This is a genomic window from Arthrobacter sp. Sr33, from assembly GCF_054511195.1.
Genome location: NZ_JBTNDD010000002.1, coordinates 1 through 112,979, shown reverse-complemented (window position 1 = coordinate 112,979; position 112,979 = coordinate 1). Strand labels below are relative to the sequence as shown.

General features: G+C 61.4%; 112 protein-coding genes, 3 pseudogenes and 1 riboswitch. Of the genes and pseudogenes, 59 read left to right on the top strand and 56 right to left on the bottom strand.

The genetic code is table 11. The features are described from left to right. Window positions 1-31: 31 nt before the first annotated feature. The 7 genes from ACX80T_RS03415 (at window position 32) to ACX80T_RS03385 (ending at window position 7,312) form a co-directional block, all read left to right on the top strand. Complete coding sequence (locus tag ACX80T_RS03415) at window positions 32-511, top strand: hypothetical protein (RefSeq protein ID WP_459303705.1); 480 nt, start codon at window positions 32-34, stop codon at window positions 509-511. After that, window positions 508-2,415, top strand: a complete 1,908-nt coding sequence (locus tag ACX80T_RS03410; protein ID WP_459303704.1) for a M64 family metallopeptidase — start codon at window positions 508-510, stop codon at window positions 2,413-2,415. Before ACX80T_RS03415 ends, ACX80T_RS03410 begins: the two co-directional genes overlap by 4 nt. A 28-nt stretch (window positions 2,416-2,443) precedes the next feature. Further along, a complete protein-coding gene (locus ACX80T_RS03405; RefSeq protein WP_019481432.1) occupies window positions 2,444-3,064 on the top strand; it encodes an L-threonylcarbamoyladenylate synthase in 621 nt (206 codons plus the stop codon). 317 nt (window positions 3,065-3,381) lie between these two features. Further along, window positions 3,382-3,621 (top strand): hypothetical protein, encoded by a 240-nt coding sequence (locus ACX80T_RS03400; protein WP_459303703.1) that lies wholly within the window; start codon window positions 3,382-3,384, stop codon window positions 3,619-3,621. A gap of 7 nt (window positions 3,622-3,628) precedes the next feature. Next, the gene (locus ACX80T_RS03395) at window positions 3,629-5,149 is read left to right on the top strand and encodes a CYTH and CHAD domain-containing protein (RefSeq protein WP_459303702.1); all 1,521 of its coding nucleotides are present in this window, start codon (window positions 3,629-3,631) and stop codon (window positions 5,147-5,149) included. Between the two features lie 372 nt (window positions 5,150-5,521). Then, on the top strand, window positions 5,522-5,953 hold the full coding sequence (locus ACX80T_RS03390; RefSeq protein ID WP_019481428.1) for a LexA family protein: 432 nt from the start codon (window positions 5,522-5,524) through the stop codon (window positions 5,951-5,953). A gap of 9 nt (window positions 5,954-5,962) precedes the next feature. After that, window positions 5,963-7,312 (top strand): Y-family DNA polymerase, encoded by a 1,350-nt coding sequence (locus ACX80T_RS03385; RefSeq protein ID WP_019481427.1) that lies wholly within the window; start codon window positions 5,963-5,965, stop codon window positions 7,310-7,312. Window positions 7,313-7,508: 196 nt separating this feature from the next. Here ACX80T_RS03385 and cydD read toward each other — a convergent pair whose 3' ends face one another. From cydD to ACX80T_RS03370, 3 genes are read right to left on the bottom strand one after another with little or no spacing between them, the layout of a single operon-like run. Continuing rightward, a complete protein-coding gene (gene cydD, locus ACX80T_RS03380; protein WP_019481426.1) occupies window positions 7,509-10,931 on the bottom strand; it encodes a thiol reductant ABC exporter subunit CydD in 3,423 nt (1,140 codons plus the stop codon). Next, window positions 10,928-11,947, bottom strand: coding sequence for a cytochrome d ubiquinol oxidase subunit II (gene cydB, locus ACX80T_RS03375; protein ID WP_019481425.1), 1,020 nt, complete (start codon window positions 11,945-11,947; stop codon window positions 10,928-10,930). The genes cydD and cydB overlap by 4 nt, the downstream gene beginning before the upstream one ends. A gap of 53 nt (window positions 11,948-12,000) precedes the next feature. Beyond that, the gene (locus ACX80T_RS03370; protein ID WP_019481424.1) at window positions 12,001-13,599 is read right to left on the bottom strand and encodes a cytochrome ubiquinol oxidase subunit I; all 1,599 of its coding nucleotides are present in this window, start codon (window positions 13,597-13,599) and stop codon (window positions 12,001-12,003) included. Between the two features lie 199 nt (window positions 13,600-13,798). On the opposite strand from ACX80T_RS03370, the pseudogene ACX80T_RS03365 reads away from it, so the two are divergent. Together ACX80T_RS03365 and ACX80T_RS03360 are read left to right on the top strand one after the other, a co-directional pair. Next, a pseudogene (locus ACX80T_RS03365) lies at window positions 13,799-14,495 on the top strand (response regulator transcription factor). Window positions 14,496-14,497: 2 nt separating this feature from the next. Then, entirely contained in the window at window positions 14,498-17,116 is a 2,619-nt protein-coding gene (locus ACX80T_RS03360; protein ID WP_459303701.1) for a DUF4153 domain-containing protein, read from the top strand. Here ACX80T_RS03360 and ACX80T_RS03355 read toward each other — a convergent pair. Continuing rightward, on the bottom strand, window positions 17,064-17,633 hold the full coding sequence (locus ACX80T_RS03355) for a DUF2231 domain-containing protein (protein WP_459303700.1): 570 nt from the start codon (window positions 17,631-17,633) through the stop codon (window positions 17,064-17,066). The two genes, ACX80T_RS03360 and ACX80T_RS03355, sit on opposite strands and share 53 nt — an antisense overlap. A gap of 56 nt (window positions 17,634-17,689) precedes the next feature. Next, window positions 17,690-18,577 (bottom strand): universal stress protein, encoded by an 888-nt coding sequence (locus ACX80T_RS03350; protein WP_459303699.1) that lies wholly within the window; start codon window positions 18,575-18,577, stop codon window positions 17,690-17,692. A gap of 195 nt (window positions 18,578-18,772) precedes the next feature. On the opposite strand from ACX80T_RS03350, the gene ACX80T_RS03345 reads away from it, so the two are divergent. From ACX80T_RS03345 to ACX80T_RS03335, 3 genes are all read left to right on the top strand, one after another. Then, window positions 18,773-21,370 (top strand): cation-translocating P-type ATPase, encoded by a 2,598-nt coding sequence (locus tag ACX80T_RS03345; protein WP_459303698.1) that lies wholly within the window; start codon window positions 18,773-18,775, stop codon window positions 21,368-21,370. A gap of 70 nt (window positions 21,371-21,440) precedes the next feature. Continuing rightward, a complete protein-coding gene (locus ACX80T_RS03340; protein WP_459303697.1) occupies window positions 21,441-21,929 on the top strand; it encodes a universal stress protein in 489 nt (162 codons plus the stop codon). Continuing rightward, window positions 21,919-22,341: a pyridoxamine 5'-phosphate oxidase family protein gene (locus ACX80T_RS03335; protein WP_019481418.1), complete on the top strand. Its 423-nt coding sequence runs from the start codon at window positions 21,919-21,921 to the stop codon at window positions 22,339-22,341. The genes ACX80T_RS03340 and ACX80T_RS03335 overlap by 11 nt, the downstream gene beginning before the upstream one ends. Here ACX80T_RS03335 and ACX80T_RS03330 read toward each other — a convergent pair. From ACX80T_RS03330 to ACX80T_RS03320, 3 genes are all read right to left on the bottom strand, one after another. After that, the gene (locus ACX80T_RS03330; protein WP_459303696.1) at window positions 22,286-24,175 is read right to left on the bottom strand and encodes a heavy metal translocating P-type ATPase; all 1,890 of its coding nucleotides are present in this window, start codon (window positions 24,173-24,175) and stop codon (window positions 22,286-22,288) included. The genes ACX80T_RS03335 and ACX80T_RS03330 overlap by 56 nt on opposite strands. A gap of 85 nt (window positions 24,176-24,260) precedes the next feature. Further along, complete coding sequence (locus tag ACX80T_RS03325; protein ID WP_459303695.1) at window positions 24,261-24,752, bottom strand: pyridoxamine 5'-phosphate oxidase family protein; 492 nt, start codon at window positions 24,750-24,752, stop codon at window positions 24,261-24,263. 80 nt (window positions 24,753-24,832) lie between these two features. Then, the gene (locus ACX80T_RS03320; protein ID WP_459303694.1) at window positions 24,833-27,979 is read right to left on the bottom strand and encodes an HAD-IA family hydrolase; all 3,147 of its coding nucleotides are present in this window, start codon (window positions 27,977-27,979) and stop codon (window positions 24,833-24,835) included. Between the two features lie 192 nt (window positions 27,980-28,171). Here ACX80T_RS03320 and ACX80T_RS03315 point away from each other — a divergent pair, with 192 nt between their 5' ends. From ACX80T_RS03315 to ACX80T_RS03300, 4 genes are all read left to right on the top strand, one after another. After that, on the top strand, window positions 28,172-29,575 hold the full coding sequence (locus tag ACX80T_RS03315; RefSeq protein ID WP_459303693.1) for a DUF4389 domain-containing protein: 1,404 nt from the start codon (window positions 28,172-28,174) through the stop codon (window positions 29,573-29,575). 56 nt (window positions 29,576-29,631) lie between these two features. Then, on the top strand, window positions 29,632-29,913 hold the full coding sequence (locus ACX80T_RS03310; protein WP_116778855.1) for a hypothetical protein: 282 nt from the start codon (window positions 29,632-29,634) through the stop codon (window positions 29,911-29,913). A gap of 133 nt (window positions 29,914-30,046) precedes the next feature. After that, on the top strand, window positions 30,047-31,477 hold the full coding sequence (nhaA, locus tag ACX80T_RS03305; RefSeq protein ID WP_459303692.1) for a Na+/H+ antiporter NhaA: 1,431 nt from the start codon (window positions 30,047-30,049) through the stop codon (window positions 31,475-31,477). Window positions 31,478-32,110: 633 nt separating this feature from the next. Beyond that, window positions 32,111-33,550, top strand: a complete 1,440-nt coding sequence (locus ACX80T_RS03300) for an APC family permease (protein WP_459303691.1) — start codon at window positions 32,111-32,113, stop codon at window positions 33,548-33,550. 68 nt (window positions 33,551-33,618) lie between these two features. On the opposite strand, the gene ACX80T_RS03295 is transcribed toward ACX80T_RS03300, so the two are convergent. Further along, a complete protein-coding gene (locus ACX80T_RS03295) occupies window positions 33,619-33,792 on the bottom strand; it encodes a hypothetical protein (protein ID WP_459303690.1) in 174 nt (57 codons plus the stop codon). Window positions 33,793-34,182: 390 nt separating this feature from the next. On the opposite strand from ACX80T_RS03295, the gene ACX80T_RS03290 reads away from it, so the two are divergent. Genes ACX80T_RS03290 through ACX80T_RS03280 form a run of 3 tightly spaced genes read left to right on the top strand, consistent with a single transcriptional unit; the run spans window position 34,183 to window position 36,723 of the window. Further along, window positions 34,183-34,857, top strand: coding sequence for a GAF and ANTAR domain-containing protein (locus tag ACX80T_RS03290; RefSeq protein WP_459303689.1), 675 nt, complete (start codon window positions 34,183-34,185; stop codon window positions 34,855-34,857). 32 nt (window positions 34,858-34,889) lie between these two features. Continuing rightward, a complete protein-coding gene (locus ACX80T_RS03285; RefSeq protein ID WP_459303688.1) occupies window positions 34,890-35,603 on the top strand; it encodes a GAF and ANTAR domain-containing protein in 714 nt (237 codons plus the stop codon). A gap of 46 nt (window positions 35,604-35,649) precedes the next feature. Further along, window positions 35,650-36,723, top strand: coding sequence for a DNA polymerase IV (locus tag ACX80T_RS03280; protein WP_459303687.1), 1,074 nt, complete (start codon window positions 35,650-35,652; stop codon window positions 36,721-36,723). Window positions 36,724-36,746: 23 nt separating this feature from the next. Here ACX80T_RS03280 and ACX80T_RS03275 read toward each other — a convergent pair whose 3' ends face one another. Together ACX80T_RS03275 and ACX80T_RS03270 are read right to left on the bottom strand one after the other, a co-directional pair. After that, window positions 36,747-37,304, bottom strand: coding sequence for a dihydrofolate reductase family protein (locus tag ACX80T_RS03275; RefSeq protein WP_116778850.1), 558 nt, complete (start codon window positions 37,302-37,304; stop codon window positions 36,747-36,749). Window positions 37,305-37,383: 79 nt separating this feature from the next. Further along, window positions 37,384-38,586 (bottom strand): AI-2E family transporter, encoded by a 1,203-nt coding sequence (locus ACX80T_RS03270; protein WP_459303685.1) that lies wholly within the window; start codon window positions 38,584-38,586, stop codon window positions 37,384-37,386. A 184-nt stretch (window positions 38,587-38,770) separates the two neighbouring features. Between ACX80T_RS03270 and ACX80T_RS03265 the strand changes: the two genes are divergently transcribed. Both ACX80T_RS03265 and ACX80T_RS03260 read left to right on the top strand, forming a co-directional pair. Beyond that, window positions 38,771-40,009 (top strand): MFS transporter, encoded by a 1,239-nt coding sequence (locus ACX80T_RS03265; RefSeq protein ID WP_019481404.1) that lies wholly within the window; start codon window positions 38,771-38,773, stop codon window positions 40,007-40,009. Window position 40,010: 1 nt separating this feature from the next. Continuing rightward, on the top strand, window positions 40,011-40,370 hold the full coding sequence (locus ACX80T_RS03260) for an ArsR/SmtB family transcription factor (RefSeq protein WP_019481403.1): 360 nt from the start codon (window positions 40,011-40,013) through the stop codon (window positions 40,368-40,370). A 39-nt stretch (window positions 40,371-40,409) separates the two neighbouring features. Here the strand turns inward: ACX80T_RS03260 and ACX80T_RS03255 are convergent, their stop codons facing one another. From ACX80T_RS03255 to ACX80T_RS03225, 7 genes are all read right to left on the bottom strand, one after another. Beyond that, window positions 40,410-41,039 (bottom strand): DUF305 domain-containing protein, encoded by a 630-nt coding sequence (locus ACX80T_RS03255; protein ID WP_459303684.1) that lies wholly within the window; start codon window positions 41,037-41,039, stop codon window positions 40,410-40,412. 82 nt (window positions 41,040-41,121) lie between these two features. Further along, complete coding sequence (locus ACX80T_RS03250; RefSeq protein WP_459303683.1) at window positions 41,122-43,191, bottom strand: heavy metal translocating P-type ATPase; 2,070 nt, start codon at window positions 43,189-43,191, stop codon at window positions 41,122-41,124. A gap of 171 nt (window positions 43,192-43,362) precedes the next feature. Continuing rightward, entirely contained in the window at window positions 43,363-44,568 is a 1,206-nt protein-coding gene (locus ACX80T_RS03245; RefSeq protein ID WP_459303882.1) for an MFS transporter, read from the bottom strand. Between the two features lie 182 nt (window positions 44,569-44,750). After that, window positions 44,751-46,157, bottom strand: a complete 1,407-nt coding sequence (locus ACX80T_RS03240) for an MBL fold metallo-hydrolase (RefSeq protein WP_459303682.1) — start codon at window positions 46,155-46,157, stop codon at window positions 44,751-44,753. 131 nt (window positions 46,158-46,288) lie between these two features. After that, window positions 46,289-46,585 (bottom strand): rhodanese-like domain-containing protein, encoded by a 297-nt coding sequence (locus ACX80T_RS03235; protein ID WP_024475554.1) that lies wholly within the window; start codon window positions 46,583-46,585, stop codon window positions 46,289-46,291. A gap of 108 nt (window positions 46,586-46,693) precedes the next feature. Beyond that, on the bottom strand, window positions 46,694-47,596 hold the full coding sequence (locus ACX80T_RS03230) for a sulfite exporter TauE/SafE family protein (RefSeq protein WP_459303681.1): 903 nt from the start codon (window positions 47,594-47,596) through the stop codon (window positions 46,694-46,696). Beyond that, window positions 47,593-48,213 carry a rhodanese-like domain-containing protein gene (locus tag ACX80T_RS03225; RefSeq protein ID WP_459303680.1) on the bottom strand — a complete coding sequence of 207 codons (621 nt, stop codon included), beginning with the start codon at window positions 48,211-48,213 and terminating at the stop codon, window positions 47,593-47,595. The genes ACX80T_RS03230 and ACX80T_RS03225 overlap by 4 nt, the downstream gene beginning before the upstream one ends. 121 nt (window positions 48,214-48,334) lie before the next feature. Between ACX80T_RS03225 and ACX80T_RS03220 the strand changes: the two genes are divergently transcribed. Then, window positions 48,335-48,592: a metal-sensitive transcriptional regulator gene (locus ACX80T_RS03220; RefSeq protein ID WP_019482226.1), complete on the top strand. Its 258-nt coding sequence runs from the start codon at window positions 48,335-48,337 to the stop codon at window positions 48,590-48,592. 94 nt (window positions 48,593-48,686) lie between these two features. Here ACX80T_RS03220 and ACX80T_RS03215 read toward each other — a convergent pair whose 3' ends face one another. Continuing rightward, window positions 48,687-49,487 carry a serine hydrolase gene (locus ACX80T_RS03215; protein ID WP_459303679.1) on the bottom strand — a complete coding sequence of 267 codons (801 nt, stop codon included), beginning with the start codon at window positions 49,485-49,487 and terminating at the stop codon, window positions 48,687-48,689. Between the two features lie 566 nt (window positions 49,488-50,053). On the opposite strand from ACX80T_RS03215, the gene ACX80T_RS03210 reads away from it, so the two are divergent. Continuing rightward, on the top strand, window positions 50,054-50,542 hold the full coding sequence (locus ACX80T_RS03210) for an Lrp/AsnC family transcriptional regulator (protein ID WP_459303678.1): 489 nt from the start codon (window positions 50,054-50,056) through the stop codon (window positions 50,540-50,542). 59 nt (window positions 50,543-50,601) lie between these two features. On the opposite strand, the gene ACX80T_RS03205 is transcribed toward ACX80T_RS03210, so the two are convergent. Next, complete coding sequence (locus tag ACX80T_RS03205) at window positions 50,602-51,627, bottom strand: isopenicillin N synthase family dioxygenase (RefSeq protein ID WP_459303677.1); 1,026 nt, start codon at window positions 51,625-51,627, stop codon at window positions 50,602-50,604. Window positions 51,628-51,799: 172 nt separating this feature from the next. Next, the gene (locus ACX80T_RS03200; RefSeq protein ID WP_459303676.1) at window positions 51,800-52,231 is read right to left on the bottom strand and encodes a universal stress protein; all 432 of its coding nucleotides are present in this window, start codon (window positions 52,229-52,231) and stop codon (window positions 51,800-51,802) included. A 256-nt stretch (window positions 52,232-52,487) separates the two neighbouring features. Between ACX80T_RS03200 and ACX80T_RS03195 the strand changes: the two genes are divergently transcribed. The 5 genes from ACX80T_RS03195 to ACX80T_RS03175 all read left to right on the top strand — a co-directional run bounded on the left by ACX80T_RS03195 (window position 52,488) and on the right by ACX80T_RS03175 (window position 56,713). Beyond that, complete coding sequence (locus ACX80T_RS03195) at window positions 52,488-53,216, top strand: VIT1/CCC1 transporter family protein (RefSeq protein WP_459303675.1); 729 nt, start codon at window positions 52,488-52,490, stop codon at window positions 53,214-53,216. 142 nt (window positions 53,217-53,358) lie between these two features. Then, window positions 53,359-53,537, top strand: a riboswitch (cyclic di-AMP (ydaO/yuaA leader). Window positions 53,538-53,539: 2 nt separating this feature from the next. Continuing rightward, a complete protein-coding gene (locus tag ACX80T_RS03190) occupies window positions 53,540-54,439 on the top strand; it encodes a LysM peptidoglycan-binding domain-containing protein (RefSeq protein WP_459303674.1) in 900 nt (299 codons plus the stop codon). 161 nt (window positions 54,440-54,600) lie between these two features. Further along, a complete protein-coding gene (locus ACX80T_RS03185) occupies window positions 54,601-55,341 on the top strand; it encodes a DsbA family protein (protein WP_459303673.1) in 741 nt (246 codons plus the stop codon). After that, complete coding sequence (locus ACX80T_RS03180) at window positions 55,341-56,219, top strand: cytochrome c biogenesis CcdA family protein (RefSeq protein WP_459303672.1); 879 nt, start codon at window positions 55,341-55,343, stop codon at window positions 56,217-56,219. The genes ACX80T_RS03185 and ACX80T_RS03180 overlap by 1 nt, the downstream gene beginning before the upstream one ends. Next, window positions 56,216-56,713, top strand: a complete 498-nt coding sequence (locus tag ACX80T_RS03175) for a hypothetical protein (RefSeq protein ID WP_459303671.1) — start codon at window positions 56,216-56,218, stop codon at window positions 56,711-56,713. The genes ACX80T_RS03180 and ACX80T_RS03175 overlap by 4 nt, the downstream gene beginning before the upstream one ends. 11 nt (window positions 56,714-56,724) lie before the next feature. Here the strand turns inward: ACX80T_RS03175 and ACX80T_RS03170 are convergent, their stop codons facing one another. Further along, window positions 56,725-57,465 (bottom strand): GntR family transcriptional regulator, encoded by a 741-nt coding sequence (locus ACX80T_RS03170; protein ID WP_459303670.1) that lies wholly within the window; start codon window positions 57,463-57,465, stop codon window positions 56,725-56,727. Window positions 57,466-57,493: 28 nt separating this feature from the next. Further along, window positions 57,494-57,802: a response regulator transcription factor gene (locus tag ACX80T_RS03165; RefSeq protein WP_459303669.1), complete on the bottom strand. Its 309-nt coding sequence runs from the start codon at window positions 57,800-57,802 to the stop codon at window positions 57,494-57,496. A 134-nt stretch (window positions 57,803-57,936) separates the two neighbouring features. On the opposite strand from ACX80T_RS03165, the gene ACX80T_RS03160 reads away from it, so the two are divergent. Further along, window positions 57,937-58,203, top strand: a complete 267-nt coding sequence (locus ACX80T_RS03160; RefSeq protein WP_459303668.1) for a DUF1538 family protein — start codon at window positions 57,937-57,939, stop codon at window positions 58,201-58,203. On the opposite strand, the gene ACX80T_RS03155 is transcribed toward ACX80T_RS03160, so the two are convergent. After that, the gene (locus ACX80T_RS03155; RefSeq protein ID WP_459303667.1) at window positions 58,204-60,894 is read right to left on the bottom strand and encodes a cation-translocating P-type ATPase; all 2,691 of its coding nucleotides are present in this window, start codon (window positions 60,892-60,894) and stop codon (window positions 58,204-58,206) included. A gap of 282 nt (window positions 60,895-61,176) precedes the next feature. Here ACX80T_RS03155 and ACX80T_RS03150 point away from each other — a divergent pair, with 282 nt between their 5' ends. Continuing rightward, complete coding sequence (locus tag ACX80T_RS03150; RefSeq protein WP_459303666.1) at window positions 61,177-61,311, top strand: universal stress protein; 135 nt, start codon at window positions 61,177-61,179, stop codon at window positions 61,309-61,311. A 61-nt stretch (window positions 61,312-61,372) separates the two neighbouring features. After that, entirely contained in the window at window positions 61,373-61,723 is a 351-nt protein-coding gene (locus ACX80T_RS03145) for a hypothetical protein (RefSeq protein WP_459303881.1), read from the top strand. Between the two features lie 39 nt (window positions 61,724-61,762). Here the strand turns inward: ACX80T_RS03145 and ACX80T_RS03140 are convergent, their stop codons facing one another. Next, window positions 61,763-62,368 carry a GAF and ANTAR domain-containing protein gene (locus ACX80T_RS03140; protein ID WP_459303880.1) on the bottom strand — a complete coding sequence of 202 codons (606 nt, stop codon included), beginning with the start codon at window positions 62,366-62,368 and terminating at the stop codon, window positions 61,763-61,765. Between the two features lie 348 nt (window positions 62,369-62,716). On the opposite strand from ACX80T_RS03140, the gene ACX80T_RS03135 reads away from it, so the two are divergent. Continuing rightward, the gene (locus ACX80T_RS03135; protein WP_459303665.1) at window positions 62,717-63,031 is read left to right on the top strand and encodes a hypothetical protein; all 315 of its coding nucleotides are present in this window, start codon (window positions 62,717-62,719) and stop codon (window positions 63,029-63,031) included. A 164-nt stretch (window positions 63,032-63,195) separates the two neighbouring features. Here ACX80T_RS03135 and ACX80T_RS03130 read toward each other — a convergent pair whose 3' ends face one another. Continuing rightward, window positions 63,196-63,993, bottom strand: a complete 798-nt coding sequence (locus ACX80T_RS03130; protein ID WP_459303664.1) for an alpha/beta fold hydrolase — start codon at window positions 63,991-63,993, stop codon at window positions 63,196-63,198. Window positions 63,994-64,159: 166 nt separating this feature from the next. Here ACX80T_RS03130 and ACX80T_RS03125 point away from each other — a divergent pair. The 4 genes and pseudogenes from ACX80T_RS03125 to ACX80T_RS03110 all read left to right on the top strand — a co-directional run. Then, window positions 64,160-64,315: pseudogene (locus tag ACX80T_RS03125) on the top strand (TetR/AcrR family transcriptional regulator); the annotation flags it as partial. A 220-nt stretch (window positions 64,316-64,535) separates the two neighbouring features. Next, complete coding sequence (locus ACX80T_RS03120) at window positions 64,536-64,874, top strand: TetR/AcrR family transcriptional regulator C-terminal domain-containing protein (RefSeq protein ID WP_459303662.1); 339 nt, start codon at window positions 64,536-64,538, stop codon at window positions 64,872-64,874. 225 nt (window positions 64,875-65,099) lie between these two features. After that, the gene (locus tag ACX80T_RS03115; protein WP_459303661.1) at window positions 65,100-65,801 is read left to right on the top strand and encodes a GAF domain-containing protein; all 702 of its coding nucleotides are present in this window, start codon (window positions 65,100-65,102) and stop codon (window positions 65,799-65,801) included. Window positions 65,802-65,810: 9 nt separating this feature from the next. After that, window positions 65,811-66,524, top strand: coding sequence for a GAF and ANTAR domain-containing protein (locus tag ACX80T_RS03110; RefSeq protein ID WP_459303879.1), 714 nt, complete (start codon window positions 65,811-65,813; stop codon window positions 66,522-66,524). Here ACX80T_RS03110 and ACX80T_RS03105 read toward each other — a convergent pair. Further along, entirely contained in the window at window positions 66,514-67,179 is a 666-nt protein-coding gene (locus tag ACX80T_RS03105) for a hypothetical protein (RefSeq protein WP_459303660.1), read from the bottom strand. The two genes, ACX80T_RS03110 and ACX80T_RS03105, sit on opposite strands and share 11 nt — an antisense overlap. A 611-nt stretch (window positions 67,180-67,790) precedes the next feature. On the opposite strand from ACX80T_RS03105, the gene ACX80T_RS03100 reads away from it, so the two are divergent. From ACX80T_RS03100 to ACX80T_RS03070, 7 genes and pseudogenes are all read left to right on the top strand, one after another. After that, window positions 67,791-68,258 (top strand): DUF4383 domain-containing protein, encoded by a 468-nt coding sequence (locus tag ACX80T_RS03100; protein ID WP_459303659.1) that lies wholly within the window; start codon window positions 67,791-67,793, stop codon window positions 68,256-68,258. 97 nt (window positions 68,259-68,355) lie between these two features. Continuing rightward, window positions 68,356-69,438: pseudogene (locus tag ACX80T_RS03095) on the top strand (fatty acid desaturase family protein). A 160-nt stretch (window positions 69,439-69,598) separates the two neighbouring features. Then, a complete protein-coding gene (locus ACX80T_RS03090; protein ID WP_459303658.1) occupies window positions 69,599-69,985 on the top strand; it encodes a DUF7793 family protein in 387 nt (128 codons plus the stop codon). 78 nt (window positions 69,986-70,063) lie between these two features. Further along, complete coding sequence (locus ACX80T_RS03085) at window positions 70,064-71,182, top strand: alcohol dehydrogenase family protein (protein WP_459303657.1); 1,119 nt, start codon at window positions 70,064-70,066, stop codon at window positions 71,180-71,182. 101 nt (window positions 71,183-71,283) lie between these two features. After that, window positions 71,284-71,775, top strand: coding sequence for a DUF2243 domain-containing protein (locus ACX80T_RS03080; RefSeq protein ID WP_459303878.1), 492 nt, complete (start codon window positions 71,284-71,286; stop codon window positions 71,773-71,775). Between the two features lie 11 nt (window positions 71,776-71,786). After that, a complete protein-coding gene (locus ACX80T_RS03075) occupies window positions 71,787-71,969 on the top strand; it encodes a hypothetical protein (RefSeq protein WP_459303888.1) in 183 nt (60 codons plus the stop codon). Next, window positions 71,924-72,484 (top strand): cytochrome c oxidase assembly protein, encoded by a 561-nt coding sequence (locus ACX80T_RS03070; protein WP_459303877.1) that lies wholly within the window; start codon window positions 71,924-71,926, stop codon window positions 72,482-72,484. The genes ACX80T_RS03075 and ACX80T_RS03070 overlap by 46 nt, the downstream gene beginning before the upstream one ends. On the opposite strand, the gene ACX80T_RS03065 is transcribed toward ACX80T_RS03070, so the two are convergent. Further along, entirely contained in the window at window positions 72,397-72,804 is a 408-nt protein-coding gene (locus tag ACX80T_RS03065; protein ID WP_019481457.1) for a DUF302 domain-containing protein, read from the bottom strand. The genes ACX80T_RS03070 and ACX80T_RS03065 overlap by 88 nt on opposite strands. A 121-nt stretch (window positions 72,805-72,925) precedes the next feature. On the opposite strand from ACX80T_RS03065, the gene ACX80T_RS03060 reads away from it, so the two are divergent. The 4 genes from ACX80T_RS03060 (at window position 72,926) to ACX80T_RS03045 (ending at window position 74,601) form a co-directional block, all read left to right on the top strand. Continuing rightward, window positions 72,926-73,474, top strand: coding sequence for a hypothetical protein (locus ACX80T_RS03060; protein WP_459303656.1), 549 nt, complete (start codon window positions 72,926-72,928; stop codon window positions 73,472-73,474). Window positions 73,475-73,603: 129 nt separating this feature from the next. Beyond that, window positions 73,604-74,038: an ATP-binding cassette domain-containing protein gene (locus ACX80T_RS03055; protein WP_459303655.1), complete on the top strand. Its 435-nt coding sequence runs from the start codon at window positions 73,604-73,606 to the stop codon at window positions 74,036-74,038. Window positions 74,039-74,088: 50 nt separating this feature from the next. Continuing rightward, on the top strand, window positions 74,089-74,400 hold the full coding sequence (locus ACX80T_RS03050; RefSeq protein ID WP_459303654.1) for an ArsR/SmtB family transcription factor: 312 nt from the start codon (window positions 74,089-74,091) through the stop codon (window positions 74,398-74,400). A 39-nt stretch (window positions 74,401-74,439) separates the two neighbouring features. Further along, the gene (locus ACX80T_RS03045) at window positions 74,440-74,601 is read left to right on the top strand and encodes a zinc transporter permease (RefSeq protein ID WP_165802636.1); all 162 of its coding nucleotides are present in this window, start codon (window positions 74,440-74,442) and stop codon (window positions 74,599-74,601) included. 60 nt (window positions 74,602-74,661) lie between these two features. Here ACX80T_RS03045 and ACX80T_RS03040 read toward each other — a convergent pair whose 3' ends face one another. The 8 genes from ACX80T_RS03040 to ACX80T_RS03005 form a co-directional block, all read right to left on the bottom strand. Continuing rightward, window positions 74,662-75,051, bottom strand: a complete 390-nt coding sequence (locus ACX80T_RS03040) for a hypothetical protein (RefSeq protein ID WP_459303653.1) — start codon at window positions 75,049-75,051, stop codon at window positions 74,662-74,664. Window positions 75,052-75,055: 4 nt separating this feature from the next. Continuing rightward, on the bottom strand, window positions 75,056-75,178 hold the full coding sequence (gene ykgO, locus ACX80T_RS03035; RefSeq protein WP_082471366.1) for a type B 50S ribosomal protein L36: 123 nt from the start codon (window positions 75,176-75,178) through the stop codon (window positions 75,056-75,058). A 29-nt stretch (window positions 75,179-75,207) separates the two neighbouring features. Continuing rightward, window positions 75,208-76,254, bottom strand: a complete 1,047-nt coding sequence (locus ACX80T_RS03030; protein WP_459303652.1) for a GTP-binding protein — start codon at window positions 76,252-76,254, stop codon at window positions 75,208-75,210. 79 nt (window positions 76,255-76,333) lie between these two features. Further along, window positions 76,334-78,091: an arsenical pump-driving ATPase gene (arsA, locus tag ACX80T_RS03025; RefSeq protein ID WP_459303650.1), complete on the bottom strand. Its 1,758-nt coding sequence runs from the start codon at window positions 78,089-78,091 to the stop codon at window positions 76,334-76,336. A gap of 8 nt (window positions 78,092-78,099) precedes the next feature. Further along, complete coding sequence (locus ACX80T_RS03020) at window positions 78,100-78,300, bottom strand: arsenic metallochaperone ArsD family protein (RefSeq protein WP_459303649.1); 201 nt, start codon at window positions 78,298-78,300, stop codon at window positions 78,100-78,102. A gap of 339 nt (window positions 78,301-78,639) precedes the next feature. Further along, the gene (locus ACX80T_RS03015; RefSeq protein ID WP_459303876.1) at window positions 78,640-79,482 is read right to left on the bottom strand and encodes a F510_1955 family glycosylhydrolase; all 843 of its coding nucleotides are present in this window, start codon (window positions 79,480-79,482) and stop codon (window positions 78,640-78,642) included. Between the two features lie 133 nt (window positions 79,483-79,615). Beyond that, a complete protein-coding gene (locus ACX80T_RS03010; protein WP_459303648.1) occupies window positions 79,616-80,263 on the bottom strand; it encodes a DUF305 domain-containing protein in 648 nt (215 codons plus the stop codon). Between the two features lie 117 nt (window positions 80,264-80,380). Further along, a complete protein-coding gene (locus tag ACX80T_RS03005; RefSeq protein WP_459303647.1) occupies window positions 80,381-80,695 on the bottom strand; it encodes a hypothetical protein in 315 nt (104 codons plus the stop codon). Between the two features lie 346 nt (window positions 80,696-81,041). Here ACX80T_RS03005 and ACX80T_RS03000 point away from each other — a divergent pair, with 346 nt between their 5' ends. The 3 genes from ACX80T_RS03000 (at window position 81,042) to ACX80T_RS02990 (ending at window position 84,906) form a co-directional block, all read left to right on the top strand. Continuing rightward, window positions 81,042-83,225 (top strand): malate synthase G, encoded by a 2,184-nt coding sequence (locus ACX80T_RS03000; RefSeq protein WP_459303646.1) that lies wholly within the window; start codon window positions 81,042-81,044, stop codon window positions 83,223-83,225. Then, window positions 83,222-83,650, top strand: coding sequence for a GlcG/HbpS family heme-binding protein (locus tag ACX80T_RS02995; RefSeq protein ID WP_019481279.1), 429 nt, complete (start codon window positions 83,222-83,224; stop codon window positions 83,648-83,650). Before ACX80T_RS03000 ends, ACX80T_RS02995 begins: the two co-directional genes overlap by 4 nt. 191 nt (window positions 83,651-83,841) lie before the next feature. Then, entirely contained in the window at window positions 83,842-84,906 is a 1,065-nt protein-coding gene (locus tag ACX80T_RS02990) for a spore photoproduct lyase family protein (RefSeq protein WP_024477383.1), read from the top strand. Between the two features lie 56 nt (window positions 84,907-84,962). On the opposite strand, the gene ACX80T_RS02985 is transcribed toward ACX80T_RS02990, so the two are convergent. Next, a complete protein-coding gene (locus ACX80T_RS02985) occupies window positions 84,963-86,168 on the bottom strand; it encodes an MFS transporter (RefSeq protein WP_459303645.1) in 1,206 nt (401 codons plus the stop codon). Window positions 86,169-86,519: 351 nt separating this feature from the next. Here ACX80T_RS02985 and ACX80T_RS02980 point away from each other — a divergent pair, with 351 nt between their 5' ends. Next, window positions 86,520-87,194 (top strand): haloacid dehalogenase type II, encoded by a 675-nt coding sequence (locus tag ACX80T_RS02980; protein WP_035748479.1) that lies wholly within the window; start codon window positions 86,520-86,522, stop codon window positions 87,192-87,194. Between the two features lie 204 nt (window positions 87,195-87,398). Continuing rightward, window positions 87,399-88,280 carry an SDR family oxidoreductase gene (locus tag ACX80T_RS02975; RefSeq protein ID WP_459303644.1) on the top strand — a complete coding sequence of 294 codons (882 nt, stop codon included), beginning with the start codon at window positions 87,399-87,401 and terminating at the stop codon, window positions 88,278-88,280. 520 nt (window positions 88,281-88,800) lie between these two features. On the opposite strand, the gene ACX80T_RS02970 is transcribed toward ACX80T_RS02975, so the two are convergent. The 13 genes from ACX80T_RS02970 to ACX80T_RS02910 all read right to left on the bottom strand — a co-directional run bounded on the left by ACX80T_RS02970 (window position 88,801) and on the right by ACX80T_RS02910 (window position 101,800). Beyond that, window positions 88,801-89,175, bottom strand: a complete 375-nt coding sequence (locus tag ACX80T_RS02970; protein ID WP_024477387.1) for a cupin domain-containing protein — start codon at window positions 89,173-89,175, stop codon at window positions 88,801-88,803. Between the two features lie 500 nt (window positions 89,176-89,675). Further along, complete coding sequence (locus tag ACX80T_RS02965; RefSeq protein WP_459303643.1) at window positions 89,676-90,842, bottom strand: globin domain-containing protein; 1,167 nt, start codon at window positions 90,840-90,842, stop codon at window positions 89,676-89,678. Between the two features lie 101 nt (window positions 90,843-90,943). Beyond that, window positions 90,944-91,387 carry an RrF2 family transcriptional regulator gene (locus tag ACX80T_RS02960; RefSeq protein WP_459303642.1) on the bottom strand — a complete coding sequence of 148 codons (444 nt, stop codon included), beginning with the start codon at window positions 91,385-91,387 and terminating at the stop codon, window positions 90,944-90,946. Window positions 91,388-91,518: 131 nt separating this feature from the next. Then, on the bottom strand, window positions 91,519-91,890 hold the full coding sequence (locus ACX80T_RS02955) for a hypothetical protein (protein ID WP_459303641.1): 372 nt from the start codon (window positions 91,888-91,890) through the stop codon (window positions 91,519-91,521). A gap of 103 nt (window positions 91,891-91,993) precedes the next feature. Continuing rightward, window positions 91,994-93,076: a TerC family protein gene (locus tag ACX80T_RS02950; protein ID WP_024477391.1), complete on the bottom strand. Its 1,083-nt coding sequence runs from the start codon at window positions 93,074-93,076 to the stop codon at window positions 91,994-91,996. 187 nt (window positions 93,077-93,263) lie between these two features. Then, entirely contained in the window at window positions 93,264-94,136 is an 873-nt protein-coding gene (ppk2, locus tag ACX80T_RS02945; RefSeq protein WP_024477392.1) for a polyphosphate kinase 2, read from the bottom strand. 291 nt (window positions 94,137-94,427) lie between these two features. Further along, a complete protein-coding gene (locus ACX80T_RS02940) occupies window positions 94,428-95,810 on the bottom strand; it encodes an MBL fold metallo-hydrolase (protein ID WP_459303640.1) in 1,383 nt (460 codons plus the stop codon). A gap of 50 nt (window positions 95,811-95,860) precedes the next feature. Beyond that, window positions 95,861-96,103, bottom strand: a complete 243-nt coding sequence (locus ACX80T_RS02935) for an acyl carrier protein (RefSeq protein WP_459303639.1) — start codon at window positions 96,101-96,103, stop codon at window positions 95,861-95,863. After that, window positions 96,100-97,533 carry a 2-oxo acid dehydrogenase subunit E2 gene (locus ACX80T_RS02930; RefSeq protein ID WP_459303638.1) on the bottom strand — a complete coding sequence of 478 codons (1,434 nt, stop codon included), beginning with the start codon at window positions 97,531-97,533 and terminating at the stop codon, window positions 96,100-96,102. The genes ACX80T_RS02935 and ACX80T_RS02930 overlap by 4 nt, the downstream gene beginning before the upstream one ends. Beyond that, window positions 97,526-98,506 carry an alpha-ketoacid dehydrogenase subunit beta gene (locus tag ACX80T_RS02925; protein ID WP_459303637.1) on the bottom strand — a complete coding sequence of 327 codons (981 nt, stop codon included), beginning with the start codon at window positions 98,504-98,506 and terminating at the stop codon, window positions 97,526-97,528. The genes ACX80T_RS02930 and ACX80T_RS02925 overlap by 8 nt, the downstream gene beginning before the upstream one ends. Further along, window positions 98,503-99,519: a pyruvate dehydrogenase (acetyl-transferring) E1 component subunit alpha gene (pdhA, locus tag ACX80T_RS02920; RefSeq protein ID WP_024477397.1), complete on the bottom strand. Its 1,017-nt coding sequence runs from the start codon at window positions 99,517-99,519 to the stop codon at window positions 98,503-98,505. Before pdhA ends, ACX80T_RS02925 begins: the two co-directional genes overlap by 4 nt. Next, window positions 99,516-101,330: an acetate--CoA ligase gene (gene acsA, locus ACX80T_RS02915; protein ID WP_459303636.1), complete on the bottom strand. Its 1,815-nt coding sequence runs from the start codon at window positions 101,328-101,330 to the stop codon at window positions 99,516-99,518. Before acsA ends, pdhA begins: the two co-directional genes overlap by 4 nt. Before the next feature lie 128 nt (window positions 101,331-101,458). Next, window positions 101,459-101,800, bottom strand: coding sequence for a CU044_2847 family protein (locus ACX80T_RS02910; RefSeq protein ID WP_024477399.1), 342 nt, complete (start codon window positions 101,798-101,800; stop codon window positions 101,459-101,461). A gap of 379 nt (window positions 101,801-102,179) precedes the next feature. Between ACX80T_RS02910 and ACX80T_RS02905 the strand changes: the two genes are divergently transcribed. From ACX80T_RS02905 to ACX80T_RS02890, 4 genes are all read left to right on the top strand, one after another. Then, window positions 102,180-103,376 (top strand): zinc-dependent alcohol dehydrogenase family protein, encoded by a 1,197-nt coding sequence (locus ACX80T_RS02905; protein ID WP_459303635.1) that lies wholly within the window; start codon window positions 102,180-102,182, stop codon window positions 103,374-103,376. Further along, window positions 103,361-104,488 (top strand): hypothetical protein, encoded by a 1,128-nt coding sequence (locus tag ACX80T_RS02900; RefSeq protein WP_237742173.1) that lies wholly within the window; start codon window positions 103,361-103,363, stop codon window positions 104,486-104,488. Before ACX80T_RS02905 ends, ACX80T_RS02900 begins: the two co-directional genes overlap by 16 nt. A 382-nt stretch (window positions 104,489-104,870) precedes the next feature. After that, complete coding sequence (locus tag ACX80T_RS02895; protein WP_024477402.1) at window positions 104,871-105,182, top strand: hypothetical protein; 312 nt, start codon at window positions 104,871-104,873, stop codon at window positions 105,180-105,182. Window positions 105,183-105,974: 792 nt separating this feature from the next. Next, complete coding sequence (locus ACX80T_RS02890; protein WP_156911373.1) at window positions 105,975-106,451, top strand: hypothetical protein; 477 nt, start codon at window positions 105,975-105,977, stop codon at window positions 106,449-106,451. Window positions 106,452-106,546: 95 nt separating this feature from the next. On the opposite strand, the gene ACX80T_RS02885 is transcribed toward ACX80T_RS02890, so the two are convergent. Together ACX80T_RS02885 and ACX80T_RS02880 are read right to left on the bottom strand one after the other, a co-directional pair. Continuing rightward, window positions 106,547-107,071: a hypothetical protein gene (locus ACX80T_RS02885; protein WP_024477405.1), complete on the bottom strand. Its 525-nt coding sequence runs from the start codon at window positions 107,069-107,071 to the stop codon at window positions 106,547-106,549. A 166-nt stretch (window positions 107,072-107,237) separates the two neighbouring features. Continuing rightward, complete coding sequence (locus ACX80T_RS02880) at window positions 107,238-107,462, bottom strand: GNAT family N-acetyltransferase (RefSeq protein WP_443111011.1); 225 nt, start codon at window positions 107,460-107,462, stop codon at window positions 107,238-107,240. Window positions 107,463-107,505: 43 nt separating this feature from the next. Between ACX80T_RS02880 and ACX80T_RS02875 the strand changes: the two genes are divergently transcribed. Continuing rightward, window positions 107,506-107,703, top strand: a complete 198-nt coding sequence (locus ACX80T_RS02875; protein WP_051317723.1) for a hypothetical protein — start codon at window positions 107,506-107,508, stop codon at window positions 107,701-107,703. A 684-nt stretch (window positions 107,704-108,387) separates the two neighbouring features. Continuing rightward, window positions 108,388-108,537, top strand: coding sequence for a hypothetical protein (locus ACX80T_RS02870; RefSeq protein ID WP_162148073.1), 150 nt, complete (start codon window positions 108,388-108,390; stop codon window positions 108,535-108,537). Between the two features lie 226 nt (window positions 108,538-108,763). On the opposite strand, the gene ACX80T_RS02865 is transcribed toward ACX80T_RS02870, so the two are convergent. Further along, the gene (locus ACX80T_RS02865) at window positions 108,764-109,543 is read right to left on the bottom strand and encodes an isocitrate lyase/PEP mutase family protein (protein ID WP_024477406.1); all 780 of its coding nucleotides are present in this window, start codon (window positions 109,541-109,543) and stop codon (window positions 108,764-108,766) included. Window positions 109,544-109,566: 23 nt separating this feature from the next. Then, window positions 109,567-110,400 carry an alpha/beta fold hydrolase gene (locus tag ACX80T_RS02860; RefSeq protein WP_024477407.1) on the bottom strand — a complete coding sequence of 278 codons (834 nt, stop codon included), beginning with the start codon at window positions 110,398-110,400 and terminating at the stop codon, window positions 109,567-109,569. A 92-nt stretch (window positions 110,401-110,492) separates the two neighbouring features. Between ACX80T_RS02860 and ACX80T_RS02855 the strand changes: the two genes are divergently transcribed. Then, window positions 110,493-111,083, top strand: coding sequence for a TetR/AcrR family transcriptional regulator (locus ACX80T_RS02855; protein ID WP_024477408.1), 591 nt, complete (start codon window positions 110,493-110,495; stop codon window positions 111,081-111,083). Window positions 111,084-111,095: 12 nt separating this feature from the next. Here the strand turns inward: ACX80T_RS02855 and ACX80T_RS02850 are convergent, their stop codons facing one another. Further along, complete coding sequence (locus ACX80T_RS02850) at window positions 111,096-111,422, bottom strand: hypothetical protein (RefSeq protein WP_024477409.1); 327 nt, start codon at window positions 111,420-111,422, stop codon at window positions 111,096-111,098. 32 nt (window positions 111,423-111,454) lie between these two features. Beyond that, window positions 111,455-111,913, bottom strand: coding sequence for a cupredoxin domain-containing protein (locus ACX80T_RS02845; RefSeq protein WP_459303634.1), 459 nt, complete (start codon window positions 111,911-111,913; stop codon window positions 111,455-111,457). Between the last annotated feature and the right edge of the window lie 1,066 nt (window positions 111,914-112,979).

The window sequence follows — 112,979 nt, the reverse complement described above, 5'->3', positions numbered from 1 at the left end:
CGAAGGCCAGACCCACCGGAAGAAGACCGCCATGACCGATAACCCCCAGCCCACGCCCAGTGCGATCAGGCTGATCTTCGAGTACGACGGCGACGACGTCCGGCTGATTCTGCAGCAACCCGTCGATGTTGCCGTCACCGGGTTTGATGCACACCCGGAGGTGAGAGCCGGCCGCTACGCCGAGGTGCGGGATGCCGACGACGCGCCCCTGACCCGGGTGCCGGTGCGGACCAGTGACCTTCACAGCGCTGAGGTGTTCCCGGAAACTCCGGGCGAGCCCATCACCAGGGTCCAGGTGCAGCGGCCCACTGGCGCTTTCACCGTCGTCGTCCCGGCCCCGCCCGCTGCACGGTCCATCGCCTTGATCGACGTTGCGGCTCCGGACCCGGAGGACACCGGCAGCCGGGATGCTGCACCGCCCGGCGACGGCGGGGACGGCCGACGACTCGATGGTTTCCGCGTCACCGACATCACCAGCTTTGCCATCGAGGGACGAGGTGACACGAAATGACCACCGCCGATGGGACAGTGATTGGCACCACCCAGATCCGGGGCTCGGCGCCGCGAAACCGGGCCTTCAATGTGGTGCTCCTGGGGGATGGGTTCCGGGCGGCAGAGCAGGCCTCCTTCGACACCGCCTGCACCGCACTGGCGAATGCGTTCCTTGGTACACCGCCATTCAACGAACTGGCTCCAGCCATCAACATCTTCCGGGTCAATGTCTCGTCAACCGATTCCGGTGCAGACGATCCGGCGGCTGCGGGCGGCACGGGCGCAACCGTCCGAACCTACTTCGATTCCACGTTCGGCGGCAACGGCATCAGACGTCTGCTGCTGTGCAACGCCGCGACAGCCCTGACTGTCGCTGCTGCCCAGGTACCGGAATTCACCACAGTGCTGCTGATCGTCAATTCGACTATTTACGGTGGCAGCGGCGGATCCATCGGGACGTATTCGCTGGCGGCGAGCGCCACCGAAATCGGGATCCACGAGATGGGACACACCGCGTTCGGGCTCGCCGATGAGTACCCGTACTATGCTGGCGGCGACGAAACCGGCCAGGACCACCATCCCGGTCCGGAGCCGGGGGCACCGAACGTCACGATTAACCGGAACCGGGCGTCCCTGAAGTGGCGGTGGGCCGTCAACGCGGCAACCGCCATCCCCACCATGACCAACCCGGACTGCAGCACAGTGGATTCACGTCCCAGCCCGGTGGCCGACGGGACGATCGGGGCTTTTGAAGGGGCCCACTATTACCACTGCGGCGCCTTCCGGCCGGAGTTTGCCTGCAAGATGCGCGACCTCGGGGTGCCGTTCTGCCGGATCTGCCGGCAGGTGATCTGGAACCGAATCGGACCGCTGGCGGCGTTGACCGCGCGGGCGAAGACGCCCCTCACGGTAATCGACAGGTACCCCGAACACCTCGATGTGTTCGCCGTCGCATCCGACGGGCGCACCATGTCCAACTGGTGGGACCAGAGCAGCGGCTGGGCGGGATGGTTCCAGCTCATGGGGGGCATCGCCTCACCGGGAGGTGCGGGATCACCGGTGACCGCCGTCGCCCGGTACTCCGGACATCTGGATCTGTTCACCGTCGGGACCGATAACCGGGTGTACAGCGCGTGGTGGAGCTCATCGGGTGGCTGGTCCAACTGGTTCCAACTCGGCACCCTGGTTGCCCGGGCCGGGGCGACCGTGAACGTCCTCGCACGGTACGCCGACCACCTCGACGTGTTCACCACCGCCGCGGACGGCAGGATCATGTCCATCTGGTGGGACGTGCGGACCGGCTGGTCCGGGTGGTTCCAGGTCTCAGGGGGTGTAGCGGCAGCCGGGGCGACCGTCACGGCCATCGCACGGTACCCGTTCCATCTGGATCTATTCACGATCGGCACCGACAACCGGGTCTGGAGTTGTTGGTGGGATGATCGCAGCGGCTGGTCCCGTTGGTTCCAGGTCGGCGCGCAGCTCGCCCGGCCTGATGCGACAGTCACTGTGGTGGCCCGCCACCCAGATCATTTGGACCTGTTCACCACTGCCCCTGACGGCAAGATCATGTCCACCTGGTGGAGCGCCCGCACTGGTTGGGGCAGCTGGTTCCAGGTCTCCGGAGGCGTGGCGTCCGCCGGATCACCGGTCACTGCGGTTGCGCGGTATTCCAACCACCTGGACCTCTTCACCGTCGGCACGGACAACCGGATCTACAGCACCTGGTGGCACGACACCACCGGGTGGGCAGGATGGTTCAACATTTCGGGCGGCGTCGCGAAACCGGGCAGCCAGGTCGCCGCCGTGTCTCGGGTGACCGAACATTTGGATGTATTTGTCATCGGATCGGACAGCGTCGTCTACAGCACGTGGTGGAACGCATCGACGGGGTGGGCTGGGTGGTTTCAACTGGGTATCACCTGACCTGCCACCAGCGACGTATGCTCTTCGCATGGCCAAATTCTTCGATGTGCACCCCGACGATCCACAGCCGCGCGCAATCGGGCAGATCGTCGACGTCGTCAGGTCCGGCGGGCTCATCGCCTACCCGACGGACTCTTGCTACGCGCTCGGCGCGCAGCTGGGCAACAAGGACGCGCTGGACCGCATCCGCTCCATCCGGAAGCTCGACAACAAGCACCACTTCACGCTGGTCTGCAAGGATTTCGCGCAGCTTGGCCAGTTCGTCCACATCAATAACGATGTTTTCCGCAGCATCAAGGCCGTGACGCCAGGCAGTTACACGTTCATCCTGCCGGCCACCAAGGAGGTGCCGCGCCGGTTGCTGCACCCCAAGAAGAAGACCGTGGGTGTCAGGATTCCGGATCACCGGATGGTGCAGGCCCTGCTCGCCGAGCTTGGCGAACCGCTGCTGTCCAGCACCCTTCTGCTGCCCGATCAGGAAACGCCGCTGACCCAAGGCTGGGAAATCAAGGAAGAGCTCGACCACCAGGTGGATGCGGTCATCGATTCGGGCGACTGCGGCGCCGAACCGACCACCGTGATCGACTTTTCCAGCGGCTCCGCCGAAGTGGTGCGTCACGGCATGGGCGACCCGTCCCGGTTCGAGTGAGTGGTGTTGCCAGCTACGTGGGGTATTCTCAGCCCTAGACGGCCTCGGTTACCGTCGTTTTGGGCATTCATCACCGTCTGACCGCACGGCGAGCCAGCACGTTAAGGTATCCCGTGAACAGACAGCACCGCTCTCAGACAGGCAAGATCCTTCCTGTTTCGTCCTGCGAGGCGCCCCACGAATCAGCTACGCGGTACGAACTGCGCGCCTCACTCTCGACTCGCACCGTTAGAGGTTTCCCAGCACCGGCAGTAAACCCGTCGCCCAGGGCAGACCTTGCCCGGGGATGAACACCGTCGACCGGCTGGAGGCCAGACATGAGCTATTCAAACGAACTAACCATCAAACGGCTGCGTGATAGTGGCGCCGACAACGATCTCCTCCATCAGTTGGAGCAGGTCGATTCGGAGATCGACGTGATTCTCCGGTCGGGCGGGACCTCACAGGATGTGAGGGAAACCCAGCAACTTTTTGACGATTTGTCGGCTGCCGCGGTCGGCGCAGCTGTCCAGCCCGTCCCCTCGGGACACCCGGGCGCTGGACACCAGACGCAATAATAAGACCATGACACGCACCGAATCTCTTGAGATCGAACGCAAGTACGACGTCGGCACCCATGAGGTGGTCCCCGACCTCACCGGCATCACCGGCGTGGCCAGGGCGGACGACGGCGGTACCGTGGTTCTGGAAGCTCTGTACTTCGATCTGCCGGACCGGTCGCTGCTGCGCCACGGAATAACCCTGCGACGGCGGCGCGGGGGCAAAGACGAGGGCTGGCATACCAAGTTCCCGGCGGACGCGGACCGGCTCGAGGTCCAGGTGCCGCTGTCCGGCACGGGCGATACACCGCCGTCGGAGGTACTCGATCTGATTCGGGTCCATGTCAGGAATAGTGCCCTCGAACCAGTTGCACGAATCACGACCACCCGCACCATCACCACTCTGGTGGATGCGGCTGGCACCCCGCTGATCGAAATCAGCGACGATGTGGTCGACGCAGAGGACCTGACCACCGGCGTCGAACGGTCCTGGCGGGAATGGGAAGCAGAAGTGGAGGGCGGAGAACCCGCTCCCGATGATGCCAGGCAGGCCCTGGTGGACGCCGTCGAGCACTCCTTGTTGAACGCTGGCGCCGCCCCAGCCGGCAGCACGTCGAAACTGGCCCGGGCCATGGGTGGCCAACCCCAGCTCGCTCCGGTCGATGGTAAGCCCGGCTCTGTCCGGAATGTGCTGACCGCTTCGTTCCGCCAGGTGGCCGCCGAACTGGTGGCGTGGGATCCGCGGGTGCGCCGCCACCAGGCAGGTTCGCTGCACCAGTTGCGGGTGAAGGCTCGCACTCTGCGTAGCATGCTGAAGACCTATCGGCCGCTGCTGGAGGGCGGCCCGGCGGGCGAGCTCGAAGGTCGGCTGAAGTCACTCGGCCGGAATCTCAGCGCCGCCCGTGACGCGGAAGTGATGCAGGCGCTGATCGTGACCCGCATTGCCAACCGGCCACCGGGGTCAATCCCCCGGCACGTGATGAGGCGGTTGGACAAGTCATCGGCCGCCCGGTACCAGAAGGCCTACTCGGCGGTCCTCCGGGACCTCAATTCCGCTGAATACTTCGCTACCCTTGATGCCCTTGACGAGTTCACCGCCCGGGTCCCGCTGAAGGGCGAGAAGAACAACGGCGGGAAGGCTGCCACGAACCTTCCGCCAGCGGTCAACCGCCAGCAGGAGATCGTGGTGAAATCCGCTCAACGTGCCAGCCGCGCATCAGATCTGGACTCACAGCTGGAGTTGCTGCATGAGGTGCGCAAGAGGTCCAAGCGCCTGCGCTACGCGATCAGGTCGGTTGAGGGGGCCTCAGGATTCGCTTTCGGCGGGCAGGTGGGAAAGTCGATGAAGTCGTCGGAGAAGATCCAGGACATTCTGGGAACCCACCGCGACAGCGTCCTCTTTCAGGAGTATCTCCTCAAAGCATCCCGTGCGGCGCGACGGGCCGGAGAGAACACTTTCGCCTACGGAGTGCTTCATGAGGCCGAGAATTCGATCCAGGCCGATACTGAAAGAAAATTCCGGAAAAGCATCAGGAAGCTCAGCTGACCGGAAAGCACACACCATGACCCACCCCACCCAGCCTTGGAACCGCTAACGGTCGGATGCTTCCGCCGAGCTGCCGGAGCTGTCGTCCGCGGCCCACGAGATAAGCACGGCCGGCTTTTTTCCCCGCAGATAGCCGCTGAACGTCGCCTCCCCCGAACAAGCGCCACCACAGGGAACCGGATCCAGTCCATCCCTCGTGCCCCACTCCGCTTCAGTCGGTCACCCGGCGGGCAATTAGCCGCCCGTGGTGTTGCCGCGTCCCCGTGAAATCTAGCACTGAGCCGACCACACTTTTGACGCTGCCCCGCTGAAAGGTCCGGGTCGGGTGCTACGCTTATTTCGTTCGAATATATGTACTAATCGAGGGATGCCGTGACCGTTGTAGCCCATATTGCTCAGTTACACGGAACCCCGCCAGGCCACTTCACCGACGTCGCGCCGGTCTCCGTTCCCGCAGGTTTCCCCTCGCCCGCACAGGACTATTACGACGGCGGGATTGACCTCAACAAACACCTGATCAAAGACACCACCTGTACTTTCATCGTGAGGGTCTCCGGCGACAGCATGTCCGGCGCCGGTATCAAAGACGGGGATGAGCTGATCGTGGACCGGTCGTTGGCGCCCCACCACGGATCGGTGGTGGTGGCGATCCTGGACGGCGAGTTGACGATCAAACGGCTACACCTTGGCGCCACCGGGGTCATCCTCAAAGCGGAAAATCGCGACTATCCGGACATCACTGTCGCTGAACTGTCCGATTTGTCGGTGTGGGGGGTAGTCACCCGCTGCCTGCACTACGTGTAAGCCGCTGCGATGACCGATTACCATTCCCGGGTGCCCGATGGCCCGGGCCATTACCCGTCCGCGGCAGCAGCCGACCGTACCAAACCGTCCCGGATAGCCCTCGTCGACGTCAACAGCTTCTACGTCAGCTGCGAACGTGTCTTCGATCCCAGCCTGGCGGGCGTCCCGGTGGTGGTCTTGTCAAACAACGACGGCTGTGTGGTGGCCCGGTCCAATGAGGCGAAAGCCCTCGGCATTCCACTCGGCGAGCCGTGGTTCAAAATCTCCGCCCAGGCCCCCGGCTGGGGGCTCATTCAGCGCTCCAGCAACTATGAGCTCTACGGAGACCTGAGTTCACGGGCCATGGAGCTGATGGGACGCTTCGCCGCCTGGCAGGAGGTGTACTCGATCGATGAGTCCTTTCTTGGTCTCGCGGGTTCGCCGCAGTCCTTACAGGATCAAGGCTGGGCCATCCGGGCCGCCATGGCGCTGCACACGGGGTTGCCGGTCTGCGTCGGAATCGCCCCGACCAAGACCCTTGCCAAGTTTGCCAACCGGGTGGCCAAACAAAACCCTGCGATGGGTGGGGTCTGCAATCTCGACACCATGCCCGGGGCCCACATCGACCACATCATGTCGCGGGTCCCGGTCACCGGGGTCTGGGGTATTGCTGGCCGGCTCGGAAAACGGCTCAATGCCATCGGCGTGTTTACCATCGCTGACCTTCGTGCCGCTGACCCGTTGCTGATGCGACGGAAATTCTCGGTCCTCATGCAGCGCACCATCCTGGAGCTGCGCGGTGTGCCGTGCATCGAACTGGAAACGGAGCGCGCGGACAAAAAGCAGATGATCTTTTCCCGCTCATTTTCGACGCCGGTCACTACGCTCGCTGGAATGCATCAGGTGATGAGTCTCTACGCGCAGGCCGCGGCGGTGCGCCTGTCCCGGGCGAAGCAACTCGCCAAGAGCATGACCGTGTTTGCTGGCACATCACATTTCCACCGGACTGCTTCCTCCTTCCCGTCCGTGACCGTGAGACTGCCCGCCCCGACCGCTGATCCCGTGGTCCTGACGCGGGCGGCTGTCGGGGCCCTTGAGGGACACCTTGGGGAGGGGGTCCCCTACGCTCGGGCCGGGGTGATGCTCACCGATCTGTCCCCCGCCGGGTTTCAACCGCAACTGGACGTCTTCGTTTCGGTGCACGAGCGGCGCAACATCGGAGCGCTCCTCGGTGAGGTGACCCAGAAGTACGGTACGGGAAGTATCGGACTGGGTCGGGCCGGTATGTGCGCCCCGGCCGATTGGACCATGAGCCGCCGGTATTCCTCCCCCCGGTACACCACCGAGTGGGATGAACTCGCCATTGTGAAAGCCGACTGAGTAAGGCCAACTGAGTAAAAGCCGACTGGATGAAAGTACTGCCGACCACTGACCACGGGTGGGCCTTGGTCCCCTTCAAGCAAATGACTCTGCGGCCGGTTCTGAATTCGCCGGCACGATATGCCCCGCCAGTGACGCGCGCGGTATTGTCCCGATACTGGCGCTGCCTGGTCACAGTACTTCCCGGGACCGGGTGTTAGGCGATTGCCTCCTGTCTGGCCCTACCCGAGAGCTCGAGAGCCCGCTCGCACAGCGCGGCTTCTTCCTGATTGTGGGTGACCATCACCACGAACCTGTCGGCCAGTCCAGCACGCAGATCGGCCAGCAGATCCCGGGCCGCCACCGGGTCGAGGTGGGCGGTCGGTTCGTCGAGGAGCACGACGTCGGCCCTCGTCAGCAGGGCCCGGCCAACGGCGAGGCGTTGTTGCTGCCCGCCGGAAAGCCAGGTGCCGCCCGGCCCAACCTGGGTATCCAGTCCTGCGGGCAGGTTATGCACAAAATCGCCCAACCCGGCCCGGGCCAAAGCGGCAGCAAGTTCAGCCTCGGATGGTGGGTCGGCCGGGGTGCGGGCCAGGGCGAGGTTGGCCCGGATACTGGATTGGAACAGGTGGGCTTCCTGGGGGCACCACGCGATGCGCGGCGCACCGGTGGCGCCCGCCGTTCCGGCCCGCGCCAGACCGACGGGTTCCCCGTTGATCAGATAGCTTCCCTCCCGCATCGGCAGGAATCCGAGCAGCGCACCGAGCAGGGTCGATTTCCCGCTCCCGGAAGGGCCGGTCACCGCAAGCCACTCCCCCCGGCGGAGATCCAGGGACACGTCCGAGAACGCGGGAGCCGTCTGATCCGGGTAGGTGTAGGAAGCGCCCCGCAGCTCGAGCGAAGAGACGCTGGCCCCCGGTGGCCGTTCGGCGCGGATGGTTGTGGACCCGAGATCCGGGACTACCCGGTCCCCCACCGCCCGCCACGCTCCGAGGTGGTGAATGGCAGTGTTGACGGCGATGAAGGGTTCAATCAGGGCGAGCTGCATCAGGATGACGACGGCGGCGGCGGCCGGGTTCACACCGTCAGCTGAGCTCAACATGGCCAGGGAACCCAGCGAACAGGTCAAGACGGTGAGGGCGTTGGCTAATCCCTGCGCCCAGGCGCTACGGTCCAGCTTTGCGGACAGCTCAGCCTCCAGAGCACGAAGATCCGACCGCAGCACCCCGGCCGCCGAGTTGGCGCTGAGATCCGGCGCGGCTGCCAGCATCCGGGCCGTGGTGTCGAGAATTTCGGCTTTGAGACCAACCGCCGCCCGACGCGCTGAGCGGTCCGCGGCGAGGACGAGCAACGGGGACACCACCAGACACACCGTCACCAGCACCAGTTGCGACGGCAGGCCGGCAGGAAGCACCACAGCGGTGGTGACGGACGCGGCAACTGCCGTGAGGACGCCGACCAGCGGGGCAAACACGGCCCGAGGCGTGAGGTCGCGTAGCTCATCGACGTCACCGACCAGCTGTTCGAGGACTTTGCCCCCGCGGGCCAGTTTCCGCCACGCTGCCGGACGCTCCAGCAACCCGTTCCACAACCGCAACCGCAACCTGTCGGTGCTCTCGAAGACCGCATCGTGGAGGCGAAGGCGCTCGCAGTACCGCAATACGGATCGGCCGATCCCAAAGAAGCGCACTCCGACAATCGCCGTCAGCAAATACAGGATGGGGATCTGTTCAGAAGCTCTCACGATCATCCAGCCGGAGACCGCCGTCAGGGCGACGGCGAACAGGGTTGCGCCCGCACCGAAGAGCAACGCGGACACAAACCGGCGTCGCCACGGTTGCACCATCGCTACGCTGCGCGTCAGGGAGACCCGTCGCGCCGACACCGGCACACCCTTGCCCACACCGGAAGGCACGCTCAGTCCGTCAGGCTGCAGCGCGGAGTCAGCGTTCCCGGTGTTCCCAGTGTTCCCAGTGTTCGCGGCTAACCTGGCACCGCCGTCGTGGCCGGCAGCGGAACCACCGGACACGCCAATCGTCTGGTCGGCCAGGGACGCCGTCTCGGGGTTATGCGCTACGAGCAGGATCGTCGTGCGCCCCCGCAGACGTGCCAGTGCTGCCTCCACGGATCGGGCGCCCTGCGCGTCCAGGTGGGCTGTTGGCTCATCGGCCAGGAGCAGGGCAATGTCGGAGTGAGCGATTCGTGCCAGTGCTCGTGCCACCGCGACCCGACGCAGCTCGCCTGGGCTCAGGTCGCCGGTGCGAGCGTCAAGTAATCCCGTGGCATCCACCTGGTTCAGTGCCCGCGCCGCTGCTTCCCTCCGCTCAGCGGCGCTGTCCAGACCGGAGTAGAGACCGATTTCGTCAGCGACCGTTTCTGCCACCAGGACCGGATGCTGCGGGATCCAGGCAATCTCTTGCCGGTGTGCCCCCGTGATGGTGCCGGCAACGCGGGTCCCCGCCCCGTCTCCGCGGAGCCCTGCCAGAACCTGAAGCACCGAGGTCTTTCCAGCGCCGCTGGGGCCGGTGAGCACGCTAATCGTTCCACGGGGCAGCGTGAAGGTCAGACCGTCAACCACGGTTCCGTCCCGCCCGCCGTACCCAATCGTGAGGCCGCTGACGGTGATCGCTGGGCTGTCCGCGACGGCGACGGCGTCGGGTAGCAGGACGCGGCTCCGTGGGGCGTCGGTGATCCGGCGGGACCGCTCAAGTGCGTCGAGGCCTTCCTCGCTCGCGTGGTGTGCTGCGCCGAGGTCGCGGAGCGGTTGGTAGCACTCGGGGGCAAGGATCAGCGCCAGCAGGCCAATTTCGAGACTGAGATCGCCGCCGATGAGCCGGACCCCGATGACCACCGCGACCAGTGCCACTGAGATGGTGGCGATCAGTTCGAGGGCAAGGGAGGACAGAAACGCAACCTTCAGCGTTTCAATGGTTTTGGTCCGGTATTGCCCGGCGACGTCCCGGAGTGCCCTGGTCTGGCTGCCCGCCCGGCCCAGGCCGACGAGAACCGGCAGTCCGCGGGACAGTTCGAGGAGGTGGTCGGAGAGCCGGTTCAGCGACGCCGACGCCTCCTGGACCTTGTCCTGGGTGTGCAGGCCAATCAGGATCATGAAGACGGGGATCAACGGCACGGTCACCACGATGACGACGGCGCTGAGCCAGTCGGCGGCGAGGATACGTGCACCGACCAGCAGTGGAACCACAGCACAGGTGACGAGCGCGGGCAGGTACTTGGTGTAGTAGTTGTCCAGACCGTCGAGCCCCCGGGTGACCAGGATGCTCAGCGCGCCGGTCCCGGCATCGGCCGACGTCCCGCCGTCGTTCATCACGCGGGTGGTGATCGCGGTTCGCAGCTCCTCCTTGGCACCGGTCGCGGCCCGCTGCGCAACGGCTTCCTGCCACCAGGTGGCCAACGCCCGGAGGAGCGCCCCGGAGATACCCAGGACGAGGACGGACGACCAGTCTGCAGTGGGGGAAACGGCGGTAGCGGATACCGCGGTGGGCGAAACGGCAAGGGAAGCGATACCGGAAGCCACGGCCTGGGCGATGAGGACCAGGCCAGCGGCCTTCAGCGCAGCGAGCAGGCCAAGGAGGTAGAGGGCGCGTTTACCGGCTACACCCAGGGGTAGCGCTGGTTTCACTGTGCTCTCACGGCGTGAGCGGTGGGGATCTGGCTCCGGCTGACCCGTTTGCGGAACACCCAATAGGTCCAGCCCTGGTAGACGAGCACGGCGGGCAACCCCACGAGGGCGACGACGCTCATCACGCCGAGCGTGTAGCCCGAGGATGAAGCGTTGGACACCGTGAGGTCAAACGCGGCGTCCAGGGTCGACGGGAGGACCACGGGGAACGCGGCCGTAAAGATCGTGGTGGTGCCAGCGGCGAGGAAGACAGCCATCCCGACGAAACTCCATCCGTCCCGGCGCCGGCGCGCCATGGACCAGGCATAGACAGCGCCAACCACTGCGATCACCAGCGTGAGCAAGGTGACGGTTTTCCCGCCGGCGGCGTGCACCACGATCGCCCAGCCAGCCATCGGCAGCAGCCCCAGTGGCAGCCACCTGAGGAACTGCCGCCGGGCCCGGTCGCGGATGTCGCCGTCGGTCTTCAGCACCAGGAACCCCAGGGCATGGACCAGGCTGAACAAGACGACGGCCGATCCGCCGAGGACCGCATAGCCATTGAACCAGGCGAAGGCTCCCCCTTCCCGGTCGCCATTGGCATTGATGGGAAGTCCCGTCGTCGTCAGCGCCAGGGCCGCGCCTATCCCGAATGCTGACACCAGCGACCCGAGCGCAATGGCCCAGTCCCACCGGTTGCGCCACGCCTCCGTGTCGCCTTTCCCCCGGTATTCGAAGCCGACAGCGCGGAAAATCAGCCCCATCAGGACCAGCAGCAGCGGCAGATACAGGGTGGAGAAGAGCGACGCATACCAGAGGGGAAAGGCAGCGAACGTCGCCGCGCCAGCCGTAATCAACCACACCTCGTTGCCGTCCCAGACCGGCCCAACGGTGTTAAGGAGAACCCGGCGGTCGCGGTCGGTGCGGGCGAACAGTTTCATCAGCATGCCGACGCCGAGATCGAATCCTTCCAGCAGCAGGTATCCGGTCCAGAGGTACGCGATGATGACGAACCACAGGGTGGGAAGGAATTCCATCTCAAATCTCCAGGCGTTCGATCAGGGCCGCGTTCGCGGCGGGGCACACGGGTCTAGTAGGCGAAGGCCAGCACATCGCCGTCGCCCTTCTTCGAGGGGGGAATGTCCCCGCCGGTGGAGTCGTCGTCGTCGGGGCCGTGCTGGGGAATGAGGTCAGGCATGGCCGAGGGAACCCCGCCACGCACATACCGGACCAGCAACTTCACCTCAACCACCAGCAATACGCTGTAGACGACGGTGAAGGCGATGAGCGACGTCGCGAGTTCGGCGGCCGAGACCCCGGGCGACACGGCCGCGGCGGTAAACATGAACACGTTGTCAATGCCGTTGGGGTCGGGGTTAGGGGCAACGACGAACGGCTGCCGGCCCATCTCCGTGAAGATCCAGCCAGCCGCGTTGGCCCCGAAGGGCGCGAGGATCCCGAAAACGGCGAGCTGCATCAGTCGTTTGGATTCCGGGACTGTCCCCCGGCGGGTTATGACGAGTGCCACTGCTGCTGCGAGCGCGGCGACGGCGCCGAACGTGATCATCATTCTGAAGCCCCAGTACGTCACCTCCATCACCGGGACGTAGTCGATTTCCATTCCGGCGCGTTCCCCGTACATCGGATCGTCCGGCAGGTTCGTTCCGTACTGGTCCTGGTACTGCGGCACGAGGGAATTGACCCCCTGGACCTCCGTGGTGAGATCGCCGTTGGCCATGAAGGAGAGCATGCCCGGAACCTCGATCACTGCCACAATGTCATCGCAGTCCTGTGAGCCGAGGTTTCCTACCGACAGCACCGAGAAACCGGTCCCGTCGTGGCAGGCCGCTTCCGCCGCAGCCATCTTCATTGGTTGCTGCTCAAACATCAGTTTGGCTTGCAGATCCCCGGTGACGGCAACACCAGCGAACGACACGACGGCGACGACGGCGCCGATCCGGAGGGAACGGAGCCAGACCTGGTGGTCGGCGGCATCCCGTCCCGTGCTTTCGACGCTGCCGACCAGGACTTTCCCGTCTGGGCCGATGGTGTCGATTCCGTCACGGCGTCGCTTCCACAGGTGATACCAGCTGATCCCCAGCAGGAACCCGCCAGCCACGGAGAAGGCTCCGAGGATGGTGTGGGGGAAGGCGACCAACAGGGTGTTGTTGGTCAGGACAGCCCAGATGTCCACCAGGACCGGGCGGCCGTCGACCATTTCCACTCCGACTGGGTGCTGCATCCAGGAGTTGGCGGCGAGGATGAAATACGCCGACATGATCGAGGCGATACTCGCGCCCCAGATGGTGGCCAGGTGAATCTTCTTGGGGAGCCGGTCCCATCCAAAGATCCATAGCCCGAGGAAGACCGATTCAACGAAGAACGCGAGGAGTGCTTCCATCGCCAGCGGCGCACCAAACACGTCCCCGACAAAACGGGAGTACTCGCTCCAGGCCATACCGAACTGGAATTCCTGCACCAAACCGGTGGCGACTCCCATGATGAAGTTGATCAGAAACAGCTTTCCCCAGAACTTGGTCATCCGCAGGTACTGCGCTTTCCCGGTCCGCACCCACATGGTTTGCATGGTGGCGACCAGCAAGCCCAGGCCGATGGTGAGTGGCACCATCAGAAAGTGATAGACGGTAGTGATGCCGAATTGCCAACGGGCAAGCTCCAGGGCTTCCATGCAACTTCCTTAAACCAACTAGGGCGTGAGCCCACCGATCCAGTTGTTCTACGATCCGTAGAAAAGCTGATTTCTACACAGTGTAGAACAACTCGTAAGGGGTCAGGAAATTGCCCTCCAGCCCGGCTTCCAAGACCTTCACAGGTTCTCCACATGTCGGCCGCACCCCGACCAGATTCCCGCTTGTAGGCTCGGAGGCATGACACAGGGCCGCGGAACCACCCACACAGTACTGGTCGTCGAGGACGACCCGACCATCAATCAGGCGCTCGCCGACCGGTTGATCGCCGAAGGCTTCGCCGCGGTCAGTGCGTTTGACGGGCCCGGCGCCATCAACGCCTACACCACTCACAAGCCGGACCTGGTCATTCTCGACGTCATGCTGCCCGGGTTCGACGGGCTCGAAGTCTGCCGTCGCATCCAGGCCCTGAAACCCATTCCGGTGCTGATGCTGACCGCCAAAGTGCAGGAGACGGACATGCTGGTCGGCCTGGGAGTGGGGGCCGACGACTACGTGGCCAAACCGTTTCCGGATGCGGGAGGTAGTGGCCCGCGTCCGGGCACTGCTCCGGCGCGTCGACCGGGCCGCTCAGCTCTCGACGGTCCGGGTCCCCGAACTCGCCGTCGGCGAACTGGTGCTCCACCGGGATACCCGGCGCGTCCAAATCGCCCAGGTTGAGGTTCACCTCACCCCGCTGGAGTTTGACCTGCTCGCCATGCTCGCCGAGCAGCCGGGGACCGTCCGGACCCGGGAAACCCTGATGACCGAGGTCTGGGGGTGGGCCGATGCCCGCGGCACCCGCACACTCGACAGTCACGTGAAGTCTCTCCGGGCCAAGGTCGGTGCAGCGCGCGTGCGGACAGTGCACGGCGTCGGTTACGCCCTGGAGCAGTGACCATGACACCCGACCCGCTGCGTCCCCGCCGCCCACTGGACGGCGTAGCCTCCATCAAGATCAAAATCGGTCTGCTCGTGGCCCTGAGCATTATCGCCGCGGTGGTGGTCCTGCAGGTCGGCATCCGGGCTGGCGTGCCGGGCTGGCTGACCCTCCCCGCGACCCTCGCAGCGGCCCTCGGCGTGACACAATGGCTGGCCCGCGGAATGACCTCGCCGCTGAGGGAAATGACCGACGCTGCGGGACGAATGGCGACCGGTGACTACTCGACGCGGGTGGTGGCCACCTCGGCCGACGAGGTCGGCGCCCTGGCCCGGGCCTTCACCACGATGGCCGCGGATCTGGCGTCCGCCGAGCAGCAGCGTAGGCAACTAATCGCTACGGTGTCCCACGAACTACGGACACCTCTTGCCGCGCAACGGGCTCTTCTCGAGAACCTGGTCGACGGCGTCGTCAAACCCAACGACGCCATCCTTCAGTCGGCCCTCACCCAATCCGAACGGCTCAGCGCCCTGGTCACCGATCTTCTCGACGTTAGCCGCGTTGACGGCGGCGCAGCCGAACTTCAACTGGCGCCGGTACGGGTCGCTGACCTGCTTGATCAGGCCTGCCGGGAAGCGACACTCGGCGGACGGTCAATTCAGCTGACGACGTCGGTCGAACCACCCGATCTGGTGGTGACGGCCGACGCGGCCCGGCTGGCCCAGGTGGTGTTGAACCTTCACGACAACGCGGTGCGGCACAGCCCATCCGATGGGACGGTTCATCTGGGCGTCGCCACCACGGAGGGGGACCTCTGGTCGCTCGAGGTCACTGACGAAGGGCCCGGAATACCCATCGAACAGGCGCAGCGGGTTTTCACCCGGTTCGGCATGGGCGACGACAGCAGCGGCGGTACCGGGTTGGGCCTTGCCATCGCCAGTTGGATTGCCCAACTGCATGGTGGGTCAATTGCGGCTCTGCCACCCGACCCAGGGTCAACCGGCGCACGGATGCTCGTCCTACTCCCCCGCACACCCCATCCCCCGCCGGCATCCGGCCCATCCGACGGATCGCCCCCTGCCAGTACCAACCCGAAGGAGATCGCCGTGACAGCTGCAGGCTACCCGTACCCCGCCGCCCATCCCGAGGGGACAGCCGACCAACCAGCCGCCCGGCCGTCACAATCGAGCGTTGACCGGTGGTGGCCGGAGCAGGGACTGCCCACCGCACCCTTGCCTGTCTACGCCTCGCTGGCCATCGGGGCGCTCGCCGCCGTCGTCCTCCCGGAGCGCAATCTTGGGCTGGGCACCCTACTGGTGTTGCTGGTCTCGGGGGTCCTCGTTCTGGCGCTTTCCCTGCACCGCCGTCGGCCGTGGACCGGTATCGCCGCCACCTTATGCCTCGGGCTGGGGTCCCTGGTCATCCTGCGCGACGCCGAATGGCTGGCAGTTCTGGCGGTGCTGGCTGCCGGGCTCCTGGTCACTACATCGGTGACTGATGCGAAGCGCCTGCTGCCCATCTGCGCCGGTGGGGTGGCCTGGGTGCTGAGCGGCATTCGGGGGCTTCCTCTGCTGGGGAGGACGGTGGCCGCGACTTCCAGCCACCGGATGCTGTGGCCCATGTTGCGCACCGCAGCCATTTCCCTGGTCGCGCTGGTCGTGTTTGGTGGCCTTTTCGCCTCTGGCGACGCTGTGTTCGGTTCGTGGGTGTCAACGGTGCTCCCCGATGTGCGGCTGGCAGACAGCCTCGTCCTGCGCGTCTTCGTCTGGTTCGTGGTCGGCGGCGTGGTCCTCGCCGCCTGTTATCTGGCGATCAACCCGCCTCTCGTGGAGAAGGTGTCGCTGACTGCTGGGCAGCCAGTGCGTCGGGCCTGGGAATGGCTGGTCCCGGTGGGCGTCGTCGTCGCAGTATTTCTTGCCTTCGTGACTGCCCAGGCGTCGGCTATGTGGGGTGGCCATGAGTTTGTGCGGAACACCACCGGGCTGAGCTACGCGGACTACGTGCATCAGGGCTTCGCCCAGTTGACCATTGCGACGGCGTTGACCCTGGCGACCATTGGCCTGACGGTCCGGAAAGCCCCTCGAGCGACAGCTCAGGACCGGCTGCTGCTGCGTCTCACGCTCGGCTCGCTGTCTGTTCTGACGCTCGTGGTGGTCGCGTCGGCCCTGAACCGGATGTCCGTCTATCAGCAGGCCTACGGATTCACGGTGCTGCGCGTCCTGGTGGACGCTTTTGAGGTGTGGCTAGGTCTGCTGGTGGTGCTGGTGATGGTGGCCGGGGTAAAGCTATCCGGCTGGTGGCTGCCTCGGGCTGCACTGGCCTCTGGGGCTGCGCTCTTGCTGGTTATCGGCGTCGCCAACCCGGAAGCCTGGGTGGCCGAGCAGAACATCGCCCGTTACGTGGAAAGCGGCAAGTTGGATGTCGCCTATCTGGCCACTCTGGGCGCCGATGCGACGCCCGCCGTCATCGAGGGTCTACCGCGGGAGATTGCCCGCTGCGTTGTGGCGTTCCAGCCCGCACCTGAGACCACTGACGATTGGTTGGGCTGGAACCTGGGTCGGGCCCGCGCTGCCGAGTCAGTCACCGTTATTGATCGGGGCTCCCTGCCCGGGAACTGTTCACCCCAGCTGGGTCAGTGATGACGGCACGGGCTCGGGTACTCATGTGACCGCCCAGAAAGCCGCCCACCACGAGAAACACGCTACCTAGCCGAGCGAGACCGATGCCCATGCTGTGTCGGTTTCGCCGTCGGGCCAGCCAGGAACCGGCGAAGATCAGGACAGCGACGGCGTTGGCGGACGCATGAACCACCCCCACCCGGCGAGTTCCGGGGTCGGAAAGGGCCCACTCGGCCCACCCGGTAAGGGCCGTCGGCGCAGCAGATACAACACCCAACCCAACCAACCGGGTAGCCGCCCGCCGCGATCCCTCATCCGGGAAGAAGTCGAGAAAATCGGCCATGAACCAGGCGCCGAACGGAACATCGGTCAGAACCGGATGCAACGGCAGGCCTGTGGCGTCGCCGTGAAACATGCGGCGGATCGGCGCGTAGGCCACCAGTTGCGATGCGAAGGGTTCCACCAGGTCCACGGCGCGGTCCAGCGCCACGTTCTGCTCGAGCCCATGGACCAATCGAAGATAGGGATTTGGCTCCATACGGCTCAAGATACTCCCCCAGCACCTGGCTGTCACCCACGTCGGGGCACCCGTGACTAGTGGTACGGGCCCTCGGTCACCGCCCTGTTGGGGGTAACGATCGTGGGGCATTCGATATGCCACAGGACACTTCGGCTCACCGATCCGAGCAGAAGCCGCGTGAGCTTTCCGCGGCCACGCCGACCCACTACCAGGAGCTTCGCCCGCGATGCAGCCGTCACAAGCGCTTTGGCAGGCGACGCGTCCAACTCCAGATGTTGATGCACCACCAGATCCGGATACTGTTCGGTGAGGCCCGCCACCGACTCGGCAAGGATGACCCGTTCCTCCTCGAACCGCCGTGTCACCACATCGTGTGGAATGGACCCACGCAACCGCAGGTTCGGTGATTCACTGGAGTAGACCGCGTACAGGTCCTCACCCAGACGATCGGCCTCCCGCGCCGCGTAGGCAACCGAGCCAAGGGAATGGGCGGACCCGTCAACGCCCACGACGACGCCCGACCGTCCTTCCATAGACGCCTCGGGGATGACTGCAACCGGCGATACGGCTGCCACTGCCACATTCAGGCTCATAGCACCAAAAATTACACTCTCGACGCGTCCGAGTTTATGGGTCCCCACAACCACCAGACTGGAATTTTCCGACAGATCCGACAACACCCTGGCGGTATCCCCCAGCAGGAGTCGGGTAGACACCTTGACCGAGGGTGCCAGTTCGTTGGCTTTCGTGGCCGCCTCCTCAAGGACTTCCCGGCCGTGACGCATGAGGTCCTCGAAGTAGGAGACCTCCGGACCGACCCAATAGTCATCCAGCGTGTGTACCAGGATCAGTGGCCGTCGCAGACGCGCCGCCCGGGTAACTGCCCAGAAGAAGGCTTCAGGCGTCGGTCCGCTGGACGGCACGCCCAGAACGATTGACCGGGAGCCCGATGCTGAACCCATGGCATGAACACCTCCACTTGAACTGCCTTGGCTCCATTGTGGTGACATGCCAGCGACGCCCCTAGGGCACTAAGTCCCTTCAAAAACACGGGAGGTGCTCCCTAGCCAAATCTGACCACATCGGGCCAAAAGTCACTGGTCGGCACGCTCAAAAGGATCGACCCTAGGCGGTAAGTAATAAGCCATGGAGAGGCCATGTCCGCCATGAATGACGCCCGGGGAGTGCTCCCGGAACTTCCACAGCCTGGTCTTAGCAGCGCGGATGCCTCAAGGCTACTGGCTGAGGTAGGGCCGAACGTGTTGCCCGCGGCCCGCAAGGCATCCCCGTGGCGGAAATTCTTGAGTGAGCTGACTCATTTCTTCGCCCTGATGCTGTGGGGGGCTGCAGGTCTGGCGTGGTTAGCTGGCCTGCCCCAGCTCAGCATCGCAATTGTTGTGGTGGTCATTGTCAACGGAGTGTTCGCCCATATCCAGCAGGAGCGGGCCCAACATGCGGCCGAACGGCTGCAAGGTTTACTCCCGTCGCAAGTCAGCGTCCGGCGTGATGGACGCCAACGTTGTGTCAGCGCCAGTGAACTGGTTCCTGGTGACGTCGTCATTCTGATGGCTGGGGACCGTCTTCCCGCAGACATTCGTTTCACTTCGGCGTCGGCCTGCACGGTTGACGAATCGATGCTGACTGGCGAGAGCGATGCGCTGCCTAAAGTTGTTGGAGAGGCAGCATGGGGCGGCACCTTCCTGGTCAATGGTCAGGCAGAGGGGGTGGTCATTGCTACCGGAGGGAACTCACGGATCGCAGAGATCGCCTCGCTCACGAACACCACCGAACCCCCACCTACCCCGTTGACCCTGGAGCTGCATCGAATAGTCCGTGTCATTGCCATAATCGCCCTGACCGTCGCAAGCGTCTTCTTTGCAGTCTCAGTTTTGGTTGGAATCGAGTGGCGGCACTCCTTCCTTTTTGCAATCGGTGTCGCCGTCGCACTGATCCCGGAAGGGCTCCTCCCGACGGTCACGCTCTCACTGGCGATGGGGGCTCAACGGATGGCCTCGCGGAACGCCCTCGTTCGCAACCTGGAAGCAGTCGAGACGCTTGGATCCACCACCTTCATTTGCACGGACAAGACCGGAACACTAACCCAAAATCGGATGAATGCCGTTGAGGTGTTCACCCTGTCGGGCCCGGTACGTGTCCTCGGCGACGGGTACGAGCCCGATGCCGTCGTCGATGGCCCGGGGAGAGCCATGGCCCTTGAGGTCGCTGTGGCGGCACGCACCGCCTCCCAGGGTCGCGTCGTCAAGGAGGGAAAGGAGTGGGTAGCAAACGGCGATCCGATGGAGGCGGCCATCGATGTTCTTGCACGGCGTCTCCTCCAGCATGAACCTGACAACCTGGCGCCAGACCGACGTCTCGCTTTCGACGCGCACCGACGGCGGGAGTCTGTCCTGATCGGCCCCACCCTCTACGTCAAAGGCGCCCCGGAATCTGTCCTCCCGCTCTGTGCAGATCGCGCCACGCGGCTAGAGGAGCAGGTCGAGGCGATGGCTTCCCGAGGCCTACGGGTGATAGCAGTGGCACGAAGAGACTTGCCCGGCCCGCGATCCTTCTGGCTGGACCAGCCCACTGAGAACATCGAACGGGATCTAGTCGTCCTTGGCCTCATCGGTCTTCATGATCCCCCTCGCCCGGATGTCGCCGAGGTAATCAGGGCCGCCCGGAGAGCCGGAATCAAGGTAGCGATGATCACTGGCGACCATCCAGCCACAGCCTCGGCAATTGCGAAGGAAATCGGGCTGACGGATGACCCCAGTCTGGTGGTTCAGGGTGCGGACCTACCCGAGGACGAGCAGATCCTTGGTGCACTCCTGGATCGGGACGGCATGGTGGTCAGCCGGGTCTCACCCGAGCAGAAGCTTCGTGTAGCCCGCGCCCTCCAATCCAGGGGTCATGTTGTGGCCATGACTGGCGACGGAGTGAACGACGGACCCGCTTTGCAGCAAGCTGATATTGGGGTTGCCATGGGCCGGGGTGGTACCGACGTAGCTCGAGAGGCGGCCGATCTGGTTTTGCTCGACGATCATTTCGGCACCATTGTCGCAGCGATTGAACAAGGCCGCGCCACGTACTCGAATATCCGCCGTTTCCTCACCTACCACCTGACAGACAACGTCGCCGAGCTCACACCGTTTGTCGTTTGGGCACTTTCCGGTGGCCAGTTCCCGCTTGCCCTGGGTGTCCTACAGATTCTCGCCTTGGACATTGGAACTGACCTGTTTCCCGCTCTGGCGCTCGGAGCCGAGCCCCCGGGCCGGCGGGTCCTGACCAGGCCCCCGGAGCGGCGCCACCTCATGGACCGGAACTTGATGTTCAGAGCCTTCGTCATCCTCGGCCCTGTCGAAGCGATCATCAGCATGACAGCCTTCTCACTCGTGCTCTTCGGCGGAGGTTGGGTCCGTGGCGAACCATGGGACGAAAAACTGGTGCTTGCCGCATCGGGGGCTGCGTTTGCCGCCGTCGTCTTCGGGCAGCTGGCAACCTCCTTTGCTTGCCGCAGCGCAACAGTGCCGCCATGGAAACAGGGGTGGTTCAGTAACCGCTTGCTGCTGTGGGCTGGCGCGGCCGAACTTGCAGCACTTGCCCTGTTTCTTTATCTGCCCCCTGTTGCAGCAGTCCTCGGACAGGCACCGCCACCGCCGTCGGGACTGATCGTTGCCGTCCTGGCCATCCCCGGCATGCTGATTGCAGACTGGATCTACAAGCGGGTGCGGCAACCCGATAGACCACTTCGGTAAGGGAGTTGGTCTACGATATCCATGCCCTTCGGCCCTAGTGCGTTTCCCACCCGAAGGGCAGGCTGGCCCCATGAACTCACTATCGAACTCGGGTGGAATCGTTGTTGGAGTGGACGGATCGGAATACTCGTCCAGCGCTCTGCTAGTAGCTGGGCGAATGGCGAAGCTGATGAATGAACCCATCGAGGTTATCTCCTGCATCAAGAAGTCTGACCAGCGCGCGGCGTCACGCTTTGAAACCGAACCCAATCGGTTCACCTCACAATTGAGCGAAAGTGTTGAATCGCTGGTCGAGGAAGCCTTGGACAGGGCCTTCGGTGCCTCCCGGCCGGACAACCTCTCGGTGGCTGTCAAATTCGACGGGGCAGCCGAAGCCCTGATCGAGGCAAGCCAAACGGCGCAACTGCTGGTGGTGGGGCGCAGGGGATCCGGGGGCTTCCTCAACCACCCGATGGGATCCGTCAGCAAGGCCTGCGCCGCACACGCCCATTGCCCAGTCCTGGTTGTGCCTCAGGACGAACCCACTCGACCTATCAAGGAGCACGACGATGGAAAGTGACGAGCGCCCTGGATCCACCCTGTCTGCAGAGGAGTCGTGGACCGTCCTGCAAAGAAACCAGCATGGTCGCCTGGCGGTCAGCGTCATGGGCGATCCAGACATCTATCCGATCAATTTTCTTGCCCACGAGAGAAGGCTTCTCTTCAGGACCAATCCCGGGACCAAGCTGGCTGAGTTGACGGTGAACAACCGGGTGGCTTTTGAGGTGGACGAGATTGACGCAGGCGAGGCGCGAAGCGTTGTCGTTAAAGGAGTGGCCCGCGTGATCGACGCCCAGTCAGAGGTCGACAAGGTGGATCAGCTACCGCTCAAACCCTGGATTCCGACCCGGAAGTACACCTACGTTGAGGTGATTCCTACGAGTGTCCACGGTCGCTACTTCGAATTTGGGGAGGAACCGGACCGCTACTAGCGGCAGTGACGGCGGGCCGGCTGGTGCTGGCGGCCCGCCGCCCGCCGAGCGCCCGGAGCGCGTTAAGGATGGTTGCGAGATCCACCAACTCCTGCAGCAGCGCGCCAGCCACCGCGGGAACCATCCCCAGGGATGCAGCGATCATCAGGACGACACTGAGAACAATCCCCGTCCAAATACTGGCTTTCGCCACCCGGATGGTGTGCTGACCAATGTCGACGGCCGTAGCGACTCGTGACAGGTCGTCGAGCATCAGCACGACGTCGGCGGATTCGCTGGCGGCAGTGGAACCTTTGGCACCCATCGCGATGCCGACGTCGGCCGCAGCCAGCACCGGAGCATCGTTGACCCCGTCCCCGACCATCATCACCGGCCGCAACGACAGGGAGGCGACCTCATTCACCTTGTCGACCGGGAGACAATCGGCGATGAAGCGGGTGATACCCGCTTCCGCGGCAATGTGTTCGGCCGTTGAGGAGGCGTCACCCGTCAGCAGAACAGTCTCTGAAACGCCCAACCGTCTGAGCGCGGCCAGGGTATCGACGGCGTTGGCACGCAAGGGGTCGCTCATGATCAGAGCCCCGGCGTAGATCCCGTCGACGCCGATGTAGATCCCCAACTGACCACTGACCAGGTCGACGCTTTCAAATCCGGAGGTCCGGGCGCGGACGAAGGCTGGCTTCCCCACAATCACCGTGTACCCGCCGCAATCGGCGCTCACTCCATCGGTGGCGTGTTCGCTCGCGTTTTCCGCCGGCAGAAGGGTCAGTCCGCGCGCCGATGCGGCTTCGATGACGGACCCCGCGAGGACGTGGGACGAATACTGCTCCGCCGAAGCGGCAAACTGCAACAACCGATCCTCAGTGAGGGCGTCCCCGGTTCCCACCGCGATCTGGACCTGCAGGAGGGTGGGATGCCCGGACGTGAGCGTCCCGGTCTTATCGAACACGGCGGTCCGTACCCGGCTGAGCTGCTCCAGTGTCCCTGCGTTCTTGATGATAATCCCAGCATGGGCGGCCCGGCTGGTGCCGGCAAGGAACGCAACAGGGGCTGCGATCAGCAGCGGGCAAGGGGTTGCGACCACCAGCACCTGGGCAAAACGTGCTGGGTCCTGGCTGAGGAACCAGGCCACCCCAGCCAGGATAAACGCGAACACGGTGAACGGGACGGCGTATCGATCGGCCAGTCGGACCATCGGTGCCCGGCTTGCTGCCGCCTCCTGGACGAGCGCAACGATCTGGCTGTACTGGGAATTGGATGCGGTGGCGGTCGCCAACATGCGGACTGCATCGGCGCCATTCACGGTGCCACTGAGCAATCGGTCACCGTGTACCCGTTCCACGGGAAGACTTTCCCCTGTCAGGGCAGCCTCGTCGAAGGTACCGGCATCGGACGCCAGGGTGCCGTCGACTGGTACCGTCTCGGCGGGCCGGACGAGCAGGAAATCCCCTGGTACGACGTCCGCCACCGGGATGTCCTGCAGGGGAAGCCCCGGTGATTCGCGGTGCGCTGTGCGGGGGGAGCGATCGAGTAGCGCGCGTAACTCTTTCGTTGCCCGTCCGTGCGCGAAGTCTTCCAACGCCTCGCCCCCGGTCAGCATGAGGACGACGATCAGGGAAGCAATGTACTCGCCGACCGCCACTGTTGAGCCGATCGCTGCGACAGCGAGCAAATCGATGCCCAATCGACCGTGGAACAGTCCGCGGACCATCGTCACGGAGCGGAACACTGCAACGGCGAGGGCGTAGCTGCTCGCAGCCAGTTGTGCGGCAGCAGGCTGCGAGCTGATGAGGAGCACTGCCACACCGACTCCGACAAGGAGGGTCGCGGACACCAACGGGAATCTGGTGATCAAGTTGATCGGCCCGGTGGGTTCGCGGCTCAGGGTCTGCTCCCGGTGGGGCTGAAAACGAGGGCTTTCAATCGGTTTGTTCCTTCAATCGTTCGAGTTTTGCGCGCAGGTCGTCGCTGAGAGGACTCCACCACATCAGGGGCGGGGTCACGGCGAAGCGGCGTCCGGTCAGGGATGTCGGGACGATGCGGATGAAATGGTCCTTCTGGCCTGCCTGCCAGGGGAAAAGCAGAAACCCCACTGAGTCGAGGGTGTCTGGTGTGAGCTCGATGACTTCCGCCCGGCCTTTCACCACCACGCTCCAGGCGACATTCGCATCCACCAGAACGCCGTCGGCCTCGAGAGCGACGGGAGTGTCGCCTGCTGCTGCCTGGAGTTTGGTGCCTTCCCCGGTGCGGAACACCAGACTGCCGTGGTCCACCTTGTAGTTGACGGGGAAAATGTCGGGGTGATCCTCGACCCAGACCGCAAGCCGCCCCACTGAAGTACTCCGCAACAGGTCCCAACAAGCCTGCGATTGCAGAGTCTCGACCGACGGCAGGGATCGCTGGTTAGTCATGACAGTGACGATAGGGTCGCGGCGGTGGGATCAACAGGGCATAAAGGCCCCACCCCGAGAAACGGCTCGCTAACGGCTGGTCACAGACTGAAACTTTTCAGGTCCCCGGCGGCTAGGGGCTTCGTTTGAGCGTTCACCTGAATCCAGATCGGGGTAGCGTCCCCCGGTGCGGAGGAGATGTCGAGACGGCCTGGACTCAAATTGATCTGGAGCTGATGCCCCCGATACGAGATGCTGAAGGCTACTGCACCCAGCCCGGCGGGCATGCTCGGCTCAAACACCAGATGGTCACCGTTCAGTCGAAGTCCGGCGAAGCTGCGCTGCACGACATCGATCGTTCCGGCCATGGCGCCCAAATGGATGCCTGATTTGGTGGTCCCGTCTTGGGTGTCGTCCAGGTCGGCATCCAACGCCTCGCGGAAGCTGTCCCAGGCCCGGTTGGGATCGGTCGACGCGAGCACCGAGGCGTGCACCACCCTGCTCAGGGTCGATCCGTGGGCGGTTCGGGCCAGGTAATAGTCGATGGTCCGAGCCAGCTGTTCGCGAGTCAGGGTGTAGCCGAGGTGGGCCAGCTGCGTGATCAGCCCCCCGTGACCGAGAAGATAGGGCAGCATGAGTACGTCGGCCTGTTTCGCTAGCTTGTAGCGGTCAACGGTGTCATCCTCGGCCTCAAGGATGAGATCAAGGCGTTCGATGTTGCCGTAGGTCTCGCGGTATCGCGCCCAGTCCAGCTCCGCCAGGGCGCTGTACCCATCGAACTGGCTGATGGTGCCGTCAGCCTCAAAAGGCACGTACATCGACCGTCCCATGCGTTCCCAGCGCGCCACCTCATCCGCGTTGATTCCCAGTCGCGCCTCCAGATCGTCGAGCTCATACCCAACGAAGGTCCGGTGGAGTGCTGCGGCCCGGACGAAGACCCAGGACGCCATCACATTGGTGTAGGCGTTGTCGTCCACGCCAGGATGGTCGCTACCCGGCCGTCGGGTGTGATACTCATCGGGTCCGGCCAGTCCCCGAAGATGGTGGCGGTCGGTGGCCGCCTCGTACTCCACCAGGGACGCGAAGTAACGACACACCCCCACGATCAGGTCTGCACCCTTGCTGAAGAGCCATGCACGATCGACTGTGGCCTCGTAGTACTGCCAGGCGTTGAAAGCGACCGCTAGCCCCACGTGCCGCTGCAGGTGGGAATTGTCGGCCATCCACCTGCCGGACCGGTGGTTGTACAACCAGCGGGGTGTCTCTTCGGTGCCGTCGCTTCCACTTTGCCAGGGGAACATTGCTCCGGTTCGGCCCTGGTCTGCTGCGGCTTGGCGGGCGGCGGGAAGCCGTCGCCAGCGGTAGTTGAGGAGGGCGCGTGCGACGTCGGGAGTTCTGAGTGTGAGAACCGGGAGCACGAAGAGCTCGTCCCAGAAAATCTGCCCCCGGTAGCCTTCTCCGTGCAGGCCCCTGGCGGGGACCCCGGCGTCGAGTTCCATGGTGTGCGGTGTCAAGGTCTGGAGCAAATGGAACAGGTGCAGGTTCAGGACAAGGCGCACTTGCGTCGGCGCGTCGAGATCCACCCGGAAAGGACGGAGGAGGCGCTGCCAGGCGGCCCCGTGCGACGCAAGGAGCGCCTCGAAGTTCCTGCCCGAACGGGCGAGAATTGACTGAGCTTCGGTTCGCGGCGAGGAAATGGCCCGGTCCCGGGATGTCACCACCGCAACCACCTTTGTCAGGACTGTCGGTTCGCCGTCCATCAAGGTCGATTCGTACAGTCGAAAATGATGCTGGCCGATGCGCCCGGGGATTCCCTGCGTTGTCTCCCCGTCGACTGCGGCCCTGAAGGCGACGGCGATGCGGATCCGGCTTTGCGTGGTTTCAGCTTCGGCAATGGTGTCGGCGCCGGCTTGCCCGTCGTCGTCGTTGTCGGTGCAGTCAAGGAGGTGCACCCGTGCACCAGCGTTGGGGTCCGGGAGGTTTGTGTTTCGGGTCCCGGTATTGACCCCCGTGCGGAACGTGATGGTGCCATCCCAGCCCAAGGGGGTGACCCGTGTTTCGCTGGCGAGCAGGTGGCATTCGGCCATTGAGACGAACCTTTGCTGCTCCACCCGCAGGTGCCGGCCGGCAGCGGTCTCGAGGACAACCTGCCTTTCCAGAACCGCTCTCGCCAGATCCAGGGTTCGTAGCTCGCTGATGACCTGCAGACCTCCCGCCGACCACCAGTCGCCACTATCGACTCGAATGTCCAGCGAGAGACAATCCGGGGCATTGACCAGGTGTTCCTCGAGCACACGGCTCCCGCCAACCTGCTTCTCCAATCGGTTGAAGACCCCAGCCAGATACATCCCTGGGTACGAAAATTCTCCGCCCTCCGGCGCTGCCCCCCTCACACCTAGATAGCCGTTGCCGAGGGTTGTCAGCGCTTCACGGTGGCCCTCATGATCGGAATTCATGCCCCGATACACCAGCTGCCAGGGGTCCCCGAGGACCACGCCAAGATCCAGCTGGCTCACGTCGTTGAGCACGACGTGCGCTCCAGCCTCTTCAAGCGTTCGGCGTGCCTTGAGCCGGTCGATGCCTACAACACGACCAAAGCCGCCGCGGCGGGCTGCCAACACACCGGCCACCGAATCCTCAATGACAACGGCACGTTCGGGTGATACCCCCAACCGGTGGGCGGCTTCGAGGAAGACGTCCGGTGCTGGCTTGCCGGGCAGGCCCAGCTGCAGGGCAAGCGTCCCATCCACTACCACCTGGAAAGAGTCGGCCAACCCTGCAGCGGACAACACCGGCATGGCATTCCGGCTGGAGGTCACGATCGCAGCGGGCACGCCCTCATCCTGCATCGTCTTGAGCAGCCGGCTGGTTCCCGGGTAGGCCTGCACACCGTCTGCAGCGAGCCGTTCCAGGTAGGCCCTGTTCTTGAGCGCCCCCAACCCATATGCGGTCCAGTCCCCCACGGCATCCGTGACCTGACCTAGGCCGAGGAGAATCCCGCGCGACGCCAGCAGGTCGATCAGTCCCGACTCCCGCGGTTTACCGTCAACGGTCCTGAAGTAGTCGTCCTGGGTAAAGGGGGAACGGTCAGCGTCGGACGGGCATCTCGGGTCATTGATGATTGCTTCGAAGACATCCTTCCAGGCCCGCTGATGAATGACCGCCGTGTTGGTGACCACGCCATCCAAATCAAAGATGACGGCGTCGAAGGGTGGCTGCGCTGCCGCAAGTGTCGGTGATCTGGTCATCAGCTAGATGTACCGGCGCCCGGGAACCGCAGGAAGTGCCTTTGTGCCCGAATAGAGCTGCGGGGACCAGGGCAGCGTGGACACCCACAACTCTTGGGACTTTCGACCCTATCGAGCGATATCGGTGCGCCAACACTCTTAGGCGAGAGCACAGGACGGCAGGACGCCGTTCGGCGGGAGGGGAGTCTTTCCATGAACAGAGCAGGTTCAATCGCAATGCTCATCATCGGGATCATCCTGTCGATCATCGGCGCGTCGATGGCGGCCGGAGGAATCGCCGTCGCGTGGGTTGCCTCCGATCAGCGGGACGACGGTTATTTCACCTCCCCGACCGAACGCTACGCTGTCGCGTCCCATGCGCTTGTCTCGCCGAGTCTTGAGGCATTCGGCGAGGGTACACCGGAACGCCTCCCGTTCGACGTCGGGACGCTCAGGTTGCGCGCCGCCGAACCGGACGCTGAAATTTTCATTGGCCTGGCACCACAGGATGAGGTCGACGAGTACCTCGCTGGGGTTAACCGCACCGAACTGCGGGACGTCGACTTCGATCCTTTCCGTCCGGTCTACCGCAACATTTCGGGGTCAGCAGTACCAGCGGAACCAGGATCCCAGGATTTTTGGGCTGCCTCAGCATCAGGGCCGGGAGAGCAGGAACTCATCTGGGACATCGAGCCGGGCAACTGGACCGTCGTCGTGATGAATGCCGATGCTTCGCCTGGCTTCTCGGTCGATCTTCAGGCTGGCTTCCGGTCCGAACTGATTCGCCCTGCCGGCGCGATCGTCCTCATCATCGGCCTTGTAACCCTGGCCATCGGTCTGCCTCTCCTGGTTATCGGCGCCGTCGGGCTGGGACGCAACCAACCCGAAGCCGGCACCGTCGGCCCCGAAACCACGCCGCGTCGGGCTGCCCCGGTGACCGGACCGACTGCCGGAGTTGTTGCCGGACCGCCGTCGTACCCGGTGCACCTCGTTGCGCAACTCGATCCCGCACTGTCCCGTTGGATGTGGCTGGTGAAATGGTTCCTGGCCATTCCACATTCCTTCGTACTGTTTTTCCTCTGGTTCGCCTTCGCCGTGACCACCCTGGTGGCCTGGTTCGCGATCCTCTTCACCGGCCGCTACCCCCGCTCGCTCTTCAAATTCAACGTCGGGGTGCTGCGATGGAATTGGCGGGTGGCCTTCTACGCCTATGCAGCTGCCGGCACCGATAGGTATCCCCCGTTCACTCTGGGACGCACCGATTACCCAGCCGACATCGTGGTGGAGTATCCGGAGCGGCTCTCCCGTGGTCTGGTGCTCATCAAGTCCTGGCTCCTTCTGATCCCACACTTGCTCATCGTGGCTGCGATTACCGGCTCAGCCACCTGGGGCTGGCAGGTGCAAAGTGGAGAGTATGACGCCACCGGCGGCCTGTCTTTGCTAGGGCTGCTGGTGTTGGTCGGGGTGGTGGCCATGCTCTTCACCGGCAACTACCCGCGGCCTTTGTTCGCTTTCATCATCGGCTTGAACCGGTGGATCTACCGGGTTCTGGCTTACGGTTCCCTGATGCGTGATGAGTACCCGCCATTCCGCCTGGATCAGGACATCGAAACGTGACCGAGCCGACACGTGTCCCAGCGGTGATCCGGCCGCCACAGGGCGCACTATGAGGCATGGAGAAATTGAACAAGGTGACGGCTGGCGCGTGGCGGTGGCTGCAGGCCAACCGTGACTGGTTGCCCGCAGTGGGAGTCCTCGCCTGCGTGGTGGCTTTCTGGGCTGTCGGGCTGGTGGGAGGACTGGCGATGCTGCGCGAGGCACAGTCCCCCATGGCTACCCTGATTGGGCTCTATTTCATGCTCGCCCTGATCGCGATCTCCATCACCGTTGCCGTCCTTGCAGCCTCCGATCTCACCCGCCGGATCGCTATCCGGAGGAAAAGGCAGCCCCGTTAAGTCACTGCACGGCGGCGGCTCAATCAGAACCCACTAGACCTCATAGGGCGCGGGACCGGTAGACTGAAACGAAGGTGAGCCGGGAAGACTGGTCGGCATTATCTTTGTCGACCCCAATCCAGGAGCTTTACTTATGGCAGACCCCACCACCGAGCCCAAACCAAAATCAGGGTTGCTCGGCCGCGGCACATACTCAGAATCACTCAGAGTCGGCGAGATCCTCCGTAAGGAAACCGTTGGCGGCATCCTGCTCGTGATCACTGCCACCGCAGCAATCATCTGGGCCAACTCCCCCGCGGCCGATAGCTACTTCGCGTTGCGGGACTTCACCTTCGGCTACGAGCCGTGGCATCTGGAACTAAGCCTCGGTGCCTGGGCGGCTGACGGCCTGCTGGCTGTCTTCTTCTTTCTTGTTGGTCTCGAACTGAAACGGGAATTTGTAGCAGGGGATCTGCGTAACCCACGCAAGGCGATAGTCCCGGTTGCTGCAGCAGTCGGCGGCGTCGTCGTTCCGGCCCTGGTCTATGTCGGGATCAACATCTTCAGCCCGGACACCCTCCGCGGGTGGGCCATTCCCACCGCCACCGACATCGCCTTCGCCGTCGCAGTGCTGGCCATTGTGGGATCACATCTGCCCAGCGCGCTCAGGATTTTCCTGTTGACGCTCGCTGTAGTTGACGATCTGATCGCCATTTCCATTATTGCCATCTTCTATTCGGACGATATCCAGGTCACCCCCCTGCTTCTGGCCCTCATCCCGCTGGCGCTTTACGCGGTGCTGGCGCAGAAGTATCGCGAGTTTTTTCACCTGAAACCGTCCGCTGCCTGGTTCATCCTGCTGCCCATCGGCTTTGTCGTCTGGGCCCTCGTGCACGCCGGTGGTATCCACGCGACAGTCGCTGGGGTTATCCTCGGGTTTACCGTCCCCGTGCTGCATCGAAAGGCCACCGCGGGACCTGATGCGGGGCCGGGCCTGGCGGAGCTGTTCGAACACCGGATCCGGCCACTATCCGCAGGGTTCGCCGTCCCCGTCTTCGCCTTCTTCTCTGCAGGTGTCACCATCGGCGGCTGGAGTGGGTTTGTTTCAGCGGTGACCGATCCGGTGGCGCTCGGGATCATTCTTGGCCTGGTGATCGGCAAGCCCATCGGCATTGTCGGGACCACCTGGCTGCTCACCAAACTCACCAGGGTCAACCTCGACCCTGCCCTGCGTTGGGTGGACCTGATCGGTGTGGCGCTGCTGGCGGGAATTGGCTTCACGGTCTCCCTCCTGATTGCCGATCTGAGTTTCACCCCAGACGGCTCCACCAATGATCACGCCAAGGTCGGCATCCTCACGGCGTCCATTGTTGCGGCGCTAATTGCGTCAGTCATCCTGCGAGCACGTAACAAGCGGTACAAGGCGATTGAGGCTGAGGAAAACGTCGACGACGACGGCGACGGAATCCCTGATGTTTACCAGGACAACCCAGCAAATGAAACAGTGACAGCACCTGTAGCGGAAGATGCTGCACCCGGCACCGACCGGAGCGAGCAACCACCCAGCAAGAACCGGGACGCATAACCCGGGGCGAACCATGCGATAAGGCGATTTCCGTGGCACGGAAATCGCCTTATCGCTTTAATCGGCAGGACCCGGGGTACCGCAGCCGCCAGCCTTGCGCGCCTGTGGCGAGTTGGACCCTGTCTTACCCTCCAGCTCTATCCATTGGTTTGAGTTCACTCACCGCTGCTGCCCGCCCACTGTGGGAGCTTCATGGCCAGTGCGCGGGGTGGAAATCCAGCGCATAGGGCGGTACTTCCAGCGCCCGGTCATCGTTTGAGCGCCCCGTCTTCGTCGACCCGGTAAGGTCTGTTGGCTCGTCGGTGTTGCCGTGCGTAGCGGAGCTAGGACTGTGATCCATGTTTCCCCCATGGTGAACGTCGACGGAGGATACCGTCGCAGTACAAAAAGTATGCCATTCGCCTCGGACATTTCAGCGGATGGCCCGCGGAAAACCTCCCAGAATCGACCAGCTCGCAACTCCTTGCGCCCAAGACAGCGACGACGGTGACACGGTGCAACCTCCAGAAGGTCACTAACACTGACCCGGGTGGTGGTGCGCCACAAGTAATGTATCGGCTCGCTACAGACTCATGGACCAATCGGTATTACTGTGTTTCTAATCGTCACTGATCCACCAGGAAAGAGGCACCCATGGGCAAAGCACCATCTACACCGACGGAGACTTCGCTCCTGAAAGTTCTCGGCAACTGGGACGCTTTGGCACTGGGCTTCGGTGCCATGATCGGGTTCGGCTGGGTAGTGCTGACCGGGGGCTGGATTGCCGACGCCGGCACCATGGGCGCCACCCTCGCCATGATCACGGGTGGTGTAATCATGGCCGTCGTCGGGTTGACCTACGCCGAACTCACCGCGGCGATGCCCAAAGCAGGCGGTGAGCACAACTTCCTCCTGCGAGGCATGGGTCCGCGCTGGTCCTTCATCGGGTCCTGGGCCATCACCGGCGGCTACGTCACCATTGTGGCGTTCGAAGCGGTGGCGCTCCCCCGCACCGCTCTCTACCTCTTCCCTGATCTGAATCAGGTGCCGCTGTGGGAAATCGCCGGCAGCCAGGTGCATCTCACCTGGGCCCTGGTCGGCGCCATCGCCGCCGTCGTCATTACCGGTGTCAATATCCGGGGAGTGAAGCTGGCAGGTGTGGCCCAGACCTTCGTCGTACTGCTGCTGCTGATCATCGGCTTGATGCTGATATTCGGCTCCTTTACCGGTGGATCAACCGGCAACATGGAGCCCTTCTTCACCGGAGGGTTGGGCGGATACTTCGCCGTACTGGTAGTGGTGCCGTTCCTGTTTGTGGGCTTCGATGTCATCCCGCAGTCTGCGGAGGAAGTGAACATTCCACCGCGACAGATCGGCCGTCTGGTGGTTATCGCAGTGGTTCTCGCAACCATTTGGTACGTGATGACGGTTCTCACCACGTCCTCGGCAATGCCTGCCAACGAGATCGCTCAGGCCGATATCGCGACGGCGGATGCGATGGGTGCACTATTTGGTACAGATGTAATGGCGAAGATCCTTATTGCCGGCGGTATCGCCGGGATCCTGACGTCCTGGAACTCACTGCTGTTGGGCGCGTCACGGCTGATGTATTCGATGGCCCGGTCCGGCATGCTCCCGCGATGGTTTGGCGTACTGCACCCGAAATACCGCACACCTGTCAACGCTTTGCTTTTCATCGGCGGCTTGTCGTTCCTAGCGCCGTTCTTCGGTGAGGCGATGCTGGTCTGGCTGGTGGACTCTGGCGCCCCCAGCATTGTGATCGCCTACCTTCTGGTGGCAATCGTGTTCATCATTCTGCGCCGCAAGGAACCAGCCATGGACCGGCCCCTGCGGATCGGTGGTGCAGGCAATGGTGGAGTCATTATCGGCTTCTCCGCGGTGGTGCTCTGCGTAGGCCTGCTGAGCCTGTACCTCCCGGGCATGCCCGCGGCCCTCACTCCCCCACCGTGGATCCTGTTTGGGCTCTGGTGGGTCCTTGGCCTGTTCTTCCTGTTCCGGATCCCGACCGGCGTCAAGCCCGGAGCCGACGCCGAAGAGGACCTCCTGGCAAAGCTCGGCCGGAAGGGCCGGTAGCCCAGCGGTGATCCGCCTGCCGACGAACGGGCAGGCGGATCACCCCGCATGGTGTTGCTTTCGGCTACTTACTTCTGCACAAACGAAATCAGAGCGTTGTTCCACTCGTCCGGATGGCTGACGTTGCAGCCATCCGGCGCACCCTTGTCGCAGAAACTTTCCTCATCCTTCGTCAATTCTTCGGTCATCCCGGCCGCGACGTCCTTGGTCAACGGCCCATCGGGATTCTCGACGGTCTGCATGAGGTATTGAGTTACCGTCGTAGGTGATGACTCGATACCCTGCCTCCTGGAGCGTCGGAACCTGAGCTTTGAGTCGACCTAGAGCGACTCAGCCCTGGACTGGGTCACCCACATCTCCACGGTCTACACTGAGCCTCACTGTTGACGACGATACTGTTGACGACGATGCGATGCTTCGGTACCGCACAAGAGGTCCAAAGTCCGCTTCCCCACTGGACGGCCCGCCCCAATTATGGGGAGGATAAGACTGTGCCGGGAGGGTCCGTCGAGACTAGAATAAGGGCTGGCGCCAGTTCAATCCGTTCGTCGTTCCTTTGGCTAGGAAAACGACCCGGGGAAGGGTGGAGAAGATGTCCTTTGGGGCTCTCTGGGGTGAAGAATGTTCGGGCGATGGCTAACGGAAGCGTGGCCGAGCTGGAACAGTTAGGTTCCAACGTCTGTGCGTCCTATCTGGACGCACTGCCGGTGACCGGAGCCGCGTTATCGGCGCTCGGCGGGTCCCTTCAAGAAACAACGCTGTGCGCTACTGACACCCTTTCAGGGGAACTGGATGAATTGCAGTTCGACCTGGGGGAAGGTCCACGGTGGGCGGCTATCCGGTCCCGGACACCAATATTGATACCCCAGGTGCGTCGCGCATCCCACGAGAATTGGCCCGTGTTTGGGAAGGCTCTCATGGCGACGGACGCGCAGGCGCTCTTCGTCTTCCCGTTGGTCGTTGGTGCCATGAACATTGGCGTGGTTGAACTCTATAGTTTCGACCCCGGACCTCTCAGCAATAGCGATCTCACTGTGGCAAGCTCGCTCAGCGACAGGGCGGCGTGGTCCCTGCTGCGCAGCATACTGACGCTTGAGTCCGCCGATGATTCAGTCCAGGCCGGCTCGTTGCTCTCACGACGTGAGATACATCAGGCAACCGGCATGGTGTTGGCGCAAACCGGCGGGTCGGCTGCCGATGCACTGATGATGCTGCGAGCCCACGCGTTTGCCAGCGGATCCACGCTTCGCGCAACCTGCGACTCCGTGCTGAGCAGGCAACTGGATTTCAGTTTGCAAATAGGGTGAGCAAGTAACGCCAGATTTGTTAGCATGTGCCCATGGAAATCGAGACCCGCTCGATTCGGGTCAGTGCAGCGTTCGTCAAGATTGCGGACACGCTCGTGGGTGACTATGACGTGTTGGAGCTGCTGCATACTCTCGTTGAAGAGTCTGTTGAATTGCTCGACGCCGCCGCCGCCGGGCTAATGCTGGCTGGCCCGGACGGCGTCCTGCAGGTGCTCGCGTCAACCAGCGAGGAGAGCCAACTGGTCGAGGCGCTGCAACAGGAATCTGGAGCAGGGCCGTGCGTTGACTGCTATATCACAGGGGTACCCGTGACCGTCCGTGACATTGCCGGGACTGAAGACCGGTGGCCAGACTTCAGGAGGGCCGCCGCGACCCAGGGGTTCCGTTCAGTCCATGCCTTCCCAATGAGGTTGCAGGGGCGGACTATTGGCGCGATGAACCTGTTTCGGACTGAAACCGGGGAGCTGTCCGACGAAGACGTTGCGATTGGGCAGGCCTTGGCTGACGTGTCCACCATCAGCATCCTGCAGAAAAAGACGGCATCGGAATCCGCCGTCGTCAATCAGCAACTGCAGGACGCCCTGAACAGTCGGATCGTCATTGAGCAGGCCAAGGGCATGATTGCCCACATCGATGACATTGACACTAACGAGGCATTCCGTCGGCTTCGTAACCACGCCCGCTCGAACAATAAGAATCTGCGGGAGACGGCGCAAGCTGTACTGAACCGCTCTCTCACTGTCTAGTGTCGGATTCCAGGATTTCCCGCCGTTCCTGTCGGACACATCAGGTGTGAGCGGAGTGTACTGGGTGTTGCACGTCGACCTCGATCAGTTCATCGCGGCGGTCGAAGTGTTGCGTCGCCCGGAACTCGCCGGCAAACCGATCATCGTCGGGGGTAGGGGCGATCCGGCGGAACGAGCCGTGGTGTCGACCGCATCCTACGAAGCCAGGGCATTCGGCGTCGGATCGGGGATGCCCCTCCGCGTTGCCGCCAGGAAAGCACCCCAGGCGGTCATTCTGCCCGTCGACCAGGCAGCCTATCTTGCTGCGTCTGAAACGGTGATGACCACCCTGCGGGGCCAGTCGGGTGCCACAGTGCAGGTGCTGGGCTGGGATGAAGCCTTTGTTGGTATTGAGACCGACGATCCAGAAGCCTACGCCCGTCGGCTGCAAGCCGCTGTATTGGATCAAACTCGGCTCCGTTGCAGCATCGGCATCGGGGACACACTGGTTCGAGCCAAGGTCGCCACCGGTTTCGGTAAACCGGCGGGCGTCTTCCGTCTCACCGCGAAAAATTGGCTCGACGTCATGGGAACTCGACCGACGAAGGACCTTTGGGGCGTTGGCACCAAAGTCTCCGGCAGGCTGGCCAGACTCGGTATCACCACCGTGGCCGAACTTGGTGCGTCCGACCCCGAAGGTCTCGTCCCGGAGTTTGGTCCAAAAATGGGGCCCTGGTACGCGGAGCTTGGACGCGGGGACGGCACCAGCGTTGTGGATGACACTCCCTGGGTTGCCCGAGGACACAGCCGCGAAACCACCTTCCAACAGGACCTAACAGACCCCGTTCACATTAACGACGCCGTGCAGGAGCTCGCGCTGCGGGTCATGACAGAGGTATCGGCCGAGGGACGGCCAGTTGTTGGCCTCACCCTCAAGGTGAGGTACGCACCGTTCTTCACCAAGACCCACGCACGGAGGATCTCTGCGACATCAGATCGAAACGAGATACTTGCGCGTACAGCGGATCTCGCAAGCGGGATCGAGGCGGGTCGTCCCATTCGACTTCTTGGTCTGCGAGCAGAAATGGCAATGCCCGACGACGCCCGCCAGGGTCACACGCCCACACGAGGCGGCTGGTGAGTGGCATCCCCCCAGAGGAGGCTTCAGCGCGTTCGATAGCGGGCGTAGATGAGCCCAGTGGAGAACGCTCGTTCCTGAACCAACTCCAGGTCCAGTCGCACACCGGTGGGAAAGAACCGTTTGCCGCCGCCGACCACGCTGGTGGTGATGAACAGGTGATACTCATCCACCAGGCCAGCCGCAATGGCCTGGGCCGCGAGGTTTGGACCATCAACGCTGAGGTCGTGATCAGACTCGGCCTTGAGCCTGCGCACCATCTCCGGATCGAAGGTTCTCTGGATCCGGGTCTTTGTGCTGGACACCGACTCTAGTGTTGTGGAGTAAACGACCTTCTCTGCGGCCTGCCAGTCGCGGGCGTACTGCACTATATGCGGCGGCACATCCGGCTCCGCGTGTGCTGTCTCCCAGAAGACCATCGTCTCGTACATCCGCCGGCCGTAGAGGAAAGTGCGGACGGGGCGGAAGATATCCCCGATAAAAGTATGCACTTCCTGATCTTCTGCCCCTCGGCCAATGTCGCCCTTCGCTGCCTCTGCGTAACCGTCAAGCGATGTGATCATTGAGTAGATGAGCTTTGCCATCAGTCTCCTTCGCATCCGAATAGGTCTGCGCCAATCATAGGACTCCCGGTGCCCCAGAAAAGGGCACCAGGTGGGCCAATTATGGGTCCCGTTTCTGGCTGAAGCCACCGATGATGGGCCGCCACCACTGTGCAGCCGGGTTGGAGTCGATCAGGACTGTGCGGACCAGCAGGGTGAGCGGGATCGCCAGAATTGCCCCGATTGGGCCGATGACCACCGCCCAGAACAGAACGGAGACAAAGGTGACGGTCTGGCTGAGGGCGACCGCATTCCCCACGATCCTGGGTTGGATTATCGACTGCACAACGAGGTTGATCACTCCGTAGACGACGACGACCGCGACGACGGTACTCCACCCACCAACGAAAAAGCCGAACACCAGTGGAGGAATGATTGCGATGAAGTAGCCGATGTTCGGGATGAAGCTGCAGATGAACGCCAGTAGACCCCAAAGAAAAGCGCCCGGCACACCGAGCAGCAAAAGTGCCAACCAGTTGAGAACCCCCTGGGCGATCCCCAGACCGGTGGTGGCGACCATATACTTCCGCACACCGATCGCAAAGGACTGCAGAGCCTCAACCACAGCGGGGTGTTCCGGCTCCAATTCACTGAAGACTTTCGGGATAGATGTCGCGTCCATAGCCATCAGGATGAGCGTGGTGAGGATGATGACAAGTGCGAAGGTCATGCCCGTGACCGAACCGAGGATGCCACCGATAACGGCGACGATTCTTCCCGAATCCAGATTTGAAACGGCCGCCTGGATCTGTTGTTGATCGAGCCCGGTGGCAGCCAGCATGTCGGCGATCGTTTGACCGATCTCCTCGATCTGCGAAGCGTACTGTGGCAAGAGGGCTGCGAACTGCGCGAACGCCACCACGAGCGCCGCTACGAATGCGGCAAGCAGAGCAAAGACCGCTGCAATGACGGTGCCGGTGGCGACCCCCTGGGGTGTTCCATGGCGTTCAAGCGTGAGTCGCAGCGGATGCGCACAAATTGTGAGGATCAGCGCCAGAAATACCGGCGCAAAGAACCCCTGAATGGCGGAGATGCCGAACACCGTGACCGTGGCCCCACCCAGCCCGGCGAGAATGGCCGCCGACCTGTACGACCGAGCGGATACCTCACCGGCCCGTGGTTCGGAGCGAATTTCAATCGGTTCAGCGACAGCGGGACCGGGATCGGGATCGGGATCGGGCCGAATTCTTCTACGCCACCACACCATTCCGCCCTCCGGCTCCGTTGGTTTGGCCAGTATCGCTCGGGCAAATCGCTTGAGCATCACCCGATGCGGGCGATCTAGATGTTGTTGGCAGTATCCACACGGATACCAGAAAACAGCTCTGTCAACCTTTGGCCCCGCACCTGGGGCGAGCCTGTTCTGAATAAAGTGTGCATGTGTGTGCACTTAATGCTATATCTAGATGAGACAGGTCTTCAGTGCAGGTTTGATGGACAGGATTCGCATGCTTGAGGTTCTCCGGGTTGTCGCCTATCGGAGGCTGTTCACGGCACAGATTCTTGCACTGCTAGGCACGGGTTTGCTGACTGTGGCACTAGGCCTGTTGGCTTTTGATCTGGCCGGCGGGAAGGCCGGTGCGGTGTTGGGTACCGCGTTGACTATCAAAATGCTGGCCTACGTTTTCGTCGCTCCGATAATGGCTGCCCTGGTTCAGCGGTTACCCCGCAAAACGGTTCTTGTCGCGGCGGATCTGATGCGCGCGGCCATCGCACTCGCATTACCCTTCATTGACCAGGTCTGGCAGATTTATGTGCTGGTATTCCTCCTGCAATCCGCATCCGCCACGTTCACTCCGGCATTTCAGGCTCTCATACCGGTGATTCTGCCGAAGGAGAAAGATTACACCCGAGCCCTGTCGCTCTCTCGTTTGGCCTACGATCTGGAGTCGCTGCTTAGCCCACTGATCGCTGCGGTGTTGTTGACGGTCATGAGCTACCACAACCTGTTCGTCGGGACGATGGCCGGATTCTTGCTCTCCGCGATAATTGTGCTTACCACCGCGCTGCCGCGGATACCGGCACTGGATCGAACCGGATCTCTACTACACCGGACCACTTTGGGTACGCGAATATTCCTCGGCAACCCGTCCCTCCGGGGCTTGATGGCTTTGAACCTTGTGGTGGCCTCCGGGACGGCTTTGGTGCTGGTCAATACCGTCGTCTACGCCCTGGACGTATTTGGTGGGTCCACTACTGATCTGGCTGTGGCCCTCGCCTGCTATGGCGCTGGCTCAATGGTCGTTGCGCTAGCCGCTCCACGGATCCTTGAGCGGGTGACGGACCGCACCATGATGGTTCGTGGCGGCGTTATTCTGGCGCTCGCGACCGCCGCGGCCGCGGTGATCGCCTGGACCGAACAATCCTGGCTGTTACTTCTCGCTCTGTGGATGGTGCTGGGCGCGGGCACCTCAATGATCAATACGCCGTCGGCGCGGTTGCTCCGGCGCGCCGCCACCGACCGCACCCGTAGTTACCTCTTCACCGCACAGTTCTCCCTGTCACACGCCTGCTTCATCGTCACCTACCCGATCGCCGGTTGGGTTGGTGCGGGGTGGGGACAACCGGCCGCGGCAGTAGTCCTTTCTGCTCTCGCTACGCTGGGGACGGTGGCCGCGTTGCGGTTGTGGCCCGATGACCAGCACCCAGGTCCGCCTAAGGTTTCGGTTAGACAGCAGGCCCGGTAACGTGATCAATCATGAAAGCGGCCCCGCGCCGAGCCTGCATCACCCTGGCGTCCCCGACAACGTCCGCCTCGAGGCTGGCGCAGCGGTGTTCAGGATGCTTGCCGATCCGACCCGGCTGCATCTCCTGTGGATCCTCGCCCAGGCCCCGAACGACGTCAGTTCACTCGTCGACCAGACTGGCGCATCACGGACATCTGTGAGCCAGCACCTGGCGAAACTGCGGTTTTCCGGTCTGGTGACCACCCGCAAGGAGAGCCGCAACGTGGTGTACAGCATCGTCGATGGACACCTGGCCCGGCTCGTGCAGGAGGGTCTCAATCTTGCTGACCACCGGGTCACCGGCGAGCCCACCCACGGCTGAGGCCCTCTCCCCCGGATCGATTAGCGCGGCCGACCAGGGTTAGAGTTCGGCGAGCAGCTGTTCCATTTCCTGGATTTCGGCGAGCTGGGTTTCCATGATGGTCTCGGCGAGAGCAATTGCCGCAGGGTTCTCCCCGTTATCGATTTCCTCCTGGGCCATCTCCACCGCCCCGTCGTGGTGTTCAATCATGGATTCCAGGAACAACCCGACCGCGTCGTCACCCTCGGCCGCTTCCAGATCAGCCATCTGATCTTCATCCAGCATGCCGTCCATCCCACCCATCCCGCCCATCTCGTGCCCAGCCATGCCACCGTCGGGCATGACCGGTCGGTCCCACGCTTCGAGCCAGCCGGTCATGATATCGATCTCAGGACCCTGCGCAGCCTTGATCCTGGTGGCGAGATCGGTAATCTCAGGGCTGACGTCGTCTTTGGCAAGCATCATCTCGCTCATCTCCACCGCCTGCTGGTGGTGAGGAATCATCATCTGGGCGAACATGGCATCCGCGGGATTGTGCTCGGCGGACACCACAGCACTGGATTCGGTGGGAGTGCTCTGTTCAGCAGAGGCAGACGAGTCCGCAGCCGGGGTGCTGGTGTCACTGCTGCACCCGGCGACGCTAATAACGGCGGCAATACTTAATGCTGGCAAAGAGAGATAACGCTTCATAGTGATCTGATCCTTTTGAAATATCTGATGAATAGTCTGCAGTGGTGCCCTCGAAGGGCAGGTGCGTCGCTGAGTGAGAGCCTTAGGTGGTGAAGCGTTCGGGGCTGAGGTCGATCCTGCGCAGTAGTTGCGCGTTCAATGCGACCACGATGGTGGAAATACTCATGAGCACTGCTCCCGCCGCGGGCGATAGCACGAAACCGGCGAAGGCCAACACGCCGGCGGCCAGGGGCACGGCGATCAGGTTGTATCCCGTCGCCCAGACCAGGTTCTGGATCATCTTCCGATAACTGGCCCGGGACAAATCGATCATCGCCAGGACTGATCGTGGATCGTTGCCTGCCAGCACCACGCCGGCGGATTCCATTGCGACGTCGGTCCCGGCGCCAATGGCAATTCCCACCTCTGCGCGGGCCAGTGCGGGGGCGTCATTCACGCCGTCGCCGACCATCGCCACTTTCAGGCCACGGGACTGCAGCTCCGCGACCTTGGAGTCCTTATCCTGCGGGAGCACGTCGGCGAAGACTTCGTCGATACCGAGTTCAGTCCCGACCGCGTCCGCCACCTGGCGTGCGTCCCCGGTAATCATCGCGACCTTCACGCCCCGGTCCTGCAACGCTTTCACCGCGGCCCGGGACTCATCCCGGACCCGGTCCTCGAGTCGCACGGCACCAAGCACGGTGCCGTCACGGACCACATGCAACACAGAAGCGCCACGGCCGATCCATTCCTGGACGGTATCTCTCATGTCCGACGGGGTCTCCAACTGCACTTCCCTGAGCATGTTCGGGCCACCAACAATGACCTCGGTCCCGTTGACAGTGGCTCGGACACCCCGGCCGGTCATCGACGAAAAGTCGCTTCCCCGATAACCGAACACCGCCGCTTCAGGCGTGTCCATAGCTGCGTTGACGATGGCGCGTGCCACCGGGTGTTCGCTGTCGGACTCTGCCGCCGCGGCTAACGCCAACATTTCCGCATCGGACATCGTTCCGGACGTGGTGGTGGCGGTGACGGCGTGCCGGCCCTCGGTGAGAGTGCCGGTCTTATCGAACAGCACTATGTCGACAGTGCGCATGCGCTCCAACGCCATCCTGTTCTTGATCAACACACCCGCCTTCGCCGCGCGTTCCGTCGAAATCGCGATCACCAGGGGAATCGCCAAACCAAGCGCATGCGGGCAAGCGATAACCAGGACCGTGACCGTGCGGATGACCGCATCATCGGGGCTACCCAGCAGGATCCACGCGATGAAAGTGAGGATGCCAGCGACCAGGGCAAAGTAAAACAACAAGGCAGCGGCCCTGTCAGCGAGGGCCTGCGCTTTCGACGACGAGGCCTGCGCCTCAGCAACCAGACGCTGAATCCCGGCCAGAGTGGTGTCGGCTCCGACGGCGGTCACCCGCACCCGGACCGCGTTATCGGTTGCCACAGTTCCCGCGACCACCACCTCCCCGACCGTGCGTTGCACGGTGCGGGATTCGCCGGTGATCATCGCCTCATCGAACTCGGCCACACCGTCAACGATCTCGCCATCGGCGGGTACCCGTGCGCCTGACCGGACCAAAACGACGTCGCCCGTGGCCAGCGAGCTCACGGAGACGGTTTCGATTCCCGTGTCGGTGACTTTATCTGCCTCATCGGGCAGCAGCGCGGCCAACGCATCCAAAGCCCCCGCTGCGGATCGGAGGGCACGCATTTCCATCCAGTGCCCCAACAACATGATGACCACCAGCAGCGCCAGCTCCCACCAGAAGTCCAGATTGAAATCTCCAATCCCCAGGGTGGTCACCCAGGATGCGATGAAGGCGACGCTGATGGCCATCGCAATCAGCAACATCATCCCCGGTTGCCGGGTCCGTAGTTCGGTGATCCCGCCCTTGAGGAACGGGGCACCGCCATAGAAGAAGATGATGGTACCCAGAATCGGTGAGATCCACATCGCGCCGGGGAAATCCGGCGGCGTGTAGCCGACGATCATGGCGAACATATGGCTGAACAACACCACCGGAACACTCAAGACCAAACTCAACCAGAACTTGTTCTTAAACATTGCGGTGGAATGCCCCGCATGCTCCCCATGAGAATGCACCTCATGGTCCTCGCCCTTTTTCACCTTCGGAGTTGATTCTGCAGCTGGAGTACTGGACATGATGGTCCCCTAACAAACGCAATGGTGTCATTTAGAAGTCAACGGGTGCAGCGCCCGGCAGTCATTCCGCGGGCTACAGCCGCATCAAAAGACCTTCAAGGAGTAAGCGGCCCTCTTGGGGCTCGGACTTCCCGCTCGGTACCCTGACACTATACCCCCTAGGGGTATTGGTCAAGGATGAGCTGCGGCATTGTGATCGCCGTTTCGCATCCGTAGCGCGACGACAAGTCCCGAGAGTGCGGTGACGAGCGCGACGACCGCCACAGCAGCCGGAATACCGTAAGCGTCCGCGATGACGCCGGAGAGGAGGGCCCCGACGGCGAAGCCGCCGTCGCGCCACAACCGGTAAACCCCCACCGAGCGGGCCCTCCACTCGGGGTGCGCGACATCGCCTATCGCAGCCAGCAATGTGGGGTAGACCATCGCGGTGCCTGCACCAAGCAGGATGACGGCGGCAAGCCAGGTTCCGAACTCAGTTCCAGCAGCGACCATGACCAAGGCGACTGCTTGAACTAGCATCCCCGCGACAATCAACGGCTTGCGACCGATTCGATCTGACAAACCGCCAGTGATCAATTGTCCGGCCCCCCAGACAGCTGGATAGACGGCAGCAAGAATACCGATACGTTCAAGTCCCAGACCCGCTGTGGCGAAAAGGATGGGAAACAGCCCCCAGGCGAGACCATCGTTCAGGTTATTCACCATGCCGGCCTGGCTCACTGAGGACAGGGATTTGTCCCGGAAACTCGTCAGGGTGAAGACGGCACGGCTGCTCAGCCCTGCTTCGGTGCCGGCATGGACGCTGACATGCCGAGCCGCTTCGGCTTTGGCGTGGTGATGGGTTTCGCGGATGGTCAGGGCGGATAGCCCGAGCCCAAGAGCAATGAAGACGGCACCCAGCAGGAACGGTCCGGGACGTAACCCATAGGTCGATGCTATGTAGCCGGTGGCCAGTGCTGCACCCGCGACGCCGAGGTAGCCAGCCGCTTCGTTCAGGCCCATCGCCAGTCCTCGGCGTTCGGGACCCACAAGGTCCATTTTCATCATGACGGTGATTGACCAGGTTAGGCCCTGGCTGATGCCGAGGACGACGTTGGCTGCCACAATCCACCCCCAGGACGGCCCGAAGATCAGCAGGAGTGGGACCGGCAATGCGATCAGCCAGCCGGAAATGAGGACGGGTTTGCGCCCGTAGCGGTCTGCGAGAGTGCCGGCAAAATAGTTGGTTGCAGCCTTCGCGAGACCGAACGCGAGAATATAGGTCAGCGCGGAGGTGTAGAGCTCGAGGTGGAAGACCTTCTCGGCCAGCAGGGGCAGCACCGTCCGCTCCTGGCCAAGAGTGCCACCCACCAGGGCATTGACTGCGACGAGGAGCATGAACTGCGCCAAATTCTGCCGCAATCCCAGCTCTATTGCAGCGCCCTGTTTAGGTGGCGACGAGTTTCTGCCGGGTTTCACGGATATTCTCCTGTCACGGACCAATGGCCGAGGTTAAATGCTGTGGCGGCGACCGGATTGACCGTGCCGCCGCCACAGCTCAAGGACTGAGCTGGCTCTGTTTACTTGGCGGAAACAGTTTCCTGCTGCTTCCAGCTGGCCCATCCCGCGTAGCTTCCGTCGAGTTCGACGACGTCGTACCCTGCGCGACGAAGGCCGCTGGCCGCCACGGAGTTCCGCACTCCGGACTGGCAGTACGTGACAATGGTTCCTTCACCTGGCAGTTCATCCAGGTTCCACATAGCACGGCCACCGCTGAGCTGGTGCGAGCCGGGGATGTGCCCGGCAGTGTGTTCGGTGCGGTTGCGGACATCCAGCACCATGGCGGCGTCGAAATCGTCCAATTCCGCAGGCTGGATCAGCTTCGGGGTGTTCGTGGGAAGCCCGTCAATGCTGGTGACGTAGCCGCCAACCTTGTCGATGCCTACCCGGACCAGGTGATCCCACATGTCCTGCGCCATTTCTTGATCGGCGGCCAGAAGCACCAGCGGATTCTTGTCCGTTTCCGGGTTGACCACCCATGCTCCGTAGCTTGCCACTGACTTGCCGGCAGGAACGTTCAGGGAGCGGGCAACCGTGCCCTCATGCACCTCGGTATGTGACCGGGTGTCGATGAAGGTAACCTGATCGTCGGCTAGCTTTGCGGCGACGTCGGCGATGCTCAGCTCCGTCAAGGGTGCTCGCTGGCCCATGACTACTGGACCTTCACGATTCTCCCTCTTCATTCGACCGAAGTAGGCGTGAGCATCGGGCTGTCCATCAAGCAGTTCGTCGATGAAGCCCTGTTCGTCATTGGCCGCGAGATACGGTCCCCACCAGGCGTACAGGCGCTCGTATCCCACAGTGGAGGACGGGATTGCCCCGAGGGCCTTACCGCAGGCACTGCCGGCACCGTGGGCAGGGTGGACCTGGACATAGTCGGGCAGGGTCAGAAACTTATCCCGCAGGCTGGTGAACAACTGCTTGGCACCCTCGAATCGGGTATCAACGCCGCCCGCTGCCTCATCCAGCAGATCGGGGCGCCCCAAATCTCCCGAGAATACAAAGTCCCCCGACAGCAGGAAGCCGGGTTCGGAGCTGAAAGCTCCGTCGGTCACCAGGAAGGACAGGTGCTCCGGGGTATGGCCAGGGGTATGAACGGCCTTGATGGTGATGTTGCCGATGACAATTTTGTCGCCGTCGTAGAGCCGTTCGCCGTCAAATTCGTACTGCCAGTCGGGGCCACCTTCACCGGAGACGTAAATCTTTGCACCGGTGGCGGCCGCGAGTTCGCGGGTACCTGAGAGGTAGTCGGCATGGATGTGGGTTTCAGTGACGGCGATGATCTCCATGCCGTTCTTTTTGGCCAGATCCTGGTAGACGGCAATGTCGCGGCGGCCGTCGACAACTACCGCGGTGCCGTTGGCCTGGCAGCCAATCAGGTAGCTCGCCTGTGCGAGGTCTTCATCGTAAATACGCTCGATAAGCATCTGCTGATCTCCTTCGTTCGTGGTCTTGATCTATTACTACTGTAATACCCCTAGGGGTATATGGCAAGGCGAAATTCTTCTATGCTTCACGCTCTGGAGCACGCCCCCATGGCGGCCATCGGCGGAATGGGTTAGGTAGTTGGAAGGCCGGCCTTGGTCCAGGCAGACATTCCACCGGCCATCGTGTCGGCGGTAAACCCTGCGCCGTTCAGCGCGTCGGCAACCCGGGCGGAGCGGTTGCCGCTCCGGCACACGGCGATCACATGAACCGAGGGATTCAGTTCGGACAGTCGCGCCTGCAACTCGCCCATCGGGATATGCAACGCCCCGGGGATCATGCCCTCGGCTACCTCAAAATCTTCCCGAACATCGAGGATGATCGACTCTGAACGGCGTTGGTCGGCCTCGTTGATGGTAATTTCAGCCATGGTTTTCTCCTTCAATAGTTCATTAGGGTGTGGCAGCGGTCAGGTCTTGCCCGCCGAACGATTGGATTGCGGGTGGGCCCACAGGTCTCGCCTAGCGTGGGCTGTGATTCAGGCGGGCGACGGGGCCTTCTCGCGTCGTGGCCCGTCAGGCTTGCGAAGGGGACACGATTTGAGGAAGAACCAGCAGGCCACAACGCCGACTGCCGCGAGTGTGGCAACCCCAGCAACAAAGAACCACCGCAGGTCAGCGGGTGCCTGCTGAATGAGTACAAACGTGCCCATTGCCAGAACGAACCACCCAAAAGCCTTCCGCAGGGCCACCTCGGGAATTCGCCCGGCCAGTCTGGAGCCAATTAGGGTGCCCACGACGGCCGCCGCGGTCACGGCCAGGGTGATACCCCAGTCGATCTGCACCGTCGTCAGATACCCAGCGAGTCCGGCGAAGGACTTCATGGCGATGACGACGAGCGAGGTACCGACGGCAATCGACATCGGCAAGCCACCGAGCAATGCCAACGCTGGAACGACGAGGAATCCGCCGCCTGCGCCGACTAGTCCAGTCACAAGCCCCACAACAGCCCCATCCAGCAGCACTCTGCCGATAGGAAGTTCGTGCTTGACTGGCTCACCGCTGTCCGTCGATTTTTTCTTACGTCCGCGAAGCATCGCCACGGAGGTGGCGACCATCATGAGCGCAAAGGCAATGAGCAGGATCTGCCCCGGGATTTGGCCACCCAGGAGACCGCCGGCAAATGCACCGACCATTCCGGCCGCGCCAAAGATCAAGCCGGTTCGCCACATCACCCTCCCCCCACGGGCGTGACTGATGACACTGACCGCTGATGTGACGCCGACGACGAAAAGGGAAGCGGCGATAGCCTCCTTGGCCTCAAACCCGGCGACGTAGACCAGGATTGGGACGGTGAGGATCGATCCGCCGCCACCCAGCACGCCGAGGGAGAGCCCGATCACCACAGAGAGGGCCAGAACCAGGACCAGGGTGGTGGTCATGAGGTTGTGGTCTCATCTCCGGCGTTAGCAACGGGAAGAGTCAGTATGGCACTTTCGCGTGTGGGATCAACAGCGGCCCTGTTCCACGGCATCGTCGAGATGGCTTTACCCATCGCACAGGTGTTGGTTGCGGCCGAGAAGGTGAGACCAGTGCCAATGACACCGGCCAACAAACGGATTTTCGGTGATACGAATTTACCTCCAGTGAGGCCCACCATCACCAGGGAACCTGCTGCGAGACGGACCTGGCGCTCTAGATCCCAGCGGTCCTTACCCTTGACTACATCTCCACCGGCGGCAGCAAATCCTGGAACACCACCGGTCAGTACATAGGCGGTGTCAATACCTGAGGTTGCTAGCCGCTGGCGGGCCTGTTCGGCGCGGATGCCCGAATGACAGACCAGCACGACGCGTGAGGCCAGGCGGGCTGCAAGCTCATCGGTGTGCTCTGACAGCAACGGCAGCGGCACGTTGTAGGAGCCGCGGATATGCATGGACTCAAATTCGGCGGCGGAGCGGACGTCGATCACGACGAGGTCCTGATGCTCTGTCGCCCATTCACGCAGAGTCCCCGGATCAAGTGCTGTGATGGAAGTGGACGTGGAAACAGGAGTCATGTGTGCCTCTCAAAAGAATGTACTGGATACCCCACCGAGTATTACAGATACCCCATGGGTATGCAAAACACCCCAGGGGGTATACGATGGATCGTACACAATCTAAGCCCTTGGAGATCTCATGCAACTTGATTCGACTGAACTAGCGCCGGTCGTCAACAGACTTAAACGTGCGCAGGGTCAGCTCGCTGCTGTTACGCGCATGCTTGAGGAGAGCAAGGACTGCAAGGACATCGTGACGCAGCTGGCCGCCGTTTCCAAGGCACTCGATAGGGCTGGTTTCGCTATTATTGCCAGCGGTCTCGAGCAGTGCATCGTTCGCGAGGACGCCACGATGGACAGGAAAGAACTCGAGAAGCTTTTCCTCTCCCTCGCCTAACCGGCATGATCTTCCCTTAGGAGAAAGCTTCAGCACATGCCTTCGCCTCGGGCGTTGCGAGTCCCGCTGCCTTCGCCTCTGGAATCACAGGCACTCATAAGTCAGCAGCGAAGAGCGCATCCTCAGCCGCGCGGGTCAGGGAACGAATTAGCTGGATCTGATCGGCTTCACTACCGTCACCGGTGTTCTTGGTGTAGATCACGAGGGCTACAGTGGAATCGCCATGGGTCAGGAGTGCAGCATCGTGGAGATCTGAACCTATCAGTCCGTACTTATGATGCACGGTGACCTCCGGACTGGCTCCTGCAGGGATTAGTTCTTCATTGTTCGTTTCCTGCATGTAGCCCAGCAGCTGAGCTGTATTCTCCCGGTTCAGCAGCTCTCCCTCATGAAGCATTGTCAGCACCCGCGCCATATCCGCGGTGGTAAGCAGATTTTCCTCGGGATCATAGGCAACACCAAGGGACTCGGCATAGTCAGTCAGTTCCGGATAACCGACCGACTGCATCAGGAGCAACCAGGCATTGTTGTCACTGTTGTTGACCATGTCCTGGATCTGGAAGCCCGCGTCTTCTTTGCCCAGGTTTTCATCGAGACTGGCTTCGCCGTCTTCGACTGAATGGTAGAAGGCTGCAGCCGTAATGATCTTTGCCGTGCTGGCAGCAAAGAACGCTGACTCTTCCCCGAAAAGTCGTGCATTATCGCCGGAAGTGTCGGCTATCGCGACCCCGACGCGGTAGTCACCTGCGGCGTCAAGGATCGCTGTGATGTCTTCATCAAGTGACTCGGGTGCTTCCGCTACGGGGGACGACGGACGCTCCGCTGAACGTTCAGCATCCGTCGGGAGCATATCGGCGGCAGAGGGTATAGCCGTCGAGGTTTCTTCGGGAGCCATGTCCGTCGGCTTCCCTGTCGCCGGAGCGCAGCCAGCACCGGCCACCAACAATACAAGTGCAGGCAAGAACGCAAACTTCTTCGTGGTGACCTCCCAGGTGGTTCGATCTTGTCATGGCCGGTACGACGCGCCGGCATCTCAACAAACCGATATTTGGCGTCTCTGTGACCTCCGGCAACACCTTGCATTCAGTGCCTCGCCTGTTACGAGCGTCCCACAGACCACCGCAGGGACAAGAACCAGTGTGCAGGTCAACCGTAGATATGAACCCTTCCAGCGGTGTCATCGGCCGCAATCCAGCTCAATGGAGTCCGCAGCAGGGGTGGGGCGACGGACCGAGTGCGCTCCTTATGGGAGCGACACTTCACAACCTTGGAGGGGTGTACTCACTAGCTGCTTGCAAAGCCTGGGAAGGGGATCTCCATTCCTGACCTTTCTGTCTTCCATTGAGCAACATCGTCATACCTGTGTGCAATAGTCGGCGTATTTGGTAGTCAATCTGACTAGACTTCTAGCTATACGAATGCCAACCTTGGTCATCCTGACCGCGCCTATTGAGGAGAACCATGGCCATCAACAAAGATCAACGTCCGATCAGGGATGCTATTGATCGCGCTGTCCTCGAAGCACTCGACGCTGACCCTCGAATGACCGTGCTGGCCATCGCGCACCGCACAGGGTTGGCCCGCGGCACGGTCCAGGCGCGCCTGGAGCGCTACGAGTCACAAGGTGCCCTGAGGGACAACAGCGTGCGCATCGCGCCAGAGGCCCTCGGCCTGTTCATATCAGCGCATGTAGCCGCAGAGCTTGACCAGCACAGGATCGATGTTGCCGTTGAAGGGCTCCGCGCCATTCCCGAAATTGTCGAATGTCTTGCACCCGCAGGAGAAACAGACCTTCTCTGCCGGGTTGTCGCTCGCGACCCGGACGACCTCTACCGAGTGTCAGAAGAGATTCGCCTCTGCCCCGGAATCCTGCGAACCAGAACCAGCATGTTTCTTCGCCAGCCCATCCCCTACCGGATGAGTCCGCTGCTTGCGACGCTGGGTGGCTAACCCAACGGATCGGTACAGCGGTTCCGCTGCGCTTCATGCCTGGTGACTGTCTACGTTCCTTATTGCTGCCCTTGCTGCTGCAGGAGGTCGGCGTGGTGAAGCGCGGCAACGTTTGGGTGGGCCCGCAACCGATAGCGCAGAGCATTATCCCCATAGGTTTCAAGGATTGGGCTGTTGGTCGGGTCCACCGACAGCCCCTGGGCCTTGGCGTGAAATTGCGGGCTCATGCGCAGTGCGGGCATGGTGGCATCCAGCGCCGGATTGTAGAAGAAGGGCAGGGAAATCCTGTCGGTTCCGGTACCAGGTGAGATGACACGGTGCAGTGTCGCCTTGAGGTAGCCGTTTGTCGCCAATTCGAGCATTTCACCGATGTTGACCACGAACGTTCCAGGAACCTGGGGTACGTCGACCCACTCTCCTTGGTATTCGACCTGGAGTCCGCCCTTTCCCGGTTCCACCAGGAGCAGTGTGAGCACTCCGCCGTCGCGGTGCGACCCGACGCCCTGTTTCGGCTCGTTGCCGGACTCCCCCGGGTAACGCACGATTTTCAGCATCGGGAAGGCGCTTGAACCAAAGGCTTCATCGAAACTGTCCTCCGGTGCACCGAGAGACACAGCAAGCGCCCGTAAAAGGTCGAGGGAGATGGCACTCAGTCGCTGTGTCCACTCAGAGACGATCTTCCGCATCTCGGGCAATTCAGCCGGCCACAAATTGGGGCCTTCCAACCGCCAGTAGTCAGCGACCCCTGCCGCCGGTTCCACAGCGTTGCGCTCGACGCCAATGTCGATCTGCTCTCGCCAGTCCACCGCCCGATCAGTCAATTCGGCGCCCATCCTCGTGTAGCCACGAAACTGGGGGCTATGAACGTTCTCCAGCTCGAGTTTTTGCTCCTCCGACAAGTCGAAGAAGCGTCTGGAGGTAGCGAGCATGGCGTCAGTGAGCTCCTGCGGGATGCCATGACCTGCCAGGTATAGGAATCCGACCTCGTGCATCGCATTGCGCAATTCGTCCCGGAAGTCCGATGCCTCCTCGGGGCCTGCGTTCAGCTGAGAGTAATCCAGGACGGGCAGTGATTCGAGTGACAAGTTCTTATAGTCCTTTACAACGCGTTTCGGAAACCGAAGTCCGTATCCGCTTCAATGTTACGACTCAAGCCGAAGAGACGAACGATCCCGTTGCGAAGTATGTCGATCTGACTTTGTGGCCCTGCGCAGTCCTCGCTTCAGCCCAAGCCGCAGCTTGGGAGCTGCAGTGAAATCAGGAGGCGGTCTTCACGACGAGCACGTCACAGGGTGCGTTATGTACGACACTCCACGCAACGCTTCCCAGAACCCGTCGAAGCCCCTTCATTCCCACGTTGCCTACCACCAGCAATTGGGCACCGACACGCTCGGCTTCCTCGATGAGGACATCCTGCGGCTTGCCCCGCCCCGCAGCGGGGCGCACCTTCACGGAAGGGTGTTGCTCGCGCAGTTTCACTGTAACTTGCTCGGCCAACTTGAGAGCCTGCTCTGCATCATCCAGTATCCAAGTGTCGTTGCCGATATGGACAACTTCCGTGTTACCCGTAATGTGCGCGCTGACCACCACAAGTTCTGCATCGAGGCCTTCGGCAAGAGTCGCGGCGCGCGATGCTGCCTTGTACGCGGTCTCGCTTCCATCCACACCAACAATCACACTTCCGGTCATGACGTTTCCTCCTCGAACTTCGAACCGCAATTGCGGTATGTGGTGCCTACTTGGTTCGCTTACCTTACTCGGTCAAAGAATCCCATGCCTCTTCGCCGACGCCCGGATCAAAACGGCCGGCTCGGTGACTATTGCAAGCCCCTTTCAGCGCCGCAGTGGAGCAGAGCGAATTCCGTCGAGGTCACCCGAATCGGAATCCCGACAGGAGAGCCGATCCTTACTGGTGTACTGGCTCGTGGGGGCCTACATTACGGGCATGACTAGTTATCCCGTACCAGGCACGCATAGTGACGAACCCCATGACAACACCATCCATGGCAGGCTCAATTGGCTTCGAGCGGGTGTGCTTGGAGCCAATGATGGGATTGTCTCGGTCGCTGCCCTCGTCGTCGGAGTTGCGGGAGCGACAACGGCAACCCCCGTGATTCTTGCCGCTGGCATTGCCGGTCTTGTCGGCGGTGCGATATCCATGGCCCTCGGAGAGTATGTGTCCGTGAGTAGTCAGAAAGACAGCCAGCAGGCCCTCATCGCCAAGGAACGCCTTGAGCTTGAAACCGAGCCTGAAGCGGAACTTGCGGAGCTGGCCGGAATCTACGAATCGAAGGGGCTTAGCCAGGACACAGCCCATCAGGTGGCAGTGGAACTCACCAAACACGATGCCCTGGGGGCCCATCTCGAAGCTGAACTCGGATTGCGCGAGGACGCCGTGGCGAGCCCGCTAGCTGCTGCGGCCGCATCTGCGCTGGCCTTCACCCTTGGCGCGATCCTGCCCCTGCTGACGATTCTTCTGTTTCCAGAGGAAACTCGTGTCCTCGCGACCTTCGTCGCAGTCCTGATTGCCCTCGCCGTAACCGGCTACGGCAGCGCACGGATTGGCGGCAACCCGGCGACGCGCCCGACCGTAAGGATCGTTCTTGGCGGCGCGCTGGCATTGGCAGCCACTTTCCTTATCGGGTCACTCCTGGGCACCACGGGAGTGGTCTGACGCTCCACTGATGCCTGGGAATCGCTCTCTCTTCATTGAGGTTGCCAACCAGGGAGGCGCCGTCAGTGTAAATGTTTGTACATTTCGTTTTTCCGAGTAGGTTTAATACAGTGCCCCACTGAAGGTGGGGCTTATCGAGGCCTTTTACCGAACCCAGCCAAAGGCCTTGGTCCTTTAGATAGGAAGGCTGGGGCGGGGAAACCATAGGTGGGTTCTTTAGGAACCCTTGGGGTGAAGCCGGGCGGGGCGTTTGTCCTCGTGCGGCCGGGTGTCTCCCATCCGAATCCGACAGCTCACCTCGTAGGTATAGGGAGAGATTATCCATGTCATCAAATACTGTGCGCGCCCGACATCGCGCCGATACGAAAAGCCGTTCGATTCTTCTCCTCAGCAGGCAAGCCGTCCTGCCTCAGGGGGGACCCAAGATCGCCGCGCTTGTGGTTGCTTCCGGAATGCTTGCGGCGGGAGCAAGCCCCGCCCACGCTTCGGCGATCGCCCACCCGGCGCAGGATCACACCGTTTCATCGTTCTCATCGGCTGCTTCACCAGTCGAAGTGGAGGGGAGCCCCACCAATCAAGGCACTGCGTACACCGTGAAGTCAGGTGATTCGCTGGGCGCTATCAGCGTTCAGACAGGTGTGGCGTTGCACAAGCTGCTGAGCCTAAACCAGCTCACCGTCGCGTCAATCATCTACCCGGGAAACACCATCGTGCTGTCCGAGGAGTCGAATGCCGTGACTGCTGCACCGGTTGCCTCTGGCTCCGCAGCCTCGTCATCAGCGGTTTCCGACTTTAGCGTGAGTACACAAAGTGCATCGATCAGTCCCCTGAGTAACCGGGTGAGCAGCGAGTCAGGAAATATCTGGGATTCCTCGGACGCTCCCCAGAGCGGTACTGCCAACAGCCGTATTCTTGCCTTCGCCAACACGCAGTTGGGCGCTATTCAGGACTGCACCGTCCTGGGCGAAGGGGCATTGCGAGCCGCCGGGGTGATGGGGGTGGGAGACGAGTCCCCTGAGTCCTTGATGGCCTTCGCTACTCCGGTATCAGATCCCCAGCCCGGCGACTTCGTCTACTACGCCGACGGCGGGATGGGCTTTTCACACAACGCCGTCTACCTCGGCGACGGACGAGCCATCCACAGCGGCTGGAACGGTAACCAGACCGTTGAGGAATCCGTCAATGTGGGTTCCGGTCCTGTCTATTACCGGGTCAACATCTAGTTATCCAACCTCGCTGGCGGGGCTCTGACCTCGCTGACAGCGGTGTTTCTCGGACGCGCCCGGACACCAGATCCGACAAACAGGGATCTGGTGTCCGGGTGAATCCCCCTTTTCCCTCCCCTTGTGCCTTCCCAGGGGGCGCACGATGCCAGGAGTAATGAATGCCACAAGAATCTGATCAACGAACCGCGGGTGTTCGATCGGCCACCCTCATCGCTGCCCTGCTTGTCGCCGCGCTCATCCTGATTATTGGTTTGATCGCTTCCCAGCGAGCCTCCTCACCCGCTTCAGATGGATCAGGAACAGACGTCGCAGAGGAATCCGGCGGCCGGGAGGAAGAAAAGTTCGATTTATCCCGGCGCATCGCCGACGACCCGTTAGCAATGGGTGAGGTCGACGCCCCCGTTGTTCTAGTCGAATACGCCGATTATAGATGCCCGTTCTGCGGGGTTTTCTCGCGCGAGACATTGCCGGCGTTGGTCGAGCAGTATGTAGCTAGCGGAGAACTAAGGATTGAGTGGCGAGATTTACCTGTTTTCGGGGCTGAGTCTCTTGATGCTGCAGTTGCGGGCCGGGCAGCAGGGGAACAGGATAGGTTCTGGGAGTTCAATAAAGCCGTCTTCGCTGCGGCCCCCGACCGCGGACATATCAGCCTCCCGCGCGAGGAGCTGATCCGCATCGCAGAAGAAGTTGGGGTAGCCGACATCACGGCGTTCACAGCGGATCTGGACTCAGAGGAGCTCAATCAGGCTGTTCAAACCGACGCTGAGGAAGCCGCAGCCCTGGGAGCTACCGGAACACCCTTGTTTCTGGTGAACGACATCCCCATCTCGGGCGCCCAACCAGTAGAAGTATTTGAACAAGCCATTGAGACTGTGTTGGCAGAAACCAGTCCCCAGTAATGCTAATCGGATACAGCGGGGCGTTCCTCGGTGGTCTCCTCACCCTCCTCAGTCCGTGCTCAGCATTGTTGCTGCCAGCATTCTTCGCGTATGCCTTCAGCACAAAACGGCAACTGGTCGGCCGGACCTTGCTCTTCTACGCAGGATTGTTGTGCACCCTCGTACCCCTGGGGGTCTTCGCTGGCACCCTGGGGTCTCTCGTCACCACTGACCGACACATTCTCATCGGGCTCGCAGCCGCCCTTATGATCGTTTTGGGTCTCATTCAGATCCTCGGTGTCCGCCTACCGGCATTCATCCGTACCCGGTCCGCGACTGGCGGTTCCGGCGGTTCCGTCTTCGTCCTCGGATTGGCGTACGGGGTCGCAGGAGCCTGTACCGGACCTATCCTTGGGTCAATTCTTACCGTCGCCGCAGCTGGCAGCAACGCCGTCTACGGCGGAATTCTGCTCGCCATCTATGCACTGGGAATGGCAGTCCCACTGTTCTTCCTCGCGGCACTGTGGGACCGCCTCGGCGTTTCCGGACGTCGGTGGCTTCGTCCCCGCCCTGTAACCATCGGACGGTGGTCCAACACCTGGATTATGGTGATCTCTGGCTCCCTTTCAATCGGCATCGGAATCTTCCTCATCGCCACAGACGGAACAGCGAGTCTGGGTGGGATCCTTTCCGTTACTGACCAGTTCGCCCTCGAGAACGCGGTACGTACCTTCGCGGACTCAATCCCCGACGTAGCTGTCATGCTGTCAATTCTCATGCTCCTCACCGCAACCGGCGCCCTCTACTTACGCCGGCGCAGCCACAGGTCATCGGCACCCCCGAATGACCCCGCATCACCAGGAGCGTCTTCGGATCAAGTGTCAAAGGAAGCTCCATGACTCCCCGCACCGAGAACCCCACGACTCAGCGACCCACTCTGCTCAACGCTCTTCTTCAGTGGCCCTTACGCCGGTGGATCGCCGTGCTATTCGGTGCGGTGGCGACCTTCCTGCTCGTAGCCATTCCGACCGATCTCATCGACACGCCATTTTTCAGCCGTGAAGTTCCCCCCACCTGGTGGTCGGTGCCAGCACTGATCATCTCGTCGGCGCTAAGCGGCCTGGTCCTCGGTACCTATATCGCTCAGGATCGGATCGAGGAATCTCCGCGGACCCGTTCGGGCATCGCGGGGGCGATCGTGACCTTTTTTGCCGTCGGCTGCCCGGTGTGCAACAAGATCGTCTTGCTCGCTCTGGGAACCTCGGGAGCGATGCAGTACTTCGAGCCCATTCAACCCCTCCTCGCGGTTCTCGCTATCGGCCTACTCTCCTGGGCCTTCTACCGGCGCGCCACGTACGAGGATCGTTGCCCAGTCCCAGCGAAGTCGGTATAACGGCCGTTTGTTCAGGACGTCGGCGGATCCGCTTTACACCCGAAGTTGGTCGCAATCTCCACTCGGTCACCCACAACATAGGTCCGTCGGAACTCGACGTACTGCGCCCGATGACACCCAGTTCGCTCGATCAGTAGAAGTGGCGAACCGGCGGCACATTGCAGAAGTCTCGAGTGCTCCGGAGCGGCCAGGACAGCCGAGAGTTGCTCAGTTCCGCCGTTGAGGACCATTCCGCAATGCTTCTCGAGCTCCCCATACAAGGAGTTTCTGGTGAAATCTGAATCCACTAAACCTCCCGCAATATCTGCAGGCATCCACACTTCGTCCAGCGCAATTGGCTCCTCGTCGGCAAAGCGCACCCGAGTGAGATGGAAGAATTCGGCGTCCTGCTTCAAGGAGAGCAGGGCCGCCGTGGCAGGACTCTGTGTGATTTCTTGTTGAAGCACAACGCTTCGGTGTTCCATCCCAGAGTCTCGCACGGACGCCAGCAGGCTGTATAACGGGCCGAAGGCTGTATTTCCTCCCGCCTGGACCCGCGACATTCGCCCGGGATGCGCGTTAACGTGCCCCGCATCCCGCAAGGGCCTCAACGCTGCCCTGATCGTTCCACGGCTGACCCCGTATCGTTGCGCCAACTCAAGCTCGCCCGGGAACCGAGCATCGAAAGTGCCACGTTGGAGCTCGCTCAACAAATCGGCGCTCACCCGTTTCCACAACGGACCTGCCGCTCTAGTTCCATCAGTTGTCGTCATGCCGGTAATCCCTCCCGAAACCCTTCATTCAAACCGCACACCCGCATCCCCATTCATCCCATTTACTAGCTGAACCAAGGCTACGCCCCAGCAACTGGCCGAATGGCGCAGCTTGAACGACCTGGGAATGGAACCGTGAGGGATTGTCTCGCTGGGTCCCGTGCCACACTCCTGGCGCTGTGCGAGAGGTAACGCCGACCTTCAACATCGCCCGACTCATGTGGTTCTCAACGGTGCGCTCGGAGCTAAACAAACGCTCGGCGATCTCGGTGTTTGTCATGCCAGTGGCCACAATCTTCACGATCTCGAACTCTCGAGGTGTTAGTGGGCCCGTCATAGAGACTGACTCGGCGACCTCGGAGTTCCGCCAGCAGGGGATGCAATCCCCTGCTGGTCAGCGATTGCCCGGGCGCCTGCAGCACACTCGCCCCGGGACTGGGTGCCTGGACTTTCTAGTTTCGCCAACGCCAGGTGTTTCAGGTTTTGGTTTTCCGTTCCGTGGCTGATGAACCCGGGGTTTTGTTGGCCGGGTTATTCATCGTCACTGTTGGGGTTGTCTTGTTCCTGTATGGGCTGGATCTGAGCATCTTTCCGGTGGGCAAGAATTTGGCCAATCAGTTTGTCCGGCGCGGCGCGCTGAGCCTGTTGTTGCCGTTTGGTTTCGCTATAGGTTTTTGCCTCTGTCGCGGAGCGGGCGGATATTGTTGCGGGCCGCCTCGCCGTGGGGCGGGGTTCTAATCAAGCCGGTGGCGTGTCATGGCGGTGCGCCCAGCGCCGGACGCCCTTCTCGGCCTCCACGATGATCAGCACCGTTGAGCCGATGCCGATGCAAAGGAGCCATTCCCACGGACGCAGGGGCGTGAGCCCGAGTAAGTCCGCGGAGACCGGCCAGGTTTGCACAGCCCAGTGCAATGTCTGGGCCGCCAGAGAGGTGAAGAGCAGAGGTTTGTTCGCCAGCAGCCGGAGCTGGAAGAAGGACTTGTTTTCGGCCCGCGAACTGTGGACCTGAAAGAAGGTAAGCACCACGAACATCGTCAGCGCGAAGGTCCGGGCATGGGTTTCCGTGTACCCGTTGTGTAGAGCCACAATGAAAGTCAGGGTCACGGCCAGCGCCATCCAGCAGCCGGTGATCCCCGCCCGGAACCACAGGGTGCGCGAAAGGATGCCCTCGGACGGCGCGCGGGGCGGGCGGGTGAGCTCATCACCTTCAGCCGGTTCGAAGGTCAGGGCGATGTCCTGGGCGCCATTGGTCACCACGTTCATCCACAGCATCTGGACCGGCAGGAACAGCAGGGGCACCTCGGCGAAAACGCTCAAGGTTACGGCAACCAGGGCGGCCGTACCAGTGGAGAGCAGGAAGAAAGTGGTCTTCCGGACCGCGGAGAACGTGACCCGCCCCTCTTCTACGGCGTGCACGATGGTGACGAAGTTGTCGTCGGTCAGTACGACATCGGAGGATTCGCGGGCGACGTCGGTTCCGGACTTACCCATCGCGACGCCGATCGCAGCCGCCTTGAGGGCCGGGGCGTCGTTGACGCCGTCGCCGGTGACAGCGACGACTTTGCCGTGGGCCTGCAGCGCGCGCACGATCCGGAGCTTCTCCACCGGGGACACCCGTGCCGCAACGGACGTTTGCAGGATCCGGGCGGCGAGCATCTGATCATCCAGGTCCGCCATTTCGGCGCCAGTGAGTGGGGGTTTGTCCGTCGAGAGGCCGAGCCGGCCGGCGATTGCCGTCGCCGTCACAGGATGGTCTCCGGTGATCATCATGACTTTGATCCCGGCCCGTCTGCATTTCACAATGGCGTCGGCTACTCCGGCCCGCGGAGGATCAGTCATTCCTTCCATCCCTAGGAACGTCAGACCGGAGGGCGGCGGCAGAGGTGAAGGCAGTTCCTCGCTATCGGCGAGGATTCTGGACCCGGTGGCAATGACACGCAGCCCTTCCCTGCCCATCGCCTCGTTGGCCGCGTGGATCTGCGCCTCGTCCAGAGGATCGGTTCCGCCGGGTACCCCCAGAACAACTGCCCCAGCCAGTACTGCCTCCGGAGATCCCTTCACGTACAGTGTCCGGCGCCCGGCGGCATCCTGCTGAACGGTCTGAGAATAGCGCAGGTGAGGTTCATAGGGTTGATGGGCAGCCGGTTCGGCTGTGCGCTCCGCTTCACTGATCGCGGCGCGGACGACGGCGGTCAGGGCCATTGCCGCGTCGACCGCGTCGCCTGAATATTCAAGGTCATCGTCTTCGGCGGAGAGTGTCGCCTCATTGGTCAGTGCACCGGCGCGCAGGACGGCACGCACCAGGGGCGAGTCCGTTGATCCGCCGTCGTCGTCCCCAGCGGAAACATCCACGGTCCCGTCACTCGTCCAGATCCTCTCCACGGTCAGCCGGTTCTCGGTGAGCGTCCCGGTCTTGTCCGAACCAATGACATTGGTGGACCCTAACGTCTCAACGGCAGGCAGAGTGCGCACAATCGCGTTCCGCCGGGCCATCCGTGACACCCCCAGGCTCAGCGCCACCGTCAGGACGATCGGCAGTGACTCGGGAATGCTGGCAACCGCCAGTCCGACAGCGGTGCGGAACATCGTAGAGACGTCGTTGCCTAGCACCAGCCCGGCGATGAAGATGAAGACAATCGCGGCGAGGACGATCAGGCCGATCCGCCGCTCCAGGCTGTGGGTGAGCAGCTGTAGCGGTGATTTCCCGGTTGGGCCCTGGACGAGGGCGTTGATCTCTCCCAGGGCAGTGCTGGCCCCAGTCGCAATCACGACGCCTTTGCCTCTGCCATTCCCAACAAATGTGCCACTGAATGCCACGTTCGTTTTGTCGGCGTCGCTGATGTCTACTGGCAAGGCAGCGGTATGCTTGGACGCGGCGAAGGACTCCCCCGTCAGCATCGACTCATCCATCTGCAGTCCGTTGGCTTCGAAAAGCCGCAGGTCAGCCGATACCCGTTCGCCGCTCTCCAGCAGCACCACGTCCCCGCGGACGACGTCTCGCCCCGGGATTACCTGTTCTGTGCCGTCCCGCAGTACCCGGCACGTCGGGCTGGTCAACGATTGGAGTGCACGCACGGCCTCCTCCGCCTTGCGTTCCTGAAAAAAGCCCAGGGCCGCATTGATACACAGGATGAGGAAGATCGCGCCTGCGTCCACCCAGTGCTGCTGAACCAGGGTCACCACAGCCGCCACCAGCAGAATACCAATCAGCGGGCTGATGAACTGGCGAAAAAGTACCCGCCACCAGGGGCTCAGCTTCGCGAAGCTCAGCTCGTTCGGGCCCAGTTCAGCCAGTCGGCGGGTAGCCTCGGAACCGCTGAGCCCTTGCGGGCCCGATGACAAAACCGAGAAGACCTCGGGAGGATTCAACGCGTGCCATGAGGGTGGCGTGACTGAGCTCGGCGCGGAGGCCGCGGGCTGGGCTGCCATGGGCTCAGTCTTCTCGGACACTGGCTATCCGACAAGGGACCTTCGGACCGAGTACAGCAGCTGGCTGCAACAGGACAGCGGGAGCTCCTGTGCGGCGTAGAGGCCTTCCAGAAGGGGTCCTTAGGATCTACCTACCCGAATTCAGCCAGGGCATGGTCTAAGGAGGAGACCTTCAACCAGTCAAGGACTGATCGTGAACGCGGCTTTGATCCCACCCCATACGAAAAGGGCTATGACTCCTCGGCCAGGGTGTCCTGGCCTAACTCTCAATGGGGGGTCAGCGTGAGTATCCACGAGGCGCCGGAATACCCGATTCTCGTCGGCTACGACGGATCTGACACATCAGAACGTGCAGTTTTGTGGGCTGTGCACCACGCCGCTGCGACCAGGCTGCCCCTCGTCGTCGTGCACTGCTAAATGGGGATGTCTCATTGACGGCTCGCCCCAAAGCGACAAAGCCCTGCTGTTCGCCGTGGATATGGCGAAAGCGCGCCACACCTCCCTACGTCTACTGCATATTCGTCCCTACAGCCGATACGCCATCACACGACCACCGGTTTCGGTATCAAAGAACGATCCAATCGTCCAGCAGGCCCTCGATCTGCTGGGCGATGACGTCGATGTCACCATCGTCGAAGACTCGTTGGACGGACCCACTGTGCCGAGGAATATCGTTCTACATGCACAAAGGCCTCCTGCGTTGTTGTCGGCGCCAAAGGACGCAACACCCTCACCGTTCGCCTCGGGTCCACCGTGCACGCGGTCTTGCATTATGCCCAGGGGGCAACGATTATCGTCCGCTGATGAAGCCTGTTCTCGGCTTAGGTGAATTCCTCAATCTTCCCTTCGAGCCCGCCGATCATCGAGCTCATCGACTGCGGCGTGGAAGTTCTCCAGTACCCGTGAGGTATTCAGCGATTGTGGCAAGTTTGGTATTGGTATTCGAGCTCGAACGCACAAGCAGAATGAATGCTTGATTCCCAGTGATTCCGTACCGCTCCATCAAAATCCCCTTAGCCTGACCGATCGTGTCCCGGCTGGCAAGCGCATCATGCATCTGATCCATTTTTTTGCTCTCCGCAAAAGCCACCGACGCGTGAGCGGCAATCAAGAGTCCAATTTCCTCCGATTCGGCATTGAATGCGTTGGTGTGCCGGCTATAGAGGTTCATCGCCCCAAGGTTGTCCCCTTCCACGTAAAGCTGGAAAGCGAGCATACTCGCAGCACCGAGGTTCATCGCCCCCTCAGCAAAACGAGGCCAGCGGTCTTCATGAGCCATATCCGGAACGCTGACGGTGCGGTGTTCGAATACCGCATCAAGGCAAGGACCCTGACCGACCCGGGTCTGCAGAGCATCAACCTGTCGGGGGAGATCGCTCGACGGTGCGCGGGACTCTACACCCCGTCGTCCCGTTATCAGACTGATCGAGGCATCATCGGTCCCCGGTACCAGATCGATGGCTGCCTTGACCATATGCCCGAGGAGGGATTCTACATCGTCTTCGGCTTGCAGCACACGAGCGAACTCACTCATCTGCTCGGCCATGTCTTCGAAAGCGACACTGCCTGGGATAGCTCCAACGAGTCTGTTCGGTGCGGTACTGCTTTCCGCCATATCCCAGTATCCCGCGTTATGTGAATCCAGTCCACAGATCGTCCAAAGCCCCGTCAGAACCACGATTGGACATGAACTCGTGGGGAGACGCGTGGCTACTTCTGCGCACTTTGCAGCGCTCGGGGCTACCGCCCTGGCGTATTTGCGTCTACGCTGTCCCTTAGGTCCAGTAGCTGGCCGCAAGAAGATCAACTTGTGGAGCCATGCGTGGAACATAAATTGCGAGTCATTATCAAGCTGGATATCGATCATGCCAGCGCGACCGTTCAGATTACCGGTTGTCTGACGCCTCAAGGCTGCAAGGCGCTTCTCCCCCTAATCATCCGCGCTCAAGGCTTATCAGGAAGTCTCGCGGTACAGATTGACCTCTCGCACGCACGGCACATCGACGCCGAAGCATTGCATTCGCTTGAGGCCTACTCGCTCACGGGGACCGTCGCGGCAGATCCCCAACTCCGGATCACGATGCCCGCTCATCTCCCTACCTGTCCCGCGCTGAAGCACAGCCTCGATGCTTTCTAAGCGGAAGCCACCCAAAACAAACCTTTCTTTGGGTACCACAATGCCCAGGGGACCTCCACCAGCCAACTTCTTGACGAGTCCCGCCACGTTCGGGCGGAACATGGGGGGTCTGCCCGGACGTGACGTTACACAGAACACCGGAAGTGCTCATGTGCGGGACTTGATCAGCGTCGGTGGGGGTTCACCAGCCAGCGTTGAACGTATGGTTCGGTCCGCCCAAGGAAGTCAATCATTCGGGCCGCGACAGCTGCGGGGTTGCTGTGGTGCACGGCATGTGGGCTACCGCTGATCTCGATGAGCTCGCCGTTCTGGGCAGAGTCCGTCAAAGATCGGGACCAGCGGGAGCCTGCTATTGGATCCCGGGTGCCGCGCATGATCAATACCGGTTGTTCCGCCAAGGGCAGGCGTTCTTCAAGCTTGTAGGCCATGGCTACCGCGAGCTCTGTAACGTACCAACGGGGCCCGCACCGAAGGACGTCCAAGAACTGTGAACTGTTCAGCAATGGCTTTTCCAGCATCGAATTAAACATCAGCCGTGGCGCCTGCCGGAGCACCGTCCGCTGTTTCACGTCGATCGCTGCCCCAATCAGAATCAGGGTACTCACCAGATCTGGGCGTTCAATGGCCAACTCAGTTGCGCTTTGTGCTCCCATGGAGTGGCCGACCACCACGTATGGTCCTCCACCGATTTCATCCAGAAGAGAGCCGATCAGCGTCGCGCTGTCTGGGTTTGTGAGCTTGTCCGCTGGTCGATGAGTCCAGCCGTAGCCGGGAAGATCAATGAGATAGCTATCGCCGTGGACGGCCAGAGTTGCGGCAAGCCGCCTGAAATAGCGGTGGGACATGCCGATACCGTGAATGAAGACGAATACCCGCCGGGACGCTCCACTGTTGCTGGCGGCGTCATGCGTGTCGGACTCTGTACCCATCACAAGGTATGCGCGGCACTGTTTGTCTCCCACTTTAATACTGTGGAACGCAGTGACGTCTGAGCTGGCTGATCCGTCATTTCCCCCGCTGTGCATGGTGTGATCGCGCGAGGGAATCGTTCGCTGGCGCAGTGGGTCGGGTACGGACGGGTGCCCGGATGGGAACGAAGCCGGCCCGGTCTGGGGGAGGAAGGTGAGAATGGCGGACGCCACCTCACGCGCACCGCCGGAACTTGGTTGCTCGATGACCTCGGTCAAGAGTCGCCTGACCAGGGCGACGATGCTGGCCGGAGCCCTGGAATTGGTCGACGACGAGGGCCTGGACGCGCTCTCGATGAGGAAGCTCGGCCAAAAGCTAGGCAAAGACCCGATGGCTCTGTATCGGTATGCGAAAAACCGTGAAGCGCTGCTTGATGGCCTGACCGAAATCATCTGGGACCAGCTGGTCATTCCCCCCGTTGACAATTGGCAGGATCAACTTCGCACCACTGCCCACGTCTTCCGGAACCTGGTCCTGCGACATCCGAACGTTGCGCCCTCTCTTGGTCACCCGACCGCTGTCCACCCCTCTGGGCTTGCGCCCTCCCGGGGCGCTTCGCCCCATCGAACAGCTTCTGGCCTTACTCATGAGGGCTGGCTTCGACTCGCGTGGGGCTTTGCTCGTGTACCGCGCCTACTACGGCTTTCTCTTCGGCCACATCATCAACGAGCTCGAGGAGTCTGTCGTCGACGCCGACGAGGACGAGGACGAGGAAATGTTAAGGCTTGGACTGCAACGGCTTGCCAAGAAAGACTTTCCGCACCTGCGCACTCTAGCCCCCTTACTGACGGACTATGACGGCAAAGCCGAACTCGATCAAGGAATGGACATCCTCCTCCAAGGACTTGAAATCAGCCTCAGTAGAACGCAATAACCTGATTCGCTTGAGGCTAGGCCGCGGGTGAACAAGCAAACAGGTCAGGGCCTTGATCACGACCAAGAATTTCATTGGTGAGAGCACAGGAAATCAGGCCGGGTATCTTCGGGAGCATCGGGTCTATGGTTAAGTCAGGACGGAAATCTGAGAGCAAGCTGGAGGAGATAGGGCTTTTATTTATGGGCGACCCACCATGCCACGGTGCGCTGTGCCGGAGGAGTCATGCCTGAGCTATATCCGGCGCTGGGCTCGGATAGTGCCCATCTATGTGCTCCCTATCTTGAGTTATTGCCCATCACGGGTGCGTCAATCTCCGTGTTCGGTGGATCTATGCACGAGACCTTACTTCATGCCAGCGATGCGGTAGCGGCCAGATTAGACGAACTGCAATTCGATCTTGGAGAAGGTCCTCGGTGGGAGGCTCTTCGTACCCGCCTTCCGGTGCTTCTACCTGATCTACGGTTCGGGGATCAGCATTTATGGCCGGTCTTTGGGAAGGCTGTCGCCGAGACGGGCGTTGCGGCGATGTATGTTTTTCCGCTGACCATCGGGGCAATCAATGTTGGTGTGGTGGAACTGTATAGAACGTCACCTTGGACCCTCAGTCGTTCCGATCTAATGACTGCGTCATCGCTCGCAGAAAACACGTCGTGGACGGTCTTGCGCCAGTTACTGAATGACAACGCTGTTGACCATAACGGATCCGTTCCAGGAAGTTCCCTGATATCTCGGCGGGAAATCCATCAAGCCACCGGTATGGTTCTCGCCCAGGCAGCCCTGTCGGCAGCCGATGCACTGCTGCTTCTACGCGCTCATGCGTTCGCCAACGGCAGCACGCTAGCGGAAATCGCCCGGACTGTGGTTGCCCGTGAACTGGATTTCTCCCCGCCCGACGAAAGGAACGATCAGCATGTGCTGGAGTAGATTGGGCGCATCGTGACTACATCGCGTTCGGAACAGGTCAGCGCCGCGTTTGTGAAACTGGCAGAGACACTCGTCGCCGACTACCACGTTCTTGATCTTTTGCAGACGCTCGTTGAGGAGACAGTCAGCCTCCTCGATGCCGCTGCCGTTGGCCTGTTGTTAGCCGATCCACACGGAGAACTGCAGGTGGTCGCCTCTACCAATGAGGAAAGTCAGCTCGTGGAGATACTTCAACTTCAGGCCGGTGCAGGTCCCTGCGTTGAATGTTTCAAAACAGGCGCCGTGGTAACCATCGACAGCATCGATTCCATGGGCCCGCGCTGGCCGGAGTTCCAGGCCGCGGCGCTGAGCCAGGGGTTTCACTCAATACACGCGGTTCCACTACGGGTGCGTGACCGGACCATTGGTGCGATGGGAATGTTCGGTCGAGATATTGGTGCGCTGACCGCTGAGGACTCAGCCATTGGGCAAGCGTTGGCAGACGTAGCGACCGTTGGCTTACTCCATGAGCGCACCATCCGAGAAGGCACACTGATCAACGAACAACTACAACGTGCACTAACCAGCCGGGTTCTTGTTGAACAGGCAAAAGGGGTTATCTCTCAAACCAAGAGCGTGGACCTGGATGAGGCCTTCAACCTACTCCGCCGATACTCGCGCTCACAGAGCATTGGATTGCAAGACACGGCACGCAAGATTGTGAGCGGTTCCCTCACGCTTTAGGGTGGCTGGATTGGTTGTCCCTGCGGTCAAGTTCTTCAGTCAGCTCTTCCAGGCGAGTACTTGTTTCGGGGTCCGGCTGAGTATCGCGGATATACTCCATATCCAGTTGACGACCCGTCCTACTGTTGAGGACTTCTACCTGAAGAAGGTCCAGATCGGCCAGGTCCTCGGGGAACTGGTCCTCGGGTGCAAGCCGACTCGGGGACGCGGTCCCACTGCTGGCGCCCAATCCCGCCAATGGGTCGGGAATTGATTCGGAAGTGGCACTGGATCCAGGCGAAACCGGGTACGTGGCTTGCCAGTTTGAGCCCGCAGACAGGTGGTTGGCTCTCGAGTCCGGCCGAACCTCCTTGGCGGCCTGTGAGAGAGGTTCAATGACCGACCAAGCAGGATAATTGCCAAGCCTTTTCACGGCTTCCGGATCCACGGATCGAGCTCCGCTGAGATCGATACTCATGCTGAGATCCGGTGCCAGATAGCTGGTGGTGACAACCATTCGGATCAAGGCATCACAGTTTGTCTGCGTCAAGGATCCGCGAACGACCACGGTCGCAAAGTTCATGTCGGTATTGACTTGGATGAGTGCGCTTAGCCGCAATTCCGGCGCCAGGTGCTTGACCTTTTGCCCCGCGGAGAGCCCTTCAAAAGTTGCCATGATCTTAACCCCAAACTAGTAGTCATTCGCATAGTCCATGCGGGCGTGCCGGGGTCCGGGGCAACACCCCAACAATAACGCGCTCAAAGATTTCCGTCCACCGGTTTCTGCTATCCAGACCGACCAGCACTACTGATAATCAACCCGGCTGGCCCAGGTCTTCGAGCTTGTCTTGTGCAACACAGTGAACGGAGTGAGGCAGTCAGTAACGCCGGGTAAAGGTGTCCCGAATTCGCGAGTCGAGACGCCTCAGGAACCAAGTACGAGCCGTCCGCTAGCCTCTTGTGTTCACATCATAAGCATGCTTACATTATGCATGGGTGATTCTTAGATACGTTCAGCGATCGTGGACTTCGGGAACCACGCCAGCACTTGAGATAAACCAACACAAGGTTCCATCTATATTCCAGGTGTCGATGGCCCAGACCCCGCTACGGAATATGTTTCCGCATCCCAGCGCCGTTTCTGCCACACCTACCTAGACTTCAGTCTCAGCTCGTTGCGCGGCCATTAGATCCATCCATAAGAAGCCGGGCCCGGGGCGGCGAAGGATGTCTCGCAGACCTCCGGTAGCGAAGCTAGGAAGCACGCATCTCTCTAGCGGGAAAATCATGACCGCTCACAATAACCATCTCGACAGCACCCGCGAGAAGACCACCATGCAGAAAGCCGCAATGGGCATGGGCGCCGTTTTTCTACTCGTCGGCATTCTCGGTTTCATTCCGGGGGTCACCAGCCAACACGATCAGATGGACATGGCAGGACCCGAATCTGAGGCGTTGTTACTAGACATTTTTCAGGTGTCGATCCTACACAACATCGTTCACCTCCTTTTCGGCGTCGCTGGCCTGGTCCTTGCCCGTACCTACTCGAACGCCAAGAACTACCTCCTCGTCGGAGGAGTTATCTACCTGGTTCTCTGGATTTACGGGCTGGTCATTGATCAGGATTCCACCGCTAACTTCGTCCCACTGAATGATGCGGACAACTGGCTACACCTGTTCCTGGGCGCCGCGATGATTGCACTAGCGCTGATCCTTCGCCGGAAGCGGGACCACAACACAGGCAACCGCACCTAAAGAAAAAGCAACACCCTCCGACGGGGACCTGCTCGCGGGCAGGACCCCGTCGGTTCCAGTCCGACCGTGGGGGTCTCAACATATAAGGAACCCAATGATGAGCACTGAGGCCCCTACCCGTAGCGTGCGCGTTGCTAAGCCGAACGACGTCGTTGCCTCCTATGCGACGCTGCTGAAGCAGGTACGCAAAGAAGGTCTGCTGACCCGCCGCCGCCGCTTTTACGTTTCCGTCTTCGCCGCCCTCGCCCTGACCATGGGTGCCGCCTGGACCGGTTTCGCCCTGCTGGGTGACACCTGGTTCCAGCTGCTCATCGCCGCCGTGCTCGGCATCGTCTTCACGCAGATCGCGTTCCTGGCCCACGAGGCCTCCCACCGACAGATCTTCAAGACCCGCGCGGCCAACGACTGGTCCGGACGGATCCTGGCCGCCGGCGTCGTCGGCATCAGCTACCAATGGTGGATGAATTAACACACCCGCCACCACAACGACCCCAACGTGGTGGGCAAAGACCCGGACATTGAGATCGATACCATCTCCTTCACCGAGGAAGACGCAGCCAAAGCCAAAGGCCTCCACGCCTGGATCACCCGCCGCCAGGGCTACCTCTTCTTCCCCCTACTCACCTTCGAAGGTTTGAACCTGCACGCCAAATCGATCAGCACCCTGTTCCGCCCCGGACCGGTGCAGGGCCGCTGGATCGAACTGACCCTCCTCGCGATCCGGTTCGGCGCCTACCTCGGCATCCTGTTCTGGTTCCTGCCCCTCGGCATGGCATTTGCCTTCATCGGCGTTCAAATGGCCGTGTTCGGCATCTACATGGGAGCCTCCTTCGCCCCCAACCACAAGGGCATGCCGATCATCCCCAAGAACAGCAAACTGGACTTCTTCCAAAAACAGGTGCTCACCTCACGCAACATTCGGGGCGGCAACTTCGTCAACAACGCCTTCGGCGGCCTGAACTTCCAGATCGAGCACCACCTGTTCCCGGACATGCCACGCCCACACCTGCGCAAAGCAGCCCTGATCGTCCGCGAGCACTGCGAACGCCTCAAAGTCCCCTACACCGAGGTCGGCGTCGCAGCCTCCTACGGCGCCGTCGTGTCCTACCTCAACCGGGTAGGACTCGCCGCACGCGACCCCTTCGACTGCCCCATGGTCAACAAATACCGGCACCAATAGCCCGAACGACTTTTTGAGGCACCATGACAAGGACCTATAGCCATGTTGGACCTGGATCAATGGCCAACCAGCCGGCGCCTTCTCACCGCCGCTCGACTAGTTGAAAACGCCTGGAATAAGGAACTCGACGACAACGGAGTAAAGAGACAGGAACTATCCGATGGATGACAGTGAAGCAAACCAAAGATTCTCGCTCCTTCCCCATAGCGGAGGCTATATCGAAGTCCGGTGGGACCAAGGGGTAACTGTCTCGAAAAAAGACGCCATGGAGCTCGTCAGAAGCCTTGCGAAAGTATCGCCAGCTCTGTGTCTACCAATGCTCGTCCACCTCAACAGAATGATCTCCCTCAGTAGGCCGGCACTGTACGTCTTCGCGTCGGGGCTCAACGTTTCTGCACTAGCGATTGTCGGACCGACAGACGTCGACCGCGCCATCACCACCTACTTCAAAGAAGTGCACGAACCGCCCTATCCAACCCAATACTTCGAGGATGTCATCTCTGCTGAACGCTGGCTACTTGATCCGCACGGGAGTCTGTCGGGTTGATGGACGCACGACAGGCCACTGGGGGAGTCGTTGGCGGAGTCGTTGGCGACTGCTCGATAGATAGAGCAAAATGGGTGGATGCCCACGATTCATCCCCCAACCAGGCCAGTCCTCGAGGGGAAGACCATGCTGGCGATTGTCACTACCGGGGTTGGTGGCTACGACCGGCTCGAGGTGAGTCGGGTTCCAATCCCGGCGCCAACCGAAGGTGAGGTATTAGTTCAGGTGTTGGCAGCCGGCGTCAACAATACCGAAATCAACACCAGACTCGGTTGGTACTCGTCATCGGTGGCGACAGGCACCAATGACGCAGCAGAGAACGTTTCCGGGCAGACGTCGACGCGGCCGGACGGGGGTTGGAACACGGCCACCCCGTTCCCCTTAATTCAGGGTGCAGACTGCTGCGGACGTATTGTCGCCGTCGGTCGCGGTGGCGACGAGTCCTCGGTTGGGGCTCGGGTACTGATCCGCGCATGTATGCGCACGCAGGGTTTTTCCTCGATGGAAACCAGTTGGTTAGGGTCGGACCGGGACGGAGCGTTCGCTCAGTTCGTTGCTGTCCCCGAACACGAGGTTTTCACTGTGGACTGCGACTGGAGCGACGCCGAATTAGCCACCATTCCTTGCGCTTACGGAACAGCGGAGAACATGGTCCGCCGTGCAGGTGTCACTTCGGGGTCGCGGGTAGTGGTCACGGGTGCCTCCGGTGGCGTTGGCTCGGCCGTCATGCAACTCGCCAAGCGACGTGGCGCTCATACCATTGGCATCGCCAGTGAGGCCAAACAGGATCGGGTCCGGGCCCTGGGAGCGGATACAGTCCTCGGGCGGGACGAGGCGCTGAGCGTGCTGGGAGCGGAAAGCGTCGACGTCGTGATCGACAACGTGGCCGGCACCGGTTTTCCCGCGATGCTCAGTCTCCTCCAGAGGGGAGGGACGTACGTATCCTCAGGCGCCACCGGCGGACCTCTTGTCGAACTAGATATGCGGACCTTTTATCTGAAGGATCTCACCCTGATCGGGTGCACAGCATGGGACGACGCGGTATTCCCTAGCCTCATCTCCTACATCGAGCGTGGAGAGATCCGGCCTCTCCTAGCCAAGGTCTTCCCACTTGACCAGATCGCGGCCGCTCAACGTGAATTCCTCGATAAGGTACACGTGGGTAATTTCGTTCTTATTCCACCCGCTCCCCTGTAATTGAGGCGTATTCTGCCAATCGCCGACGTGCCGTAGCTATTATGATGAAATGTGCAATTACCGCCCCAAGGTGAAGGGAAGCTTCGATGCCTACCGGCAGAATGCGCAGAAGCAGAGGTGTGGATAAATGCTCCCGTGGGCCTGACTCGGGGCTTGAACGGCGCGTCGTTCTCTCCGGTTTCCTATTCGGGTGCGGGGTCGCGGCATCGATTATTGACTTGTTTATCTTCCATTTGGGTTTGCAGTGGCACCACTTCTATGACCTGTCCACCACCGAGGTCGCGCTGACAGCTGACGGTTTCTTTCACGCGTTCGGTTGGTTTATCACTATTTGTGGCCTGTTCGTTTTGGCTGACATTCGTCGCCGCGCCGAGGTGAATTGGAAGCGATGGACTGGGGCGCTTATTACCGGAGTTGGGTCTTTCCAACTTTTTGACGGCGTTATTGACCACAAGGTTCTGCGCATTCATCAGATTCGTTATGACGTGGATTTGCTGCCCTACGACGTAATCTGGATAGGGTCTGCCGTCGTGCTGTTACTGGTCGGGGTGTTCATTCTGTGGCGGACTCGTCCCCCACAGACATCGGACTGAAGGTTCAGCCAGTGGATCTGCAGCATCAACACGAACATAACTCTCCCAGCAGTTCAAACCACGACGTTTATGCTCTCGGATGGATAGCTTTCGATGCCCTGGTTGTGCTGCTCCTGGTTGCGGCCGCGGCGGGTTACGCCCTTGCCCTCTGGGCGGTGCGGGGCGACGGGCGCGGGTCCTCACCCGCTTTCTGAGGTCTCCGCCTCTCCGGTTCATCACCCACCCGACGGTCGCAGGTGGGCACAATGCGGGAGGACTATGGGTTCTCTACACCACCGACCTGTACTCACTAATGCACACTTCGGTGCTGCTTCATGGAGCGGTACATATGCATATCTTTCTGGCAGGCTACCTTTTTGTTGCGGCCCTGATAGGTCCCGATCCCAACCCACACCGGGCCTCGATCCAGATGCGCTCCGTAGTCCTCATCGTATTCATCGCCACTCACTCCATCCTGGCTAAATGGCTCTACGTCAATCCTCCGGCCGGTGTCGAGATCTCCGATGGCCGGACAGGCGCGCAGCTGATGTACTACGGCGGTGACATCATCGATATCACCCTTATTGTTCTCCTTCTGGCTGGCTGGTTCCGAGCCACCCAACCACGGGTAGCTAGACCGGGTCAACTACTGAGGGCGGCCAGGGCCTTACGCAGGCGGCTGCTGGCGTCGTCGGCGACCTCTTTGACCGCTGGCGCATCACTGAGCTGAACCATGGTCTCCGGGTCGATGGCCTCGATTGTGGTGATGTCTGCGGCTTTGCTTCGACGGACCACGACGTTGCAAGGCAGGAGCGCGCCGATTTCAGGCTCGGCCGCAATGGCCCGGCTGGCCAGGGCCGGATTGCAGGCACCGAGGATGGTGTAATCTCCCACGGCGTCCGCGGCTTCGGTGCCGAGCTTGGCTTCAAAGGTGGAACGAACATTAATCTCGGTGAGTATTCCGAAACCCTGAGCTGATAGTGCTTCCCGGGTAAGTTCCAGGGCTTCAGCCCAGGGAAGCGCAATGGTGGTGCTGAGTGTGTACGTCATGGTGCTCCTGGAGTGACTCGTTGACGGATTCGTCCGATAGGTCACCGGACAAGTTTTCCCACGTTCTTCTAGGGTATTCGACGACACATTCCGACCGCCGGTGATCCTTTAAGGTGATTCTATGTCCACCTCGTTTGTCCTGACCCTCTCTGCCGTCGCATCTCTGCTGCTAATTCTCCGTCTGGCGGTCCCGTTCCTCCCCCTGAAGCGGGTTACCCGACGGTTGACTCCGCTGGATCTCGCCCTAACGGTCGTGGGTGTGCTGGGGTTGATCCTGCATTGCGCGTCAATGTTTTTCCGCTCGGTAGTAGCCGCAATACCAGGCAGCGGAAGTGTGATCGACCAGATCAATTCCATGGGAACGGCGAGCGTGATCTGGTACGCGGCCCCCGCCCTCATGGTTCTGATTGGATTGCGCCGCCTGCATTGGATCGCCCTGATTCTCCTGGCCGTGTCACTCTTGGCTGTAGGCATCACCATGTACAACGGCACCGCGGTGTCGACCCATCTGGTCACCATCTTCGCCGCAGGTGTGACAATCGCCGCCACAGTCTTCCTCCTCAGCGTGCCGCCCTGGTCCCGGAAACCAACGCCGAACCTTCCCTATCCCCCCGGGTTGAGTCCCGGGACGGACCGACCCCCCGAGGCTGACGAGAAGCCAATCAGATAGTCCCCCACGACAAACCCTGAGGAAACGGCAGTACACAGCGCGCCCCAGTTGAGAACCACCCGCATTATCGGTATCTCAATAAGAACGATAATCAATAATGGTGAGCTGGGGTGCGTGGTGTGTTTGGTCTTGAAGGATCTGTCGATCCGTATTGGCTCCCAATACCTGGTCAAGGGCCGGTCGCTGACCATCCCCCGCAGTGAAGCGGTAGCCCTGATAGGCCCCTCCGGGTCCGGTAAATCTCTGACCGCGGCAGCCCTGAGTGGTTCTCTTCCCGGCGGTGCGGTGGTCCGGGGCGATCTGGAGATTGACGGACAAGAAGCCGCTCTGGCTCTGGCAGCATTGGGTTTCCTCGGGCTCGACGCGGACCCGCTGAGCCCCGATTGGGGCCTGATCCTGGCCGAGGGAATGGCCTATGTCGAACGCGCAACCATGACCGTGTTCGCCCCGGCCTCGGCCTTGATCCTTGCCTCTGTTCTGGCGGTGTCGGCCTCAAGTATCGCCTTTCCTGCCCTTGAACGCAGGCGGAAGCGTACGACGACGAATATCAGTCCAGTTGGATGATTGGCACTGGCCTATTGCATAAACGCATGCAGACATGTTTATATATCAGCATGACGAATGACGAGCAGCTGGAACAGGTTGCCGAGCTGTTCAAAGCGCTGGGGGCTGTGTCACGATTGCGAATTCTGACTGCCCTATCCGACAGAGGGGGGTCAGTGAGTTCGCTGGTCGCCACCACTGGCCTCTCCCAGCCACTCGTGTCACAACATCTGCGGCTCTTGCGAAGTATGAACCTCGTGACCGTGAGCAGATCGGGGCGCGACGCCGTCTACGCATTGACCGACGAGCATGTTGCCCATGTCATCGAGGATGCGATCGCCCACACGGTCGAAGCGTCCCCGACACCCAGTCACAGCCACTGAATATGAAACTGCGGGAACTCCCGCTTCAAGGAGATACCGATGACCACCGAAACGCACTCAGAACACACAATTCACGAGCACGATCACAAACACGGCTCGTCCGATTGCACCCATGAAACCGTCGAGCACGGCGACCATACCGATTACCTTCATGACGGGCACCGCCACGCGGAACACGGCGATCACTACGACGAGCACTAACGGTCGTTAGACCGAACGGCGCCGCCCGCATGGGTCGGCGCCGTTCGTTTTAACGGCTTTCTAGGCTGGGTTAGTCGCCACGCGGACGGGTGCGCCGGTTCCGAGCACCGCCCCGGAAAGCTTGTCGGGTAACGCACTGGGTCGACCATCCTGTGGATGCCAGCGCTCAACCCAGGCGGCGAGGGCTTTTAGCTGCCCGGGGGCTTCGAGGCCGCCCAGCCAGATTGATGGCCCAGTCAATTCACTCGTTGAAGCGCGAATGGCAACAGCTGCGACGGCTCCGTGGGAACATTGTTGCAGGCAGGATGCCGAGATAAGCACCCCGCCCGACGACCGGGCGACTGCCGCGGCCAGCTCGCCGTCGTCGCTAGCTTTAACAAGAGCAGCGCACCGGTGACCCGCGCACAGGGCCACCACGATCCCCGTTGAATCCTTTGTACTTTTGACCATGGCGTCAGCCTTGGCGGGCCTTCATGCGCGGATTCTTCTTATTGATGACAAAAGTTTTGCCTCTGCGGCGGACGATCTGGGCTCCCGGGACTTTTTTCAGTGCGCGGAGGGAATTGCGTACTTTCATGGTTCTCCTTCAGGGGTTTCTGTTTGTGTTTATCGGCTGGTTTTGTTGGGTGCATAAGCAAGGGGAGACCGCAGTTCCTCATCCGTCAGTGCGCAGGCTGCCAGCAGGCTGGTCACCTCGAAGTCATCGATGTCATCGCCGGTCAGAGCGAGGTGAGTGCCGCGGCGCCACTGCCCCTGTGGATCGCTGGCCCAGGGGCCGCCGTTGCTGAGGGCTATGCGCGGGCCAACGCCGAACACTGCTACTTCGGTCTCCAGCAGACCGGCAATCCAGACACCGCCCCGAACAAAGCAGCAACCCTCGGAGATGGCGCCCAATGCTGATCGAAAGCGATCGGGATGCAGTAAAAGGTCCGTGCGGTATTCGAAAGTGCGGAAGGGCCCGGACGACGTCGAAGGTACCGCGATCGCTCCGGGACGACTTCGGGCGCGGGCTGCTTCGTCGTCGTGCGCCCCAAGGTGGGCAGCGATCGCCCCCCGGGCGGGCAGCATCCGCACATGCGGGGCAAGCTGTCCGATGAGCTGAACACCCCTGAGACTCAGTTCCTGATCCGATGGCAGCAGATCACTGACGGTGGTGAGCGCCGTGCCAGCAAAGAGCAACTCCCCCATCAGGAATTCGCCAGGAGTCCTGCCATCCTCAGGAACAGCCGTGTAACCAGACTCAAACAACGTGTGATGGGCCCACAGTTGGTCCTCCACGTCCTCGGGCTGGGCGGCAACAGCCACCGAATCCACAATGAAATCCCCCGGAGCGATGGCATGAATCCCGTCAATCGCGTTCTCAGCCGTGGTGCCCGGCGGCAGCCCGACGATCGCCAGAGAGGTGCCGGCAGCGGCCAGGCGTATCAGGACGGGGACCAGATCGAACCGGACGGTGCAGCTCAGACAACCGTGTTCTAGTAAAGACGACTCTCGTTCCATCAGTTGGTCATTCTGATGGATGCGGCGCGTCACCACTGAATCGTCGAGTAGGTCGTGCAGCACCACTGGAACTTCCGGAGATAGCGCGGCCAACTGAGATGTGGCGTTGTTGCGACTGAGTGCGTCCAGCGAAGTAACGATGATCAAGTGCATTCCACCACCATATGAGAATCGTTCTCAAAAGGAAAGTGAGTGGTCCGTTCGGCCCTTCCTCGCGGCACGCGAGACGCACTTAGATCGAAGCGAGAGCCGTCAAAGCCCTCAGTTTCTCCTCCCCTATGGGTTCCTCGGGTAACAACGGAATAAGAGCCACTCGGTCGGTCACTGCGCGTACCTTCGCCATCTGTTCGATTTCGCTCGCTGCGCGCGCCCGCAGAAACGGCGTCTGCGGGTGTGCGGCGGCAATCGAGCTATTGATCACCCAGGCCCACGGGTGGATTCCTGCCCGTTCCAGATCACTTTTCAACTCTTCGGCTTCGAGCACAGGTGTCGTTTCGGCCAGCGTGACAAGAATTACCTTGGTCTGCGCAGGATCCTGCAGCCGCATCAGGGGCGTCACGAAGCCCATGGTATCTCCAGCCTGGCGGGCAATTTCCCGGTGGTATGAACCGGTCGCATCCAGGAGTAACAGCGTGTGACCGGTCGGCGCGGTATCGATCACCACGAAGCGCCGCCGGGATTCCTGGACCGCCTTGGAAAACTGCCGGAAGACAGCCACCTCGTCAGTACATGGGGACATCAGGTCCTCAGCTAGGGCGGCACGACCATCATCGTCCAGGTTCCGGCCCTTGGCTTCCATCACGTGACTCCGGTACTCCTGAATTGCCGCTACCGGATCGATACGAGATACCGTCAGTCCTGGGACTGAACCGTGCAGTGTTTCGGTGAGGTGCGCTGCAGGATCCGTCGTGGTGAGGTGGACCGCGTGCCCCCTGCCGGCGAGTGCGACCGCAATGGCGGCAGCGACGGTGGTTTTCCCCACCCCGCCCTTCCCCATACACATCACAAGGCCATGGCCGTCCGATTCGATCTCGTCAACCAAGGCTGCCAGTGGCGCGTTCTCGACCTCCGGTGTCTGTGTCGTCTCGTCAAGGATGGCCGGCCTGGACCCAGTTGCGAACAGAGACCTAAGCGCCGGTACGCCGACCATGTTGCCTGACTTGAGGTCCAGCACATCGAGGGGCAGCGGGGCGACCGCTTCAGGAATGGCCGCGATGGCGGCAGCTTCCCTGGACCGCAGGGCCACGGCTAATCTCTCGTCGCCGGCGGCTTCCGGCAGGACACCGTTAATGACCACGTACCCGCTCCTGATTCCGATCTGGTTGAGCTCGAGATAGGTACGCTCGATCTCAGCCAGGGACGACGTCTGCGCCCGGCTAACCAGGACAAGCCGGGTCCTGGCGGGGTCCGTGAGTGCCTGCACTGCTTTGGCATACACCTGCTTGTGTTTCTCGAGCCCTGACAAAGGGCCCAGGCATGACGGATCTCCTTTGCCAGTCTCGAGGAAATCGGTCCATGAACCCGGCAATTGAAGAAGGCGGATCGTATGGCCCGTAGGAGCTGTATCAAAGATGATGTGGTCGTACTCCCCATAGGAGCTCTCGTCTGCGAGCAGGTTGGTGAACTCGTCGAAAGAGGCGATTTCCGTGGTGCACGACCCTGAAAGGCTCTCGGCGATGCTGGCCAACTCAGTCTCGGGCAGGAGGCCCCGAACGGGTGCGATGATCCGTTCCCGGTACGCCTCGACGGCCTGCTCCGGGTCGATCTCCAGCGCGGAGAGACCCGGAACATCCTGAATCGCGGTGACGGTATTGCCGATGACCATACCGAACACTTGGCCAACGTTTGAGGCTGGGTCGGTGCTCACCAGCAGAACTTTCTGACTGGCATTGGCGAGTGTAAGAGCCGTGGCGCAGGCTACGGAGGTCTTACCCACGCCACCTTTGCCAGTAAAGAACAAGAATCGTGGTGCGTTCTCGAGAAACTTCATCCCCGGACCTAGCCGCAACTCGTTGAGCCGCCGCAGCAGCCGCCGGACTTTGCGCTCAGGCCAAGTGCCGGTCGTGTGCGCGACTCAACTCCGAGACTTTGGAGATGACGCACGTCGGCGGTGACGTCCACCAGGGACTGGTCCACATCGGGGCCACACACACCCGTGTCGCGACAAAGCATAGTTTCGTAAATTCGGATCACAGACATGTGGTTCTCCCTGGCTTCCACAAAGGTTCGATTCGATACCGAACCAACGAGCCCCAGTCACCCCCGGCCGTCGCCCGGAAGAGGCCGACCAGCGCAATTGCGGTTCCTCACTATGATATCGATATTCATCGATGTAGAGCCATCACCTTGTCGCCGGACCGTTCAAAGGCCTGACCTACTTATCTGGTGCAGGTGAGATCGGATGCACTGGTCACCAGCCTCGCTTTGAGCTCGTCACCCTGAGGGAGCGCCGCGGGTAGCGGCTGGCCGGGCGCTCCCCAGGCTTTCTCACCGGGTCGCCGTATTGCAGCTTTAGCCGTCCAGTCTCCGAACCAGCGGCTATTCCTGATTGACTCGGATGTCCGTGAAGGACTGCCCGTTGTCATCGGAGACCTGGACACCGGTTTCGGTCGCGACCCATATTCGCAGGGTCAGATCCCCGACCAGGTGCGTGGCTATCGCGGCTGCCTGACCGGGGATCGTTCCTTGCTCGACCCAGGTCAGGCCAGCGTCACGACTGGTGTAGATCTGGCCCTCGGGTGTAATCCCAGCAGCGGCACCTTCCGAAAGGGCCGTGAACATCAGCAGGGGTGCACCGGGCACGGCATTCCACGTTTCGCCGTTGTCCGTGGAACGTTGCAGGCCGTCCTCTGTGGTCGCCAGAACAATACTGTCCCGTGGCGTTGCGGCCAGGTTGAACACCGGAATTTGTTCTGCCACGGATTCCCAGGTGGTCCCGTCGCTACTCACTTGCAACTGGCCGTCAAAACCGACTATCCCGTTGTCGGTTGAGGCGAGGGCATGGAAATCGGACTCCCCTTGCCGGGACAGCGGCTGCCACGTGTGCCCCTCGTCGGTGGACCGAATCAGCCCCACCGGGTCGGGAAGATCAGATCCCGGACCAGGATGTCCGGATGCATAAAACTCGCCGTCCCCTGCTGAGGTGAAACCCATCAGATCGATGGTCGGGCCGATCTTGATGGCCGGTGACTCTGAGACGTCGAACAGGCCATCGTGGGTGGCGAGGAAAACCCGGTCCGTGCCAGGGTCCACGCTCATGCCGTGGACGTGACCCGTTGGGTAACCTTCTGCACTGGCTGACGGGGCAGCGGTAGCGGCCCTGTTGGCTCCCTGCGGGGGTTGTGGCGAGCAAGCAGTAACGACCAGAATCGCGGCAATCATGACTGCCGCCGGGGCGGCCTGTGGTGGGTGGGGTAAAGAAATGTGGATGAATTTCACGTCAATAGTCCTTGAGTCAAAATGGGTACGGGTAGGGAGGCAAATGGTGCCCTCCCTACCCAGAGCCTGTGGCGGGTTAGAGTTCGGCGAGCAGCTGTTCCATTTCCTGGATTTCGGCGAGCTGGGTTTCCATAATGGTCTCGGCGAGAGCAATTGCCGCAGGGTTCTCCCCGTTATCGATTTCCTCCTGGGCCATCTCCACCGCCCCATCGTGGTGTTCAATCATGGATTCCAGGAACAACCCGGCCGCGTCGTCACCCTCGGCCGCTTCCAGATCAGCCATCTGATCTTCATCCAGCATCCCGTCCATCCCACCCATCCCACCCATCCCGCCCATCTCGTGCCCAGCCATGCCACCGTCGGGCATGACCGGTCGGTCCCATGCTTCGAGCCAGCCGGTCATGATGTCGATCTCAGGACCCTGCGCAGCCTTGATCCTGGTGGCGAGATCGGTAATCTCAGGGCTGACGTCATCTTTGGCGAGCATCAGCTCGCTCATCTCCACCGCCTGCTGGTGGTGAGGAATCATCATCTGGGCGAACATGGCATCCGCGGGATTGTGCTCGGCAGATACCACAGCACTGGATTCGGTGGGGGAAGTAGTTCCCTGGGTGGAAGCCGTTGGCTCGGCCACCGGGGTAGTCGTGTCGTTGTCGCTTACGCAGCCCGCGAGTGTGATGACGGCTGCGACGCTCAGCCCCGCGATGGGGAGGTAACGCTTCATAGTGATCTGATCCTTTGTGAATTCATCTGATGAATAGTCTGCAGTGGTGCCCTCGACGGGCATTCATGCCTTTGGCTGGAAGCCTTTGCGCTCACCAGAAAGGCAGGTGCCGGTGTTTTATGTCCGGCTGATACAGAGTTGGATCAGTGAAGGAACGGGGATCGATAGGGGTCGTAAACGGATCAGTGGCGGACCGCGGAGGAGCACCGACCCGGGAACGAACCGGCCGGAACGGAGCAGGAACCCCAGAATGGCGACGACGATGATCGCCAGGAGACACATTCCCAGGACTGCGCTGTCGTTGCCGCAGGACCCCACGCAGCCCTGCCCTGATTCGCCGGAGCTGCCGTCCGTAGAAGCGGCGGGGGCAGCATTCGCCTGGACGTGGTGCGACCCGCTTATAGCCGTCGCGGATTCGGTGTCCAATGTCATAGGACTAGCAGAGAAGACAGCACCATCAACCGCGTCGCCCCACGGTGAAGCACCGTGCGTGGACGGGCCGTGACCGCCCATCCACACATGCATTGCGAGGATCCCGACAATGATGGCGGCAAACCCCAAAAAAGTAAGGGCTGTTCGCGACAGATCGAGCATCGCCCTTAGCCTGATCCTGCCTGACACCGCCATTGCCCTTTCATTTTTCGTTGACTGCTTCCAGTTTAGTGAACTTCACGCAGAGCCGGAGGTCGGGCTGTGCATTGACATGCGGAGCAGCGCTGGCTAGGTTTTGATATTGGTAAACTTTTTCCACCTTACGAGAATCTAAGGGGCGGGCATTATGCCGAACTATTTGGAGATCAACGGCCTCAGCGTCGCCGAAGAGCTTTATGACTTCGTCCGGGACGAAGCTTTGCCTGGAACGGGGATTGAAGAGGGAGCTTTTTGGGCTGGCGCGGCCGCGGTCATCACAGATTTCTCGCCCCAGGTGGGGGAACTGCTAGCCACCCGGGACCGGATGCAGCAGCACATTGACGAGTATCACCGCTCGCAAGGTGCGGAACCCGTACAGGAGGAAGCCTACGAGACGTTCCTCCGCTCAATCGGTTACCTGGTCGACGAGCCCGGAGACTTCGCCATCACGACCGACCGGGTGGACCCCGAGATCGCAACCGTGTCCGGGCCCCAATTAGTAGTCCCGCTCCTGAATGCGCGGTTCGCTGCCAACGCAGCAAACGCTCGATGGGGCTCGCTCTATGACGCGCTCTACGGCACGGATGCAATTGACGACGGCGATGGTCGCGAACAGACAGGTGCCTACAACCCAGTCCGTGGCGCCGCCGTCGTGGCGCGTGGGCGGCAGTTCCTGGATGAGTACCTTAGCCTGGCCGGCGGATCCCACGCTGACGTCAACACCTACCGAATTGCAGACGGCGCTCTCGTCGCGGAAACACCAGACGGTTCGCTGGGGCTGGCCGACCCAGGGCAGCTGGTGGGCTATCAGGGAAGCGCGGACGCCCTCGAATCAGTATTGCTAGTACACCATGGACTTCACGTCGAAATCCTGATCGACCGCACCCACGCCATCGGTTCTGGTGACCCTGCTGGGGTGAAGGACGTTGTGTTGGAGTCAGCGATCACAACCATCATGGACCTCGAAGACTCCGTAGCAGCGGTCGACGCCGGGGATAAGGTCTTGGGCTACCGCAATTGGCTGCAATTGATGCAGGGCACCCTGACCGCCGAGATTGCGCAAAAGGGAGGCACACATACCCGGCGGCTCAACTCCGACCGCACCTACACAGCACCCGACGGCTCAGAGCTGACTCTGCCGGGGCGCTCACTGCTTCTCATCCGCCAGGTAGGCCACCTGATGACCAGTGATGCTGTCCTCGACTCTTCCGGAGCGCCGGTGCCCGAGGAGATCCTCGACGCCCTATTCACTGGACTTGGCTCCGTACACGATCTGCGGGGCCCACACGCCGGGCGCAACTCGCGGGCCGGATCGGTGTACATCGTCAAGCCGAAGATGCACGGTCCGGGTGAAGTCGCAGTGGCCTGCGCACTGTTGGCGGCCGTAGAGCCCGTGTTGGGCCTTGAACCGCTTACCCTGAAAATCGGCATCATGGACGAAGAACGCCGCACGTCGACCAACCTGAAGGCTTGCATCTGGGAGGCGCGGGACCGTGTCGCGTTCATCAACACCGGATTCCTTGATCGCACCGGCGACGAAATCCATACCTCGATGATCGCTGGCCCCATGGTCCGCAAAGCCGACATGCGTAACTCCAGCTGGATCGCGGCCTATGAGGACGCGAACGTTGATATTGGTCTGGAGTGCGGGTTCAGCGGGCGGGCCCAAATCGGTAAGGGCATGTGGGCGGCCCCTGACAATATGGGCGACATGCTCAGGCAAAAGGTTGCGCACCCGCTTGCCGGCGCGGACTGCGCCTGGGTCCCCTCCCCGACCGCCGCGACCCTGCACGTTATGCACTACCATCAAGTCGATGTGGATGCCCGGCAGGCTGAACTAGCCGGGGAGCGTCGCTCGACCCTGCGTCAACTGCTCACCATTCCGGTCGGTAACCCCTCTGACTGGAATGCGGATGACCGACGTAGCGAGCTGGATAACAACATTCAGAGCACCCTGGGATACGTCGTGCGCTGGGTGAACGACGGCGTCGGGTGCTCCAAGGTTCCCGACATCCATGGCACAGCATTGATGGAAGACCGCGCAACCTGCCGCATCAGCTCCCAGCACGTCTCGAACTGGGTGCTGCACGGCATCGTAACCGAGGAAGAGGTCGACGCTTCCCTGCAACGAATGGCTGTGGTCGTCGACGAGCAGAACGCCTCGGACCCCGCCTACGTGCCAATGTCCCCGGCGTTCAATACCGAGGCGTTCCTGGCAGCCCGCGAACTCGTTCTAGAGGGCGCCGCTCAACCATCGGGATACACCGAACCCATTCTGCATCGCCGCCGTGCCCTGCATAAGCAAGCCGACAATCGAACGAGGTCATCATGAGCCTGACACTGACAACCGCCCAATCCATCATCGCCGACGCCCTCGCGGCAGGTCAGCAGCAGAACTTCAAGCCGCTGACCGTCGTCGTGCTCGACGCCGGCGGCCACGTCATCGCCGCTGCGCGCCAGGATGGTGCCTCGAATAATCGCTTTGAGATCGCCCAGGGTAAGGCGTACGGAGCGCTGGCCCTCGGAATGGGTTCGCGGGCAATTATGGAGCGCGCCGAGCAACAGGCGTACTTCATTGCCGCAGCGACAGCCACTCTGGGTGGCCGACTCATCCCAGTGCCCGGTGGTGTCCTGGTGCGCGACAATGACGGCACCATCCAGGGAGCGGTCGGCATCAGTGGGGACAGCTCAGACAACGACGAAGCCGCCGCGTCGACCGCAATCAAGGCTGCTGGCCTGACGGCGCAAATTGACTGAAACCACCGTTGCCGGGTGGTAGGTGGCTTACGCTCGTAACCACTCTCTGGGACCGTCAAGGCGCTCGAACGCCTTGACGGTCCTTTCGGTAGGATGCCCTTCCTGTCCCCCATGCTTTCCCGGTTGACTGCCGTAAGAGGCCTTCGGCATAACCGGTGCCCTCATCTTCGGCACCTTGGGAGAATAGAGTGATGGAGTTCAACCGGCTGTTACAGATCCGTCGCATCTATGCCCAACCCGCCGCATTGGAGTTGCCACGAGGGAAAGAGATTGTCCAACGATGGCCGGCAGCCGAAGTTGTGCTTGTCGACAACCACTGGAACATACCGGACCTCCACGGTGATGAGACCAACGTTCCCCGCTGGTCCAGGATCAAGACGGAAGCGCTGGTACTCGGGGTCAAGAAATCGTTGGCCGTAAAGCCGAACGGCCGGTCAGCGGATTTCATTGCGCCCTCAACGGCCAACGGTTGCGCCATGGCATGCGCTTACTGCTACGTACCCCGACACAAGGGATACAGCAATCCGGTAACCGTGTTCGCGAACATCTCGCAGATCGCAGGAGCGCTTGATCGGCACGCCGCACGACAGGGCATGAAATTGGAGCCCAACCAGTGCGACCCGGAACTTTGGGTCTACGACATCGGCGAGAACAGCGACTGTTCAGTCGACGCGCTGATCAGCGATAACGTGGAGGACCTCGTCACGCTCTTCCGCGATGTGCCGAACGCGAAGCTGTCCTTCGCCACCAAGTACGTTAACCCAGCGATGCTCGGGTGGGACCACGGCGGTCATACCAGGATCCGCTTTTCCCTCATGCCCGCGGAGCTGGCGAAATCGATTGACGTCCGAACCTCGCCTGTGGCCGAACGGATGGCTGCGATCAATGACTTCGTGGAGGCCGGGTATGAGGTACACGTCAACTTCTCCCCCGTCATCATCACGGACACCTGGCTCAGCGATTGGGAGGAACTGTTGCGCCAGCTTGATGCCAAGCTAACGCCCGCCGCTAAAGCGCAACTGGCGGCGGAAGTCATTTTCCTGACCCACAACGAGCGGCTACACGAGGTGAATTTGGGGTGGCATCCGCAGGCCGAGAAGGCGCTGTGGCGCCCAGACCTGCAGGAATCGAAGGTTTCGTCCAACGGCTTCACCAACGTCCGCTACCGCTCAGGGACCAAGGCTGGCTATGTTCGACAACTGCTTGCCCTGATTCGGGATATCGCGCCGTACTGCCGCATCCGCTACGCGTTCTGAGCCTGGACGAACGACACATCACTCTGGGAGACCCTGCTTCGGTAGTCGGCTTTCGGTCAATCAGTACCGCGGATCACGTGGTCACGTCCGACGAGCAAACCCGTCCCAGCGAGAACCGCCATGATGCCAGCGGTGACAATGAGTGGAAGCGTCCAACCCCCGCTCACATCGCGAAGGCCGCCGAACATCACCGGCCCGACTGCACCCAGACCGTAACCGACAGACTGCGCCATGCCCGACAGGGAGGCCGCCTGCAGGTGATTGACGGTCCGGAGGCTGAACAGCGACAGAGCAATAACAATGAGGCTCCCGCACCCGATTGCTCCCAGAAGGATCCACAACAAGATGAGGTCCGGCACCAGTGCCAGACCGAGAAACGTCACGAACATGAGAGCCCCACTCATGAAGGATACGAACCGTTGGTCCACGCCTTGATGAATGATCCCTCCTGCGGCAAGACTGGCGAACACGCTGATGAGCAAAAATACTGACAGGTGAACTCCCGCGGTGGTGGCAGGGATTCCGCGACTTTGCTCGATGGAGGGAAGCCACGCCATCAAAACGTAAAAGCCAATAGACTGCAGGCCCATGAAAATCGTCACCTGCCAACCCAAGGCTGAGGCCCATGGCGACCGGTGAGGGGCCTCCGGCATGGTGGCGTGCGGAGTATCCAACCTGTGCCGGCGCAGCCACGGCAAGAGCACCGCCATCGCTATCAGAGCCAGTCCCACCCAGATTCCAAGGGCAAGCCGCCATCCCGCCGGAGACATTTGTGCCACGGGCACGACGACGGCGGCCCCGATCGCGGCGAACGCAGCCTGGGTGGCGGTGTAGCTTCCGGTAACCTGGCTGACCCGCAGTGGAAAGTCCCGCTTCACAAGCGACGGCACCAAGACATTGAGAAACGCAATAGCCAAGCCGATCAGCACGGTGCCCAGCCAGATGAAACCGGGCACGGGTAACGAGCGAAGCACGATGCCGACGGCGAGGATCAGCAGTGATAGCCACAGCGTACGATCAAGACCCAAACGGGACGCGATGCGGGGCGCGACGGGTGAGAAGACTGCAAAAGCGATGAGCGGAAGACCTGTAAGGAGTCCTGCCGCAGCACTGGATAACTGGAGATCGCCGCTGATGTTCTCCAGCACCGGGCCCACGCTGACAAAGGACACCCGAAGGTTAACTGCGATGAACAGAACGCCGATGAATGCGAACCCGAACCTAACAGTGCGGTCCTGCGAGTTCCGAGCAGTAGCCAGCATAGACTCTTCTTCTATCCTTCAAGAGGTGTGGGGCGCCATCGCCCTCGGACTCGCATCATACGGGACCGGTCCCGGCCACCACATCCACCCTCCAACAAACAATGGGGGCGCTGCGGCCGGAATCCGTTCAAGGTGGCAAGCCCCGGTGCTCCCTGCCGTCCCTGGGATGTACTCCTTAGAAAATACATCCTGGGGGTGGCTTCTGGTGAGGTAGCGCCAATAGGTAGGAATGGAATTCGTAGGTGTCAAACATTTGCGAAGTGTCTGCAGTCATGTGGAGGCGGGTATCGTCGTCACAGGGCCATTACTGTCCCAAACCAACTCGTCGACGAGCCAGGAAGGGTCATCCCTATGCGCACAACACCGGCAGTTCTGGTCTTTGACGTCAATGAGACTTTGTCTGACATGACGCCGATGAAAAATGCGTTCACAGAATCTGGGTTACACGAGACCCTCTCACGTGTATGGTTCGCCGAATTACTCCGCGACGGGTTCGCGCTCACTACAACCGGCGAAAACCCGGCCTTCCTGGACATCGCATCCGACAGTCTTCACCGGCTCCTCACCCAAACCTTAGGACCGGGCAACTATCAGAACCAGACCAATCACATCATGGGCGTGTTCAAGAACCTCCCTCTGCACCCCGATGTGGCACCCGGCATCAGGAAACTGAACACCATCACTCAACTGGTCACGCTTAGCAACGGTTCTCCTTCAGTAGCGGAATCTCTAACCTCCAGGGGCGGCATCCGGGACAAGTTCTCCCGATTGCTCAGCGTCCAAGATGCGCCATGCTGGAAACCGGCCGCAGAGGCCTACCGCTACGTTTCACGCCAGACCGGCCATGCGCCCGGCGATCTCATGCTGGTAGCGGTCCACCCGTGGGACATCCACGGCGCAAAAACCGCCGGTTTGCAGACCGCCTGGATAAACCGCTCGGCTACTGCCTACCCCTCCTACTACGCCCAGCCCGATGTAGAAGCTCAGGACATTATTGAACTAGCGAGAACACTCCAAACGACCTGATCTCGCCTCTTCTCCTTAACAGCCCACCGAGTTGTAAAACCAAATGGTCCTGGATGCCCTTGGGGTGGTCTTGCTCCGACTCGTCTGGTCACGGACACTCCAATCTGGATCATTTAGGTAGTAGACGAGGAACGCCGCTGGGAGGACAATGGCTCTCCTCCGGCGCACATCAGGTGCACCTTCGGAGGCGATGAAGGAATAACGATGACTGAAACTATTCTCGTCTACGGGGCAACGGGTACCCAAGGGACTCCGGTCGAGGCCCAGCTCCTCACACAGGGGCGGACCACTCGCGTCGTAACTCGTGACGCAAACCGCGCCGCGCACTGGAGCGCTCGGGGCGCTGAGGTCGCAGTGGCCGACTTGGGCGACCCGGACAGCCTCGCGAAGGCGAACGCCGACATCGATCGTGTGGTCCTCCAACTCCCCCTGCAGTATGACTTCGAATTGCATGAGGCATATGGCCGCAATGCCGTCGACGCCGCCCGTGCAGCCGGAGTGAAGCTGGTCGTGTTCAATACCAGCGCGCACGTCATTCCCGGCGAAAACGTTCATGCTTATGAGGCGCGTCAGGAGGTGGTCGATTACCTCCACGCCAGTGGGATCCCGAGCGTCGTGATTCGCCCGACCTTTTACTATGAAATATTTTTGGGTCCATGGATTAGGCCAGGGATCGTCGACTCAGGTGTCGTAGCGTTCCCGCTGCCTGCGCAGTTCCCGATGTCCTGGATTGCTGCGGCGGAAACGGCCGCGTACGCAGTGGCCGCTCTAGACCGGCCTGACCTGGCGGGGAGGGGATTCGACGTCGGCGGACCAGAAGCGCTTACCGGCGTCGACATCGCCGGTCGGTTCGCTGACATTACCGGACGTCCGATGACCTACGTGTCTATCGACCCCGACGATTACGAGCTTGCGCTGGCGCCCATTTTCGGCGAAACGGTAGCGTTTGAGGTGGCAGCTCAGGTGAGATGCATGATCCGCCGCGGGAGTGGTGCAATAGACATGACTGCGACCAGCGCAGACTTTGGGGTTGAGGCGTTACCGCTTGCACGGTGGTTGAATGGGCATGACTGGGACGTAGCCTGACGGCCTCCACTCAATTTTTGGCGGCAGAAATTCAGCGCTACTTCAAGGGATTTGACGGCACCCACTGTTGCTGGCGAATGCACGCCGATCCCGCCTCCGATAAGACCCAGCGGTCTCCCTTGTTCAGCAGTTTCATGCTCATCAGTGGCAACTCTCCAACCGCCCCCGTGACACCGACGAAATAGCAGTTCTGATGGTCCGCCCGAGCCCTCACATGGACACAGCCCCGACCCGTGACATCCGGACCGCGCTTTGCGTTGTCTGGCGCGAAGCTTCCTGCGGCTATGGTCGCGGTGGCTGGGCTGTCCGCGAGTGATTTGCCAACCTCCACCTGCCCGGATGTGATGCTGAATCTGACATGCACCTTGTCAGACCGAACATATGCCGACTTGTGCAGGGGAGGACAATCCCGCTGGCAGGCAGCGGTGTTTCCGGTGCCGACTGCCACAGCGCGCTGAGAAGCTCACGCGAGAACAAGCCTGTGGAGTGAGTCCGCTACGCCCGCTTTCGTCCTCTGGAGCTAAGCAGGTTTGGCATATGCGGCTGCGCTCAGAATTTCGTAGCCCACAAATGTTTCATCGTTTTCGACCCAGGCGTCATGGCCAGGGGGGATTGAATAGGCTTCGCCGACGCGAATTGTGGCGCGGGTTCCATCTTCCATCTCAACTGTCAGCGTTCCGGCAATACAAAACCCCAAATGACTATTTTGGCAGCTCTCGGTCTGCACCACGGTCTTGACGGTCTCGGACCACCTCCAGCCGGGCTCGAAAGTGAACCTGCCTAAGGTAGTGTCGCCAAGGTTGACCACATCAACTTCGGTCTTAGGTGGACGGCGTTTTTCATCGGGTTCGTTGAATGACTTTGATTCCAGAGCCTTGACACTTATCGCGGACATCTCGTCCTCCCCATTAAGCCTTGCCCAACTGGTTTGACCCGGAGGAGAGATGCTCCGGGATGAGGGTCCGGAGACCTCTGAAGCGTGGCCTTTTCAGGGCTAAACCGGACATTTGCGACCAACGGCTACAGTGTGCTCTCAGCTGTGGCCTATGTCAACAGCTTTCATCGGCATCCTGAAGCCCGGTTCCAAAGTCGCTTCCTCCCTGCTCATCGATGTGATTGTTGGGAAGACTTAGCCCGGCTCGACCGCCCTTTGCCATCCAGTTGTTTCACTCAGCAATCACCTCAAGTCATCCTGATAGCAGAATGGAAGACTAGGAGACGGCTGAGTAGGAAGGAACGATTTCGGGGGTCTCCCCCGCCTGCTTTATGTTTAATAGCTCCTGCCTTGGACTGTGATGTGAGTGTGTACTGTGCGCCGGTCACCGTGTCGATGAGTGCGCCTCGCAGGCGCTGATTGCGGCGGTTATCGTTCAACTGGGCAGCTAGGGGCAACTCTTAGGCGTTGGCGAGCCAGAGGTCGGATCCGAATACTTCATAGTGGATGCGGTCAGCCGGGACGCCTGATTTTAGTGCCTGCGATCGGATTGAGCGCATGAAGGGTAGCGGTCCGCAAAGGTAAACGGACGCGTTATCCGGGATGGTTATTGAGTCCAGGGACATGAATCCCTCACGCGAATCGCTGGTTGGCGTTTCCAGCCAGAGCTCGAGCTCGGCGGACTCGAGGCTTGCCGCGTCGTTGCTCATCTGTTCCCGAAGCGCCCAGCGGTCAAGGCTGACTTCAGCATGCAGGACGAGTACCTCTCGACGGGATTCTTGTTGAGCCAGGGACCGCAGAATCGAGGCTGTGGGGGTGCAGCCGATCCCGGCAGACGCCAGAACGAGCGGGTGATCACCGTCAGCCAAGGTGACGTCTCCACAGGGGTTTGAGAGCATTAACTGGTCGCCGACCTGGACGCTGTTGTGAAGCACCGGAGTTACTTCGCCCTCCGTGTCGAGTCGGGCGGTGAATACCCGCACGGCTGTCCCGTCGTCTGCGGCCAGCGAGTATTGGCGTACCTGGTGAACGCCGTCTGGCATCCTTACCTTCACGCCAACGTACTGTCCCGGCTGGGATGGTGTCACCGGGGTCTCATCGGCAGGAACGAGAGTGAAGGTCACGGCGTCGCTGCCCGCAGCTTCTTTTTTGCTCACCGTCCATGGGGCCCAGGGCTTGTCATTGGCGGCTGAGGCATATAGTCCCTTTTCCATTTTGATCAGGGTGTGGGCCATCAGCCAGTAGACCTCAGTCCATGCTCCAGCTATTTCGGCGGTAATTACATCGCTGAGTTCCTCGGCAATAGCGTCGAAGAGATGCTTGTAAACGACGTCGTACTGCTCCGGCACAATGCCGAGGGACACGTGCTTGTGGGCGATACGGGCCAGCAGAATTTCCGGGGCACTGTCTGGGTTATTGACCATGTGAGTGGCAAATCCCGCAATGCTTCCCGCCAAGGCCTGCTGCTGTGTCCCATTTTTCTGATTTGATCGGCTAAAGAGGCCATCAAACAACTCCGGATGCGCAGTGAAGAGCCTGGCGTAGAAGTTCTTGGCAATTTCGGGCATTTTCTCGCCCACCAAGGGAAGAGTCGCCTCGATGATGGGATGGGACTGGGTCGAAAGCATGCCGTCTCCTAGATTTGAGGCCATTTGCCTACCCTAAAAGTAGCATCTCATATGCTGGTTTAACTATTTGAGCTATGACAAGCGCACCGCTGCGGCACCACCTATTGGCTGCTTATTGTGCTCAAAGCAACGAAGACAGGACCCGTCCCACGGGGATCGGCCAGCCCTGCTATGACAACGTCGTCGAGCTCCGCGTAAAAAGCTTCCCGGGCGCGGCGCAATGCCGTACGCAAACCGCAACCGTGAATGAGCGGGCAATCACCGGCCGGTGTGCGGCAATCCGCGAGATCCTCCCGGGTGTCCAAAGCCCGCAGCAAAGAGCCGACACTCGCACGGCGGCCCTCCTCACTGATCCTTAGCCCACCGGAGCGCCCACGGACGACATCGACAAGACCAAGATCGCGGAGCCGTATTACGGCTTTGCTGACATGGTTGTAGGGGATGCCAATTTCCTCGGCGATAACTCGGGAAGTTTTCAGCTCCGCCGCTGGAGCAAGGATCATCATCACGCGCAGGCAGACATCCGAAAAGGCGTTGATCCTCATGTATCAACAGTAGGCCGAGAAAAGGTACCCAGCGGAATTTGGCCTACGGGTTCCCTTCACAGGTGAACTTTCGCCTTTCCCCACTGATCAATCTCTGGGACTACCTGCGAAACGCGGCCGGACACCGGCTGTCAGGAGACTGGCACTTCGACATCAACGATGCCGACGAACCGACTTCCGATTCCCTCGTACTCGCTGCGGACCAGACTCGGCATTACCGGCGGGAGGTCCTCAAGGGCGTGGTGCGCGCAGTAGACATAGGTGAACGGCGGCCACCACTTCTTAGGCCGTGCGGCTTCCGAGAAACCACAGACCGCGCAGGTCAGTTGAACCCAAACGGGGCGCTTACCCGTCCGGTTGTTCCTGGACTGAACGAGCCAGCCCGGTGGACTGTCCATGAGCTCGGATAGCTCGGTGTCCGTCAGCCTTGCAGGGATACCGTGACGGTGCGCCATTTCCAGGGAAATATCGAGGATTTGAGCTGCTTCACGTCGTGTAACCATCAGACAACGATACGGGATGCGGGCCCCTCCCTGCTCACGGATCCGCGTAGGACGCCAATACCCACCAGCACCTCCGACGCCCTTCACAACTGCCGGTTAAAGCCTATTTGGACGTGTCGGCAGTGGACTCCGTCCTCCCATCGACCTCAGAATGCTCGGCCAGCTCGTGTGGACGTACGGCGTCTACCGGTATGCCGTTTACCAGTACCTGCTCGTCCATGTCCTCGGCGCTGCGGGTCTTGAGTAGACTCGCGACGGTCGCTACAACGACGGTGGCTGCGATGAAGAGCAGCGAGAACCAGATGGGGATCTCGGGTACCCAAAGAAGTGGCTCCCCGCCGTTGACGAAGGGGAGCTCGTTGACGTGCAGGGCGTGGAAGACGAGCTTCACTCCGATGAAGCCGAGGATGACGGCCAGACCCTGGGCGAGGTAGACCAAGCGCTCGAGCAGCCCTCCGATGAGGAAGAACAACTGCCGCAGACCCATCAACGCGAAGGCGTTGGCGGTGAAAACGATGTAAGCCTCGTTGGTCAGACCGTAGATTGCGGGGATTGAATCGACAGCGAAGATGACGTCCACAAACCCAATCGCGATGATTGTCAGCAGCATCGGCGTGACGTAGCGCTTCCCGCCCTGCTTCACAGTGAGTTTGTCCTGGTGATACTCATCGGTGACGGGCAGGACCCGGCGGACCAGTGTCATAAACCTACCGTTAGCCGGATTGGACTCGTGGCTGCTGAACGCTTGCCGGTAGGCCAGAACGAGCAGTAGAGCGCCGAAGATGTAAAAAACCCACGAAAAGTTCTCGATCAGGGTCGCTCCGATAGCGATGAACCCGCCACGCAGGATGAGGGCGATGATGATCCCGATCATCAGCACCTTCTGCTGATACTTTTTCGGAACGGCGAATCCGGCCATCACGATGAGGAAAACGAATAGGTTGTCGATCGACAGAGCCTTCTCGGTGAGATAGCCAGCAAAGTACTCACCGCCGAACTTCCATCCCGACACCACCCCGATCCCCACCCCAAACAACAGTGCCAGTCCGATATAGAAGGCCGACCAGCGCGCCGATTCTGCGATGGACGGCTCGTGTGGTTTACGCACGTGGGCGAAGAACTCGTAGACAAAGAAGAGGATCGTCACAGCGATCGTGATGAGCCAGATCAGGGGTGTGACCTGCATAAGATTGCTCCCAAGGGGTAGGCGTTGAACAGATACGCCAAGGTCTCCTCCGCCCCGGACAACACCGGAACCAACGACCCGAGATGCTTCAGTGCATCCGTATTGACGGGCCAATCACAGACGGGAGTACTCCCCTTGATAAAAGAATCCTAACCCACCCGAAACCGGCAGACCAACCGGCATCCACTCAGCGGGACTTATGCTGGGCGGAATCCTTCTTCTTGCCCTTCGGCGCTTTTTTAGATTTCCCGATCTCGTAGCGCTGCGGAACGAACCGCTGGCGGTCCAACGGCGGTCGGTCGTAGATCCGGTTCTGGCGCTCGGGCAACTCGATGTCCGGAAACTCCCGGCGCTCGTAAGGCAGCAGCGATAGCAGATGGGCCATCAGGTTAAGCCGGGCCTCCTTTTTGTTGTCGGCGTCGACCACCCACCACGGGCTGCGCTCGGTGTCACTGAACTCAAACATCTTGTCCTTGGCCTCGGCGTAGTCAACCCACCGGGCTTGCGCCTCAAGGTCCAGGGTGCTCAGCTTCCAACGCTTAGCCGGGTTATCGATGCGGCCCTGGAATCGTCGGCGCTGCTCGGAGTCAGAAAGACTCAACCAGTACTTCACCAGGACGATCCCATCGGAGATCAATGCCTCTTCAAGCATGGGCACCGCCTCGACGAAGTCGGCATACTGTTCATCGGTGCAATAGCCCATCACCCGCTCCACCCCGGCCCGGTTGTACCAAGACCGGTCGAACAGCACAATTTCCCCAGCCGCTGGTAGATGGGCGATGTAGCGTTGAAAGTACCACTGTGACCGCTCGCGCTCAGTGGGCGCCGGGAGTGCAACAACCCTGCAGAAGCGCGGGTTGAGCGCCCCGCTAATGCGTTGGATCGTTCCGCCCTTACCGGCGGTGTCGCGTCCTTCGAAAATAACGACCAACCGCGTGCCGGTTGCGCGCACCCACTCCTGCAAGGCGACCAGTTCCTCCTGCAACCGCAGCAATTCCTTGTCGTAGTCCTTCTTGGACAGGACCTGGGGGCTCGCCTCATCAGACGTTTTCTTGACCACACCTCATATTCTGCCCCAGAGCAGAGCATTTCAGGGAGGTACTTCCACTGTTCGGGCCGAGGGCCACGAGAACCGGCCTTCTCCGAGAACCGTTGGCGCTGATACTCGGACCTTCCTGCTCTTGATGTTCATGCACCGCAGGTCGGTGACGGTCGGCGTCTGAGCCGCCGTAATGGCTTGGCGCCCAGCCACCGTGGAAGATGTCACAGGCGGGTTTCACACTGCGACCAGAACCTCACCATGCCCCGTGCGGCGCCCCCTCGGTTGGTACGGGCAATCCACTGCAGGGCTTCATAGCGGGTTCTCAATGGAGATCTGTTCCAGGTGTTCAGGCATCCGGGCCCGCCAGCCCAGTTCCCGTTTAATACGGATGCGGAGGGCATCCGATGCAACGGGTTCGCCATGCGTAATGTAGGTCATGCGGGGTTGGGTTTCTGCTGCTTTCATCCACGCGATGAGCCCGTCGGAATCGGCGTGGGCAGACAGGCTTTGCATCTGGATAACTTCGGCGCGGATCAAAACGTCCTCACCATAGATGCGGAGCACACGTTCCCCGGCGGCGAGGACCGCGCCCCGGGTACCGCTGGCCTGGTAGCCGCTGAGGACGATGGCGTTTTTCGGATCCGGTCCATACGCTGCGATGTGATGCAGGATCCTGCCGCCGGTCAGCATGCCGCTGGCTGAAATGATGATCATCGGTCCGCCTCGCAGGTTCAGCAGCTTGGACTCATCCGCGGTGCGGGTGAGCGTGGCCAGCCTATACATGCCTTCGTAGTCGTCCTGCTTGAGATGGTGTTCCTCGCGGTACCGCTGGTACATCCGGGAAGCGTCGATCGCCATGGGGCTGTTCAGGTACACCGGGATGTCCGGAATCGCGTTCTTCCTGCGGAGCTTGGACAGATACAGCATCAGCGTCTCAGCCCGGCCTACGGCGAACGCTGCAATCATGATCACCCCGCCGCGTTTCGCCACCCGATTAATGATCTCCCCAAGTTGTTTCTGCGGGTCCATGCCTGAGTGTTTCCGGTTGCCGTACGTTGACTCGGTTACCAGCACCCCGACACTGCCAAGGGCCCGCGGCGGGTACATGAAAGGATCATCGGCTCGGCCCAGGTCCCCGGTGAAATGCACGGAGTGTGAGCCGATCCGGATATGGACCTGCGCGGCGCCCAGGATGTGACCGGCGGGCAGGAACGTCAGTTCCATGCCTCCGCCAAGCGGCAAGGGGGTGTCGAAACCGTGGGTTTTGAAACTGTTGAGGGACTTCACGGCATCGGCCGCCGTGTAGAGCGGAAGCGGCGGCCTGTGTTGGGACGATCCGCGGTGGGATGCGTACCTGGCCTCTTCTTCCTGTAAGTGTCCGCTGTCCGGGAGGATCAGCTTGCAGAGGTCGAAGGTGCCCTCTGTGGCGTAGACAGGTCCAGCGAAGCCGTCCCTGACGAGCGCGGGTACGTATCCGGTGTGGTCCAGATGCGCATGAGTCAGGACCACGGCGTCGATGGAATGCGGCGGGACGGGAAAGGGTGCGCGGTTGCGTTCGCGGCTGCGCTTGTAGCCCTGGAAAAGTCCGCAGTCGACCAGCACACGCTTGCCACCGGACTCAATCAGGTATCGGGAACCGGTAACGGTATCGGTGGCTCCAAGGAACCGGAGGGTCGGCTGCTGGTGTTTCATAATTTCCCGTTCCCGTTGATGTTCCCGTACTCTGCCGCCGGATACCGCATTCAGCTATGACCGGCGAGGTAACTAACGAGGCCGTCAACCGTTGCCACCGCCGGATAGTCGCGTTCCGGGATGTCCACACCGGTGGTCTTTGCGATGGTCTCCACGAGATGAAGAAAGTCCAGCGAGTCAAGTTCCAGGTCCTGGCGCAACCGGGCACCGCCTTCGAGATCATCAGGTTCAACATCGGGGGCCACCTGGCTGATTGCTGCCTGCACTGCCTGTCTGGCGTCCTGTTCCTTCATAGCTCCTCCGGTCTCTGCAGTAATTCATCGATGCGGGAAAGGAAACGGCCGCCGCGGAGCCCGTCGCTGACGCGATGGTCTGCCGATAGCGTTGCGGTGACAGTGTGGCGGATGCCGAGCATTCCGTTTTGCGCCCACGGCTGCTCAAGGACTTTGCCGAAGCCCACCATGGCCACCTGGGGTGGATAGATTACGCCGTAGACGCTGTCCACGCCGAGGTCGCCCAGGTTGGTCACGGTGATGGTGGGGTCGGTCATCTCGGCGCGCTGCAGCCGGCCCGCCCGGGCTCGGCTGACGAGGCCGCGCAACTTGTCCATAAGTTCATCGAGGGTCAGCGTTTGGGCATCGTGCAGGGCGGGAGCCACCAGACCTCCGTGGCGCAGGGCCACAGCGACGCCAAGATGGACGCTAGCGCTCGGGTGAAACGTCCCACGGGTAAAGAAGCCGTTCATCTCCGGCGTTTCCTTTGCGGCCAATGCCGTCGCCTTCAGCAGCAGGGCCGAGGGAACCAGGCGAGATGAGACCGGCCGCTGTTGGTTCTGCGATTGCATCCACGCCATCGCCGTTGCCAGGTCAAGAGTGTTGGCCAAGTAGTAGTGCGGAATTTCCTTCTTCGAACGGGACATGAGGGAGCCGATGGCCTGCCTGAGGGTGGCGGCCTTATCCCCGCCGATCTCTTTCCGGCTCCGCGGTGCAGCGTCGACTGCAGGCTCCGCTTGCCGTGGAGGCTCGGATGCCATCGCCTCCACCCGTTTTCCGGTGGCCGCGCCCGCGGCGCGACGGACATCGGACTCGGTGATGGCGCCGTCGGGCCCGGTACCGACCACTTCTTGAAGGTCGACCCCAATCTGGGTCGCCAGCCGCCGGGCACGCGGGGAGGACCGCATCCTGCGTTGCCACGCCGGGCCGTTTTGGGCTCCGGGAGCTGCCGGCACTACCCTGGCCGTACGCTCGGCGGCAGCACTTTCGACGTCGGCACGGGTCACCTCGCCATTCAGGCCGCTGCCACGGATCGAGCAGACGTCGACCCCGAGGGTGTGGGCCAGATGCCGGACCGGGGGCGAGATTTTGCTGCCGTGTTTGACCGGCGGAGGTGAAGGGACTTTGGGATCCACAACGGCTGGGGCCGGCCGGGGTTCGTCAGCCGACGCCACGGTGGGGGTTGGTTCTGACGGGGCCGGGCTTCGGTCGGCGGGTGTCGGAGTGAACCGGGCGATGGGTGTCCCTACGTTCACGGTGTCGCCGATGTCCACGAGGAACTCGGCGACCACGCCTTCCTCGAATGACTCGATGTCCATGACGGTCTTGTCGGTGTCAACAGCGGCCACGATGTCACCCTTGTGGACATAGTCACCGGGCTTGACCAGCCACTCCACCACCTTGCCGTGCTCCATATCGGCGCCCAGGGACGGCATTCGAAACTCAGCCACGGTTTCCCACGGCCTTCCGCACGGCAGCCACGACCCTCTCAACCGACGGCAGCGCGGCCAGCTCCATGTGCTTGGCGTACGGCACGGGCACTTCTTCACTGCAGACCCGTTCCACCGGGGCGTCGAGGTCGAAGAAGGCGTGCTCGCCGATCCTGGCGGCGATCTCGGCGGAGAGGCTGCCGCTCCGCCAGCCTTCATCCACGACCACTGCCCGGTGGGTCTTGCCGACGCTGTTGAAGATGGTCCCGTCGTCGAGCGGCCGGAGGGTGCGCAGGTCAAGGACCTCAGCGTCAATGCCGTCCCCGGCCAAGCGGTCCGCGGCCTCCAGCACGATGGGAAGGGTACCGCCGTAGGTGATGAGGGTGACGGAGTTTCCGCGGCGCCGGATGGCAGCTTTGTCGATGTCCACAGGCCCGGCGCCGTCCTCCAGCTCCCCCGCGACGTTGTACAGCGACCCGTGCTCGAAGATCAGCACCGGGTCCGCGTCCTGGAGCGCGGTCCATAGCATCCCGCGGGCGTCGGCGAGGGTAGCGGGGGCCAGGATGCGCAGGCCCGGAATGTGCGCGTACCACCCTTCCAGGCTGTGCGAGTGCTGTGCGCCGAGCTGGCGGCCCGCCCCTGTGGTCATCCGGATCACTATTGGCACGTTGAATTGGCCGCCGGACATGTGCAGCAGGGTCGCTGCGTTGTTGATGATCTGGTCCAGGGCGAGCAGGCTGAAGTTGACTGTCATGATTTCGACGACGGGACGCATTCCGCCCAGGGCCGCTCCGATTCCCGCCCCGACAAAGCCGGATTCGGACAGCGGAGTATCGCGGATGCGCTCCGGGCCGAATTCCTCAAGAAGGCCCAGGCTGACGGCGAAGCTGCCGCCGTAGCGGCCCACGTCCTCGCCCATCAGGAACACCCGCTCGTCGCGTTGCAGGGCGTCCCGGAGGGCTGCCCTGACCGCTTCCCGGTAAGTGGTTTTCATGCTGCCGGCCCCCCTTCCGCTACGTCGTTTCGCTCGCTGTAGACAAACCGGGTGAGGTCCTCCACCGGTTCGAGCGTGCCCGCCTCTGCGAATTCGACGCCGGCAGCCACCTCCGCGTCGACGTCGGCCTGCAGCGCGGCCCACTGCTCGTCCGACAGCTCACCTGCCGCCTCCAGCGCGGATTTGATCAGGACGATGGGATCCCGTTCCATCCACCGGGCCACCTCGGATTTCTCCCGGTACAGTTCAGGGTCGAACATCGAGTGGGCGCGGAAGCGGTAGGTACGCAGCTCCAGGAAATGCGGGCCTCCGCCGGAGCGCACGGCATCAACGGCCCGCCGGGCAGCTTCCTCGACCGCGAGCACGTCCATCCCGTCGACGGCCCAGGCGGGTATCTCATAGCCGGCGGCCTTGAGGGCCATGTCGGTTTGTGACTCCGAACGGAACAGTGCCGTGCCCATGGCGTACAGGTTGTTCTCGCAGCAGAAGAGCACCGGAAGCTGCCACAGCGCTGCAAGGTTCAGGCTTTCGTGGAACTCGCCTTCAGCTACCGCACCTTCCCCAAAGAAGCAGGCGGTCACCCGACGCCGGCCGGCCATTTTGTCGGCCAAGGCTAGGCCGACGGCGAGCGGCAACCCGCCGGCCACAATCGCGTTTCCACCGTAGAAGCGGGTGGCGGCATCGAAGAGGTGCATGGAGCCGCCCCGGCCGCGGCAGCATCCTTCAAGACGCCCATACATCTCGGCCAGGATGGAGCCGGCGGACAACCCCCGCAGGAGCGCATGGCCGTGCTCCCGGTAGGTGGCCACCACGGCGTCCTCCGGCGCCAGCGTTTCCAGCACCCCGGCGGCCACGGCTTCTTCACCGATGTAGACATGCAGGAAGCCGCGGATCTTAGCGGCGCTGTAAAGTTCAATGCACTTTTCCTCGAGGGTGCGCACACGCAGCATCTGCCGCAAGAGATGCCGGGCGTGGCCAGCATCAGGGATGGCCTGCTCCCGCCGCTCGTTCATGGCCGCAGCCCGGCCTGTTCCAGCGTTGACAGGTCGCCCTCGGGCAGGCTCAGCTCGCGCGCCTTGAGCAGCCGGCGGAGAATCTTGCCGCTACGGGTCTTGGGCAGGTCGGTGGTGAACTCGAGGACCCTGGGGGCGACCGCGGCGCCCAAGCGTTTGCGGGCGAATCCGATAATTTGCAGCCGGAGTTCCTCGGAGGGTTCCTGGCCTCGCTGCAGTTCGACAAAGGCCTTGACCACTTCTCCGGCCACCGGGTCGGGGACACCGATGACCCCGGCCTCCGCCACTGCCGGGTGCTCCATCAGGCAGCTTTCCACTTCGAAGGGGCCGATCAGGTGACCTGATGACTTGATGACATCGTCCCCGCGGCCCACGAACCAGAAGTACCCGTCGCCGTCGCGCCTTGCCAGGTCGCCGGTGAGATACCAGCCACCGGCGAAACAGTGGCGGTACCTCTCGTCCTCGTTGAGGTAGCCGCGGAACATGGAAGGCCATCCGGGCCGGAGCGCCAGTTCCCCCATGGTGTCCGGGTCGGTGACGAGCGTGGCCTTTCCGTCCTGGATGATTGGCTCACCGTGGGCGTCCCGCGCTACCAGCGCAGCTTCGATTCCCGGCAGCGCCCGCCCCATGGAGCCGGGGCGGATGGGCATGGAAGGATAGTTGGAAATCATGATGCCCCCGGTCTCGGTCTGCCACCAGTTGTCATGAATCGGCAGGCCGAGGACCTCCTGGCCCCACACCACGGCTTCGGGATTCAACGGCTCGCCAACACTCGCGACGAAGCGCAGGGCAGACAAGTCGTGGCCAGCAGCCCTCTCCGCCCCCGCCTTCATCAGCATGCGCAGCGCCGTCGGAGCCGTGTACCAGACCGTGATGTGCTGTTCGGCGAGAATCCTGTACCACCGGTCAATGTCGAGTTCTTCCTCATCCACCACCACAGTGACCCCATGGACCAGAGGTGCGATGATGCCGTAGGAGATCCCGGTAACCCAACCCGGATCGGCTGTGCACCAGTAGATGTCATCCGGATGGAGGTCCAGGGCGTAGCGGCCGGTGGCATAGTGGGCGACCACTGCCTCATGGACGTGGATCGCACCTTTGGGGGTGCCTGTGGTTCCGCTGGTGAAGTGCAGCAGGGCCATGTCCTCGGGCTGCGTGACCGCAATGTCCTGGTCCGGCGAGGCTTGGGCCAGGAGCTCGGTGAGGTCCAGGGTGTCCGGTTCAGGGTGGCCGTCAGCATCGGCCAGCAGGACGAAGCGCAGCTCGGGAAGGCTTTCCCTGATGGGTGCGACCTTCTTCCGGTACAACGCCCTGCTGGTCACCAGCACACGGCCCGCCCCGAGACGCAGTCTTTGCTGCACCGGTTCGGGACCAAAGGCCGGAAAGAGCGGACAGAAGACACTGGCATTTTTAAACGTGCCCAGGACCGCCACGTAAAGGTCCGGGCTGCGGCCCAGGAGGGAGAAGACCCGTTCGCCCCTCCCGACCCCGAGTTCCCGCAGGACCGCGGCAAACCGGCTGGTCTGGCTGGCCAGCTGCGCATAACTCAGTGAGCGGGTGCCGCCGTCTGACCGGATGAAGCGCAGCGCTTCAATGCCGGACCGGTCACCTGCGGCGTGCCGGTCTACTGCCTCGTAGGCGATGTTCAGACCCCGGCCCCCGGGTAGCCCGGATAGCTCTCGCCGCGCCTGGTCCCATGTGAAGGACTTCCGAACTTCCTCGTACTCGCCGAGGTTGGGCGGCACGCGAAACGATGCCGGGTCCTTCGCGATGACAGGCCACCGGGTGGGACGTGCGGTTGCTGCTTTCATGGTTCCATCACTCCTATCCGTTAGAAGCCCATGGGCTCGGTTTCGAGCTCAAGTTCAACCGTCAGGTCCTCGTAGTGCAGCGGGCCCTGCACCAGCCCTGTTCGAGAACACGAACACCGCGGTCCTCATCAGGTTGTCTCTTCCTCGTCCAGGGGAGCAGCATTCGAAGGACTCCACGACATCCTGAGGATGAAATGCGCGTCCCCACTGCTGCGGGCGATCAGCGCACCCGCATCCCCAGCCAGTTTCACGCCGAATTCGATCTCCACCTTTTCAGGGGTCAGCTCTGCCATGGCCTCCAACGCTGCCCGGGCTGCTGGGCGGATGCTCGCGAGAGCATCCTCCAGACGCCTGCCGACATCCAGGATTCCCTGTTCGTTGCGGGCCGGGTGGTTCACGCCGTAGCTGTTATCTTCAGTCTCGACGAGCACCGTCCCGGAGCCCACTTCATACCGCATTACCTCAGTCATGGCAGCTTTCCTCCGCTATTGGGACGTGCGCATGTTGTGCTGAGCCTGGGCGAAGGACAAGGGCCCCAACCTCCCCCGATACGACTTATCCACACGATTCCCTCTCTATCCGGTGCGGAAGCGTTCCACTTTCCGTCCCGCTTGTACTTTCAGCCCGCAGTTCAAGTCAACGCTGCCCAAAATCCGCCCGCTAGGGTAGAAAGGCCTGCCCTCCGATGTCATGAACCGCTAGGAAACTGTTCGCACTATTTGTGTCTCGGGCATTTCCGTCGACCCCTGCCCAGCGGACAACCGGGTTGCTCAGGGAGGTGGGACCTTCGGCCCTTCGGGTGCGTTTCCTACCCTGACAATGTTGAGTCCGATGATGTAGGAGGTCTCGGTGCTCGCTTGGTGGGTGGACCAACCCGGTCCCATGAATACCCGGCCCATGGTCAAGGGGGTCCGTGAAACCCCTGAACCCGGCCCCAATGAACTCCTGGTGGATGTGAAAGTCTGCGGTGTGTGCCGTACCGATCTCCATCTGGCCGAGGGTGACCTCCAGCCGCGTCGCCCTGCCGTCATCCCCGGTCACGAGGCAGTGGGCACAGTAGTAGCGAGCGGCCCAGGCAGTTCCAGGTTCGCGCCGGGCGACAGGGTTGGCGTTGCCTGGCTGGGCGGCGTCTGCGGTACGTGCCCCTACTGTCGCCGGGGTGATGAGAATCTGTGCGCGGCACCCGTCCTCACTGGATGGGACAAGGACGGCGGTTACGCCGAGCAACTCACCGTCTCCCAGGACTTCGCCTATCTCATTCCGGAGGCTTTCACGGATGAACAAGCCGCACCACTGCTGTGTTCCGGCATTATTGGTTACCGTTCGCTGAAACGGGCAAATGTGCCATCTGGTGGACGCCTAGGCATCTATGGTTTCGGCAGTTCCGCGCACTTGACCGCGCAGATGGCGATATACCAAGGCGCATCCGTCTACGTCATGACCCGTTCCGAGGAGGCCCGCGCCTTAGCCAGAAAGCTTGGGGCAGAGTATGTCGGCGATGCCTACGACGAACCGCCCGTACCTCTTGATTCCGCCATTCTCTTTGCTCCGGTGGGCGAGCTGGTGCCAGTGGCGCTGGCTGCCCTTGACCGTGGCGGCACGCTGGCGATTGCCGGTATCCATCTCAGTGACATACCGCCCCTGAACTACAACGCCCATTTGTTCTACGAACGTCAAGTGCGCAGCGTGACAGCCAATACCCGCGCCGATGGACGGGAATTTCTAGCGCTCGCAGCCCAGATTCCGTTGGCTCCTTCCATCAGCGTCTACCCGTTTGATGCGGCAGATACAGCCCTGGCTGATCTCGCCGCAGACAGGGTCACCGGTTCCGCTGTCCTTCGCGTGCGCCCCTCAGGATCAACCGGGCAGGGTTTAGGCTCCAAGTCGTTACAGTTTCAACGCCGGCTACCCCGACGGCGGTATCTTCTCTGCCCAGATTTTACTCGGCAGCCGCTAAGGGGAGGCCGTGGGGTGGATTTCCGCTGCCTTCACGTCTTTATTGCGTCCTTGCCTTCGATTACGATGCCACCGTGGAAACTTCGCTGAAGAAGTACGATCCCTACCTCCCGCAGACCCCACCGATGGCCGGGGACGACCCGGTCGTGCAATGGCTGCTCCAAGGCGATCCAGCGATCCGTTGGCAGGTGTTGCACGACCTCCTCGATGCCCCACAGGATGAGGTGGAAGATGAACGGGCGCGGGTGGCACACGAAGGGTGGGGCGCTGGGCTACTCGCGCTGCGAGCCCCTGACGGACATTGGTCGGGCGGGGCATGCTTCCCGAATACCGCGGCGTTCGCCGAAAGTACCGCGCGGGCCCTGGCTGCCGGCGAGCCACCTCCACCGTTCCCGACACCCGACGCGGAACCGACCGAGACGCCAAGTGAGCAGCCCGCTGAGGAACCGGAGCAACCATGGACCGCTACCTACCCGGTGTTGTTAGACCTGTGCCACCTGGGCGTACCGCCGGGCAGCGCGGTGATGCGGGAGACAGCGCAACTGGTCGCCCACAACTGCCGGTGGGAATATGACGGGTTGCCGTTCTTCGCCGGGGAAGTCGACTGCTGCATCAACGCTGGCACTATTCTGATCGGCACCTACCTGGGCATCGACGTCGACCCGGTGGTGCAGCGGATCGTGACCGATCAGCTGCCTGACGGTGGCTGGAACTGCTGGGCCGAGGCGCGTTCGGCACCGGGATCGTTCGCCAGCACTCTTGACGTGGTCGACGCTTTGCTGAGGTGGGAGCGACACACCGGTGGATCCGACGAAGTCCGCCGGGCGCGCCACGAGGGCGAAGAGTATCTGCTTCGACGCAGCCTGTTCCGTTCGTTGCGCACCGGGGAACTGGTGAACCCCCGATGGCTGCAATTCTCCTACCCTCCACGCTGGCACTATGACCTGCTCAAGGCGACGAGCTACTTCGCCCTGCGTGGCGGCCCGGCCGATCCGCGGCTGGTTGAGGCGATTGACCAAGTTCGCGCCAAGCGTCAGCCAAACGGATGTTGGCTGCTGGAGGGCACTCACCCTGGGGCGGTCCACTTTCGATTCGAAGGACCCGATGGCACCTCGAGTCGGTGGAACACCCTCAGGGCTCTGCGGCTTCTGCGCTGGTACGACGCAGCAAGTCCTTCCAACGAAGCATGCGTGACACCGTGACAAGGGCGCGGACATGCCGCGTCGCAGTTGGCAGCTGACGCCCCGCAACCTGATGCTCGGGAATGCCTTGGGCATCTCGACTGGCATCTCCGGCACCCCGCTCCAGCCTCAGGTGCGGCCGGTCTCATGAGCCCACATGGCGAGCTCGACCCGATTACGCGCGCCGAGCCACCGTGAGGAGCACTTGCTCCTCACGGGCGGTGGGCGGTGCTATCGGCTGCGCGGATCCACATGCCCCATGTATGGCATCAAGAGTCATATGGAACCTGATTGAAGAAGCACATATTTGGAAACGATGGTTCACAGGAGGCTGCGGGCTGATGTATCGCGCTAGGGGATTCTCGTGTGGGACGGTTCGTTGGCGCAAATCTAGACTTATGGGATGAAGCCGTTCGAAGTCACTATCGATGATGAGCTGTTCCGGATCAGTGAGAGAAGGCAGCCAGATGGAGGCCTCAGCTATGATTTCGCGTGGCTCAACGGCCCAGCAGGGGGAACCTACGGGTTCACCGTAGGTAAGTTCGCGGCCGGGTCGGCAGGGCATACACCAGATGACACGGCGCGTATGACCGAAGACGAACTGCTCGATGAAGTACTAGGGTTCGTGGAGTCATTCTACGAACCTGGCGGGATAGGAGAAGAAGACTTCCCCGAACACATCCCGGCGAGGATCAGCGGACAACTCGAGCAGTAGAGATCCATCTACGCCTCGCGAAGCACCTGCCCCGCAGGAGGATCTCCCACCGCAACACACCTCGTTGGGGTCCGGCGAGATGATAGAAAGCGCTAAACCCGATTCGCGGAGGTGCAGAGGGAATTATTACGCGCTGAACTATGGCTGTAGCGGACGTTGAGTGTCCTGATCTGTTGCCTACTGCACCGCAACCTATGGGTTAGAAGTGTGGCTAGTTTGAGAATGTTCAAGCGACGGGGCAAAGGTGCGGATTACAATAGCAGCACCGATCAGCGTTGTCCCCATCGGTATCATCGCCCACCGAACTAAGGTGAGGACGATTTCTACTGCCCCAACTCCAATAGCCGCCGTTTGGCCCGCGGTTTGCGCGAGAAGGCCGATCAACAACGGGAGCAGAAGCAGCGCAAATCCACCACCGATGATTAGTACGACACCCCATTGAATGCACTTCTTTGCGGTTGACTCCATTGTTCCCCCAATTTCGAGCGACTACGTGTCAGCGAGTCTAATTACTGAGGGCATTAAAAGAACTACCTTCAGCTCTTTTGCGGAAATCCGTACCGCTCCAACGCAGCGGATAGGCGTCCCTAAGTCGGTCCCCTACCGCAACGACAGGCCCTGTAAAGCTGTACGGTGCGTCGCATCGGGCAGAGCGCACTTTCACTCAGCCCCCTGGGTCCATCGCAGTGCAGCGTCAGAGCATCAACCCATGAGACGGATACGCCTTTGGCTGGAGCAAGAGATCGGAGACAGGCTCTGTTGCAAGGCAAGACCGGACGCTAAGCTCCCCGTATGGGGGAACAAACTACGCCGCTGGCAAGCGCCTTTTTCAGGATGGTCATCTTCGGGGGCATGGTCGGCATCGCGACCAGCATCGCCCTGCACATCCTGGGCTCCTTCACATCAGGCTTTCCGCACCTGATGACCGTGATCGGGCAGTCCGGATTGGCGTTCCTGACCGGCTTGCCGGTCGCCGCGTCGGCAGCCGCACCGGCCCTCGGAATGCATAAGTTGGTTGAAGCCAAAAAGTCCGGACTTCGAATCCCTGCCGCCGCCCTCGGTGCTGTGCTGGGCCCGTTGGCCGCGGTCAGCCTGCTTACGGGAGGTCCACCCTTCCAAGCGCCGATACCAGCGCTCGGATGGGTCTTGTTCCTCCCCGCCGCCGCGTTGGCCGCTATCCACTTCACCAAACCCCTTCGGCGAAGTCAGGTACCGCCAGAGATTGTGATCCCCTGCCGCATTGAACCCACCCGCGAAAGTGTCCGCTGAGGGATCGGTCAGCGGGACGGTCGAAGCATGCGATTGATGCAGTACCCGATCACAACGATACTGACGATCGCCAAGAGGGCAGCCACCGGCTACGTTCAGACGGGAGACGGCGGAAGCTGAAAGATGAACCGGTCATCGGGGGACCAAGCGTGCTCGTCGTCGCACTGGTAGCCGCGAAGCCACGCTTGGCCGTCTACGACGCGCAGATAGAAGCCTTTCGGATACTCGTCGTCCTCACTAAGCGCTTCAGCGGCCACCGTGAGGGCACCATCGGGCGCGCTCCCCGACGACATCACCGAATCGCGAGACGCTGCCTGCTCAGCGAGAGCCATCCGTAAAAAGGGTGCAGTATCCACCGGGCACAGCAACAGGCCCTGTTGATGCGCACTGTCGAAAATCTGCGCGAGCGTCGCCCCATGCGGAAGCCCTAGTTCAGCGACAGTACGCTCTGTGACCACGACCCGCCGAGATGTCTGATTGCCGAAAATGACGTCCCCAATCAGCGTCTCCGCGTGACCATTAACTAAGATGCCATGCGCGCTCAGGCTGTCCATAAGTTGCCGCCGGGAAAGCCCTCCGACGCGGACTTCGAGTCGTCCGACGGGATATCTGTCTGACATGAGTCTCCCAGAGATAAGCGTTTGGCACAGGCTGGCACCCAACGCCAAGCTAGACCGGATCGCCGGGCGCAATGAAGCTTATCCAACGGGGTCGCTCAGTTACACGCCGACGCACCCTTTTGCCGATCGCTTATCGGAAAGTTGGCGACAGCTCAGAAAGCGGGGTCTAAGTGTCGATCCAGTAACGGAGTTTTACTGTCGTAGCAGTATCAGCCGCCAGAGGCGCCTCACGGACACCGCCGCAGTTCTCAATTGTGGACCTGGACGCGTGATTATCGGCGTCGCACGTCACCAGAACCTGATCAATTCCGAGTCGCTTGGCTTCAAGAAGGGCGAGCTTCAGTATTTGCTGGGCGTATCCGCGCCCCCCTGAACTGAGGGCGAACGGCATATCCAATGTGTCCACCGACCGTCCGCAGAAACGTATTCAGATTATGGCGGATCGAAACCCGTCCCACGATGCACCCATCAACTTCCGCGATGAGGAAGGTAGCCGGGACACGCCCGACAGAGAGATCTCGACCCTGTCGAGTTGCTTCAAGGTCGACCAGGAAGTCCGTCCAGTCATCCCCGAGGTCATAATTCAAGAGGAAGTCGAATTGGTCTACAGCAAGTTCCTTCTGGGCGAGTAGCGCCTGATCCATATCGGATTCGGAAAGAGAACGTAATTCCATGAGTTCAGACGATACAGACGAACGCACCGCGCAGGCCACCCGTCAACCGGCACAGCACGAAGCTGCGCGGTCCCCGTCCAACTCACCGCAACGTCATCGAAGCGCCCGTCAGCCCGTCCCCTCACGCTAGACGCGCTCAAGGCAAGAGACTCCCCCGAGCAGGTGATGCCTCGACCAACAAATCCGGGGTAGCTCAACCGCTACAGAGAGCCGAGCAGGCCGTGGGATCAGAATATAAATCTTCACCGAAGTCATGTACCTTCCTCGTCGCTCCCCCATGAACTAGTAGGAAAGCCCACCAAGGGCTTCAGAAGAGAAAAGAGGCGGACCGTGACAGGAAGATTGCAACCCACCCACCGAAACGGGTACACCCTGTTCACCATCTGAGCCGGTTTGTGCACAGTCAGAGAGCTAAACAGCCTCTGACAAGGGGAAACTTGGCCCGAAGTGGGACTTGAACCGGCTTTATCCCCTTGCAAACACTGGCCTCCCCCGAAAACCTCCTCAAACCGGCCCAGTCCGGCACCGGTACGGCCCAGTCCGACCCCCAAGGTGTGCACATTGTGCACACCTTGTTTTGCCTCTGCGCCGGGTTTCGATGGCCTCTGTGATTGAGATCGCAGACGCGTCTATCCTCCCGATATGAGCCCAATCCTGGACCCCAAACGACCCTCCGTGCGGCCACGGGCGGAGGACGAGATCGCGCTTGGCGAAAGCCCTGCACCCATTGTGCAATCCTTTGAAATTCATGATGCGCTGTTTCTCCTCCTCGAACATCTCATAGCGAATTGAGAAGAGGACAACATGCATAAACACAGATCAAAGACGTCCACGACACTTGTGAAATGAGCCGAGGTGGTAGGTAGGCGAGCTAATGAGCTGATGCATCAAGGAGTAGCCACGTCACCGATCAATAGTCGACGTCGATTTGCGCGGGCGGCGGACCGGCCAAAAAGCCGACGCAACGGATACATTCAATGATCAATACACCCGAAAGGTCGACTACCCCGTTCTGTGCTTAGTTCAGGGCTGGGGTGTCCTCCGGGATGACGCCGGACCCGTACAGGTCGGTGGCGAGGTCTTGGAGTGCTCGCAGGGCGACCCGTTGGGTGAAGGGCCCATAGGAGATACGGGCCACCCCGAGGTCCTGCATTTCGGCGGCGGTAAGGGCGCCGGGGGCACCGATGACTGACAGCTTTCCTTTTCCGAGCCCGTCAACAAGGGGCTCGATGACGTCGCGGGTGAGTGCCCCGGGCACAAACACCAACGCGGCGCCGGCATCGAGGAACGCTTGGCCCCGGTTGATCGCGTCGTCGATGCTGTCCTTCAGTGGGCGGTCCCCGCCGCGCACGATCGCGTCGGTGCGTGCGTTGAGCTGAAACGCGATGCCCTCGTCGTGTGCTGCGGCGATGATGGCGTGCACGCGGGCAACCGACTCATCGAAGGGTCGAAGACGGTCCTCGACGTTGGCGCCCACGACGCCGAGCCCGATTGCTCGGCGGATGGTCTCTGCCGGGTTTTCGTAGCCGTCGTCGAGATCGGCTGTGACCGGGAGGTCGACGGCGTCAACGATGGTCTTGATCCCGGCAAGGGCTGTGTCCAGCGGCATGGCGCCGTCGGCGTAGCCATAGGCAGCGGCAATAGAGTGACCAGCCGTGGCAATCGCTTGGGACTCCGGTAGTGCGGCGACAGTCGCAGCGCTAATGGCATCCCAAACATTGACGACCCGAAGAATCTCGGGTGCTGTGTGCAGCGCCTTCAGTTGCTGAGCACGGTCCATTGTGTGGTGATCGGTCATTTTTCTTCTCCGTTTCCTGTCAGTTACTTGGCGAGGAAGCCAAGAAGGATGTCGTTGACCTCCGAGGCATGCGTCCAGAGCATGCCATGCGGAGCTCCCTCGATCTCGACGTACTCGGCCTCAGGCAGGGCCTTGTGAAACTCACGTCCCGTCGAGTCGATCGGCAGAATATTGTCAGCGGTGCCGTGCACGATCAGGGAGGGCACCGTGATCTTGGCGACGTCGGCACGGAAGTCGGTGAGCCAGGTGGGCTGCGCCCACACGGACGAGAAGGACGACGCCGCATAGGCGAGGTTCTTGTTCGCCGCCAGGGCCTCCTCGCTGAGACGGGTGCCGAGGTTCTCGCTTGTATTGAAGAAGCTATCGAAAAAGTTGGTGAAGAATGCGTACCGGTCCGACTTCACTGCTTCCAGCAACCCGTCAAAGACCTCCTGAGGGACCCCAGCAGGGTTGTCGTCCGTCTTCAACAAGAAGGGCTGCAGCGATCCGAGAAAAACTGCCTTCGCGACACGCTCTGAACCGTAGGTTCCGAGGTAGCGACCCACCTCGCCCGTGCCCATGGAGAACCCGACCAGGACAGCGTCGCGGAGATCCAGGGATTCTAGAACGGCGGCCAGATCGGCAGCATACGTGTCGTAATCGTGGCCGGTAGTCGGCTTGGAGGACCGACCGAAACCGCGTCGGTCGTAGGTAATGACCCGGTAGCCGGCATCCAGGAGGGCTGCGCTCTGCTTCTCCCAGGACGACCCATCAAGCGGGTACCCATGAATCAGCACCACTGGCTGACCGGTTCCGTGGTCCTCGAAATACGCCTGCACTGGCGCCGAATTCTCGTTTCCGACAGTGATGAACGGCATGTGAGTGTCCCTCCAATAGCGTGAGAACGAGCGTTCTCTACGTTCGGCCGACTCTACGGGAACGATGGTTCTCCCGCAAGTACACTTGAACAATGGATCAGGAGAAAGTGCGCGACAGGGTGATCGAGGCCGCTGACGCGCTGTACTACGCGCGCGGAATCCAGGCTGTAGGAATGGACGCTTTGCGAGAAGCCTCCGGGGTGTCGCTGAAGCGGTTATACCGGTTGTTCTCATCGAAAGAGGCAATAGTCCTGGCGGTACTGCAGTACCGGCATCATCTATGGACCGACGGTGTCACAACAGCCGTCGACCGTGCCGACTCCCCCCGGAACCGCCTCTTGGCTGTCTACGATTACCTCGCCGACTGGTTCGCCACCGACTCATTTCGGGGTTGTGGTTTCATCAACGCCTTCGGGGAGCTCGGCGCCGTTTCACCCGCAGTCGCCGAGGTAGCCCGACTCCACAAGCATTCCTTCCAGGAGTACTTATCCCGTCTTGTCGCCGACGCCGGCGGTACCGCCGAACTCGCTGCCCAGCTGGCAATCCTCGCCGAAGGCGCACAAACCACAGCCGCAATAAGCGGCACCACCGAACCGGCACGGCAAGCCCGCCGAGCGGCCGAAACACTTATCGCCGCGATCGACTCACCGATGCCGTACGCAGGTGAACAGCCTCCTCAATGAGATCCGGTCAATTCAATGGACCGGGACCGCACGGTCGCTCTCACGGCTGACACCCATCATGAAACCTGCCACCGCGAATAACGCACCGGCAAACTGGCCGTACACCGATAAGACGACGACAGCGAATGCTGACAGTGCGACTACCGCTGCTATCAGGTTGGAAGTCTGCTCCCAAAAAGCAGTACCTAAGGGGCGACGAGGATCGTTCGCCGCGGGTTGGATGCGGAACTGGTTACCTCCTCCGATTCCTACGGGAAAGGCCATCTGGTAACTGGCTGCCAGCTGGATGTGGACCGAAGCGTCGATAGCTACCACCACGGGAGCCAAACCCATCGCCACCGCGCTGCAGGCTCGAACAGGTGTCTAGGGGCTTATCCCTCGACGACTAAAGTACCGACCATTGCCGGGTGGTAGGTGCAGATGAAGGAGTATTCCCCGGGTTCGCTGGGGGCGGTAAAGGTGACAGTCTCGTTGGGGCCGAAGACGGAATCGAACATCCCCTCCTGGTCCGAAGTTACCGTATGGGCAGCTGAATCTTTGTTCACGACCGTCACCTCGGCGCCGGGGGTCACCGGGCCGGATATTTGATAAGAAAAATAGGTAACAGTGATGACGACTTCCTCGGCGACTGCCACCGGTTCTTCGGTGGCACTTTCCTCCTCGGTTGGTTCGGCTGGGACCGCGCTGGTCTCCTCGGTCTCCATCTCCATGCTCGTGGTGGAAGTGATCCCCGGCTCGGCGGGACTGCCGGCATCTGACGCGCCACAACCGGCGACTCCCGCTAAAGCTCCGACCAAAAGTAGCCCCATGACGCTCTGACGGATATCCATAATCAACCTTTCACCCAGAATCCCGACATCGAAACCAGTTTCCGCGGCTCCGGGCACTGATAGCACCATGATTCTCTTTCACTATAAAATTCGTCACAGGCTAGGCCACGGATGGGCCGCGAAAACAGCTCAGCAGGACTTTCGCCCCCTAGGCCAGATCGGGTTAATTGCTCCAAAATGAGTTTCATCGGCAGAACCCGCGATATGCATTAGGTAAACGCCTAGCTTGAATCTGGTGCAGTCTCCATTCGACTTCACCATCGGAGGATCACTATCGGGTCCTCGAAACTTCAAGGTCCGACGGGGAACACACGGTAAACCACGGACAGTCTGATCTACCTCGCATGCGGTCTGATGAAAATTTTCACGTTCGAGCTACCAGTGGGTGCATTTTCTTCGAACAGCAGCGGAGTAAATCGCTCCTCAACCTACCCACAAGCACAAAGCCTCCCGTACCGACCCCATTGTCGACCCTTCGCCTCGAATCCATTGTTGGCACCCATCGTTCACCTGAGGAAGGCCTGTACTGGGAGCAGTGCGTCAAACCGTCAGCCCAAGCAGTAGCAACAACAACCCAAAAATTACGACCATATCTGGACTCTTCGAACGGTGTTGAACGAACGAAAAGGTCGCGGACCTGTCGGACGGGTACATCACATGCACCCGGTACCGGCCTACATGCGGTGAATCGAGGAACCACATCCAGAATTACTATGGAATCAGAAGCCGGATCCACCGGTACGGCTGGTATGCACTGGTGCGTGAGTTGGGATCGCTGACGAAACAGTGTCCTCGATGACGTCAACACGTCCGCTAGCAGTGTGCTGGACCCGGTGACTGGGTGGCTGAGTTTCAGGACGGCCCCTTCTGCGCCTAAAACTGTTGTGATTGACGCCTCGCAGATCCAGGATAGACAGCTGTTGATCAACTAATAGGGACCGGGTTTTGGAACGTTTAGCCCGGATTTTTCATGATGGCCGGGTTCGCGGCCAGGTCATGGGCTAGTTCGCGTCCGGTGGGATTTTCTTGTTTTGGGCGTGTTGGCGGGGCCTGTGGTCGCTGGCTG

Coding starts and splice junctions, on each gene's coding strand:
- ACX80T_RS03290 (WP_459303689.1), top strand. CDS start 34,183: ATGGCTAACGGAAGCGTGGCCGAGCTGGAACAGTTAGGTTCCAACGTC.
- ACX80T_RS03335 (WP_019481418.1), top strand. CDS start 21,919: ATGGAAAGTGACGAGCGCCCTGGATCCACCCTGTCTGCAGAGGAGTCG.
- ACX80T_RS03400 (WP_459303703.1), top strand. CDS start 3,382: ATGAGCTATTCAAACGAACTAACCATCAAACGGCTGCGTGATAGTGGC.
- ACX80T_RS03060 (WP_459303656.1), top strand. CDS start 72,926: ATGTCCACCTCGTTTGTCCTGACCCTCTCTGCCGTCGCATCTCTGCTG.
- ACX80T_RS02870 (WP_162148073.1), top strand. CDS start 108,388: ATGAGCCCAATCCTGGACCCCAAACGACCCTCCGTGCGGCCACGGGCG.
- nhaA (WP_459303692.1), top strand. CDS start 30,047: ATGGCAGACCCCACCACCGAGCCCAAACCAAAATCAGGGTTGCTCGGC.
- ACX80T_RS03360 (WP_459303701.1), top strand. CDS start 14,498: ATGACACCCGACCCGCTGCGTCCCCGCCGCCCACTGGACGGCGTAGCC.
- ACX80T_RS02970 (WP_024477387.1), bottom strand. CDS start 89,175: ATGTCCGCGATAAGTGTCAAGGCTCTGGAATCAAAGTCATTCAACGAA.
- ACX80T_RS02845 (WP_459303634.1), bottom strand. CDS start 111,913: ATGGATATCCGTCAGAGCGTCATGGGGCTACTTTTGGTCGGAGCTTTA.
- ACX80T_RS02950 (WP_024477391.1), bottom strand. CDS start 93,076: ATGCAGGTCACACCCCTGATCTGGCTCATCACGATCGCTGTGACGATC.
- ACX80T_RS03300 (WP_459303691.1), top strand. CDS start 32,111: ATGGGCAAAGCACCATCTACACCGACGGAGACTTCGCTCCTGAAAGTT.
- ACX80T_RS02980 (WP_035748479.1), top strand. CDS start 86,520: ATGCGCACAACACCGGCAGTTCTGGTCTTTGACGTCAATGAGACTTTG.
- ACX80T_RS03185 (WP_459303673.1), top strand. CDS start 54,601: ATGCCACAAGAATCTGATCAACGAACCGCGGGTGTTCGATCGGCCACC.
- ACX80T_RS03355 (WP_459303700.1), bottom strand. CDS start 17,633: ATGGAGCCAAATCCCTATCTTCGATTGGTCCATGGGCTCGAGCAGAAC.
- ACX80T_RS03010 (WP_459303648.1), bottom strand. CDS start 80,263: ATGAAGCGTTACCTCCCCATCGCGGGGCTGAGCGTCGCAGCCGTCATC.
- ACX80T_RS02940 (WP_459303640.1), bottom strand. CDS start 95,810: ATGAAACACCAGCAGCCGACCCTCCGGTTCCTTGGAGCCACCGATACC.
- ACX80T_RS03105 (WP_459303660.1), bottom strand. CDS start 67,179: ATGGCAACTTTTGAAGGGCTCTCCGCGGGGCAAAAGGTCAAGCACCTG.
- ACX80T_RS03015 (WP_459303876.1), bottom strand. CDS start 79,482: ATGATTGCCGCGATTCTGGTCGTTACTGCTTGCTCGCCACAACCCCCG.
- ACX80T_RS03255 (WP_459303684.1), bottom strand. CDS start 41,039: ATGAAGCGTTATCTCTCTTTGCCAGCATTAAGTATTGCCGCCGTTATT.
- ACX80T_RS02880 (WP_443111011.1), bottom strand. CDS start 107,462: ATGCCGTTCGCCCTCAGTTCAGGGGGGCGCGGATACGCCCAGCAAATA.
- ACX80T_RS03000 (WP_459303646.1), top strand. CDS start 81,042: ATGCCGAACTATTTGGAGATCAACGGCCTCAGCGTCGCCGAAGAGCTT.
- ACX80T_RS03080 (WP_459303878.1), top strand. CDS start 71,284: ATGCGCAGAAGCAGAGGTGTGGATAAATGCTCCCGTGGGCCTGACTCG.
- ACX80T_RS02990 (WP_024477383.1), top strand. CDS start 83,842: ATGGAGTTCAACCGGCTGTTACAGATCCGTCGCATCTATGCCCAACCC.
- ACX80T_RS03155 (WP_459303667.1), bottom strand. CDS start 60,894: ATGGCAGCCCAGCCCGCGGCCTCCGCGCCGAGCTCAGTCACGCCACCC.
- ACX80T_RS03385 (WP_019481427.1), top strand. CDS start 5,963: ATGACCGATTACCATTCCCGGGTGCCCGATGGCCCGGGCCATTACCCG.
- ACX80T_RS03100 (WP_459303659.1), top strand. CDS start 67,791: ATGACCGCTCACAATAACCATCTCGACAGCACCCGCGAGAAGACCACC.
- ACX80T_RS02910 (WP_024477399.1), bottom strand. CDS start 101,800: ATGACTGAGGTAATGCGGTATGAAGTGGGCTCCGGGACGGTGCTCGTC.
- ykgO (WP_082471366.1), bottom strand. CDS start 75,178: ATGAAAGTACGCAATTCCCTCCGCGCACTGAAAAAAGTCCCGGGAGCC.
- ACX80T_RS03195 (WP_459303675.1), top strand. CDS start 52,488: ATGACTAGTTATCCCGTACCAGGCACGCATAGTGACGAACCCCATGAC.
- ACX80T_RS03245 (WP_459303882.1), bottom strand. CDS start 44,568: ATGCTCCTCGTCGCAGTCAATGCCCTGGTGGGTGGCACTCTTGGCCAG.
- ACX80T_RS03410 (WP_459303704.1), top strand. CDS start 508: ATGACCACCGCCGATGGGACAGTGATTGGCACCACCCAGATCCGGGGC.
- ACX80T_RS03320 (WP_459303694.1), bottom strand. CDS start 27,979: ATGACCAGATCACCGACACTTGCGGCAGCGCAGCCACCCTTCGACGCC.
- ACX80T_RS03285 (WP_459303688.1), top strand. CDS start 34,890: ATGGAAATCGAGACCCGCTCGATTCGGGTCAGTGCAGCGTTCGTCAAG.
- ACX80T_RS03030 (WP_459303652.1), bottom strand. CDS start 76,254: ATGCACTTGATCATCGTTACTTCGCTGGACGCACTCAGTCGCAACAAC.
- ACX80T_RS03310 (WP_116778855.1), top strand. CDS start 29,632: ATGGAGAAATTGAACAAGGTGACGGCTGGCGCGTGGCGGTGGCTGCAG.
- ACX80T_RS02855 (WP_024477408.1), top strand. CDS start 110,493: ATGGATCAGGAGAAAGTGCGCGACAGGGTGATCGAGGCCGCTGACGCG.
- ACX80T_RS03345 (WP_459303698.1), top strand. CDS start 18,773: ATGTCCGCCATGAATGACGCCCGGGGAGTGCTCCCGGAACTTCCACAG.
- ACX80T_RS02895 (WP_024477402.1), top strand. CDS start 104,871: ATGAAGCCGTTCGAAGTCACTATCGATGATGAGCTGTTCCGGATCAGT.
- ACX80T_RS03020 (WP_459303649.1), bottom strand. CDS start 78,300: ATGTCTGTGATCCGAATTTACGAAACTATGCTTTGTCGCGACACGGGT.
- ACX80T_RS03200 (WP_459303676.1), bottom strand. CDS start 52,231: ATGACCGGAAGTGTGATTGTTGGTGTGGATGGAAGCGAGACCGCGTAC.
- ACX80T_RS03090 (WP_459303658.1), top strand. CDS start 69,599: ATGGATGACAGTGAAGCAAACCAAAGATTCTCGCTCCTTCCCCATAGC.
- ACX80T_RS02975 (WP_459303644.1), top strand. CDS start 87,399: ATGACTGAAACTATTCTCGTCTACGGGGCAACGGGTACCCAAGGGACT.
- ACX80T_RS03250 (WP_459303683.1), bottom strand. CDS start 43,191: ATGTCCAGTACTCCAGCTGCAGAATCAACTCCGAAGGTGAAAAAGGGC.
- ACX80T_RS03005 (WP_459303647.1), bottom strand. CDS start 80,695: ATGACATTGGACACCGAATCCGCGACGGCTATAAGCGGGTCGCACCAC.
- ACX80T_RS02935 (WP_459303639.1), bottom strand. CDS start 96,103: ATGAAGGAACAGGACGCCAGACAGGCAGTGCAGGCAGCAATCAGCCAG.
- ACX80T_RS03175 (WP_459303671.1), top strand. CDS start 56,216: ATGACTCCCCGCACCGAGAACCCCACGACTCAGCGACCCACTCTGCTC.
- ACX80T_RS02985 (WP_459303645.1), bottom strand. CDS start 86,168: ATGCTGGCTACTGCTCGGAACTCGCAGGACCGCACTGTTAGGTTCGGG.
- ACX80T_RS02925 (WP_459303637.1), bottom strand. CDS start 98,506: ATGAAAACCACTTACCGGGAAGCGGTCAGGGCAGCCCTCCGGGACGCC.
- ACX80T_RS03405 (WP_019481432.1), top strand. CDS start 2,444: ATGGCCAAATTCTTCGATGTGCACCCCGACGATCCACAGCCGCGCGCA.
- ACX80T_RS02860 (WP_024477407.1), bottom strand. CDS start 110,400: ATGCCGTTCATCACTGTCGGAAACGAGAATTCGGCGCCAGTGCAGGCG.
- ACX80T_RS03370 (WP_019481424.1), bottom strand. CDS start 13,599: ATGGAAGCCCTGGAGCTTGCCCGTTGGCAATTCGGCATCACTACCGTC.
- ACX80T_RS03340 (WP_459303697.1), top strand. CDS start 21,441: ATGAACTCACTATCGAACTCGGGTGGAATCGTTGTTGGAGTGGACGGA.
- ACX80T_RS03085 (WP_459303657.1), top strand. CDS start 70,064: ATGCCCACGATTCATCCCCCAACCAGGCCAGTCCTCGAGGGGAAGACC.
- ACX80T_RS03215 (WP_459303679.1), bottom strand. CDS start 49,487: ATGGCTCCCGAAGAAACCTCGACGGCTATACCCTCTGCCGCCGATATG.
- ACX80T_RS02960 (WP_459303642.1), bottom strand. CDS start 91,387: ATGAGGATCAACGCCTTTTCGGATGTCTGCCTGCGCGTGATGATGATC.
- ACX80T_RS02890 (WP_156911373.1), top strand. CDS start 105,975: ATGGGGGAACAAACTACGCCGCTGGCAAGCGCCTTTTTCAGGATGGTC.
- ACX80T_RS02965 (WP_459303643.1), bottom strand. CDS start 90,842: ATGCTTTCGACCCAGTCCCATCCCATCATCGAGGCGACTCTTCCCTTG.
- ACX80T_RS03295 (WP_459303690.1), bottom strand. CDS start 33,792: ATGCAGACCGTCGAGAATCCCGATGGGCCGTTGACCAAGGACGTCGCG.
- ACX80T_RS02885 (WP_024477405.1), bottom strand. CDS start 107,071: ATGTCAGACAGATATCCCGTCGGACGACTCGAAGTCCGCGTCGGAGGG.
- ACX80T_RS03225 (WP_459303680.1), bottom strand. CDS start 48,213: ATGACTCCTGTTTCCACGTCCACTTCCATCACAGCACTTGATCCGGGG.
- ACX80T_RS03270 (WP_459303685.1), bottom strand. CDS start 38,586: ATGCTCAAGCGATTTGCCCGAGCGATACTGGCCAAACCAACGGAGCCG.
- pdhA (WP_024477397.1), bottom strand. CDS start 99,519: ATGAACGAGCGGCGGGAGCAGGCCATCCCTGATGCTGGCCACGCCCGG.
- ACX80T_RS03315 (WP_459303693.1), top strand. CDS start 28,172: ATGAACAGAGCAGGTTCAATCGCAATGCTCATCATCGGGATCATCCTG.
- ACX80T_RS02875 (WP_051317723.1), top strand. CDS start 107,506: ATGGCGGATCGAAACCCGTCCCACGATGCACCCATCAACTTCCGCGAT.
- arsA (WP_459303650.1), bottom strand. CDS start 78,091: ATGAAGTTTCTCGAGAACGCACCACGATTCTTGTTCTTTACTGGCAAA.
- ACX80T_RS03170 (WP_459303670.1), bottom strand. CDS start 57,465: ATGACGACAACTGATGGAACTAGAGCGGCAGGTCCGTTGTGGAAACGG.
- ACX80T_RS03115 (WP_459303661.1), top strand. CDS start 65,100: ATGCCTGAGCTATATCCGGCGCTGGGCTCGGATAGTGCCCATCTATGT.
- ACX80T_RS03395 (WP_459303702.1), top strand. CDS start 3,629: ATGACACGCACCGAATCTCTTGAGATCGAACGCAAGTACGACGTCGGC.
- ACX80T_RS03240 (WP_459303682.1), bottom strand. CDS start 46,157: ATGCTTATCGAGCGTATTTACGATGAAGACCTCGCACAGGCGAGCTAC.
- ACX80T_RS03265 (WP_019481404.1), top strand. CDS start 38,771: ATGCTTGAGGTTCTCCGGGTTGTCGCCTATCGGAGGCTGTTCACGGCA.
- ACX80T_RS03180 (WP_459303672.1), top strand. CDS start 55,341: ATGCTAATCGGATACAGCGGGGCGTTCCTCGGTGGTCTCCTCACCCTC.
- ACX80T_RS03045 (WP_165802636.1), top strand. CDS start 74,440: ATGACCACCGAAACGCACTCAGAACACACAATTCACGAGCACGATCAC.
- ACX80T_RS03230 (WP_459303681.1), bottom strand. CDS start 47,596: ATGACCACCACCCTGGTCCTGGTTCTGGCCCTCTCTGTGGTGATCGGG.
- ACX80T_RS03235 (WP_024475554.1), bottom strand. CDS start 46,585: ATGGCTGAAATTACCATCAACGAGGCCGACCAACGCCGTTCAGAGTCG.
- ACX80T_RS03220 (WP_019482226.1), top strand. CDS start 48,335: ATGCAACTTGATTCGACTGAACTAGCGCCGGTCGTCAACAGACTTAAA.
- ACX80T_RS03065 (WP_019481457.1), bottom strand. CDS start 72,804: ATGACGTACACACTCAGCACCACCATTGCGCTTCCCTGGGCTGAAGCC.
- ACX80T_RS03210 (WP_459303678.1), top strand. CDS start 50,054: ATGGCCATCAACAAAGATCAACGTCCGATCAGGGATGCTATTGATCGC.
- ACX80T_RS03145 (WP_459303881.1), top strand. CDS start 61,373: ATGGCGAAAGCGCGCCACACCTCCCTACGTCTACTGCATATTCGTCCC.
- ACX80T_RS03190 (WP_459303674.1), top strand. CDS start 53,540: ATGTCATCAAATACTGTGCGCGCCCGACATCGCGCCGATACGAAAAGC.
- ACX80T_RS02865 (WP_024477406.1), bottom strand. CDS start 109,543: ATGACCGATCACCACACAATGGACCGTGCTCAGCAACTGAAGGCGCTG.
- ACX80T_RS02955 (WP_459303641.1), bottom strand. CDS start 91,890: ATGGTTACACGACGTGAAGCAGCTCAAATCCTCGATATTTCCCTGGAA.
- acsA (WP_459303636.1), bottom strand. CDS start 101,330: ATGAAAGCAGCAACCGCACGTCCCACCCGGTGGCCTGTCATCGCGAAG.
- ACX80T_RS03140 (WP_459303880.1), bottom strand. CDS start 62,368: ATGGTCAAGGCAGCCATCGATCTGGTACCGGGGACCGATGATGCCTCG.
- ACX80T_RS03040 (WP_459303653.1), bottom strand. CDS start 75,051: ATGGTCAAAAGTACAAAGGATTCAACGGGGATCGTGGTGGCCCTGTGC.
- ACX80T_RS03415 (WP_459303705.1), top strand. CDS start 32: ATGACCGATAACCCCCAGCCCACGCCCAGTGCGATCAGGCTGATCTTC.
- ACX80T_RS03275 (WP_116778850.1), bottom strand. CDS start 37,304: ATGGCAAAGCTCATCTACTCAATGATCACATCGCTTGACGGTTACGCA.
- ACX80T_RS03350 (WP_459303699.1), bottom strand. CDS start 18,577: ATGGGTTCAGCATCGGGCTCCCGGTCAATCGTTCTGGGCGTGCCGTCC.
- cydB (WP_019481425.1), bottom strand. CDS start 11,947: ATGGAATTCCTTCCCACCCTGTGGTTCGTCATCATCGCGTACCTCTGG.
- ACX80T_RS03325 (WP_459303695.1), bottom strand. CDS start 24,752: ATGACTAACCAGCGATCCCTGCCGTCGGTCGAGACTCTGCAATCGCAG.
- ACX80T_RS03165 (WP_459303669.1), bottom strand. CDS start 57,802: ATGACGGGCCCACTAACACCTCGAGAGTTCGAGATCGTGAAGATTGTG.
- ACX80T_RS02995 (WP_019481279.1), top strand. CDS start 83,222: ATGAGCCTGACACTGACAACCGCCCAATCCATCATCGCCGACGCCCTC.
- ACX80T_RS03050 (WP_459303654.1), top strand. CDS start 74,089: ATGACGAATGACGAGCAGCTGGAACAGGTTGCCGAGCTGTTCAAAGCG.